The sequence below is a fragment of the Azonexus sp. genome, from assembly GCF_041909095.1.
Lineage (GTDB): Bacteria > Pseudomonadota > Gammaproteobacteria > Burkholderiales > Rhodocyclaceae > Azonexus.
Genome location: NZ_JAYREB010000001.1, coordinates 497,434 through 610,947, shown reverse-complemented (window position 1 = coordinate 610,947; position 113,514 = coordinate 497,434). Strand labels below are relative to the sequence as shown.

Annotated in this window: 100 protein-coding genes, 2 tRNA genes and 1 riboswitch (1 of these 103 only partly in view); of the genes, 72 read left to right on the top strand and 30 right to left on the bottom strand. The window is 65.8% G+C overall.

The window, feature by feature from the left end; translation table 11 throughout:
- Together nadA and ACE3OV_RS02980 are read right to left on the bottom strand one after the other, a co-directional pair.
- Positions 1-947 carry the 5' portion of a quinolinate synthase NadA gene (nadA, locus tag ACE3OV_RS02985; protein WP_374324877.1) on the bottom strand. It extends 151 nt beyond the left edge of the window, so 947 of the gene's 1,098 nt are visible here — the first part of the coding sequence; its start codon is at positions 945-947; the stop codon falls past the left edge of the window.
- 43 nt (positions 948-990) lie between these two features.
- Positions 991-1,443, bottom strand: coding sequence for a rhodanese-like domain-containing protein (locus tag ACE3OV_RS02980; RefSeq protein WP_374324875.1), 453 nt, complete (start codon positions 1,441-1,443; stop codon positions 991-993).
- A gap of 49 nt (positions 1,444-1,492) precedes the next feature.
- Between ACE3OV_RS02980 and ACE3OV_RS02975 the strand changes: the two genes are divergently transcribed.
- From ACE3OV_RS02975 to ACE3OV_RS02965, 3 genes are all read left to right on the top strand, one after another.
- Positions 1,493-2,659 carry a cation diffusion facilitator family transporter gene (locus tag ACE3OV_RS02975; RefSeq protein ID WP_374324874.1) on the top strand — a complete coding sequence of 389 codons (1,167 nt, stop codon included), beginning with the start codon at positions 1,493-1,495 and terminating at the stop codon, positions 2,657-2,659.
- A 188-nt stretch (positions 2,660-2,847) separates the two neighbouring features.
- On the top strand, positions 2,848-4,263 hold the full coding sequence (gene glnA, locus ACE3OV_RS02970) for a type I glutamate--ammonia ligase (RefSeq protein WP_374324872.1): 1,416 nt from the start codon (positions 2,848-2,850) through the stop codon (positions 4,261-4,263).
- A 112-nt stretch (positions 4,264-4,375) separates the two neighbouring features.
- Positions 4,376-4,825 carry a DUF4124 domain-containing protein gene (locus tag ACE3OV_RS02965; RefSeq protein ID WP_374324870.1) on the top strand — a complete coding sequence of 150 codons (450 nt, stop codon included), beginning with the start codon at positions 4,376-4,378 and terminating at the stop codon, positions 4,823-4,825.
- Here the strand turns inward: ACE3OV_RS02965 and ACE3OV_RS02960 are convergent.
- The gene (locus tag ACE3OV_RS02960) at positions 4,817-7,969 is read right to left on the bottom strand and encodes an efflux RND transporter permease subunit (RefSeq protein ID WP_374324868.1); all 3,153 of its coding nucleotides are present in this window, start codon (positions 7,967-7,969) and stop codon (positions 4,817-4,819) included. The genes ACE3OV_RS02965 and ACE3OV_RS02960 overlap by 9 nt on opposite strands.
- 1 nt (position 7,970) lies before the next feature.
- Positions 7,971-9,161 carry an efflux RND transporter periplasmic adaptor subunit gene (locus tag ACE3OV_RS02955; protein WP_374324866.1) on the bottom strand — a complete coding sequence of 397 codons (1,191 nt, stop codon included), beginning with the start codon at positions 9,159-9,161 and terminating at the stop codon, positions 7,971-7,973.
- On the opposite strand from ACE3OV_RS02955, the gene glnL reads away from it, so the two are divergent.
- The 7 genes from glnL to ACE3OV_RS02920 are packed head-to-tail and all read left to right on the top strand — an operon-like array spanning position 9,147 to position 17,173.
- Entirely contained in the window at positions 9,147-10,208 is a 1,062-nt protein-coding gene (gene glnL / locus ACE3OV_RS02950; RefSeq protein WP_374324864.1) for a nitrogen regulation protein NR(II), read from the top strand. The two genes, ACE3OV_RS02955 and glnL, sit on opposite strands and share 15 nt — an antisense overlap.
- Positions 10,209-10,252: 44 nt before the next feature.
- Complete coding sequence (gene ntrC, locus ACE3OV_RS02945; protein ID WP_374324862.1) at positions 10,253-11,665, top strand: nitrogen regulation protein NR(I); 1,413 nt, start codon at positions 10,253-10,255, stop codon at positions 11,663-11,665.
- A gap of 10 nt (positions 11,666-11,675) precedes the next feature.
- Positions 11,676-12,470, top strand: coding sequence for a biotin--[acetyl-CoA-carboxylase] ligase (locus tag ACE3OV_RS02940; protein WP_374324860.1), 795 nt, complete (start codon positions 11,676-11,678; stop codon positions 12,468-12,470).
- Complete coding sequence (locus ACE3OV_RS02935; RefSeq protein WP_374324858.1) at positions 12,467-13,195, top strand: type III pantothenate kinase; 729 nt, start codon at positions 12,467-12,469, stop codon at positions 13,193-13,195. Before ACE3OV_RS02940 ends, ACE3OV_RS02935 begins: the two co-directional genes overlap by 4 nt.
- 3 nt (positions 13,196-13,198) lie before the next feature.
- Positions 13,199-14,503, top strand: coding sequence for an HD-GYP domain-containing protein (locus ACE3OV_RS02930; RefSeq protein WP_374324857.1), 1,305 nt, complete (start codon positions 13,199-13,201; stop codon positions 14,501-14,503).
- The gene (locus tag ACE3OV_RS02925) at positions 14,484-16,181 is read left to right on the top strand and encodes a putative bifunctional diguanylate cyclase/phosphodiesterase (RefSeq protein ID WP_374324855.1); all 1,698 of its coding nucleotides are present in this window, start codon (positions 14,484-14,486) and stop codon (positions 16,179-16,181) included. Before ACE3OV_RS02930 ends, ACE3OV_RS02925 begins: the two co-directional genes overlap by 20 nt.
- Positions 16,182-16,195: 14 nt before the next feature.
- On the top strand, positions 16,196-17,173 hold the full coding sequence (locus tag ACE3OV_RS02920; protein ID WP_374324853.1) for an SPFH domain-containing protein: 978 nt from the start codon (positions 16,196-16,198) through the stop codon (positions 17,171-17,173).
- 8 nt (positions 17,174-17,181) lie between these two features.
- Here ACE3OV_RS02920 and ACE3OV_RS02915 read toward each other — a convergent pair whose 3' ends face one another.
- The gene (locus ACE3OV_RS02915; RefSeq protein ID WP_374324851.1) at positions 17,182-17,856 is read right to left on the bottom strand and encodes a hypothetical protein; all 675 of its coding nucleotides are present in this window, start codon (positions 17,854-17,856) and stop codon (positions 17,182-17,184) included.
- Positions 17,856-19,307, bottom strand: a complete 1,452-nt coding sequence (locus ACE3OV_RS02910) for an NAD-dependent succinate-semialdehyde dehydrogenase (RefSeq protein ID WP_374324849.1) — start codon at positions 19,305-19,307, stop codon at positions 17,856-17,858. The genes ACE3OV_RS02915 and ACE3OV_RS02910 overlap by 1 nt, the downstream gene beginning before the upstream one ends.
- Positions 19,308-19,369: 62 nt before the next feature.
- Between ACE3OV_RS02910 and ACE3OV_RS02905 the strand changes: the two genes are divergently transcribed.
- Complete coding sequence (locus ACE3OV_RS02905; RefSeq protein WP_374324847.1) at positions 19,370-19,861, top strand: C40 family peptidase; 492 nt, start codon at positions 19,370-19,372, stop codon at positions 19,859-19,861.
- Positions 19,862-19,914: 53 nt separating this feature from the next.
- Positions 19,915-19,991: transfer RNA gene (locus ACE3OV_RS02900), tRNA-Arg, on the top strand.
- Between the two features lie 122 nt (positions 19,992-20,113).
- Here the strand turns inward: ACE3OV_RS02900 and ACE3OV_RS02895 are convergent.
- The 6 genes from ACE3OV_RS02895 to ACE3OV_RS02870 all read right to left on the bottom strand — a co-directional run bounded on the left by ACE3OV_RS02895 (position 20,114) and on the right by ACE3OV_RS02870 (position 25,153).
- A complete protein-coding gene (locus ACE3OV_RS02895) occupies positions 20,114-20,554 on the bottom strand; it encodes a tautomerase family protein (protein ID WP_374324846.1) in 441 nt (146 codons plus the stop codon).
- 19 nt (positions 20,555-20,573) lie between these two features.
- Entirely contained in the window at positions 20,574-21,338 is a 765-nt protein-coding gene (locus ACE3OV_RS02890) for an SDR family NAD(P)-dependent oxidoreductase (protein ID WP_374324844.1), read from the bottom strand.
- On the bottom strand, positions 21,335-22,399 hold the full coding sequence (gene dmpG, locus ACE3OV_RS02885) for a 4-hydroxy-2-oxovalerate aldolase (protein ID WP_374324842.1): 1,065 nt from the start codon (positions 22,397-22,399) through the stop codon (positions 21,335-21,337). The genes ACE3OV_RS02890 and dmpG (ACE3OV_RS02885) overlap by 4 nt, the downstream gene beginning before the upstream one ends.
- Positions 22,396-23,313: an acetaldehyde dehydrogenase (acetylating) gene (locus ACE3OV_RS02880; RefSeq protein ID WP_374324841.1), complete on the bottom strand. Its 918-nt coding sequence runs from the start codon at positions 23,311-23,313 to the stop codon at positions 22,396-22,398. The genes dmpG (ACE3OV_RS02885) and ACE3OV_RS02880 overlap by 4 nt, the downstream gene beginning before the upstream one ends.
- Before the next feature lie 40 nt (positions 23,314-23,353).
- Entirely contained in the window at positions 23,354-24,289 is a 936-nt protein-coding gene (locus tag ACE3OV_RS02875; RefSeq protein WP_374324839.1) for a catechol 2,3-dioxygenase, read from the bottom strand.
- 63 nt (positions 24,290-24,352) lie between these two features.
- A complete protein-coding gene (locus ACE3OV_RS02870; RefSeq protein WP_374324837.1) occupies positions 24,353-25,153 on the bottom strand; it encodes an aldolase/citrate lyase family protein in 801 nt (266 codons plus the stop codon).
- 341 nt (positions 25,154-25,494) lie between these two features.
- Here ACE3OV_RS02870 and ACE3OV_RS02865 point away from each other — a divergent pair, with 341 nt between their 5' ends.
- The 9 genes from ACE3OV_RS02865 to ACE3OV_RS02825 all read left to right on the top strand — a co-directional run bounded on the left by ACE3OV_RS02865 (position 25,495) and on the right by ACE3OV_RS02825 (position 35,280).
- Positions 25,495-27,000: an aromatic/alkene/methane monooxygenase hydroxylase/oxygenase subunit alpha gene (locus ACE3OV_RS02865; RefSeq protein ID WP_374324835.1), complete on the top strand. Its 1,506-nt coding sequence runs from the start codon at positions 25,495-25,497 to the stop codon at positions 26,998-27,000.
- 67 nt (positions 27,001-27,067) lie between these two features.
- Positions 27,068-27,334: a toluene-4-monooxygenase system B family protein gene (locus ACE3OV_RS02860; RefSeq protein WP_374324833.1), complete on the top strand. Its 267-nt coding sequence runs from the start codon at positions 27,068-27,070 to the stop codon at positions 27,332-27,334.
- A gap of 32 nt (positions 27,335-27,366) precedes the next feature.
- Positions 27,367-27,702 (top strand): Rieske 2Fe-2S domain-containing protein, encoded by a 336-nt coding sequence (locus tag ACE3OV_RS02855; RefSeq protein WP_374324831.1) that lies wholly within the window; start codon positions 27,367-27,369, stop codon positions 27,700-27,702.
- Between the two features lie 90 nt (positions 27,703-27,792).
- Entirely contained in the window at positions 27,793-28,107 is a 315-nt protein-coding gene (locus tag ACE3OV_RS02850) for an MmoB/DmpM family protein (RefSeq protein ID WP_374324829.1), read from the top strand.
- Between the two features lie 46 nt (positions 28,108-28,153).
- Positions 28,154-29,140 (top strand): aromatic/alkene monooxygenase hydroxylase subunit beta, encoded by a 987-nt coding sequence (locus ACE3OV_RS02845; protein WP_374324828.1) that lies wholly within the window; start codon positions 28,154-28,156, stop codon positions 29,138-29,140.
- 71 nt (positions 29,141-29,211) lie between these two features.
- On the top strand, positions 29,212-30,228 hold the full coding sequence (locus tag ACE3OV_RS02840; RefSeq protein WP_374324826.1) for a 2Fe-2S iron-sulfur cluster-binding protein: 1,017 nt from the start codon (positions 29,212-29,214) through the stop codon (positions 30,226-30,228).
- A gap of 61 nt (positions 30,229-30,289) precedes the next feature.
- Positions 30,290-31,666: an OmpP1/FadL family transporter gene (locus ACE3OV_RS02835; RefSeq protein ID WP_374324824.1), complete on the top strand. Its 1,377-nt coding sequence runs from the start codon at positions 30,290-30,292 to the stop codon at positions 31,664-31,666.
- 153 nt (positions 31,667-31,819) lie between these two features.
- Positions 31,820-34,657, top strand: a complete 2,838-nt coding sequence (locus ACE3OV_RS02830) for an ATP-binding protein (protein ID WP_374324822.1) — start codon at positions 31,820-31,822, stop codon at positions 34,655-34,657.
- Positions 34,654-35,280: a response regulator transcription factor gene (locus ACE3OV_RS02825; RefSeq protein WP_374324819.1), complete on the top strand. Its 627-nt coding sequence runs from the start codon at positions 34,654-34,656 to the stop codon at positions 35,278-35,280. Before ACE3OV_RS02830 ends, ACE3OV_RS02825 begins: the two co-directional genes overlap by 4 nt.
- Positions 35,281-35,428: 148 nt before the next feature.
- Here ACE3OV_RS02825 and ACE3OV_RS02820 read toward each other — a convergent pair whose 3' ends face one another.
- The 5 genes from ACE3OV_RS02820 to ACE3OV_RS02800 all read right to left on the bottom strand — a co-directional run bounded on the left by ACE3OV_RS02820 (position 35,429) and on the right by ACE3OV_RS02800 (position 41,164).
- Complete coding sequence (locus ACE3OV_RS02820; protein ID WP_374326222.1) at positions 35,429-36,772, bottom strand: type II toxin-antitoxin system HipA family toxin; 1,344 nt, start codon at positions 36,770-36,772, stop codon at positions 35,429-35,431.
- The gene (locus ACE3OV_RS02815; protein WP_374324817.1) at positions 36,772-37,038 is read right to left on the bottom strand and encodes a helix-turn-helix domain-containing protein; all 267 of its coding nucleotides are present in this window, start codon (positions 37,036-37,038) and stop codon (positions 36,772-36,774) included. The genes ACE3OV_RS02820 and ACE3OV_RS02815 overlap by 1 nt, the downstream gene beginning before the upstream one ends.
- A gap of 191 nt (positions 37,039-37,229) precedes the next feature.
- Positions 37,230-38,504, bottom strand: coding sequence for an Hsp70 family protein (locus ACE3OV_RS02810; RefSeq protein WP_374324815.1), 1,275 nt, complete (start codon positions 38,502-38,504; stop codon positions 37,230-37,232).
- 67 nt (positions 38,505-38,571) lie between these two features.
- The gene (locus ACE3OV_RS02805; protein ID WP_374324813.1) at positions 38,572-39,474 is read right to left on the bottom strand and encodes a LysR substrate-binding domain-containing protein; all 903 of its coding nucleotides are present in this window, start codon (positions 39,472-39,474) and stop codon (positions 38,572-38,574) included.
- Positions 39,475-39,487: 13 nt separating this feature from the next.
- Positions 39,488-41,164: a sigma 54-interacting transcriptional regulator gene (locus tag ACE3OV_RS02800; RefSeq protein ID WP_374324811.1), complete on the bottom strand. Its 1,677-nt coding sequence runs from the start codon at positions 41,162-41,164 to the stop codon at positions 39,488-39,490.
- Positions 41,165-41,484: 320 nt separating this feature from the next.
- Here ACE3OV_RS02800 and ACE3OV_RS02795 point away from each other — a divergent pair, with 320 nt between their 5' ends.
- The 7 genes from ACE3OV_RS02795 to ACE3OV_RS02765 are packed head-to-tail and all read left to right on the top strand — an operon-like array spanning position 41,485 to position 46,482.
- Positions 41,485-41,754, top strand: coding sequence for a phenol hydroxylase subunit (locus tag ACE3OV_RS02795; RefSeq protein ID WP_374324809.1), 270 nt, complete (start codon positions 41,485-41,487; stop codon positions 41,752-41,754).
- Between the two features lie 47 nt (positions 41,755-41,801).
- Complete coding sequence (locus ACE3OV_RS02790) at positions 41,802-42,791, top strand: aromatic/alkene monooxygenase hydroxylase subunit beta (RefSeq protein ID WP_374324807.1); 990 nt, start codon at positions 41,802-41,804, stop codon at positions 42,789-42,791.
- Positions 42,792-42,799: 8 nt separating this feature from the next.
- Complete coding sequence (locus tag ACE3OV_RS02785) at positions 42,800-43,069, top strand: MmoB/DmpM family protein (RefSeq protein ID WP_374324805.1); 270 nt, start codon at positions 42,800-42,802, stop codon at positions 43,067-43,069.
- A gap of 15 nt (positions 43,070-43,084) precedes the next feature.
- Complete coding sequence (locus ACE3OV_RS02780; RefSeq protein ID WP_374324803.1) at positions 43,085-44,641, top strand: aromatic/alkene/methane monooxygenase hydroxylase/oxygenase subunit alpha; 1,557 nt, start codon at positions 43,085-43,087, stop codon at positions 44,639-44,641.
- A 54-nt stretch (positions 44,642-44,695) separates the two neighbouring features.
- Entirely contained in the window at positions 44,696-45,052 is a 357-nt protein-coding gene (locus tag ACE3OV_RS02775; RefSeq protein WP_374324801.1) for a phenol hydroxylase subunit P4, read from the top strand.
- 12 nt (positions 45,053-45,064) lie between these two features.
- Entirely contained in the window at positions 45,065-46,126 is a 1,062-nt protein-coding gene (locus tag ACE3OV_RS02770) for an NADH:ubiquinone reductase (Na(+)-transporting) subunit F (RefSeq protein WP_374324799.1), read from the top strand.
- A gap of 14 nt (positions 46,127-46,140) precedes the next feature.
- On the top strand, positions 46,141-46,482 hold the full coding sequence (locus ACE3OV_RS02765) for a 2Fe-2S iron-sulfur cluster binding domain-containing protein (protein WP_374324797.1): 342 nt from the start codon (positions 46,141-46,143) through the stop codon (positions 46,480-46,482).
- 12 nt (positions 46,483-46,494) lie between these two features.
- Here ACE3OV_RS02765 and ACE3OV_RS02760 read toward each other — a convergent pair whose 3' ends face one another.
- A complete protein-coding gene (locus ACE3OV_RS02760) occupies positions 46,495-47,205 on the bottom strand; it encodes an FCD domain-containing protein (RefSeq protein WP_374324795.1) in 711 nt (236 codons plus the stop codon).
- A 173-nt stretch (positions 47,206-47,378) separates the two neighbouring features.
- Between ACE3OV_RS02760 and ACE3OV_RS02755 the strand changes: the two genes are divergently transcribed.
- The 15 genes from ACE3OV_RS02755 (at position 47,379) to ACE3OV_RS02685 (ending at position 63,440) form a co-directional block, all read left to right on the top strand.
- Positions 47,379-48,305 carry a catechol 2,3-dioxygenase gene (locus ACE3OV_RS02755; RefSeq protein ID WP_374324793.1) on the top strand — a complete coding sequence of 309 codons (927 nt, stop codon included), beginning with the start codon at positions 47,379-47,381 and terminating at the stop codon, positions 48,303-48,305.
- The gene (locus ACE3OV_RS02750; protein ID WP_374324791.1) at positions 48,305-48,733 is read left to right on the top strand and encodes a heme-binding protein; all 429 of its coding nucleotides are present in this window, start codon (positions 48,305-48,307) and stop codon (positions 48,731-48,733) included. The genes ACE3OV_RS02755 and ACE3OV_RS02750 overlap by 1 nt, the downstream gene beginning before the upstream one ends.
- A gap of 41 nt (positions 48,734-48,774) precedes the next feature.
- Positions 48,775-50,229 (top strand): 2-hydroxymuconic semialdehyde dehydrogenase, encoded by a 1,455-nt coding sequence (locus tag ACE3OV_RS02745; protein ID WP_374324790.1) that lies wholly within the window; start codon positions 48,775-48,777, stop codon positions 50,227-50,229.
- 8 nt (positions 50,230-50,237) lie between these two features.
- Entirely contained in the window at positions 50,238-51,062 is an 825-nt protein-coding gene (locus ACE3OV_RS02740; protein WP_374324788.1) for an alpha/beta fold hydrolase, read from the top strand.
- Positions 51,063-51,079: 17 nt separating this feature from the next.
- Positions 51,080-51,862: a 2-oxopent-4-enoate hydratase gene (gene dmpE, locus ACE3OV_RS02735; RefSeq protein WP_374324786.1), complete on the top strand. Its 783-nt coding sequence runs from the start codon at positions 51,080-51,082 to the stop codon at positions 51,860-51,862.
- 10 nt (positions 51,863-51,872) lie between these two features.
- Positions 51,873-52,667, top strand: a complete 795-nt coding sequence (locus ACE3OV_RS02730; protein ID WP_374324784.1) for an SDR family NAD(P)-dependent oxidoreductase — start codon at positions 51,873-51,875, stop codon at positions 52,665-52,667.
- A 23-nt stretch (positions 52,668-52,690) separates the two neighbouring features.
- Complete coding sequence (locus tag ACE3OV_RS02725) at positions 52,691-53,605, top strand: acetaldehyde dehydrogenase (acetylating) (protein ID WP_374324782.1); 915 nt, start codon at positions 52,691-52,693, stop codon at positions 53,603-53,605.
- 11 nt (positions 53,606-53,616) lie between these two features.
- Positions 53,617-54,648, top strand: coding sequence for a 4-hydroxy-2-oxovalerate aldolase (dmpG, locus tag ACE3OV_RS02720; RefSeq protein ID WP_374324780.1), 1,032 nt, complete (start codon positions 53,617-53,619; stop codon positions 54,646-54,648).
- Positions 54,645-55,433 (top strand): 2-oxo-3-hexenedioate decarboxylase, encoded by a 789-nt coding sequence (gene dmpH / locus ACE3OV_RS02715; RefSeq protein WP_374324778.1) that lies wholly within the window; start codon positions 54,645-54,647, stop codon positions 55,431-55,433. Before dmpG (ACE3OV_RS02720) ends, dmpH begins: the two co-directional genes overlap by 4 nt.
- On the top strand, positions 55,433-55,642 hold the full coding sequence (locus tag ACE3OV_RS02710) for a 2-hydroxymuconate tautomerase (RefSeq protein ID WP_374326221.1): 210 nt from the start codon (positions 55,433-55,435) through the stop codon (positions 55,640-55,642). The genes dmpH and ACE3OV_RS02710 overlap by 1 nt, the downstream gene beginning before the upstream one ends.
- Before the next feature lie 341 nt (positions 55,643-55,983).
- The gene (locus ACE3OV_RS02705; protein ID WP_374324777.1) at positions 55,984-56,862 is read left to right on the top strand and encodes a WD40/YVTN/BNR-like repeat-containing protein; all 879 of its coding nucleotides are present in this window, start codon (positions 55,984-55,986) and stop codon (positions 56,860-56,862) included.
- A 16-nt stretch (positions 56,863-56,878) separates the two neighbouring features.
- A complete protein-coding gene (locus ACE3OV_RS02700) occupies positions 56,879-59,269 on the top strand; it encodes an RND family transporter (RefSeq protein ID WP_374324775.1) in 2,391 nt (796 codons plus the stop codon).
- A 63-nt stretch (positions 59,270-59,332) separates the two neighbouring features.
- Complete coding sequence (locus tag ACE3OV_RS02695; protein ID WP_374324773.1) at positions 59,333-61,300, top strand: DUF1302 family protein; 1,968 nt, start codon at positions 59,333-59,335, stop codon at positions 61,298-61,300.
- Positions 61,301-61,322: 22 nt separating this feature from the next.
- Positions 61,323-62,639: a DUF1329 domain-containing protein gene (locus ACE3OV_RS02690; protein ID WP_374324772.1), complete on the top strand. Its 1,317-nt coding sequence runs from the start codon at positions 61,323-61,325 to the stop codon at positions 62,637-62,639.
- 117 nt (positions 62,640-62,756) lie between these two features.
- Positions 62,757-63,440, top strand: a complete 684-nt coding sequence (locus ACE3OV_RS02685; RefSeq protein WP_374324770.1) for an SDR family NAD(P)-dependent oxidoreductase — start codon at positions 62,757-62,759, stop codon at positions 63,438-63,440.
- Between the two features lie 3 nt (positions 63,441-63,443).
- On the opposite strand, the gene ACE3OV_RS02680 is transcribed toward ACE3OV_RS02685, so the two are convergent.
- The gene (locus ACE3OV_RS02680; protein ID WP_374324768.1) at positions 63,444-63,932 is read right to left on the bottom strand and encodes a nucleoside 2-deoxyribosyltransferase; all 489 of its coding nucleotides are present in this window, start codon (positions 63,930-63,932) and stop codon (positions 63,444-63,446) included.
- A 4-nt stretch (positions 63,933-63,936) separates the two neighbouring features.
- Between ACE3OV_RS02680 and ACE3OV_RS02675 the strand changes: the two genes are divergently transcribed.
- On the top strand, positions 63,937-65,001 hold the full coding sequence (locus ACE3OV_RS02675; RefSeq protein ID WP_374324766.1) for a ParB/RepB/Spo0J family partition protein: 1,065 nt from the start codon (positions 63,937-63,939) through the stop codon (positions 64,999-65,001).
- A gap of 161 nt (positions 65,002-65,162) precedes the next feature.
- Complete coding sequence (locus ACE3OV_RS02670) at positions 65,163-65,504, top strand: hypothetical protein (RefSeq protein ID WP_374324765.1); 342 nt, start codon at positions 65,163-65,165, stop codon at positions 65,502-65,504.
- Positions 65,505-65,518: 14 nt separating this feature from the next.
- Here the strand turns inward: ACE3OV_RS02670 and ACE3OV_RS02665 are convergent, their stop codons facing one another.
- Complete coding sequence (locus ACE3OV_RS02665; protein ID WP_374324761.1) at positions 65,519-66,295, bottom strand: ferredoxin--NADP reductase; 777 nt, start codon at positions 66,293-66,295, stop codon at positions 65,519-65,521.
- A 97-nt stretch (positions 66,296-66,392) separates the two neighbouring features.
- On the opposite strand from ACE3OV_RS02665, the gene ACE3OV_RS02660 reads away from it, so the two are divergent.
- The 11 genes from ACE3OV_RS02660 to ACE3OV_RS02610 all read left to right on the top strand — a co-directional run bounded on the left by ACE3OV_RS02660 (position 66,393) and on the right by ACE3OV_RS02610 (position 79,393).
- Positions 66,393-67,316 carry a LysR family transcriptional regulator gene (locus tag ACE3OV_RS02660; RefSeq protein WP_374324759.1) on the top strand — a complete coding sequence of 308 codons (924 nt, stop codon included), beginning with the start codon at positions 66,393-66,395 and terminating at the stop codon, positions 67,314-67,316.
- A gap of 244 nt (positions 67,317-67,560) precedes the next feature.
- Positions 67,561-68,844 (top strand): hemolysin family protein, encoded by a 1,284-nt coding sequence (locus ACE3OV_RS02655; protein ID WP_374324757.1) that lies wholly within the window; start codon positions 67,561-67,563, stop codon positions 68,842-68,844.
- A 294-nt stretch (positions 68,845-69,138) separates the two neighbouring features.
- A complete protein-coding gene (locus ACE3OV_RS02650; protein ID WP_374324755.1) occupies positions 69,139-70,332 on the top strand; it encodes a methyl-accepting chemotaxis protein in 1,194 nt (397 codons plus the stop codon).
- A gap of 12 nt (positions 70,333-70,344) precedes the next feature.
- Positions 70,345-70,713 (top strand): response regulator, encoded by a 369-nt coding sequence (locus tag ACE3OV_RS02645; RefSeq protein WP_374324753.1) that lies wholly within the window; start codon positions 70,345-70,347, stop codon positions 70,711-70,713.
- Positions 70,714-70,727: 14 nt separating this feature from the next.
- Positions 70,728-71,048, top strand: a complete 321-nt coding sequence (locus ACE3OV_RS02640) for a lipid asymmetry maintenance protein MlaB (RefSeq protein WP_374324751.1) — start codon at positions 70,728-70,730, stop codon at positions 71,046-71,048.
- Positions 71,049-71,055: 7 nt separating this feature from the next.
- Entirely contained in the window at positions 71,056-73,371 is a 2,316-nt protein-coding gene (locus ACE3OV_RS02635; RefSeq protein ID WP_374324749.1) for a chemotaxis protein CheA, read from the top strand.
- A gap of 36 nt (positions 73,372-73,407) precedes the next feature.
- Positions 73,408-76,326, top strand: coding sequence for a PAS domain-containing protein (locus ACE3OV_RS02630; protein ID WP_374324747.1), 2,919 nt, complete (start codon positions 73,408-73,410; stop codon positions 76,324-76,326).
- Between the two features lie 15 nt (positions 76,327-76,341).
- Positions 76,342-76,896, top strand: coding sequence for a chemotaxis protein CheW (locus ACE3OV_RS02625; RefSeq protein WP_374324745.1), 555 nt, complete (start codon positions 76,342-76,344; stop codon positions 76,894-76,896).
- Positions 76,897-76,974: 78 nt separating this feature from the next.
- Complete coding sequence (locus tag ACE3OV_RS02620) at positions 76,975-77,793, top strand: protein-glutamate O-methyltransferase CheR (protein ID WP_374324743.1); 819 nt, start codon at positions 76,975-76,977, stop codon at positions 77,791-77,793.
- A gap of 8 nt (positions 77,794-77,801) precedes the next feature.
- Positions 77,802-78,305, top strand: a complete 504-nt coding sequence (locus ACE3OV_RS02615) for a chemotaxis protein CheD (protein ID WP_374324741.1) — start codon at positions 77,802-77,804, stop codon at positions 78,303-78,305.
- Positions 78,305-79,393: a chemotaxis response regulator protein-glutamate methylesterase gene (locus ACE3OV_RS02610; protein WP_374324739.1), complete on the top strand. Its 1,089-nt coding sequence runs from the start codon at positions 78,305-78,307 to the stop codon at positions 79,391-79,393. The genes ACE3OV_RS02615 and ACE3OV_RS02610 overlap by 1 nt, the downstream gene beginning before the upstream one ends.
- Before the next feature lie 13 nt (positions 79,394-79,406).
- On the opposite strand, the gene ACE3OV_RS02605 is transcribed toward ACE3OV_RS02610, so the two are convergent.
- Together ACE3OV_RS02605 and mutM are read right to left on the bottom strand one after the other, a co-directional pair.
- Positions 79,407-81,356, bottom strand: a complete 1,950-nt coding sequence (locus tag ACE3OV_RS02605) for a dynamin family protein (protein WP_374324737.1) — start codon at positions 81,354-81,356, stop codon at positions 79,407-79,409.
- Between the two features lie 66 nt (positions 81,357-81,422).
- Positions 81,423-82,256: a bifunctional DNA-formamidopyrimidine glycosylase/DNA-(apurinic or apyrimidinic site) lyase gene (gene mutM, locus ACE3OV_RS02600; RefSeq protein ID WP_374324735.1), complete on the bottom strand. Its 834-nt coding sequence runs from the start codon at positions 82,254-82,256 to the stop codon at positions 81,423-81,425.
- A gap of 87 nt (positions 82,257-82,343) precedes the next feature.
- Between mutM and ACE3OV_RS02595 the strand changes: the two genes are divergently transcribed.
- The 14 genes from ACE3OV_RS02595 (at position 82,344) to ACE3OV_RS02530 (ending at position 94,363) form a co-directional block, all read left to right on the top strand.
- Positions 82,344-84,005 carry a tetratricopeptide repeat protein gene (locus tag ACE3OV_RS02595; RefSeq protein ID WP_374324733.1) on the top strand — a complete coding sequence of 554 codons (1,662 nt, stop codon included), beginning with the start codon at positions 82,344-82,346 and terminating at the stop codon, positions 84,003-84,005.
- Positions 84,002-84,571 (top strand): lipoprotein insertase outer membrane protein LolB, encoded by a 570-nt coding sequence (gene lolB / locus ACE3OV_RS02590; RefSeq protein ID WP_374324731.1) that lies wholly within the window; start codon positions 84,002-84,004, stop codon positions 84,569-84,571. The genes ACE3OV_RS02595 and lolB overlap by 4 nt, the downstream gene beginning before the upstream one ends.
- Positions 84,568-85,419 (top strand): 4-(cytidine 5'-diphospho)-2-C-methyl-D-erythritol kinase, encoded by an 852-nt coding sequence (gene ispE, locus ACE3OV_RS02585; RefSeq protein WP_374324729.1) that lies wholly within the window; start codon positions 84,568-84,570, stop codon positions 85,417-85,419. Before lolB ends, ispE begins: the two co-directional genes overlap by 4 nt.
- Positions 85,420-85,491: 72 nt before the next feature.
- Positions 85,492-85,568: transfer RNA gene (locus ACE3OV_RS02580), tRNA-Gln, on the top strand.
- Between the two features lie 86 nt (positions 85,569-85,654).
- Positions 85,655-86,605, top strand: a complete 951-nt coding sequence (locus ACE3OV_RS02575; protein ID WP_374324727.1) for a ribose-phosphate pyrophosphokinase — start codon at positions 85,655-85,657, stop codon at positions 86,603-86,605.
- A 56-nt stretch (positions 86,606-86,661) separates the two neighbouring features.
- Entirely contained in the window at positions 86,662-87,261 is a 600-nt protein-coding gene (locus ACE3OV_RS02570) for a 50S ribosomal protein L25/general stress protein Ctc (RefSeq protein ID WP_374324725.1), read from the top strand.
- Between the two features lie 76 nt (positions 87,262-87,337).
- Complete coding sequence (gene pth, locus ACE3OV_RS02565; RefSeq protein ID WP_374324723.1) at positions 87,338-87,916, top strand: aminoacyl-tRNA hydrolase; 579 nt, start codon at positions 87,338-87,340, stop codon at positions 87,914-87,916.
- A gap of 10 nt (positions 87,917-87,926) precedes the next feature.
- On the top strand, positions 87,927-89,018 hold the full coding sequence (gene ychF, locus ACE3OV_RS02560) for a redox-regulated ATPase YchF (RefSeq protein ID WP_374324721.1): 1,092 nt from the start codon (positions 87,927-87,929) through the stop codon (positions 89,016-89,018).
- Positions 89,019-89,026: 8 nt separating this feature from the next.
- On the top strand, positions 89,027-90,772 hold the full coding sequence (locus ACE3OV_RS02555; protein WP_374324719.1) for a putative bifunctional diguanylate cyclase/phosphodiesterase: 1,746 nt from the start codon (positions 89,027-89,029) through the stop codon (positions 90,770-90,772).
- Between the two features lie 60 nt (positions 90,773-90,832).
- Positions 90,833-91,954 (top strand): bifunctional 3,4-dihydroxy-2-butanone-4-phosphate synthase/GTP cyclohydrolase II, encoded by a 1,122-nt coding sequence (gene ribBA / locus ACE3OV_RS02550; protein ID WP_374324717.1) that lies wholly within the window; start codon positions 90,833-90,835, stop codon positions 91,952-91,954.
- A 3-nt stretch (positions 91,955-91,957) separates the two neighbouring features.
- On the top strand, positions 91,958-92,434 hold the full coding sequence (ribH, locus tag ACE3OV_RS02545; RefSeq protein WP_374324715.1) for a 6,7-dimethyl-8-ribityllumazine synthase: 477 nt from the start codon (positions 91,958-91,960) through the stop codon (positions 92,432-92,434).
- Positions 92,427-92,897: a transcription antitermination factor NusB gene (gene nusB, locus ACE3OV_RS02540; protein ID WP_374324712.1), complete on the top strand. Its 471-nt coding sequence runs from the start codon at positions 92,427-92,429 to the stop codon at positions 92,895-92,897. Before ribH ends, nusB begins: the two co-directional genes overlap by 8 nt.
- Before the next feature lie 4 nt (positions 92,898-92,901).
- Positions 92,902-93,882: a thiamine-phosphate kinase gene (thiL, locus tag ACE3OV_RS02535; protein ID WP_374324710.1), complete on the top strand. Its 981-nt coding sequence runs from the start codon at positions 92,902-92,904 to the stop codon at positions 93,880-93,882.
- The gene (locus tag ACE3OV_RS02530) at positions 93,875-94,363 is read left to right on the top strand and encodes a phosphatidylglycerophosphatase A (RefSeq protein WP_374324708.1); all 489 of its coding nucleotides are present in this window, start codon (positions 93,875-93,877) and stop codon (positions 94,361-94,363) included. The genes thiL and ACE3OV_RS02530 overlap by 8 nt, the downstream gene beginning before the upstream one ends.
- Before the next feature lie 15 nt (positions 94,364-94,378).
- Here ACE3OV_RS02530 and ACE3OV_RS02525 read toward each other — a convergent pair whose 3' ends face one another.
- Genes ACE3OV_RS02525 through ACE3OV_RS02510 form a run of 4 tightly spaced genes read right to left on the bottom strand, consistent with a single transcriptional unit; the run spans position 94,379 to position 105,822 of the window.
- Complete coding sequence (locus ACE3OV_RS02525; protein ID WP_374324705.1) at positions 94,379-94,663, bottom strand: hypothetical protein; 285 nt, start codon at positions 94,661-94,663, stop codon at positions 94,379-94,381.
- A gap of 50 nt (positions 94,664-94,713) precedes the next feature.
- Positions 94,714-96,564 carry a TolC family outer membrane protein gene (locus ACE3OV_RS02520; RefSeq protein ID WP_374324703.1) on the bottom strand — a complete coding sequence of 617 codons (1,851 nt, stop codon included), beginning with the start codon at positions 96,562-96,564 and terminating at the stop codon, positions 94,714-94,716.
- Between the two features lie 3 nt (positions 96,565-96,567).
- Positions 96,568-96,891, bottom strand: a complete 324-nt coding sequence (locus tag ACE3OV_RS02515; protein ID WP_374324701.1) for a helix-turn-helix domain-containing protein — start codon at positions 96,889-96,891, stop codon at positions 96,568-96,570.
- Positions 96,892-96,915: 24 nt separating this feature from the next.
- Entirely contained in the window at positions 96,916-105,822 is an 8,907-nt protein-coding gene (locus tag ACE3OV_RS02510) for a retention module-containing protein (RefSeq protein ID WP_374324699.1), read from the bottom strand.
- Between the two features lie 237 nt (positions 105,823-106,059).
- Positions 106,060-106,139: riboswitch (cyclic di-GMP riboswitch) on the top strand.
- Positions 106,140-106,233: 94 nt separating this feature from the next.
- On the opposite strand from ACE3OV_RS02510, the gene ACE3OV_RS02505 reads away from it, so the two are divergent.
- Both ACE3OV_RS02505 and ACE3OV_RS02500 read left to right on the top strand, forming a co-directional pair.
- Positions 106,234-106,473, top strand: coding sequence for a hypothetical protein (locus ACE3OV_RS02505; RefSeq protein WP_374324698.1), 240 nt, complete (start codon positions 106,234-106,236; stop codon positions 106,471-106,473).
- Between the two features lie 53 nt (positions 106,474-106,526).
- Positions 106,527-108,212: a diguanylate cyclase domain-containing protein gene (locus tag ACE3OV_RS02500; protein WP_374324696.1), complete on the top strand. Its 1,686-nt coding sequence runs from the start codon at positions 106,527-106,529 to the stop codon at positions 108,210-108,212.
- Here ACE3OV_RS02500 and ACE3OV_RS02495 read toward each other — a convergent pair.
- The 4 genes from ACE3OV_RS02495 to ACE3OV_RS02480 form a co-directional block, all read right to left on the bottom strand.
- Complete coding sequence (locus tag ACE3OV_RS02495; RefSeq protein WP_374324694.1) at positions 108,205-109,641, bottom strand: TolC family protein; 1,437 nt, start codon at positions 109,639-109,641, stop codon at positions 108,205-108,207. The genes ACE3OV_RS02500 and ACE3OV_RS02495 overlap by 8 nt on opposite strands.
- Positions 109,638-111,797: a peptidase domain-containing ABC transporter gene (locus tag ACE3OV_RS02490; RefSeq protein ID WP_374324692.1), complete on the bottom strand. Its 2,160-nt coding sequence runs from the start codon at positions 111,795-111,797 to the stop codon at positions 109,638-109,640. Before ACE3OV_RS02490 ends, ACE3OV_RS02495 begins: the two co-directional genes overlap by 4 nt.
- 28 nt (positions 111,798-111,825) lie before the next feature.
- The gene (locus tag ACE3OV_RS02485; RefSeq protein ID WP_374324690.1) at positions 111,826-113,094 is read right to left on the bottom strand and encodes an HlyD family secretion protein; all 1,269 of its coding nucleotides are present in this window, start codon (positions 113,092-113,094) and stop codon (positions 111,826-111,828) included.
- Positions 113,095-113,262: 168 nt separating this feature from the next.
- Complete coding sequence (locus tag ACE3OV_RS02480) at positions 113,263-113,478, bottom strand: hypothetical protein (RefSeq protein ID WP_374324688.1); 216 nt, start codon at positions 113,476-113,478, stop codon at positions 113,263-113,265.
- Positions 113,479-113,514: the final 36 nt, after the last annotated feature.

Below are 113,514 nucleotides of genomic sequence, written 5' to 3'. Positions count from 1 at the left end.
ATGCAGATGGTGGTGGCCATGAACTGGACGATCTTGCCCTGCGGCAAGACTTCCTTGGCCAGACGGTCGACCAGGTTGAGTTCGGTGCCGACCAGCCAGCGCGTGCCGGCCGGGGCTTCCTTGATCGTCTTGACGATGTGCTCGGTCGAACCGACGTAGTCGGAAGCCGCGCAGACCTCGAAATTGCACTCGGGGTGAGCGATCACTTTGCCTTCCGGGTACTTGGCGCGGAAGGCGTCGATGTGCGACTTCTGAAACATCTGGTGTACCGAGCAGTGGCCCTTCCATAGCAGGATGCGCGCCTTGCGGATCTGTTCCGGGCTGAGGCCGCCCATTTCCAGATCGGGGTCCCAGACCACCATCTCGTCCATCGGGAAGCCCATGTTGTGGCCGGTCCACCGGCCGAGGTGCTGGTCGGGGAAGAACAGCACCTTGGGGCGCTGCTCGAAGGCCCATTGGGCGATCGTGCCGGCGTTCGACGAGGTGCAGACGATGCCGCCGTGTTCGCCGCAGAAGGCCTTCAGGTCGGCGGCCGAGTTGATGTAGGTGACCGGGGTGACTTCCTTTTCGACGTCGAGCACTGCGCCCAGCTCGCGCCAGCAGCGTTCGACCTTGGCCAGGTTGGCCATGTCGGCCATCGAACAGCCGGCGGCAAGGTCGGGCAGGATGGCGATTTGGTTGGGCGCGGTCATGATGTCGGCGACTTCGGCCATGAAATGGACGCCGCAGAAGATCACGTATTCGGCGTCGGTCTGCGCTGCCAGCTTGGACAGTTTCAGCGAATCACCGGTGAGGTCGGCGTGCTGGTAGATGTCGGCGCGCTGGTAGTGGTGGCAGAGGATCACGGCCTGCTTGCCAAGCTTGGCGCGGGCGGCGCGGATGCGCTCCTGGCAGGCGTCGTCGGCAAGGTCGTTGAAGGGGGCGAAGGAAAGGGTCGCGGTGTGCATGCTGATTCCGGAAATGGCGCGGCCGGCCGCGCGAAAGGATGAATTATCCCTGATGCCAGGGCAGGCCGGCGCGTCGCCAGCCGCCGACGGTGTTGCGATGGCCTTTGGCGTCCTTGTCGCCCTCGAAGCCTTCGAGCACGTTGTAGCAGTTGGTGTAGCCGGCGTCGCTGGCGGCCGCGGCGGCGCCGATTGAACGGACGCCGCTGCGGCAGATGAACATGAGCAGCGCTTCCGGGTCGACCTGGCGGCGCAGTTCGGCCAGGAAGTGCGGGTTGCGGGTGCCGCCCGGGTACTGGTTCCACTCGATCTCGACGGCGCCAGGGATGCGGCCGACCCAGTCCCACTCGGCGCGGGTCCGTACGTCGACCAGGCGGGCGCCTGGCGCGTGCTGCAGGAGTTCGTAGGCTTCGGCCGGCAACAACTCGCCCTGGTAAGGGCGTTCCAGCCCTTCGGCCCGGGAATGCGCGATGTCGAGAATGTCGCTGAGTTTGCCCATGGTGGATCACTGCTAGAATCTTGGCCCTACAGTATATAGGACAGACTCGATGGGAAAAGTGGATTCCGGGCCGCCGGGAAGTGCCGCGGACCGTGCTGGCGAGGCACAGAAGGCGACCTGGGTCAGCGTGCTGGTCAACCTGGCGCTGACCGTCGCCCAGTTGGTCGTCGGCTGGCTGGCGCACTCGCAGTCGCTGGTCGCGCACGGCCTGCACTCCTTTTCCGACCTGCTGTCCGACTTCCTCGTCATCTGGGCCAGCCGGCAGAGCGTGGTGCCGGCCGACCGCGCTCACCCTTACGGCCATGGTCGCGTCGAAACGGCGGCGACGCTGGCGCTCGGTGTCTCGCTGGTGCTGATCGGCGCCGGCATCCTGTGGGATTCGGGCATGCGGCTAGGCGAACATGGCAGCCAACCGGCGATCGCCATGCAAGCCTTCTGGATTGCCGTTTTCACCGTTGTCGCCAAGGAAGGCCTGTATCGCTATCTGATCCGGGTCGCCGAGAAACTGCGCTCCCAACTGCTGACGGCGAACGCCCTGCACACCCGGGCCGACGCGGCGTCGGCGCTGGTGGTCGTCGTCGGCATCGGCGGTGCGCTGCTCGGCTGGGGTTTCCTCGACCTGCTGGCGGCGGCGCTGATGGGCTTCATGATCCTGCGCATGGGCGGCAAGCTGGCCTGGGAGGCGATCGAGGAACTGATCGATACCGGGCTCGACGAAGCCCGCGTCACGGCGATCCGCAACACCCTGCGGGCGACGCCCGGCGTGCTCGACCTGCACGCCCTGCGCACCCGGCGCATGGCGCACCAGGTGCTGGTCGATGCCCACGTGCAGGTCAATCCGCGGATCAGTGTTTCGGAAGGTCACCATATTGCGGAATCGGCGCGGGCGGCCGTGCTCAGAGAGCACCCGGAAGTGCTCGATGTGCTGGTGCACGTTGATCCCGACGACGATGTCGAGCCCGATCGTTCGGCGCTTGGCCTGCCTGATCGCGAATCGCTGTTGCCCCAGTTGGCGCCGCTGCTCGCCGATCTGCCGGCGCCGGATCGGATCGTCCTGCACTATGTCAGCGGGCAGGTCGAGGTCGATCTCTATTTTGCCCACGATTCCCTCGCCGGCTGTGCCTCGCTGTGCGAGATGGAGGCGCGCCTGGCCGGCCGTTTGCAGGCGGTGCCGGTAGTGCACGCGCTGCGCCTGAATTGCACGGCGGCACCATAATGGTGCTGATGATTCAGTGATGCACGATAATGGTGCGTTGATTTGTCTATATTCCCTGCCAGCCCCTTGTGGCACAATGAAAATCTTCGCTCGGGACCATTGGCACGCTTTCTGCTACCTCTCAGGCGCTGGATTATTGAATGTTGCCGGCCCGGCCGGCATCCTGTTTTCTTAGGAGACTAACGCGTATGGCAACCCCGCAAGACGTGATCAACATGATCAAGGAAAACGACGCCAAGTTCGTCGATTTCCGCTTCACCGACACCCGTGGCAAGGAACAGCACGTCACCGTGCCGATTTCGCACTTCGACGAAGACAAGTTTGAAAACGGTCACGCCTTTGACGGTTCCTCGATCGCCGGCTGGAAGGGCATCCAGGCTTCCGACATGCTGCTGATGCCGGACCCGGCCACCGCCTACGTCGATCCCTTCTTCGACGAAACCACCGTCGTCCTGACCTGTGACGTCGTCGATCCGGCCGACGGCCGTGGTTACGACCGCGACCCGCGTTCGATCGCCAAGCGCGCCGAAGCCTACCTGAAGTCCTCCGGCATTGGCGACACCGCCTTCTTCGGTCCGGAACCCGAATTCTTCATCTTCGACGGCGTCGAATGGTCGGTCGACATGTCCGGCTGCTCGCTGAAGATCCATTCCGGCGAAGCCGCCTGGAAGTCTGGCGAAGCCAACGATGCCAACGGCGCCACCGGTCACCGTCCGTCGGTCAAGGGCGGCTACTTCCCGGTCCCGCCGGTTGATAGCCTGCACGACATCCGTTCGGCTATGGTCCTGACCCTCGAATCCCTGGGCGTGCCGGTCGAAGTGCATCACCACGAAGTGGCCAACGCTGGCCAGTGCGAAATCGGCACCAAGTTCAGCACGCTGGTCCAGCGCGCCGACTGGACCCAGATCCAGAAGTACGTGACCCACAACGTCGCGCACCAGTACGGTAAGACCGCCACCTTCATGCCGAAGCCGATCGTCGGCGACAACGGCTCGGGCATGCACGTGCACCAGTCGGTCTGGAAGGACGGCAAGAACCTGTTCGCCGGTGACCAGTACGCCGGCCTGTCCGAACTGGCCCTCTACTACATCGGCGGCATCATCAAGCACGCCAAGGCCCTGAACGCGATCACCAACCCGGGCACCAACTCCTACAAGCGTCTGGTCCCGCACTACGAAGCCCCGGTCAAGCTGGCCTACTCGGCCAAGAACCGCTCGGCCTCGATCCGTATCCCGTTCGTTGCCTCGACCAAGGCCCGTCGTATCGAAACCCGCTTCCCGGATCCGATCGCCAACCCCTACCTGTGCTTCGCCGCCCTGCTGATGGCCGGCCTGGACGGTATCCAGAACAAGATTCACCCGGGCGATCCGGCCGACAAGAACCTGTACGATCTGCCGCCGGAAGAGGATGCAAAGATCCCGACCGTCTGCGCGTCGCTCGAGGAAGCCCTGGAAAACCTGGACAAGGATCGCGAGTTCCTGACCCGTGGCGGTGTCTTCTCCAACGACTGGATCGATGCCTTCATCGCCCTGAAGATGGAAGAAGTGAACAAGATCCGCATGACCACGCACCCGGTCGAGTTCGATCTCTACTATTCCTGCTGATCTTTCGCCGGAATCAGGAAGGGCGGGGGTTTCCCCGCCCTTTTTTTGTTCACCTTTCGGCAAGTCGCTCGTTTACTCCGGTACACTGTCCCGGTTTCCAGGAAGCATGACGATGACACGCAAGCTGCTGATTCTCTCCCTGGCGCTGGCACCGCTGGCGCTGTCGGCCCAGACCATCTACAAGTGCACCGATGCCGGCGGCGGCGTGCTGATTTCCAACAGCCGGGTTAACAAGAACTGCCAGGCGATCGTCAGCGAAGAGCGCAATTCGCTCCCGGCACCGCGCAGCGCCCCGCGCGCTGCCGGCAATCCGACGCCGGCGGGTTTTCCGCGGGTCCAGGAAGACACCCAGAAGGCGCGCGACGGCGACCGCCGCCTGATCCTCGAACAGGAACTGGCCGGCGAACAGCGCAAGCTGGACCAGGCGCGCAAGGAACTGGCCGAGCAGGAGGCGATCCGCACCGGCAATCCGGCCGAGCGGACGGCGCCTTACCGCGACCGCGTCGCCCAGCACGAACGCAACCTGCAGGCGATCCAGAAGGAACTGGGCGGATTACGCTGAGGCGCCGGTCTTGCCGACCTTGTACCAGGCGGCGTAGAGCGCCGGCAGGAAGAACAGCGTCAGCGCGGTGGCGACGATCAGGCCACCCATGATGGCGATCGCCATCGGTCCGAAGAAATCGTTGCGCGACAGCGGGATCATCGCCAGCACGGCCGCTGCGGCGGTCAGCACGATCGGTCGCAGGCGGCGCACCGTCGATTCGACGATCGCCTCGCAGCGGGCGCGGCCGTTCGCCAGGTCCTGCTCGATCTGGTCAACCAGGATCACCGAGTTGCGCATCACCATGCCGAACAGGGCGATCGTCCCGAGCAGCGCCATGAAGCCGAAGGGCTGGTTGAAGACGAGCAGGAAGAGGGTGATGCCGATCATGCCGAGCGGCGCGGTGAGCAGCACCATGACGACGCGCGAGACGTTCTGCAACTGGATCATCAGGATGGTGACCACCGCCAGGATGAACAGGGGCAGGCCGGCGCCAACCGAGTTGCCGCCCTTCGCCGATTCCTCGACCGAGCCGCCGGCAACGATGCTGAAACCGGCCGGCAGGCGCTGGCGCAGGTCGTCGATGGGGCCTTGCAGATGGTCGACGATGGTCGCCGGTTGCGTCGTGCCGTAGAGATTGGCGCGCACGGTGATGGTCGGTACGCGGTCGCGGCGCCAGACCAGGCCGGGTTCGAAGACCGGCGTCAGGCGCGCGATCTGCGACAGCGGCACGCTGCGTCCGCCGGGCGTCGGCAGCATCAGGCCGGCGAGGGCGGCCGGATCGTGACGTTCCTTGGCGCCGCCGCGCAGGACGACCTCGATGCGCTTGCTGCCTTCGCGCAGTGCGCTGACGTTGTAGCCCTGCAGCGACATGGCGAGCAGGGCGGCGACATCCTGGCTGGAAACGCCGAGCAGGCGCGCCTTGTCCTGGTCGATGTCGACGGCGATGGTCTTCGACAGCTCGTGCCAGTCGAAATTGACGTTCGACAGCCGTTCGTCGCTGCGCATGATGCTCGCCACCTCCTCGGCGACGCGGCGCAGCGCGGCGATGTCCTCGCCGGCCACCCGGTACTGCACCGGGTAACCGACCGGCGGTCCGTTCTCGATGCGGGCGACGTTGGCGCGGACCCCGTCGGGTGCCTGCCGGTAATGGGCGATCAGCCGTTCGCGCAGGGCTTCGCGAGCTGCCATGTCGCGCGTCTCGATGATGAACTGGGCGACGTTGCTGGCCGGTAGCTGGCGGTCGAGCGACAGGAAGTAGCGAGGGACGCCGCTGCCGATCCAGCTAACATAATGGGAGAAATCGTCGTGGCTGGCGCGGTCGGTCTCCAGCCAGCTTTCCAGGGCTCGAGCGGCGTCGCCGGTGGCGCTCAGCGAGGCGCCTTCCTGCAGGCGCAGTTCGACGTTGAGTTCGAGCCGGGTCGAGTTGGGGAAGAACTGCTTCTGCACCTTGCCCATGCCGAAGATGGCGAGCACGAACAGCAGCAGGGTGACGCCGATCACCAGCCAGCGATGATCGACGCAGTAGCCGACGAAGCGCCGGAAACGCTGGTAGAACGGCGTGCCGTAAACGTCGTGGTCGGCCGGATGGGCTGGACCGTAGGCGCCGAGCCGGCGCGCCAGACGGTCGAGGCGCGGCCAGCGCGCGGCGAGTCGACCGGGCGTCTGCGCCGCGCGCGGGTCGGGCAGCAGCTTGTAACCGAGCCAGGGAATGGCGATCACGGCGGCCAGCCAGGAAATCAGCAGGGCGATGGCGTTGATCTGGAAGAAGGCAAAGGCGTATTCGCCGGTCGACGACTTGGCCAGCGCGATCGGAATGAAGCCGGCGACGGTGACCAGCGTGCCGGAGAGCATCGGCCCGGCGGTGCTGGTGAAGGCGAACGAGGCGGCGCGGGTGCGTTCCCAGCCCTGCTCCATCTTCACCCACATCATCTCGACGGCGATGATCGCATCGTCGACCAGCAGGCCGAGCGCCAGCACCAGCGCGCCGAGCGACACCTTGTGCAGGCCGATGTCGAGGCTTTGCATGGCCAGGAAGGTGGCGGCGAGGACCAGCGGGATCGAGACGGCGACGACCATGCCGGTGCGCAGGCCGAGGCTGATGAAGGTGACGGCGAGGACGACGATCACCGCCTCGGCCAGGGCCTTGACGAAGGCGTCGATCGAGCGCGTCACGGCGGCCGGCTGACTGACCGCTTCGTGGATGTCGACGCCGACCGGCAGCGTCGGCCGCAGGCTGTCCAGTTTCTCCGTCAGCGCCTCGCCCAGGGCGATGATGTCGCCGCCCGGCGCCATGGCGACGCCAATGACGAGCGCCGGCTTGCCGCCGTAGCGGACCTGGATGCCGGGCGGTTCGCTGGTACCGCGGTGTACGGTGGCGATGTCACCGAGCCGGAAGCTGCGGTTGTTGCTGCGGATCAGGGTGTCGGCCACCGCCTGTTCGCTGGCAAAGGCCCCGCTTGGCCGTAACTGGATGCGCTCGTCGTCCATCTCGAAGAAGCCGGCGCCATTGACCGCGTTCTGTTGCGCCAGCGCCTGGCCGATCGCCGCCGGGGCGATGCCCAGCGTCGCCAGCTTGGCATTGTCGATATCAACGAAGATCTTCTCGTCCTGGATGCCGAAGATGTCGATCTTGCCGACGCCCTTGACCGGCAGCAGCGCGTCGCGGAGGCGCTCGGCCTGGTCCTTGAGCAGCGGGTAGTCGAGGCCTTCGCCGGTAACCGCGAACAGGTTGCCGAAGACGTCGCCGAACTCGTCGTTGAAGAAGGGGCCTTGAATGCCCTCGGGCAGCGTGTGGCGGATGTCACCGATCTTCTTGCGCACCTGATAGAAGATTTCCGGCATCTGCGCCGAGCGGTAGCTGTCCTTGGCGAAGAAGATCACCGTCGCTTCGCCGGCGCGCGAATAGCTGCTCAGGCGATCGACCGAGGGCAACTCCTGCAGCTTCTTCTCGATCCGCTCGGTCAGTTGCTGTTCCACCTGCTGTGCGGTGGCGCCCGGCCAGTAGGCCTGGATCACCATTGCCTTGAAGGTGAACGGCGGGTCTTCCGCCTGGCCCAGCCGGCCGTAGGCGACGATGCCCATCAGGGCGAGGGCGAGCATGAAGTAGCCGACCAGCGTCCGGTGGTGCAGCGTCCAGTCGGACAGGTTGAAGCGCTGGCTCATCTCAGCGCTGCGCCGCCGGTGCCGGGGCGGTGCGGGCGATTACCGCCTGGCCCTCGAGCAACTGCGAGATGCCGGCGATCACCACCGCTTCTCCACCGCGCAGGCCGCCGACGATCTCGGCGCCGTCGGCGCGGAAGCTGCCGACGCGCACCGGCACCCGGCGCAGCTTGTCGGCCTCGACGACCCAGACGAACGGCCCCTGGCCGTTGTCGCCGACCGCCGCCAGCGGTACCACCAGCGTGGTGACTGGTGCTGCATCGAGACTGACGCTGGCGGTCATGCCCAGCATTACCTGCGGCGGCGCTTCAAGCAGGCTGATGCGCGCCGGGTAGGTGCGCGTCTGCGGGTCGGCGACGGCGCCGAGTTCGCGCAGCTTGCCGGCGATCGCCAGCTCGGGCGCCGACCACAGGCGGACGGTGATTTTCTCGGCCTGGCGCAGCGCGCCGACACGGCTTTCCGGCACGGCGACGAGGACTTCCTTTTCTTCCGGGCGGGCGATGCGCAGCACCGGCTGGCCGGCGCCGACCACCTGCCCGGCGTCGGCGAGGACGGCGGCGACGACGCCCGGAAAATCGGCGCGCAGGCTGCCGTAGTCTGCCTGATTGGCGCTGATGCTGCGTTGCGCGCGGGCTTGTTCGAGGCGTGCCTGGGCGGCGTTGAGGGCGTGCTGGCGGCTGTCGAAGGCGGCCTGGCTGACGAACTTGCGGGCCAGCAGGCCGGCGTAGCGTTCGCGTTCGGCGCTGGCTGTCGCCACTTCGCTTTCGGCGGCGGCGACCTGAGCGGCGGCGGCGCTTGCCGCGAGTTTCAAGTCCTGCGGATCGAGGCGGGCCAGCACCTGGTCGGCACGGATTTCGCTACCGGCATCGACAAGGCGTGCCTCAATCTTGCCGCCAACCCGGAATGCCAGCTCCACTTCATGCCTGGCGCGGACCTCGCCGGTCAATTGCATGCCCGACGATGGTGCGGCTGTGGCAATATGCACCATGACGGTGCGTTTTCCTTCGGCGGTTTCGGGGGCTTTGCCGCAGGCGCCCAGGGAGGCCAGCAGGGCAAGCAGCAGCAAGCGGGAGGCGCGGATGGCGACGGTCATGGCGCAAGCGGGAAAAAGGAGTTCCTCGATGATAATGAACAGCGGGTCATTAAGGCAAGCCGGGCGGCGTTGCTGCAGGAGCATTGCATGGGCGTGACGCATGCCAACTTCGCCGGGCTCGATCTCCTGGCGTCGGCGGTATTGCTGATCGATGACGGGCAATACATCCGCTACCTGAACCCGGCTGGCGAGAACCTGCTGGCGATCAGCAGCCGCAGCGTGCTCGGGCGGCGCCTGGGCGAGGTCTGCAAATGCTCGTCGACGCTGCAGTCGGCGATCGACAACGGCTTGCAGAACAACTGGGGCTACACCGGGCAGAACATCGCCCTCGGCCGCGCCGACGGCGAAACCCTGCACCTCAATTGCACGGTGACGCCGCTGCGTCCGGACATCGCCGCCGGCATGCGGCTGCTGCTTGAACTGCAGCCGATCGAGCACCACCTGGCGGCGACCCGCGAGGAACGCCTGCTCGAACAGCAGCAGGCCAACCGCGAACTGATCCGCAACCTGGCGCACGAGATCAAGAATCCACTCGGCGGCATCCGCGGCGCGGCGCAACTGCTTGAACACGAACTCGGCAACCCGTCGCTCAAGGAATACACCCAGGTCATCATCAAGGAAGCCGACCGCCTGCAGGACCTGATGCAGCGCCTGCTGACGCCGCATCGGGCGATGCTGCCGACGACGGTGAACATCCACGAAATCCTCGAACGGGTGCGCAGCCTGCTGATGGCCGAGTTTTCCGAAGGCTTGAAGATCCGCCGCGACTACGACATCAGCCTGCCTGAACTGGTCGGCGACCGCGAGCAACTGATCCAGGCCGTGCTCAACATCGCCCGCAACGCGGCGCAGGCAATGGCCGGTCAGGGCGAGATCGTCCTCCGCACGCGGGCGCTGCGCCAGGTGACGCTGGCCAAGAAGCGCTACCGCATGGCGCTCGAACTGAAGGTGATCGACAACGGCCCGGGCATTCCCGAGGACATCCGCGAGCGCATGTTCTATCCCCTGGTTTCTGGGCGCGAGGGCGGCAGCGGCCTCGGTCTGACGATTGCCCAGAACTTCATCCAGCACCACCACGGCAGCATCGACTGCTATAGCCGGCCGGGGCACACGGTGTTCACCCTGCGTCTGCCGATCGAGCCGGCCTGAGTCTTGCTAAAGCAATCGGACAAGTTTAGAGAACGAGGCATGACATGAAACCGGTATGGATCGTTGACGACGACCGCTCGATACGCTGGGTGCTGGAGAAGACCCTGTCGCGCGAAGGCATTGCGTTCGAAAGCTATGCCTCGGCGAGCGAGGCGATCGCCCGTCTGGAAAGTGGCGAGGAGGCGCCGCAGGTGCTGGTCTCGGATATTCGCATGCCCGGCCAGTCCGGTCTCGACCTGCTGCAGGAAGTGAAGAACCGTCACCCCGGCGTGCCGGTCATCATCATGACCGCTTACTCTGACCTGGAAAGCGCGGTCGCCGCTTTTCAGGGCGGCGCTTTCGAGTACCTGCCCAAGCCCTTCGACGTCGATCAGGCGCTGGAACTGATCCGGCGGGCGATTGACGAGTCGATGCACCAGAGTGGTGCGGCTGAGGAAGAGGGCCTGGTGCCCGAGATTCTCGGCCAGGCACCGGCGATGCAGGAGGTTTTCCGCGCCATCGGCCGCCTCGCGCTGTCGCACGCCACCGTGCTGATCACCGGCGAATCGGGCTCCGGCAAGGAACTGGTGGCGCGCGCGCTGCACCGGCACAGCCCGCGCGCCGAGCGCCCCTTCGTGGCGATCAATACGGCGGCGATTCCCAAGGACCTGCTCGAATCCGAACTCTTCGGTCACGAGCGCGGCGCCTTCACCGGCGCCCAGGCGCAGCGGCGCGGCCGTTTCGAGCAGGCCGAGGGCGGCACGCTGTTCCTCGACGAAATCGGCGACATGCCCTCCGAACTGCAGACCCGCCTGCTGCGCGTGCTGTCTGATGGGCACTTTTACCGGGTCGGCGGCCATTCGCCGATCAAGGCCAACGTCCGCGTCATCGCCGCGACCCACCAGAACCTGGAAAGCCGGGTCAAGGACGGCCTGTTCCGCGAGGACCTCTTCCACCGCCTCAACGTCATCCGCATTCGCCTGCCGGCGCTGCGCGAACGGCGCGAGGACATCCCGCTGCTCACCCGTCACTTCCTGCAGAAGAGCGCGCGCGAACTCGGCGTCGAGCCGAAGCGGCTGTCCGAAGGCGCGCTCAAGTACCTGTGCGGCCTGGAATTCCAGGGCAACGTCCGGCAACTGGAAAACCTCTGTCACTGGCTGACCGTGATGGCGCCGGGGCAGCAGGTCGAAGTCGGCGACCTGCCGAGCGAGTTGCGCGAGGCACCGCCGCAGGTCCTGGTCGGCGACTGGGAGAAGGCGCTGGAGGGCGAAGTCGACCGCCTGCTGGCGCGCGGCGTGCCCGATGTCCATGGCCTCTTGGCGCAGAGCTTCGAGCGCATCCTGATCTCGCGTGCGCTGGCCCACACTGGCGGTCGCCGCATCGAGGCGGCGCAGGCGCTGGGCATTGGCCGCAACACGATCACCCGCAAGATCGCCGATCTCGGCATCGACGGCGGCAAGGAGGCGGCGGGAGAGTAAAATCTTCCGCATGCCCCTGATCGATCCTGTCCTGTTGAAAGCGCGGCTCGGCCCTCTGGCCGGCCGTTTCGACGTCGATGCGCTGGCCGAGTGCGACTCGACCAGCAGCGAATTGCTACGCCGCGCCGAGCGCGGCGCGCCCTCCGGTAGCGTCATCGTTGCCGACCGCCAGCTGGCCGGTCGCGGCCGGCGCGGGCGTAGCTGGTTGTCGAGCGCTGACGCCGGCCTGATGTTTTCCGTCCTCTGGCGCAGCCAGCGCGGGTTGGCCGGTCTCGGCGGCCTGTCGCTGGCGGTCGGCGTCGCGCTGGTACGGGCACTGGAAAGCCTGGGCGCCGCCGGCGTCCGCCTGAAATGGCCAAACGACGTACTGCTCGAAACGCCGGCCGGTGACGCCAAGCTCGCCGGCATCCTGATCGAGCTGGCCGGCGGTCGGCGCGAAGCGCAGGTCTGCATCGGCATCGGCCTCAACCTGCAGACGCCGGCAGGCGAGTTCGCGCAGCCGGTCGCCGGGCTGGCGCAGGCGCTGCCGGCTTTGCCCGAGCGCCACGCGCTGCTGGCGACGATCCTCGGTGCGCTGCTCGGCGTGCTCGATGACTTCGCCGAGCGCGGCTTCGCCGCCGTCAGGGACGAATGGCAGGCGCGACACGCCTGGCAGGACCGCGCCGTGCGGCTGATCGAAGACGGTTGCCCCGAGCGCAGCGGCATCTGTCGCGGTGTTGCCGACGATGGCGCCTTGCTGCTGGAAACCGCCGCCGGCTGCGAGCGCATCCTCGCCGGCGACGTCAGCCTGCGGGTAAACGCATGATCCTCTGCATCGACAGCGGCAACAGCCGCATCAAGTACGGCCTGTGGGACGGCGCCGGCTGGTGCCGCAGTGGTAGTTGCGCGCAGGCCGACCGCGCCGCTCTGGGCGAGATTCGTGCCGAGTGGCCGATGCCGCGCCGCATCATGCTCGCCAACGTCGCCGGCAGCGATGCCGAGGCCAGGATACGGGGCGCGCTCGGCGACTGGGGGGCGCGACTCGAGGTGGTACGGAGCACGGCGCAGGCCGCTGGCGTGCGCAACGGCTATCGCGATTCCGGTCGCCTCGGCGTCGACCGCTGGTGTGCGCTGATTGGCGCCCGGGCGCTGCGCCCGGGGGCGCTGCTGGTGGTGATGGCTGGCACCGCGACGACGATCGACGCGCTGGATGGTGACGGCAATTTCCTGGGCGGCCTGATCCTGCCCGGCCAGCAGCTGATGCTCGGAGCGCTCGCCCGCGATACCGCGGCCCTGCCCTTTGCCGCCGGTGCGCACCGGGACTGGCCGCAATGCACCGACGACGCCATCGTCAGCGGCGCCATCGAGGCCCAGGTCGGCGCCATCGAACGGGCCTGGGCGCGACTGCCGGGGAACGAACGACATTGCCTGCTGTCTGGTGGCAACGCCGGATTGTTGCAGCCTTGCCTTGCCATGAGCATGACGCGGATGGACAATCTACCCATGTACGGGCTGCTGGAGCTGGCCCGTGAAACGTCCAGCGAGACCTGATCCATGGAAATCATCCCGGTTGCCGAACTGAAGATCGGCATGTTCATCACTGAACCGGACTGTCCGTGGACCGAGTTTTCGTTCGCCCTGCAGGGTTTCATCATCACCAAGCCTGAGCAGGTCGAGATTTTCCGCAAGAAATGCCGTTTCGTGCAGATCGACCGCTCGCGCTCGCTGAATGAACACTTTCAGGCGCCCAAGGAGCGCGTCGATCGGCAATTGCACGCGGCGCCGCTGGGCGGCGCCGACAGCCAGGAGGAGGATGTCAATGGTGGCGTCCAGCCGCTGACCGCGGAACAGATCGTGTTGCGCCAGCGCCGCCGCCGCTTCCTTGAACTCCTGCATGGCCAGGAAGGCGACGAGCATGTCCGTTCGCTGACCCGCGAACTCGATTACATCGAGCCGCGCTACGACGACCTGCTCGAAGCCCTGAAGCAGACCTTCCGCAACGTCACCGCCGACCAGCAGTTCGATTTCGGCAATGTTCGCGAAGGTGTGCGCGACATCGCCGGCAGCCTGAAGCGCAATCCCGACGCGGTGATGTGGCTGCTGCGCCTGAAGAGTCTCGACCAGTACAGCTTCGACCACGCCATGGATGTTGCGGTACATGCCATGCTGCTTGCCGGGCATATCGGCTGGCGCGGCCAGCAATTGCTCGAGCTGGGGATCGCCGGGCTGCTGCAGGACGTCGGCAAGACCCAGGTGCCGGCCGAAGTGCTGGCCAAGAAGGAGGCATTGACCGAGATGGAGCGGCAACTGGTGCGTTCACACGTCGCCAGTTCGCTGGAAATCCTGACCACCCAGGGCAGGCTGTCGGGCGAGGTGCTGCAGATCGTCTCCCGCCACCACGAACGCTGGGACGGCAGTGGTTATCCGCGCGGCCTGCGTTTCGAGCGTATCGGCCTGGCCGCGGAAATCGCCGGTCTGGTCGATGCCTTCTGCGCGATGCTGCGCAACAAGCCCTACCGCAACGCGATCGGCCATCAGGAAGCGCTCGAGGAATTGTTCCAGCAGCGCGGCAAGCAGTTCAACCCGGTGCTGATGGAGCAGTTCGTGCAATGCGTCGGGCTCTACCCGATCGGTGTGCTGGTCGAGTTCGAGTCGGGCGAGGTCGGGGTGGTGATCCAGCAGAACCGGGTGCAGCGTTCGCGCCCGCGCGTGCTGTTGATGCTTGACCAGGAAAAGCGCCCGGTCCGCGATTACCGCCTGGTCGACCTGCGGCAACCGGAGCTGGCCGCGCTGCGCATCGCCCGCGCCTTGCCAAACGATGCTTACGGATTGTCATCGCATGACTACTACCTCGGCTAGCCCGGAATCGCTGATCGATTTTGCCGCCTTCAATCTGGCCGAGGATGACTTGCGCTCGCTGGCCAGCCTGGCGTCGCTGTGGAAGGACGCGGTGGCGGCGGCAAACCTGCGCAGCGAGGTGGATGACGCGCTGCTGCATTTCCTCGAACTGACCGACGCGCTGCCCGGCGAAATCGCCAATCCCGACTGGCAGCAACGCTGGATTCGCGCCTGGCACGAACTGCAGGGCCGGGGATACGGTCAGGTCGAGATCCTGCGCTGGTATTTCGGTTTCGTCGAAGCCTGCGAAAAAGTCCTGCTCGGTGGCCGCGACAGCGTTGGCCGGGTGCTGCTTGCGCTGATTGGCACCTTGCGCCGCAGCGTCATCGCCGCCGTCAGCTGTGTGCTGGAAGTGGACGAACTGGCGCAGCAGGAAGCCACCGGCCTGCCCGGCGAGCTGGCTGCCCTGCGTTTTCTGCGCGAGCTCCTGCAAGGCGGCCGGGAAATCGGTCTGCTCTCGGTCTCGCTGGCCAACCGCGATTCCTTCACCTACCTCGACGCCAGCGACATTCAACGCTTGCCGGCGACGCTGGCGCGCCGGATGGCCCGCCATCTGCGCGAGGAGGACCGCGTCTTCGTCGGCCGCGAAGGCGAGTGGCTGGTCGTTCTGCCCGACATCAAGGTGATGTCGCAGCCGACCCTGGCCGCTGCCCATATCGAACGGATGTTCGGCGAACCGGTATCACTGTTCAGCGGCCGCAAGGTCATGATGCGGCCGACCATCGGGGCCGCGTTGTTGCCGCAGCATGGAGCGACTGCCGAGACCGCCCTGCATGCTGCCCGTCTGGCGCGTTGGGGGGCGCAGGGACGGCGCCAGCCCTTCGCCTGGTACGACGCCGGATTTGCCGAGAGCTGGCAGCAGCGCCACGAACTGGCCGAGGAGTTACGCGAGGCCCTGTTCCAGGAAACCCTCGAACTGCACCTGCAGCCGCAAGTCGAGCTAGCCGACGGCCACTGCACCGGCGGCGAACTGCTGTTGCGCTGGCCGCACGCGCGCCTCGGCTGGGTGCCGCCGCCGCTGATCATGGAGATGATCGAGGAAAACGGCTGGCGCCTGGCCTTCAACGACTGGCTGCTGCGCGCCGTCATGCGGGTGGCTGCGGAACTGGACCAGGCCGGCATCGGCATCGGCCTTTCCTTCAACCTCACCGCCGCCGACATGCTGGACGATGACCTGCCGGAATTTCTCGAACAGAACCTGCAGACCTGGCGCATTCCCGGCGAGCGCTTCACCCTGGAACTGACCGAATCGGCGCTGATGTTCGATCGCGCCAAGGGCTCGTCGATCATGCACCGCCTGCGCAAGCTGGGTTGCCGGATCGCTCTTGACGATTTCGGGACCGGCTATTCGTCGCTCAGTTACCTGGTCAGCCTGCCGCTCAACGAACTCAAGGTTGACCGTTCCTTCGTCGTCGCCATGTTCGATTCGGCGGACAGCCTGCGCATCGTCAGCACCATCGTCGATCTCGCCCGCGATCTCGGCATGACGCCGCTGGCCGAGGGCATCGAGGACGAGCGTCAGCGCGACCAGCTGCTGGCGCTGGGTTGTAACGCCGGCCAGGGATATCTTTACGCGAGACCGCTGGCGATCAGCGAGTTCATCGTCTGGTATCGCAGCCAGCAAGCAGCGCAGCACTGAGAGGGGAGTCGCAGATGTCACTGGGAAACTTCATCCGCAAGCAGTTCATCGACGTCCTGGAATGGACGGAACCCGGCGACGGTACGCTGCTCTGGCGTTACCCGGTGGCCGACCGGGAAATCCAGAACGGCGCCAGCCTCACCGTGCGTGAAGCGCAGGCCGCATTGTTCGTCGATGAAGGGCAGATCGCCGACAGTTTCGCTCCCGGCCGCTATCGGCTGACCACGTCCACGTTGCCCTTGCTGACCAACCTGCGCCACTGGGACAAGCTGTTCGCATCGCCGTTCAAGAGCGATGTCTATTTCCTCTCGACCCGGCGCCAGATCGACCGCACCTGGGGTACGGCGACGCCGGTGACGATCCGCGACCGCGAATTCGGTGCCGTCCGCCTGCGCGCCTACGGCACCTACGCTTATCACGTCGCCGAGCCGGCGCTCTTCTTCCGCCAGGTCTCCGGCAGCGCCGAGCGCTACGACCGCGACGAACTGGAAGGCCAACTACGCAGCCTGCTGGTCGCCGGGTTGAGCGACCTTTTCGCGCAGTCGGCGATTCCCTTCCTCGATCTTGCCGCCAACCAGGCTGCGCTGGCCCAGGCGATGCAGGCGCGAGCGGCGGCGGCCTTCGGCGAACTCGGCCTGCAGCTCGATACCCTGGTGCTGCAGAATTTCTCACTGCCCGAGGAGTTGCAGAAGGTGCTCGACCAGCGCATCGCCATCGGCATGGTCGGCGACCTGACGCGCTACACGCAGTACCAGGTGGCGAGCAGCATTCCCGATGCGGCGCGCAACGAAGGCGGGCTGGCGGCGATGGGCGCCAGTCTCGGCTTCGGCCAGATGGTCGGCCAGGCGGTGGCCGCGGCGACGCCGGCGGCGGTCAATGCCGACGAGGTGGTGGCGACGCTGGAAAAACTGCACGCGCTGGTCGGCAAGGGCATCCTGTCGCAGCAGGAATTCGACGCCAAGAAGGCGGAACTGCTGAAGAAGCTCGGCTGAACGCGGCTTCAGTCGCCGCCGCCACCGCCGCATCCGCCACCACAGCCCCCGCCGCCGTCGCCGCCCGCGCTGTCGCCCCCCCCGTCGCTGCTGCCCGAATCGCCGCTGCAGCCACTGCTGCAACCGATGTGGCTGGCGCAGTAGCCGTCGCGGCCGGTGCCGCCGGCGGCGAGACAGTCGAGCTGGTAGATGAAGCCGCCGGCGATGCCCAGCGCCGCGTCGAGCGCGAACAGGCGCGGCAGGCGCGCCGGCTGCTTCGGATCGATTCCTTCGTGCGCGCAAGCCAGCCGCCAGGCACGGCGCAGGCCTTCACCGGCCTCGGTCGGCGAGCGCATCGCCTCGACCGGCGTGTGATGCAGGAAGCGGCCGAAGGCGCGGTCGCAGAACTGCCGGTAGTGGCGGGTGAACAGGATGAACTCGTGCCAGGCGTCGTCTACCGCCTGCGACGGCATTGCCACCATCCGCCGGCCGGCTTTGTTGCAGATCAGGAAGTAGTCGCGCAGGCCGGCGAAAACTTCGCGGCGCTGCGCGGCATCGAGTTCCGGGCGCCGTGCCGCGAGACGCCGGTCCAGTTTTTCCTGCAGCGGGAAGCCCTCGATGTAGCGCATCCGTGCGGCCTGCCGCCAGGCCAGCCAGGCCAGGCAGAGGCCGACCAGCACGGCGGCGAGCAGGACATACTGCATCAGCGCACGTCGAAGCAGAGGTATTTGACCTCGAGGTATTCCTCGATCCCGTACTTCGACCCCTCGCGGCCGATCCCCGATTGCTTGATGCCGCCGAAGGGCGCCACCTCGTTCGAGATCATCCCGGTGTTGACGCCGACCATGCCATATTCCAGCGCTTCGCCGACGCGCCAGCAGCGGCCGACGTCGCGGCTGAAGAAATAGGCGGCGAGGCCGAACTCGGTGTCGTTGGCCATCGCCACTGCTTCAGCTTCGGTGTCGAAACGGAAGAGCGGCGCCAGCGGACCGAAGGTTTCCTCGCGGGCGACGCGCATCGCCGGCGTCACATCGGCCAGCACGGTGGGCTGGAAGAAGTTGCCGCCGCGTTCGTGGCGGGCGCCGCCGCACAGCACGCGGGCGCCCTTGGCGACGGCGTCGGCGACGTGGGCTTCGACCTTGGCCAGGCCGGCGGCGTTGATCAGCGGCCCCTGGGCGACGCCGGCTTCGTTGCCGGCGCCGACCTTGAGCTGCGCGCTGCGCTCGGCGAAACGGGCGGCGAAGGCTTCGTAAATGCCGGACTGGACCAGGAAGCGGTTGGCGCAGACGCAGGTCTGGCCGGTGTTGCGGTACTTGGCGGCGAGCGCGCCCTCAACCGCGGCATCCACATCGGCGTCGTCGAAGACGATGAAGGGGGCGTTGCCGCCGAGTTCGAGCGACAGCTTCTTGACGGTCGGCGCGCACTGCGCCATCAGTAGCCGGCCGACCGCGGTCGAGCCGGTGAAGGAGAGCTTGCGCACGATCGGGCTGGCGCACAGCTCGCCGCCGATCGCCGCTGGCTGGCCGGTGACGACGTTGAAGACACCAGCCGGGAAGCCTGCCTGCTCGGCCAGCGCGGCCAGTGCCAGGGCGGTCAGCGGCGTCGCCTCGGCCGGCTTGACCACCACCGTGCAGCCGGCGGCCAGCGCCGGCGCCACCTTGCGCGTGATCATGGCGAGCGGGAAATTCCATGGCGTGATCGCGGCGCAGACGCCGATCGGCTGCTTGACCACCAGCAGCCGGGTGGTCGACGCCGGGCTGGGGATGCTCTCGCCGTAGGTGCGCTTGCCTTCCTCGGCGAACCATTCGACGAAGGAGGCGCCGTAGATCGTCTCACCCTTCGCTTCGGCCAGCGGTTTGCCGCCTTCGGCCGTGATCAGGGCGGCGAGGTCGGCGGCATTATCGAGGATCAGGCGGTTCCAGTTCTGCAGCAACTGCCCGCGGCGGCGCGCGGTGAGCGCCCGCCAGGCCGGCAGCGCGGCGTCGGCGGCGGCGATCGCGCGCTGCGTCTCGGCGGCGCCGCAGCAGGGAACCTCGGCGATGCGTGCGCCGCTGGCCGGGTCGATGACGGTGAGTGTGGCGCCATCGTCGGCGCCGACCCATAGACCATCGATCAGGTTGGCGCTGCGCAGGAGAGTCGGGTTCTGCAAGTTCATGGGCTTGAAAAATCCTGTAAAAACGTTAAGTTACGAATAACTTCAAGAAAAGGTTTTAAGCGATGCGTCGATTGTTCTACTGGTTGTCGCTGCTCGTTTGCCTGGCGCTTGCTGCCTGCGGCAGTCCCGGGCCGCGTGGCGGTTCAACTATAACCCAGGGGCCGCGGGCGGTCAGCGGGCAAGCCAACGAGGTCGTCATGCTCGCCATGGGGCTGATCGACACCGGTTACCGTTTCGGCGGCAAGAACCCGGAGGCCGGCTTCGACTGCAGCGGCATGGTTGCCTACGTGTTCGCCAAAGCGGCCGGCGTCAAGGTCAGCGGCAGCGCCGCCGACATCGCCCGGCGCGGCCGTGCCGTCAGCCGCCACGACCTGCAACCCGGCGACCTGGTCTTCTTCAACACGATGAACCGCCCCTTCTCGCACGTCGGCATCTATATCGGCGAGCAGCGCTTCGTACACGCGCCATCGACCAACGGCCGGGTGCGCATCGAGCGTCTCGACAGCGAGTATTTCGCGCGCCGTTACGAAGCCGCCCGTACCCTGCTCGATTGAGCACGCGCGAGCATGGACGCCGCTCCGCGGATGAGGGTACAATTGCGGCCTTTCCGCCCGTAGCTCAGCTGGATAGAGTACTGCCCTCCGAAGGCAGGGGTCGTGCGTTCGAATCGCGCCGGGCGGGCCAAATAAAACAACGGCTTGGACAGTTTCCTGTTCCAGGCCGTTTTTTTTGTGCCCATTTCGTGCCCATTTCGTGCCCACTTTGTGCCCACTTGTGCGGTGGAAAAAATGAGTCGGCAAGACTGTTCATTGCTTGTTGTTCGTCTTCCGGGCAGCCAGTTCGGCGGCCCGGCGGACACTGGCGGGAACGCCGCCGATGCCCCAACGGTCGGGGTGGGCGTGGGCGATGTAGATGCGGATGCGTTCTGCATCGACGGCGAGCAGGCGGGCGGTGATGGCGTTCAGTTCGCCGATCACCCGGTGCAGCTGCTCGCTCGTCCGGCCTTCCATCAGGACCATGCGGATGAAGGGCATCTCGGCGTCGTGGCGGGGTGTCTGCGCCAGCACCTCGCTGGCCGGGATGCCGCCGATGCCCCAGAGTTCGGGGTCGATTTCGGTGACCCAGACTTCCAGTCGATCGAGCGGCGCGGCCAGGATTTCCGACAGGGCCTGGGAGGTTTCCCGGATCCACTGCTTGAGTTTTTCGCGCGGATGACCGGCGAGGACGTGCAGGTTGGCGACGGGCATGTTTTTCTCCTTGTTGGGTTCAGGGCAGGCCGCGCCGGCGGCCGGCGTCGAGCATCAGGCTGGAACCGGTCATCGCGTCGGCTTCCGGGGCGAGCAACAGGGTCACCGCCCAGGCGATCTGCTCGGGGGTGGTGAGGACGCCGAGCGAGGACTCGGCGCGCATTTCGTCGAGTACCTCGTCGGTGCTGCAGCCGCGTTGTTCGGCGCGGGTGGCGGCAACGCGGCGCAGGCGCTCGGTGTCGGCCGGGCCGGGGACGATGCTGTGGGCGGTGATGCCACGTGGACCGTAGGCCATGCTCAACTGGCGCACGACGTTGAGCAGTGCGGCGTTGGCGACGCCGGCGGCGGCCGCGTAGGCGGTCGGTTCCAGGCCATAGTGGCCGCCGATGGCGACGATGCGCGAACCGGCCGACAACTGGGTATCGGCCGCCCGCACCAGGCGCAGCAGGCCGCCGACCTTGATATTGACCGCATCGACCATCGATGCGGTCGGTGCCGTCAGGATGCCGCCGACCACCGCGACGCCCGGGCCATGCACGACCATGCGCACCGGCTTGTCGATGGCGGCAGCGATGGCGGCAATTGCCGAATCGTTGCCGATGTCAGCGGCACAGGCACGCACGCCGGGGTATTGCGCGCTCAGCGCCTGCAGGCTGTCGGCCGAGCGGGCGACGGCGATGACGCCAAGGCCGGCGTCGAGCAGGCGGCGGGTGATCGCCGTGCCAAAGGCGCCGGTGGCGCCAACCAGGATGGCGCAGGCTTCGCGTTCGGCGTAGGGCTTCATGGCGCGACTCCTGCTGTTGAATCCTGGAGCAGGCCGCGTTCCTTCGCCATGGTCATCGCAGTGTCGATGATCATGTCTTCCTGGCCGCCGATCATCTTCTTGCGGCCGAGTTCGACCAGGATGTCGCGGGCCGGGATGCCGAAGCGTGCAGCGGCACGGTTGGCATGCAGCAGGAAGGTCGAATAGACGCCGGCGAAACCCAGCGTCAGCGACGAACGGTCTACGCGGACGATGTGGTCCATGAGCGGGAAGATCAGGTCCTCGGCCATGTCCATCAGCTTGAACAGGTCGCAGCCGGTCTCGATGCCCATCCGCTCGCAGACGGCGATGAAGGCTTCGAGCGGCGTGTTGCCGGCGCCGGCGCCCAGCCCGCCGACGGAAGCGTCGATGCGGCTGGCGCCGGCCTCGATGGCGGCGATCGAGTTGGCGATGCCCATGCCCATGTTATGGTGGCCGTGGAAGCCGATCTCGGTTTCCGGCTTGAGCACGGCGCGCAGGGCGGAGACGCGCGCCTTGACGTCGGCCGGCAGCATGTAGCCGGCGGAGTCGGTGATGTACACCGTCTGCGCGCCGTAGGATTCCATCAGCTTGCCCTGCTGCGCCAGACCTTCCGGCGTGTTCAGGTGGGCCATCATCAGGAAGCCGGTGCTGTCCATGCCCAGCTTGCGGGCGTAGGCGATGTGCTGCGGCGAGGTGTCGGCCTCGGTGCAGTGGGTGGCGACGTGCACGCTGCGCGCGCCGCAGTCATAGGCCGACTGCAGTTCGCGCATGGTGCCGAGGCCGGGCAGCAACAGCACCGAGACCTTGGTGCGCTTGACCGCGCCGCACACGGCGCTCAGGTATTCCTCGTTGCTGTGCGGCGCAAAACCGTGCTGCAGCGAATTGCCGCCCAGGCCGGCGCCGTGCGTCACCTGGATGTACGGCACGCCGGCGTCGTCGAGCGCGCTGGCGATCTGCACCATCTGGGCGATGGAAATCTGCTCGCGCTTGGCATGCATGCCGTCGCGCAGGCACATGTCGTGGACGGTGACCTGGCGACCTTTCAGATTCACTTCACTCATGCTGCCACCTCCACGGGCTTGAGCTGGATGCTGCCGGCGAGGATTTCCTCGGCGAACATTTCAGCGGTGCGCGTCGCGGCCGCCGTCATGATGTCGAGATTGCCGGCGTACTTGGGCAGGTAGTCGCCGAGACCGGCCACTTCCATGAAAACGGTGACGCGCTTGCCGTCGAACAGCGGGCCGTTGACCAGGCGGTAGCCGGGCACGTACTTCTGCACTTCCTTGATCATCGCCAGCACCGACTCGGTGATGCGCGCTTCGTCCGGCGTGTCGTCGGTCAGGCAGGAAATGGTGTTGCGCATCAGCATCGGCGGTTCGGCCGGGTTGATGATGGCCAGCGCCTTGCCCTTGCGGGCGCCGCCGACCACCTCGATGGCGTTCGACGTGGTGTAGGTGAATTCGTCGAGGTTGGCGCGGGTGCCGGGGCCGATCGACTTCGACGCCAGGCTGGCGACGATCTCGCCGTAGGCCACTGGCTGGATGCGCGACACGGCATGGACGATGGGGATCGTCGCCTGGCCGGCGCAGGAGATCATGTTGACGTTCATCTCGACCTTTTCTGCGTGTTCGCGCAGGTTGACCGGCGGCACGCAGAGCGGGCCGATGGCCGCCGGCGTCAGGTCGATCATCATCACGCCGAGTTCGTTCAACTTGCGCGAGTTCTCGGCGTGGACGTAGGCCGAGGTGGCGTCGAAGGCGATCTGGATGTTGTCTTCCAGCACGTAGGGGAGCAGGCCGTCGACACCGGCGGCGGTGGTCTTCAGGCCCATCGCGCGGGCGCGGGCGAGGCCTTCCGATTCGGGGTCGATGCCGACCATCCACACCGGTTCGAGGACAGGGCTGCGCTGGAGCTTGTAGATCAGGTCGGTGCCGATGTTGCCGGAGCCGATCAGCGCGCAAGGTATTTTTTTCATGGGCATCTCGTCGGGATTGGGGGCTTGCGGGGCGTTTGCGTCAGGTCACGACGGTCAGGAAGGTCTCGTGCAGCTTGCGTTGCGGGTAATCGAGGCCGCCGCCGGCGCCCAGGCCGTCGAAGGTCCAGGTCGTCGGCTCGTAGTCGGGGTAGGGCTGGTAGCCGCCCATGAAGGTCTCGAAGCGGTTGCCGGACGGGTCCCAGGCGTAGATCGTGCAGCCGCGGGTGATGCCGTGGCGGGTCGGGCCAATGTCGATCGGCACGTTGTTCATGGCCAGGATGTCGCTGGCGCGCAGCACTTCTTCCCAGCTTTCGAGGAGGAAGGACAGGTGGTGCAGCTTGCCCGGCTCCGGGTGCTCGACGAAGGCGATGTCATGCACCTTGTGCGAGCAGGACAGCCAGATGGCGGCGCTGTTCTCGTTGTCCGGTGCCAGCACGCGCTCGACCAGGTAGAAGCCGAGCACGTCGCTGAAGATCTTCTGCACCTGGGCGACGTTCGGGCCGTAGAGCAGGCAGTGGTCGAGGCGCACCGGGGCGATGCCTTTTTCCGATGCTGCGGTCCACGGCGCCGGGTTCTGCACCTGCAGGCCATTGCCGACCGCTTGCTTGTCGGCGTAGAGCTCGATCAGGTGGCCGGAGGGTAGTTCGAAACGGACCCGCTCGCCGGTGGCCAGCATCTCGCCGGCCGGCATGCGCTCGGTGTTGAGTCCGTAGGCGCGCAGGTCGCTATCGAGCTTGTTCAGCGTCGCCGTATCGAGCACCTTGAAGCCGAAGAAATCGATCCCGGCGCGGTCGGCCTGGCGCAGCACGACGCTGTTGTGGTCGCGCTCGTCCCAGCATTTCAGATAGACGCGACCCTGGGCGTCGCGGCCGGTTTCGACCAGCCCCAGGATGTCGCGGTAGTGATGCACGGCCTCGTCGAGGTCGAGCACCCGGATCGCCCCGTGTCCGGGGCGTAAAACGCCTGTCATTGCCATTGTCTTCCTCCTTTGTCTATGAAATTGGCCATTCGTCGATGGCTTGTTGGCGAGCTTCTCTGTTCAGTATGAGGCGGGTGGCCCGGCGGCCGCCGCCCCGGGCTTGTAGCTCAGGCACAGGGCCGAGGTGGCCGCGCTGAGCAGCAGCGCATCGACGCCGACGGCGACGAAACTGGCGCCGGCCGCCATGTAGCGTTCGTTCAGCGCGCGGTCGCTGCACAGCACGCCACCCGCCTTGCCGGCGGCGCGGGTGCGCAGCAGGCCGTCCTCGATGGCGGCGACGATATCCGGGTGGGTGGATTGGCCGAGATAGCCGTAGGAAGCGGCAAGGTCGGCGGCGCCAAAAAAGACGCCGTCCACGCCGTCCACTTCCAGGATGGCGTCCAGGTTGCGGTAGCCGGTCTGTGTTTCGACCTGCACCAGCAGGCACATCTGAGCATCGGCCTGCGACGCGTAGTTGTCGATCCTGCCCCAGCGCGAGGCGCGGGCCAGCGCGCTGCCGACACCGCGGATGCCGGCTGGCGGGTAGCGCATCGCCTCGACCAGGCCACGCGCCTGTGCCGCCGTATCGACCATTGGAATCAACAGCGTCTGCACGCCGGTTTCCAGCAACTGCTTGATCAGCACGTGATCGCCCTGCGGCGGGCGGACCACCGCCTGCGTCGGATAGGGCGCCAGCGCCTGCAACTGCGCCAGGAAGCTACGCAGGTCATTGGGGCCGTGCTCGGCGTCGATCAGCAACCAGTCAAAGCCGGCGCCAGCGCAGATTTCCGCGCTGAAGGTTTCACCCAGCCCCAGCCACAGGCCGATCTGCTCACTGCCGGCCCGCAGTGCCTGTTTGAACTGGTTGACCGGGATTTCCATGCTCGCTCACCTGAATGTCGCTGCCCCCGCAGGCTTGCGGAAGTCTGGAAATCATTAGAAGCGATGCTTTCGATACCGTCCAATACCATCTTGGTCGCCAAGATATGCGCAAAAGGTATGTCCTTTGCACCCCGCCGCGCCTCGACTTGCTGCGGCGGAAATCCGGCTGCGATGTTGCGCTGCTTCTAAACCAAAGTCTAATGGCCGCCCTATGACTTTCCGAATAACTTCGAGTTATCGCGAAATCTCGAGAAATCCTGGCTTCGTTGAGACAAGGTGGCCGACACCGCAGGAATCCGGAAATCGCAGGCGATCAGCCCTGCACCCAAGAGGAGACAAAAATGGCAGTACTCAACAGAATGGACTGGTACGACCTGGCCAGAAGCACCAACTGGACGCCATCGTACGTGACCGAGGATGAACTGTTCCCGCCCAAGCTGGCCGGCGAATTCGGCCTGCCGCTGAGCGCCTGGGAAAGCTACGACGAGCCCTACAAGCAGACCTACCCGGAATACGTGAAGGTGCAGCGCGACAAGGACGCCGGCGCCTACTCGGTGAAGGCCGCACTGGAACGCAGCCGCATTTTCGAAAACGCCGATCCGGGCTGGAAGTCGGTGATGAAGGCGCACTACGGCGCCATCGCCCGCGGCGAATACGCCGCCGCCTCGGCCGAAGCGCGGATGATGCGCTTCTCCAAGGCACCGGGCATGCGCAACATGTCCACGCTCGGCTGTCTCGATGAAATCCGCCACGGCCAGATGCAGCTCTACTTCCCGCACGAGCATGTCTCGAAGGACCGCCAGATGGACTGGGCGTTCAAGGCCTACGACACCAACGAGTGGGCGATGATCGCGGCGCGTCACTTCTTCGACGACATCATGATGACGCGCGACGCGATCAGCGTTTCGATCATGCTCACCTTCAGCTTCGAAACCGGCTTCACCAACATGCAGTTCCTCGGCCTTGCCGCCGACGCCGCCGAAGCCGGCGACCACACCTTCGCCAACCTGATCTCCAGCATCCAGACCGATGAATCGCGCCACGCCCAGATCGGCGGCCCGGCGCTCAAGGTGCTGATCGAGAACGGCCACAAGGCGGAAGCCCAGAAGCGCGTCGACATCGCCGTCTGGGGCGCCTGGAAGCTGTTCTCGGTGCTCACCGGGCCGATCATGGACTACTACACGCCGCTCGAACACCGCAAGCAGTCGTTCAAGGAGTTCATGGAAGAGTGGATCGTCGCCCAGTTCGAGCGCGCGCTGACCGACATGGGCCTCGACCTGCCCTGGTACTGGGACATCTTCCTCAAGGACATCAGCCAGACCCACCACGGCATGCACCTCGGCTCCTACTTCTGGCGGCCGACCCTGTGGTGGAACCCGGCCGCCGGCGTCACCCCGGACGAGCGCGCCTGGCTGGAAGCCAAGTACCCCGGCTGGAACGACACCTGGGGCCAGTGCTGGGACGTCTTCATCGACAACGTGGTCGAGGGCCGGATGGACAAGGCCTACCCGGAAACCCTGCCCTACGTCTGCAACATGTGCCAGCTACCGATCCTCGGCACGCCGGGCAAGGGCTGGAACGTCAAGGACTACCCGCTGGAATACAAGGGCCGCCTCTACCACTTCGGTTCCGAGGTTGACCGCTGGGTGTTCGAGCAGGAGCCGGAGCGCTACGCCGGCCACCTGTCGATCGTCGACCGCTTCCTGGCCGGCATGATCCAGCCGATGGACCTCGGCGGCGCGCTGCAGTACATGAACCTGGCCCCCGGCGAAATCGGCGATGACGCCCACAACTACGCCTGGGCCGAGGTCTATCGCGCCCTGCGCGCCAGCAAGAAGGCGAGCTGACGCCGCCCTACCCGAACGGCGCCGCCGCTTGACGGCGGCGCCCGCAAAAAAACAGGAGACAAGAGAAATGGCCTTATTCCCCCTGACCTCGAACTTCGAGGGCGATTTCGTGCTGCAACTGGTTGCCGTCGATTCCGAAAACACCATGGACGAGGTGGCTGCCGCGGCCGCCGTGCATTCCGTCGGCCGCCGCGTGCGCGCCCGCCCGGACTGCGTCATGCGCGTCCGCCGGCAGGACGCGACGGAGTTCCTGCCGCGCACGATGAAGGTGTCCGAGTCCGGCCTCAAGCCGACCGAAACCATCGAAATCATCTGGGAACCGGCGCGCCACTGAGCGCCCCCGAGCACAAAAAAACGGAGAGAGACATGAGTTTCACCAAGGTCTGTACGGTCGACGACCTGTGGGAAGGCGAGATGGAAGCGTTTTCGGTCAATGGCCACGAGGTGCTGCTGGTCTGCGCCGAAGGCGGCGCGGTCAAGGCCTTCCAGGGCATGTGTCCGCACCAGGACATTTCGCTGGCGGAAGGCAAGTTCGACGGCGAGAAGATCATCTGCCGCGCCCACCTCTGGCAATTCGCCGCCTGCAACGGCAAGGGCATCAACCCGGCCGACTGCGCGCTGGCCGAATACCCGGTGCAAGTGGACGGCGACGACATCCTGGTCAAGACCGAGGGCGTCACGCCGCTGTTCGCCCACACCTGAGCGCCGGCGATGAAGCCGATCCAGTGGTTGAAAGAGCTTTTCAGGCCGGCCGCCGTCGCGGCGCCGGCCAAACCGAACGAGGAGATGACAATGAATGCAGCAACGACGGGGCAGGCCTACCACAACAACCTGGTCGGCCCGGTGATGCGCGCCGGCGACTTGGCAATGGCGGTGATCGAAGCGGCGCGGGTGGACAACCCGGGCAAGGAGATCTTCGTCGATGACAAGCGCGCCTACATCCGCATCCACGCCGAACAGGAAATGATCCTGCGCCAGCAAACCATCGAGGAAGAACTCGGCCGGCCGTTCCGCATGAACGACCTGGAAGTGGACCTGAGTTCCTTCGCCGGCCAGATCGAAAGCCAGGACCAGGCGGTGCGCTTCTATTTCGCCAAGAAGCTCTGAGCGCCCCCGGCACACCCCAACCGAAAAGAATACGAGGAGACCCACCATGTCCGACACCCAAACGCTGAAGCCGCTGAAGACCTGGAGCCATCTCGCCGCCCGCCGCCGCAAGCCGAGCGAGTACGAGATCGTCAGCGCCAACCTGCACTACAACGACCGCGACGCGAACTCGCCCTACGAGCTCGATCCGAACATGTTCATGAACCAGTGGTACAAGAAGAACACCTTCGGTACCGCGCTCAAGCACGCCGACTGGAACGCCTTCCGCGATCCGGACGAGGTCGTCTACCGCACCTACAACATGATGCAGGACGGCCAGGAAACCTACGTCTTTGGCCTCTTCGACCAGTTCAACCAGCGCGAGCACGACCAGGCGCTCGACCCGCGCTGGGTCGGTTCGCTGGCCCGTTTCTACACGCCGGCCCGCTACCTCTTCCATACCGTGCAGATGGCGTCGGCCTACGTCGGCCAGGTCTCGCCGGCCAGCACCATCACCAACTGCAACTACTTCCAGATGGCCGACAGCCTGCGCTGGGTCAGCCACACCGCCTACCGTACCAAGGAACTGTCGCTCGCCTTCGCCGACAAGGGCTTCGCCGCCGACGAACGGCGCTACTGGGAAACCGACCCGGTCTGGCAGGGCTTCCGCGAGCTGATGGAAAAGACGCTGACGGTCTGGGACTGGGGCGAGACGATCGTCGTCCTCAACCTGGTCGCCAAGCCGGCGATCGAGGAAAGCGTCCTGCGCAAGCTGGGCGAAGCCGCCCGCCACAACGGCGACACCCTGCTCGGCCTGATCACCGACGCCCAGTTGATCGACGCCGCCCGCCACCGCCGCTGGCTGGCCAGCTTCGTGCGCATGGCGCTGGAAACCCCGGGCAACCTGGAAACCATGCAGGGCTGGATCGCCAAGTGGGAACCGCTCGCCGACCGCGCCATCGACGCCTACTGCGCGCTGCTGCCCGACGTCGCCGACGCCGCTGTCTCGGCGAAGGCGGCGACGCGCGAGTTCCGCCGTTCGCTCGGGCTCTGAACGCCCGCCCCTGACCTGCCGCACCGGGACGCCACGGCGTCCCGGGCGAGCGTCTTCGTGAGCAAGAAAGCATGAGCGACCAGGCAACAATCACCAACCGCAAGGACGGCAGCGTCTTCGCGCAGGCGGCCGACGACAGCATCCTGCGCGCCGCCCTGCGCGCCGGCGTCGGGCTGGCCTACGAATGCAACTCCGGCGGCTGCGGCGGCTGCAAGTTCGAGCTGCTGGAAGGCGAGATCGACACCCTGTGGCCGGACGCCCCCGGCCTCACCGAACGCGACCGCCGGCGCGGCCGCCACCTCGCCTGCCAGTGCCGGGCGCGTGGCGACATCACGATCGCCGCGCCGACCGCCGCCGAGTACGCACCGCTGCTGGCGCCGCGCCGGCAGAGCGCACAACTGGCGATGGTGCGCGACCTCACCCACGACATCCGCGAATTCCGCTTCGTCGGCGACGGCCCGGCCGACTTCCTGCCCGGCCAGTACGCGATGCTGGAGCTGCCGGGCGTCACCGGCTCACGCGCCTACTCGATGGCCAACACGCCGAACGAGCAGCGCGAGTGGCACTTCCAGATCCGTCGCGTGCCGCACGGCCAGGGCACCCACGTGCTCTTCGACCAATTGGCGGTGGGCGACCGCATCGGTCTCGACGGTCCCTACGGCATGGCCTGGCTGCGTACCGCGTCGCCGCGCGACATCGTCTGCGTCGCTGGCGGTTCCGGGCTGGCGCCGATGCTGTCGATCGCCCGCGGCGCGGTCGACGCCGGCCTGCTCAACGAGCGCAGGCTGCATTTCTTCTACGGCGCCCGCACGCCGCGCGACGTCTGCGGCGGCGACCTGCTCGCCAGGCTCGGCGCCGGCGAGCGCATCCGCTTCATCCCGGTGGTTTCGCTGCCCGGCGACGACGGCGCGTGGACCGGCGCCACCGGCTACGTGCACGACCAGTTGCTGCCGCAACTGCCGGCTCAGCTTGGCCATTACGAGTTCTATTTCGCCGGGCCGCCGCCGATGACCTCGGCGCTGCAGGAGCTGCTGATGGTCGGCCATCAGGTGCCGTTCGACCAGATTCATTTCGACCGCTTCTTCTGACGCGGTCACCGGGGGTTTGCCGCAACAGGCAAGAACAACAAACGACAAGAGGAGAAAAAACATGATCCAACAGAAACTGGCTGCCGGCCTCGTCGGCACGGCCCTGGCCATCTGCGGCCAGGCCGCCTGGGCGACCGACGTCTTCCGGCTCGAAGGCATCGGCGCCGTCTCGCGCGCCATGGGCGGCACCGCCGTCGCCCACGACGTCGGCCCCGGCGGCATGCTGACCAACCCGGCGACGCTGTCGCTGATGCCGGGCGAACAGCAGGCGATGGTCGGCTTCGACCTGGTGACCACCGACATCGAGGTCCGCGACGAGGCCACCGGCGCCAAGGCGCATTCCGCCACGCACAGCCGGAACCGCGGCCCCTACGTCGCGCCGCAGGCGGCGTACAGCCGGCGTCTCGGCAACCTGGTCGTCGGCGTTGGCGCCTTCGCCCAGGGCGGGCTGGGCACCGAATACGGCAGCCGCAGCTTCCTGTCCAACGGCACCGGCGGCGCGCCGACCGGGCTCGAGAACTCCAGCCGCCTGCTCGTCCTCGACATCCCGCTCGCCGCCAGCTATCGCGTTTCCGAGGCGCTGACCGTCGGCGCCAGTCTGGACGCCATGTGGCAGGGGCTCAACCTCGACCTGCTGCTCGGCGCCGATCAGGTTGGCAGCCTGATCGCCGGCGGCCGCGCGAGCGGCGCCCTGGTCCCCGTGCTGGGCGGCATTCCGGCGCTGCAGGGGGCGCATTTCAGCCTGACCAAGAACAAGTGGCTGGGCAGCGGCGTCGACGCCTGGGGCTTCGCCGGTCGCCTCGGCATGCTCTACCAGGTGAGCCCGGCAACCCGCCTGGGCGCCGCCTACACGGTCAAGAGCAAGATCGACGACCTGCAGGGCTCGGCAACGCTGACCGCCGTTTCCGGACTGGCCGGGCAGATTCCTCTCGCCGGCAAGATCAAGCTCAAGGATTTCCAGATGCCGGCCCGCCTCGATCTCGGCCTGCATCACCGGCTGACGCCGCAATGGGAAGTCGCCGCCGACCTGTCGCGGGTGTTCTGGAAGGACGTCATGAAGGACATCAAGGTGGCTTTCGTCGCCAACGCCGGCGGCGACCTCAACATCCTGCTGCCGCAGAACTACAAGGATCAGACCGTCTTCGCCCTCGGCACCGCCTACGCGCTGACACCGCAATGGACGCTGCGCGCCGGCGCCCGCGTCGCCTCGCAGGCGCTGCGCGGCAACACGCTGTTCGCGGTGATCCCGGCGACGCCGACCAGGCACCTGTCGCTCGGCTTCACCTACGCCTTCTCGCCGAGCAGCAAGATCGACTTCGCCTGGTCCCACGCGCTGCGCGAAAAGATGTCCAACCGCAGCCTGCCGAACACCTCGGACCCGATCAGCGTTGCGCATTCCCAGGACAACGCGACGCTCAACTACAGCCTCAGTTTCTGATCAAGCCCCCGCCCCATCCCTCCTTCGGGGCTTTTCAAGCGAGGCTCGCCTCGCTTTTTTTTCCAGAGTGTTGGATGCTTCATTTCCGTTAGTCCTTGCAATGCGTTCATGGCCAATATCAACCCGCTGGGCAGAGACGGTAGGGAGGCGCCCGTGAAGGGCGTCGAACTGTCGGCCGACGACCCCCTCGATGTCCGGCGCCAGAAGCTGGCGCGGATCATCCTCGACTCGATGTACCAGTTTCTCGGCCTGCTCGACGTCGACGGCAGGGTCATCGAGATCAATCAGGCGGCGCTCGACGGCGCCGGGATCAAGCTCGAGGAAGTGGTCGGCAAGCCGTTCTGGGAAGCCCGCTGGTGGGCGCTGTCGGCGGCCACCCAGGAACGGGTGCGGACGATGGTGGCGGAAGCCGCGAGCGGCCAGTTCGTGCGCTGTGACATCGAGATCTACGGCGAATCAAGCGGCCGCCGGACGATCATCGTCGACTTCTCGCTGACACCGATCTTCGACGACGCCGGACGGGTCGCCTTCCTGTTGCCGGAAGGCCGCAACATCTCGGAAAAGATCGCCATCGAGGCCGAGCTGACCCGCCGCAACAACGAGGTGCACGCCGCGCTGGAAAAGCTGCGGGCGCTCGACGGCTTCAAGACCAAGTTCTTCGCCAACGTCAGCCACGAGCTGCGCACGCCGCTGACGCTGATCCTCGGCCCGGTGAACCAGTTGCTGCAGGAGGCGGGCCGTTCCGAGCGCGAGCAGTCGCGTCTGCTGACCATCAAGCGCAACGCCCAGGCGCTGCTGCAGCAGGTCAACGACCTGCTCGACCTGGCCCGCATCGACGCCGGCGAGATGCCGCTGGTGTATGTCTGCGCCGACATCGTGGAGCTGGTGCGCGAGGTCGCCGCCGGCTTCGACGCCGTCGCCGAGGAGCGCGCCATCGCGCTGAGCTTTGCCGGTGCCGAGGAACTCTACGCCGACATCGACCGCGCCAAGTTCGCCCGCGTCGTCACCAACCTGCTCTCCAACGCCTTCAAATTCACGCCGCGCGGCGGGCGCATCCGCTGCACCTTCGAGCGCCTGCCCGGCGAGCGCCTGCTGCTCGGCATCCAGGACAACGGCCCGGGCATCCCCGACGCCCAGAAAGGCCAGGTCTTCGACCGCTACGCGCAGGGCACCGAGGAGCTGTCGGCCAAGGGCAGCGGGCTCGGCCTCAACATCGTCAAGGAGTTCGTCGAGCTGCACCACGGGACGATCTCGCTGCTCGACGCGCCGGAGTGCGGCGCGCTGTTTCAGATCGAGCTGCCCTTGCGCGCGCCGGCCGGCGCCTACGTTCGCAGCGGTGACGCGGGCTGGACGCCGGCCTCGCCGGCGATCGAGCTGCCGCGCCAGTTCGACGCCCCGCGCCGCCCGGAAAACGCCGGCCAGCCGCGCGTCGTGATCGCCGAGGACAACCCCGACCTGCGCCAGTTCCTGCACGACGTGCTGGCCGACGACTACCAGGTGACGCTGGTCGAGAACGGCGGCCTGGCGCTCGACCTGGTCTGCGCCGAGCCGCCCGACCTGGTGATCACCGACCTGATGATGCCGGAGATGGACGGTGAGCAGTTCATCCACGAACTGCGTCGTCGCCAGACCTCGCACATCCCCGTCCTGGTGCTTTCGGCGCGCGCCGACGACGCGCTGCGCGAGACCCTGCTCGAAGGCTTCGTCCAGGACTACCTGACCAAGCCCTTCTCGCCGCAGGAGCTGCGCGCCCGCGTGCGCAACCTGGTGATCGTCAAGCGTAGCGTCGATCTCCTGCAGAAGGAACTGAACTCGCAGGCCTCCGACATCAGCGAGCTGATGCTCGGCCTGATCGCCAGCCGCAAGTCGCTGCAGGAAGGCATGCGCGCGCTGCAGATTTCCGAACGGCGCTGGCAGGGTTTCTACGAGAACACCGCGGTCGGCATCGCGCTGGCCGACGCCGACGGCCGGATCATGAAGGCCAATCCGGCGCTGCAACGGATGCTCGGCTACGGCCCTGCAGAAATTTCCGGCCTTTCCTTCGTCGATATTTCGGAAGATGCGGAAAAGGCGGTGACCCGGAGCAACGTCGATGGCCTGACCGGCGGACGTTGTGGCAGCTATCAGCTGCGCAAACGTTACGAAAGGCGGGACGGCAGCTACCTGTGGGTCAAGGTCTGCGCGTCGGTGATCCCCGAGGTCGACCATGAGGGGCCGCGCATCGCCGTCATCGTCGAGGATCTGACGGCGCAGAAAGAGGCCGAGGATGCGCTGGCCAAGACGCAGGCCGACCTCGCCCGCGTCTCGCGCCTGACGACGATGGGCGAACTGGTGGCGTCGATCGCCCACGAGGTGAACCAGCCGCTCGCCGCGATCGTTACCAACAGCCATGCCGCATTGCGCTGGCTGGAACGCGAGGAACCGGACCATCAGGAAGTCGTGGCTGCCTTGCAGCGGGTGCATCGCGATGCCGCGCATGCCGGCGACGTGATCGCCCGCATCCGGCGTTTCCTCAAGAAGGAAGGGCTGAAGCGGGAAAGAATGGATATTCCGGGAATGATCGACGCCCTGATCCAGATGCTGCGCCGTACCCTCAGCGACGCCGACGTCAGTATCGACCTGCGCCTGGCGCCTGACCTGCCGCCACTGTTCGGCGACCAGGTCCAGGCGCAGCAGGTCATCCTCAACCTTCTGGTCAATGCCGTTGACGCCATGCGTGCCCAGAGCGGGTGCCGGCGCATCGAGTTCGGCGTGCGCCACAGCCCGGGCTGTGGCGTGCTGTTCACGGTCGAGGACAACGGTCCTGGCATCCCCGCCGAGATGGCCGGTAGCATCTTCGAAGCCTTCTGCTCGAGCAAGAGCGATGGGCTGGGCATGGGGCTGGCAATCAGCAAGTCGATCATTGAAAGCCACGGCGGCACGCTCTGGCTCGACGCCAGCAGCGCGTACGGCACGCGCTTCGCTTTTTGCCTGCCGGCGGGGGACGCATGAAGGAAACCGGCAGCCTGTCGCCAACGGTCTATATCGTCGATGACGACGTCTCCATCCGCGAATCCCTGAGCAGCCTGCTGCGCGCCGAAGGCATGCTGGTCGAGGTCTTCGCCTCGCCGCTCGACTTCCTGGCCCAGGAGCGGCTGAAGGATTTTTCCTGCGCCGTCCTCGACGTGCGCATGCCGGGGCTCGACGGCCTCGCATTGCAGGACGAGCTGAGTCGCCGCAACTGGCAACTGCCGATCATCTTCATCACCGGCCATGGCGACGTGCCCGACGCCGTGCGCGCGATGAAAGCCGGCGCCATCGATTTCCTCAAGAAACCCTTCGAGGACTTCGCCCTGCTGCAAGCCATCACCAGCGCGCTTTCCCACGTCAGCAGCGAATTTCACAAAAAGCTCGAATGCGCCGAGCTGCAGGCCCGCTACGATCAGCTCACGCCGCGCGAGAAGGAAGTCCTCGCCCTGGTCGTCCAGGGCCGGGCGAACAAGGTCATCGCCTACGAACTGGGCATTTCGGAAAGCACGATCAAGGTGCACCGCCACAACGTCATGAGCAAGATGCGCTTCCGTTCGCTGCCCGAACTGGCGCTCGCGCTGCAGCGGCTGAAGCCGGGCGGGTGAGGGCAAGGTCGGCGAACGGGAACTGGCGCTGTGGCGGCTATCGCGGACTGCCGGGGGGCAACGGCTCGCTTTGCACAAAATTCCGGAAACGTTCAGGCTTCGGCTGTCATCCCATCAGCAGGGCAAGAACGCCCGAAGACGGCCCTTTCTATCTCAGGGGGCCCAGCGCAAGGCTCTGCGCCAGCCGGTCTGCCGACCATTGAAGCCCCTTGGTGATTGCCTCAAACACATCCATGGGGTAGCCATCGGGCAGCAATGCCCCAGCCTGATCAACCACGACCGGCGTCATCGCGATCAACTCCTCGATAAGCCGGATCGCGAGATCACGCGGAATACGGCAGCGCTCTGCCAGGCGCACGAAATGCCGTGCCTGGACTGTTTCCAGCAGGTAGTGCGCATTCCTGCTGCGTAGCGCCATGGCCAGCTTGAGCTCTCTGTAATCGAGCAAACCCGCCCCCTGCCCGGTCACCGGCCAGGCAGAGAGCACGTCGTACATCGGCGTCATTTCGTACGCCGACCCCGCTAGCAGCCGGATCGAGAAGTTTTTGGCGTGACCATCGGTGGCTGCCAGCAGCCAAAACAGGACCTGCGTACGGAAAAAGTTTTCAAGGTCGCGGTCATTGCGCGAATACACCAGTTTTTCAACGATTTCCGCGTGCCCGGGCCCGCCGTCGCTTTCGTACTTCAGCGCACTCGGGTAGCCGAGTGCCTGGCAAAAATCCTCCTGGGGTAATCGCAGCCAGTATCCCTCAGCCATCCGCTGGCGGTCGAAGCGAGTCAGCAGCAGCGCCTTTTGATCTTCGAAGCTCGCCATCGCGGTCTCGGCTACCGGAACGCCGAACAAATCGAGCAACTTTGCGCACAGCCACTCATTTTCCACTGAGGTACGCATGTCTGCCTGGCGTGCGCCAACCCGCCCCAGGGGCAGCTTGAATATGTGCGTCGTCGGCGTGGCGCCGTGCGGCAGGCACCACTGGCCGTCAATCAAGGTCAGCGCGGTTTTCTCCTGCGCCCCCGCAATCGAGATGCGAAAATCGGCGCGCTCCTCCCGGTGAATCCCGCCGCCGGGCAGGACCGCGTCGCGGAGCACCTGCGCCACCTTGGCCTCGCTCAGGGGCGTCGCTTCCGTTTTGCGGTAATCGCTCGGCTCGCTGTCCAGGGGCAGCAGTTGGACCGCGCCCGCGCAGTCCTGGCCGATCGCTTCCAGCAAATCGAAGGCGCCTCGCGTGGCGGTCCCAAAGCGTGTCTGCAAGCGCTTGCGGATCGAATCGCTGTCCGGCAACAGGTTGTCAAAATAGGCGCCTACTGCCGCAGTCCGGATCACGCCGCTTTGCAGTGGCAGTGACAACGACAGCGGGCGCCGGCGATCGGACTGCAGCCATGCCTCGTCGTAGCGCAATTGATCGTGGCCATTGGGCGATATCGTCCAGTCCGCCACCCGCGCGCCATTCATCCAGAGCGCCAGGACCCGCTGCTGCGACTTGCGGCCCATCACCAGTCCTCGCCTGATGTACTGCCGGGGCTCGCATCCTGCGAGCGGACCATCACCTCGAGCCCCAGCGTTTTTGCGAGTACCAGCAGTCGCGCCAGATTCAGCTCCGCCGGGTTCTGCTCCAAATCTGAGAACCAGCTCTGGCTGATGTTGAGGCGTGTCGCAACTTCACTCTGCGACATCTTGCTGGCGCGGCGCTGGTCCCGCAGGATGGCGCCTAGCTGCTCCGGCGTGTGAATTGTTGTCAACGGGGTCGGCAAGGACATGCGTGCCTCGGTTATCGGTAATGGCGATATCTTGAATTTATCGTCTATGGCGATAAAGTGCAAATATTGCTAATGGCGATAGACCAAGCCAGATCGCGCGCCATCGAAACGGAGCTTCAAAAATCCGTGGGGGATGTGGCGACAGGAGAGAGACTGTCCGGATTCCTGCCGGCCCCCACCAAGAACCGGCTCTAACTTCGCATCCCGTAACGGCGCGCTGCATCAACAGCCAGGCCAGCACCAATGCTGCCGAAAAGATCACCTTCGACGACCCGGGCCTGGGGAAACAGTGCGGAAAGACGCTGACGCAGCAGGGGGATGCCGCTCGATCCGCCGGTGAAGAACAGTGTATCGATACCGGCGGCGCTCAGCCCGGCCTCGGGCAGCAGCCGGGTGACGGCAGACTCGATCTTTTCCACCAGGATCAGGGCTGCCAGATCAAACTGGCTGCGGGTCAGCAGCATTTGCTCTCCCGGAGAAAAACGCTCCAGGGAAAGCGCGGCCGTTTCCTGGCTGGAAAGGGCAATCTTCACCGCTTCAACCTGGTGGGCCAGCCAATGGCCGGCGCGCTCCCGGATCAAGGCCAGCAGGCGTTCGAGGCGTTCCGGCGCGATGGTTTCAAGAACGAGCCGCTGCTGTTCGGCCCAGACCTGGCGGGTGTAGGCAAAGTTGATGCTGTGCCAGGTCGCCAGATTGAAGTAGATGCTGGACGGCATTTCCCGACCGCTTTTCAGCTGGCTGCGATGGCCCAGCAGCGGCATGACTTCGGCCAGGCTCAGTTGTTTGTCGAAATCGGTGCCGCCGATGTGGATGCCGTCGTTGGCCAGGACATCGCTCCAGCGTTCAGTGGCGCGCGCGCGATCCGGGGAAAGACGAACGATGGAGAAGTCGGAGGTGCCACCGCCAATATCGGCGACCAGAACCACTTCCTCGCGGGCCAGGCCGGTCTCGTAATGGAAGGCAGCGGCGATGGGTTCATACTGGAAGCTCGGTTCCTTGAATCCCACCGCGCGTGCGATGTCGCCCAGGGTGGCCTCGGCCAGTCGGTCGGCAGCGCTGTCGTCATCGACAAAATGCACCGGCCGCCCGAAAACTGCCTGATCGAAAGGGCGTCCGCCGTGTGCTTCCGCCCGCGCCTTGAGGCTGGCGATGAACTGGGTGAGCAGGTCGCGAAAGCGAATCGGGCGTCCCTGGACTTCGGTGACCCCGTCAATCAGGCTGCTGCCCAGCAGGCTCTTGAGGGAACGCATCAGCCTTCCCTCATGGCCATCGAGGTAATCCTGCAGACCCGCCCGGCCGAAGCGGACGGTGTTTTCCTCGGCATTGAAGAAAACGACGGAAGGCAGGGTCGGTTTGCCCTCTTCAAGCGGGAGCAGCGTTGCTTGCTGCGGCCTCAGCCAGCCGACGGTTGAGTTGGAGGTGCCGAAATCGATCCCGAGGGCATGGGCTGCAGTAGGTGAAACCATGGGGGCGCTTTTTGGATGGGGCGGCGATGCTACTGTGCCGCTCCTTGCCTGTCCAGCCGCTTTTCCCTCAGCGCCGCTCCCCCTGCTTTTCCCGGAATTCCCGGATGGTCTGCAGGAAGGCGTGCAGTAGCGGCGAGCTTTCGTCGTTGCGGTAGATGCAGCTGAGGTCGACGACGGCGTCGGGGGCGTTGGCCAGGCGGCGGTAGACAACGCCAGGGACGCTCAGGCTGCTCGCCGCTTCCGGGACCAGGCTGAGACCGAAGCCGGCGGCGACCAGGGCGACGCTGGTCGGCGCGTCGCCGACTTCCTGGGCGACCTCGGGTTCGAAGCCGGCGCCGGCGCACAAGGCCCAGACCTTGTCGATGAAGCTCGGGCGGGCGCCGCTGGGGAAGAGGATGAGCGGCTGGCCGGCGAGTTCCCGAAGCAGGATGGCGGCTTTGGCGGCGAGCGGGTGTTTTTCGTTGAGCGCCACCATGATGCTTTCGATCATCACCGGTTCGCTGGCGATGTCGGGCAGCGGTGCCAGCATGCGGTTGAAACCGGCGATGATGCGGTGCTGGCGCAGGGCTTCGATCTGTTCCTTCTTGCTCATCTGGTGCAGGGCGATCTCGACGTTCGGATGGCTGGCGCGGAAGGCGTGCAGCACCTTGGGGATGACGTCGAGGATGCCGGAGCCGAAGATGCCGATGTCCATCTTGCCGCGTTTGCCCTGGCCGGCCTCGCGGACGCGCTCGACGGCCTGGGTCATCAGGTCGCGGATGTTGCGGGCGTCGCGCAGGAACATCTCGCCGGCCTCGGTCAGTTCGACGCCGCGCGCCGTGCGCAGGAACAGCTGGGTGCCGAACTCCTCCTCCAGTTGCTGGATCTGCCGCGTCAGCGGTGGCTGCGAGATGTGCAGGCGGTGGGCGGCACGACCGATGTTGAGTTCCTCGGCGACGGCGATGAAGTACTTGAGTTGCCGGAATTCCATGCCGCGTTCTCCGTCAGCCGCCGTCCTTCTTCTTCAGGCGGTATTGCAGTTGCGGCCGGGTGATGCCGAGGGTGCGCGCGGCGCCGGCCAGGTTGCCGTCGGCGCGCTTGACGGCTTCGTCGATGAGGCGGGTTTCGAGGTCATCGAAGGCGATGCCGCTGTCGAGGATGGCGGCGATCAGGTCGGCATTGCGGCAGGGTTCCGGCTTCTGTTCGAGGCCGCCGGCCTGGCTGATCCGGGTTTCGTCGAAATCGCCGGCGGTGACGTTGGCGAACAGATGCTCGATTTCGATCCAGCCGCCGTTGGGGGCGAGGATGATGCCGCGCTCGATCATGTTTTCCAGCTCGCGCACGTTGCCCGGCCACTGGTAGCGCTTGATCGCCTGCATCGCCTTGTCGCTGACGCCGAGCAGCTTCTTCTCGTAGAGCGTGCAGAAGCGGGCGAGCATGGCGTCGATCAGCGGCGGGATGTCGGCGATGCGCTCGCGCAGCGGCGGAATCTGGATCGGGTAGACGCTCAGGCGGTAGTAGAGGTCGGAGCGGAAGCGGCCTTCCTTGACCGCCGCCTGCAGGTCGACGTTGGTAGCGGCGACCAGGCGGATGTTCAGCTTGCGCACGCGGTCGTCGCCCAGGCGCTCGATCTCGCCTTCCTGCAGCACGCGCAGCAGCTTGGCCTGAGCGGCGAGCGGCAGTTCGCCGATCTCGTCGAGGAAGAGGGTGCCGCCGTCGGCGCGCTCGAACTTGCCCATGCGCGAGGTCTGCGCGCCGGTGAAGGCGCCTTTCTCGACGCCGAACAGCTCGGATTCGATCAGGTCGTTGGGCATCGCCGCGCAATTGACGGCGACGAACGGTCCCTGCTTGCGCTGGCTCATCTGATGCAGGGTGCGCGCGAAACGTTCCTTGCCGACGCCGGTCTCGCCGAGCAGCAGGACGGTGACCTGGGTGCCGGAGGCGCGCGTGACCAGGTCGTAGGCATGCTTGAAACCGACCGAATTGCCGACCAGCTGCGGCGTCTGCACCTGCTGTGAAATGGTCGTGCGCAGGTAGTCGACCTGGTGGCGCAGTTCGAGCAGGTGGTTGAGCATCGAGTCGGACTCGAAGTAGCTGGCGTGCTCTTCGGCGTCTTCCCACTCTTCCAGCGGCTTGCCGACGATGCGGCAGTTGTTGTGGCCGCAGGCGACGCACTCGACTTCCTTGAACAGGATGAAGCGGCCGATGAAGGCCGAGGTGTAGCCCGAGGCGTAACCAATCTGCGACCAGCAGACCGGGTCTTCCGAACGCCCCAGTTCGCGCAGGTGGATGTCCTGTTCCCAGGAGTTTTCCCAGAGGAATTCGCCGTAGAAGCTGCCTTTCTCGAAATCGATTGCCATCTCGACCGGCGTCACGCGCACCACGCCTTCCAGCATGTGCAGCTGCGGGCCGGTGAAGAAGGCGTCCTGCAGCGACTGGTTGCCGCGGATGCGCTTGGCCAGTTCGGCGTCGCTGACGCCGGCGGCATAGCCCATGCGGGTGAGCAGGCGGCGCGCATGCTCCTTGCCGACCGAACCGACCAGCTCGCGGCGCAAGGCACCGAGCGCCGAGGTGTGCATCAGCACCATGCGGTTCTCGGCCAGCCAGATTGTGCCGTCCTTCTCGCAGAACTTGACCAGGCTGCGCAGGTCGTTCGATTCCGGGTATTGGATGATCGTCATCTTGTCTCTCTGTCTTCGAAGCCGGCCCGGCTCGGGGGCGGTCTGCTTCTGCGCTGGCGTGTGCAGCTGTCGCTGTAATTTTCTCGAGATTATTTCACGGTTTGCTTTTGCGTGGGTCATATCACCAGGCGTAATTCGTTATTGATCATTTAATTAATCAACGCGGAATCAGTTCATCAGTTCATAACGATGCGCTGCAGCATTGCGCTGCATAGTTTTTCTGGATTTCATTAAAAACAAAGACTTGTCTCTCTGGCACGCTCCTTGATAAGGGAAGGTCTGGCAGCGATGTGCGCTGTGCGGATTTCAGGAGACAGAAGATGGGAGAGCAACCGAGGCAGGGCAGCACGTTCGACGCCGGGCGTCGCTACGTGCGGATCTGCAAACGTCGTGCGGATGGATTCATCGAATTCGAGTTCGCGATCGGCGATCCGGAGCTGGCCGTCGAACTGATGTTGCCGGAATCCGCCTTCCACGAGTTTTGCCTGGCCAACGAGGTGATCGTGCTCGATCCGGCGACGTCGGAGCAGGGCGACTGGGTTTCCCGGTTGAACGACGCCTCGCGCCAGGGCTTTGAAGACGCAGTTTGACGAAGTTTCAAGAACCCCGTTCGCGGGAATAACGACAGGAGACAAACATGCAGATTGATCTGCGCACCGTGGCGATCAAACCCTTGCGCCACACCTTCGACCACCTGGTCGAGCGTTTTGGCGACAAGCCGGCCAGCCGTTACCAGGAAGGCAGCTACAACATCCAGCAGGAACATATCTTCCACTACCGGCCGAGCTGGGATGCCGACAACGTGCTGTTCGACAAGAAGCGCACCAGGATTCAGATGCAGGACTGGTACGCGCTGAAGGACCCGCGCCAGTACTACTACGGCTCCTACACCATCGCCCGTGCCCGGCAGCAGGAAGCCGCCGAATCGAGCTTCGAGATGATCGAGGATCGCGGCCTGGCCGAACTGATCCCGGCCGAACTGCGGCAGACCGCGCTCGACATCCTGGTGCCGATGCGCCACGTCGAATGGGGCGGCAACATGGGCAATTCCTACATTGCCGCCTACGGCTACGGCACGGTGATCACCCAGCCCTGCCTCTACCACGCGATGGATCACCTGGGCGTCGCCCAGTACCTGACCCGCATCGGTCTCGTCCTCGACGGCCCGGACGCGCTCGACGCCGCCAAGACCGCCTGGATGTCCTGCCCGAACTGGCAACCGCTGCGCGAGCACGTCGAAAACCTGCTGGTGCTGCAGGACTGGTTCGAGATCTTCGTCGCCCAGAACCTGGTCCTCGAAGGCCTGCTCAACCCGCTGCTCTACGACCACCTCGACGCCGATTTCTCGGCCAAGGGCGGCACCGCGATCTCGATGATGACCCGCTTCATGGCCGAATGGTCGACCGAGACCGCCAAGTGGGTCGATGCCCAGATCAAGGTGGCGGCCGCCGAGTCGCCGGAGAACAAGGCGATCCTCAGCGACTGGGTACAGCAGTACCGCGCCGCCACGCTCGCCGCGCTGGCGCCAATCGCCGCGCGCGCTTTTGGCGAAACCTCGGCCGATGTGCTGGCCGATGTCGCCGCCGAATTCAATGCCCGTTGCGCCAAGCTTGGCCTGGCCGTCTAGGAGTCTTCATGTCTACCGTATTCATCGCCTTTCAAACCAACGAGGACACCCGGCCGATCATTGAGTCGATCCTCGCCGACAACCCGCATGCCGTGCTCGACGAGCAGCCGGCCATGGTCAAGATCAACGCCGAGGGCAGCCTGGTGATCAAGCGCGAATCGATCGAGGAACGTATTGGCCGCGATTTCGACCTGCAGGAGTTGCAGGTCAACCTGATCACGCTCTCCGGAAACATGGATGAGGACGACGACCAGTTGACGCTGGCCTGGAAAAACTGAGCAAGGAGAACTCTGATGGACATGAAAGCCACCAAGAAAAAGCTGGGCCTCAAGGAAAAGTACGCCCACATGACGCGCGGCCTGGGTTGGGACACCACCTACCAGCCGATGGACAAGGTCTTCCCGCAGGCTGCCTTCGAAGGCATCAAGATTCACGACTGGGACAAGTGGGAAGATCCCTTCCGCCTGACCATGGACGCCTACTGGAAGTACCAGGCCGAGAAAGAACGCAAGCTCTACGCGGTGCTCGACGCCTTCGCCCAGAACAACGGCCACCTCGGCATCACCGACGCGCGCTACCTGAACGCGGTCAAGCTCTTCCTGACCGGGATTTCGCCGCTCGAATACGTTGCCCACCGCGGTTTCGCCGCCGCCGGCCGCAACTTCCCCGGCGTTGGTCCGCGCGTCGCCTGCCTGATGCAGTCAATCGACGAAGTCCGCCACGCGCAGACGCAGATCCACGCGCTGTCCAACTACAACAAGTTTTACGAAGGATTCCACGCCGGCGCGACGCACCAGATCGAACGCGTCTGGTACCTGTCGGTGCCTAAGTCCTTCTTCGACGACGCCTTCTCGGCCGGCCCCTTCGAATGGATGATCGCCATCGGCTTCTCCTTCGAATACGTGCTGACCAACCTGCTGTTCGTTCCCTTCATGTCGGGCGCCGCCTACAACGGCGACATGGCCACCGTCACCTTCGGTTTCTCGGCGCAGTCCGACGAAGCGCGGCACATGACGCTCGGCCTCGAATGCATCAAGTTCATGCTCGAACAGGACCCGGACAACCTGCCGATCGTCCAGAAATGGATCGACAAGTGGGCCTGGCGCGGCATCCGCGTGCTCACCCTGGTCGGCATGATGATGGACTACATGCTGCCGAAGCGCGTCATGAGCTGGAAGGAAGCCTGGGAAATCTACTTCGAGCAGAACGGCGGCGCGCTGTTCAACGACCTCGCCAAGTACGGCATCAAGGTCCCGGAGTGCATCACCCAATGCACGGTCGACAAGGAACACATCTCGCACCAGGCCTGGGCCACCTTCTACCAGTACGCCCACGCCTCGGATTTCCATACCTGGCTGCCGAACGACGAGGAAATGGACTGGCTGTCGGCCAAGTACCCGAACACCTTCGACAAGTACTACCGGCCGCGCTTCACCCAGTGGCGCGAAATGGCCGACCGCGGCGAGCGTTTCTACAACAACACGCTGCCCATGCTGTGCCAGGTCTGCCAGATTCCGATGGTGTTCACCGAGCCGGACGATCCGACCAAGATCTGCTACCGCGAATCCGACTACCAGGGCGAGAAGTACCACACCTGTTCGGACGGCTGTAAGCACATCTTCGACGATGAGCCGGAGAAGTACATCCAGGCCTGGCTGCCGGTACACCAGATCTACCAGGGCAACTGCTTCCCGGAAGGCACCGATCCGACCGTCGAAGGTTTCGATCCGATGCTCAAGGTGCTCGAGTGGTACCACATCCAGAACGGCAAGGACAACATGGACTACGAAGGTTCCGGCGACCAGGCCAACTTCGCCGCCTGGCGCGGCATGGCAACGCAGAACACCTGACCGACGAAAGCCCGGGGGCCGGCGTGCCCCCGCTCACAACAAAAGGAGACAAACATGGCTGTCAAAGCCCTTTACGATTACAACTACCCGGCCGCCGATACCCAGGACAAGTTCCACGGTAACCAGTTGCTCTACATCGGCTGGGACGACCACCTGATGTTCTGCGCACCGTTCGCCTACTGCCTGCCGCCGGAGACCAAATTCTCCGAAGTGGTCGAAAAACATCTGCCGCATTCCTACAGCCGCCACCCGGACTGGGCGCAGGTCGATTTTTCCAAGGCAGTCTGGCTCAAGTCGGGCCAGCCCTTCGTGCCCGACATGAACAAGACGCTGGCCGAGCAGGGGCTCAAGCACAAGGACGTGCTGCGTCTGCAGACGCCCGGCCTGAACGGCAACGGTACCTACTTCTGAGCCGGGGGCGGCATGAGCTACGAACTGACCATCGAACCACTGGGCCAGACGATCGAAGTCGAGGATGGCCAGACCATCCTCGACGCCGCCCTGCGTGCAGGCATCTACCTGCCGCACGCCTGCTGTCACGGCCTGTGCGCCACCTGCAAGGTGCAGGTCACCGACGGTGAAGTCGATCACGGCGAGGCCTCGACCTTCGCCCTGATGGACTTCGAGCGCGAGGAGGGCAAGTGCCTGGCCTGCTGCGCCCGTCTCGAATCCGACGTGGTGATCGAAGCCGAGATCGAGGACGATCCCGACTCGCTCAACCTGCCGGTCGAGGACTACGCCGGCGAGGTGGTCAGGATCGAAGCACTGACGCCGACCATCCGCGGCATCTGGATCAAGCTCGACCGGCCGCTGCAGTTTCAGGCCGGTCAGTACGTCAATCTGGAAGTCGAGGCCTTCCCCGGCCAGTCGCGCGCCTTCTCGCTGGCCAACGCGCCGGATGGCGGCGATGTCGTCGAACTCAACGTCCGTATCGTGCCGGGTGGCCAGGTCACCGCCTGGCTGCACCAGCAGTTGCAGGTCGGCGACAGCCTCAAGCTGAGCGGGCCTTACGGGCGCTTCTTCGTCAAGAAGTCGGCCAACGTGCCGCTCATCTTCATGGCCGGCGGTTCCGGGCTGTCCAGCCCGAAATCGATGATCGAGGAACTGCTTGGCGCCGGCTGCAGCTTGCCGATGACCCTGGTCTACGGCCAGCGCAACCGCGCCGAACTGTACTACGACGCCGAATTTCGCGCCCTTGCCGAAAAATACCCGAACTTCAGCTACGTGCCGGCGCTCTCCGACGAGCCGGCCGGCTCGGACTGGGACGGTGCGCGCGGTTTCGTTCATGAAGCGGCCAAGGCGCACTTCGCCAACGATTTCCGAGGCCACAAGGCATACCTGTGCGGGCCGCCGGCGATGATCGAAGCCTGCGTCACGACACTGATGCAGGGCCGGCTGTTCGAGCGCGACATCTACATGGAGAAGTTCTTCTCCGCGGCCGATGCCTCGCAGCAGCTGAAAAGCCCGCTGTTCAAGAACATCTGAGCGGGAGCGCGACGATGATCTATTTCAACGTGCTGATCGAGGAAACCGGGGAAAGCTACCGCTGCTCGCCGCAGGAGTCGCTGCTGGCCGGCATGGAACGCCTCGGCAAGAAGGGCATTCCGGTCGGCTGCCGGGGCGGCGGCTGCGGCGTGTGCAAGGTCGAGATCACCTCGGGCAGCTACGTCAAGCGGGTGATGAGCCGGGAGTACGTCAGCGTCGAGGACGAGGCGGCGGGCCGGGTGCTGGCCTGCCGGGTGCGGCCGACCAGCGACATCACGCTGAAGGTGTTGGGCAAGATGGCGAAGAACGTCTGTCGCCTGGCGCCGGCACCGGCCGGGGTGGTGGCGGTCCTGTGACGGCCGCCGCGCTCAGGCCGTCAGCTTGCGGTTGAGTTCCTCGCTGGGAATCGCCTGTACCGACCGGAAGGTCATCAGGATGTGCTCGGCGAGGAGGGCGGCAGCCTGCTCGGCATTGCGGTTGATGGCGGCGTGCAGCAGGGCTTCGTGCTCGGCGTGGATGTCGCGTGGGATCGGTTGCAGGTAGAGCGACAGGCGGCGGTAGCGTTCGGCCTGGTAGTAGAGGATGGAGAGGAAATGCTTGAGCCAGCGGGACGGACAGGCGGCGATCAGGACCTCGTGGAAGATCCGGTTGCGCTCTTCCCATTCTTCGCGGACGTCGCTGCCGATGCGCTTTTCCTCGGCCTTGGCGAGGCGGTGGAAGGCGGCCACCAGGCTGGCTTCCCAGGCATCGTCGCCGATCGCGATCGACTGCCGGAGCGCCTCGCATTCGAGCATGACGCGGGTGCGGGTGATGTCCTCGAAGTCCTCGAGCGACACCGGCGAGACGCGGAAGCCGCGCTGTCCCTGGCTGACCACCAGAGCATCGGCGATGAGCAGGGAAAGCGCCTCGCGCAGCGTGCCGGCGCCGACCCCGTAGTTGTCCTTGAGGTGTTCGACACGCAGCTTTTCGTCGGGCGCCAGCTTGCCTTCGATGATGTCGCGGCGCAGGGCGCGGTAAGCCGATTCGACCAGGGTCTTGGGCTCGGCGGACAACACTTCGGCGGCGGCACGGATGTTCATGTTGGTTGGAGAAGAAAACGAGGATGAAAAATTCTAACCCGCAAAGAAAATTTCCGGGTTAATTTAAAAATCTCGAGAAAACACGTTGACATCGAGATTGCTTGTAAATATCGTAATAGTAAATCGGTTGCAGGATTGATCGATCAATCACATCAATAAAGAGGAGCAGACAAATGGCAATGACAGGCGTACTTCGTCCCGGACACGCGCAGATGCGGGTTCTCGACATTGAGGAAAGCGTTGATTTCTACTCGAAGGTGCTGGGCTTGATCGAAACCGGTCGCGATGCCCAGGGCCGTGTTTATTTCAAGACCTGGGAAGAGCGCGATCACCACAGCGTGATCCTGCGCCAGGCCGATACCGCCGGGATCGACTTCTTCGCCTTCAAGGTCGACAGCGATGCCACCCTGGCCAAGCTGGAGAAGGATCTGAACGCCTACGGCGTCGCCACCAAGCGCATCCCGGCCGGCGAACTGCTGGAAACCGGCGAGCGCGTGCGCTTCACCCTGCCGACGGGGCACGACATCGAACTGTATGCGCACAAGACGACCATCGGCAACGACATGGGCGACCTCAATCCGGAAGCCTGGTGCGCCAACGCCGAAAAGGGCATCGCCCCGATCCGCCTCGATCACGCGTTGCTCTACGGCCCGGATATCGAGAAGGCGCAGGCCATCTTCCAGGACGTGCTGGGCTTCTTCCTGGTCGAGCACATCGCGCTGGACGACAACCAGGATCTGGCAATCTGGCTGTCCTGCTCGACCAAGGCGCACGACATCGCCTTCGTCCGCCACCCGGAGCCGGGCAAGCTGCACCACGTCTCCTTCCTGCTTGAAACCTGGGAGCAGGTACTGCGCGCCGCCGACATCATGTCGATGAACCGCGTCTCGATCGACATCGGCCCGACCCGCCACGGCGTCACTCGCGGCACGACGATCTACGCCTTCGATCCCAACGGCAACCGCTTCGAGACCTTCTGCGGCGGCAACTATGCCTATCCCGATCAGAAGCCGACCAAGTGGACGATGGACGAAGTCGGCGCCGCCGTCTTCTACCACGACCGCAAGCTGAACGACCGCTTCCTGACGGTGGTGACCTGATGCAAGTCGCCGCCAGCCTGCCGGGCATCACCGCCGAGGCGGCCGCGGCCGCCTGCAGCGCGGCGGTGGCGCATGCCGCCGCCCGCGGCTGGCGGATCAACGTCGCCGTCGTCGACCGCGGCGGCAACCTTATGGCCTTCCTGCGCCAGCCGGGCGCCTTCATTCACTCGATCGAGATCGCCATCGACAAGGCCTACACCTCGGCCAGTTTCGGCTTCCCGACCAAGGCCTGGATGGGGGCGATCGGTCACGACGAGGGTATGAAGCTCGGCTTCGCCAATCAGCCACGCCTGATCGTCTTCGGCGGCGGCCTGCCGCTGCCCGGTGAGGGCGGGGAGTGGATCGGCGGCATCGGCGTCTCCGGCGCCTCCGAAACCGAGGACGAGGAATGCGCCAGGGCCGGCCTCGCCGCCATCGGTCTGGCCTGAACAAAAACTGGAACAGCAAACCCCAACAAGGACAACAAGGAATGAAACAGATCCTGAATTTCATCAACGGCGAATTCGTCGCCACCGGCAAGCAATTCCAGAAGCGCTCGCCGCTCGACAACAGCCTGATCGGCATGGTGCATGAAGCCGGCAAGGCCGAGGTCGATGCCGCCGTCGCTGCCGCCCGCGCAGCCCTCGACGGCCCCTGGGGGCGGATGACCGTGGTCGAACGCACCGACATCCTGAACAAGGTGGCCGACGAGATCACCCGCCGCTTCAGCGAATTCCTCGACGCTGAATGCGCCGATACCGGCAAGCCGAAGAGCCTTGCATCGCACATCGACATTCCGCGCGGTGCCGCCAACTTCAAGATCTTCGCCGACGTGATCAAGAACGCGCCGACCGAGTTTTTCGAAATGGCGACGCCGGACGGCAAGGGCGCCATCAACTACGCGATGCGCCGGCCGGTTGGCGTGGTCGGCGTCGTCTGCCCGTGGAACCTGCCGCTTTTGCTGATGACCTGGAAGGTCGGCCCGGCGCTTGCCTGTGGCAACACGGTGGTGGTCAAGCCGTCAGAAGAAACCCCGTCCACGGCGACCCTGCTCGGCGAAGTGATGAACGCCTGCGGCGTGCCCAAGGGTGTCTATAACGTGGTGCAGGGTTTCGGCCCGAACTCGGCCGGCGAATTCCTGACCACCAACCCGGGTGTCAACGCCATCACCTTCACCGGCGAGACGCGTACCGGCGCCGCCATCATGAAGGCCGCCGCCGACGGCGCCCGGCCGGTGTCGCTGGAAATGGGCGGCAAGAATCCGGCCATCGTCTTCGCCGATGCCAACCTCGATGTCGCCATCGAAGCCACCATTCGTTCCTGCTTCTCCAACTGCGGCCAGGTCTGCCTCGGCACCGAGCGGGTCTATGTCGAGCGTCCGCTGTTCGATACCTTCGTCGCCCGCCTCAAGGAAGGCGCCGAGAAGCTCAAGCTCGGCGTGCCGGACGACGCTTCCGCCAACATGGGGCCGCTGATCAGCCAGGAACACCGCAACAAGGTGCTGTCCTACTACAAGAAGGCAGTCGAGGAAGGGGCCACCGTCGTCAGCGGCGGCGGCGTGCCCGAGATGCCGGGCGAACTGGCTAACGGCGCCTGGGTGCAGCCGACCATCTGGACCGGCCTCGACGAGAGCGCCGCGGTGGTGCGCGAGGAAATCTTCGGGCCGTGTACGACGGTGATGCCCTTCGACAGCGAAGAGGAAGTCATCAAGCGCGCCAACGGCACCGACTACGGGCTGGCCGCCTCGGTGTTCACCCAGGACGTCAATCGTGCCCATCGCGTCGCTGCGCGCATCGAAGCCGGCCTGGTCTGGGTCAACAGCTGGTTTCTGCGCGACCTGCGCACCCCCTTCGGCGGTTCCAAGAACTCCGGCATCGGCCGCGAGGGTGGCGTGCATTCACTCGAGTTCTACACCGAACTCAAGAACGTCTGCATCAAGCTGTAAGGCGAGCCATGTCCGCGAACTCCCCGGAAATCGGCCAGCGCATCGTCGCCGGCGGCATCGAGACCAACTGTCACGACGTCGGCAACGGGGCGCCGGTGCTGCTGATCCATGGCTCCGGCCCGGGCGTCACCGCCTGGGCCAACTGGCGGCTGGTGCTGCCGGAACTGTCCCGCACGCGCCGCGTCATCGCCCCGGACATGGTCGGCTTCGGCTATACCGAACGGCCGGCCGGCATCAACTACGGCATCGATGGCTGGGTGGATCATGCCGTCGGCGTGCTCGACGCGCTCGGCATCGAACAGACCGATCTGGTCGGCAACTCCTTCGGCGGCGCCATCGCCCTGGCGCTGGCCATTCGCCATCCGCAGCGGGTGCGGCGGCTGGTGCTGATGGGCAGCGTCGGCGTGCCCTTTGCGCTGACGCCGGGCCTCGACGCCGCCTGGGGTTACGAGCCGTCGCTGGCAGCGATGCGCGGCCTGCTTGACCTGTTCGCCCACGACCGCAGCCTGGTTACCGACGAACTGGCCGAATTGCGCTATCAGGCCAGCATCCGTCCCGGCTTCCAGGAATCGTTCTCGGCCATGTTCCCGGCGCCGCGTCAGCGCTGGGTCGATGCGATGGCGAGCCGCGAGGCCGACATCCGGGCGATCAAGCACAAGACGCTGATCATCCACGGTCGCGACGACCGGATCATTCCGCTCGACACCTCGCTGACGCTCAACCGCTGGATCGACGACTCGCAACTGCACGTCTTCGGCCGCTGCGGTCACTGGGTGCAGATCGAGCACAGCGCCGATTTCAACCATCTGGTCGGCCATTTCCTGGCTGACTGAACCGAGGAAACAAGACGATGGAAAAAGCACAAATTCTCCAGCTGGGCGACGAGCTCTACGAGGCGCTGGCCAATCGCCAGACGGTTAGCCCGCTGACCTCGCGCGGCTTCGACATCACGATCGAGGACGCCTACCACATCCAGCAGCAGATGCTGGCGCGCCGCCTGGCCAACGGCGAGAAGGTCATCGGCAAGAAGATCGGCGTCACCAGCAAGGTGGTGATGGACATGCTCGGCGTCTATCAGCCCGACTTCGGCTACCTGCTCGACGGCATGGTGTACAACGAGGGTGAATCGATCCCGATGGACACGCTGATCCAGCCGCGGGCCGAGGGCGAGATCGCCTTCGTGCTGAAGAAGGACCTGATGGGGCCGGGCGTCACCAACGCCGACGTACTGGCGGCGACCGAGGGCGTCATGGCCTGCTTCGAGATCGTCGATTCGCGCATCCAGGACTGGAAGATCAAGATCCAGGACACCGTCGCCGACAACGCCTCCTGCGGCGTCTTCGTGCTGGGTGATCGCCTGGTCGATCCGAAGAAGCTGGACCTGACGATGTGCGGCATGGTGGTCGAGAAGAACGGCGAGATCATCGGTACCGGTGCCGGCGCCGCCGCGCTCGGTTCGCCGATCAACGCCGTCGCCTGGCTGGCCAACACCCTGGGCAAGCTTGGCATTCCGCTGAAGGCCGGCGAGGTCATCCTCTCCGGTTCGCTGGCGCCGCTGTTCCCGGTCAAGGCCGGCGACAGCCTGCGCGTCACCGTCGGCGGCATCGGCGGCTGCTCGGTGCGTTTCGTCTGAGGCCGCTGCAATGGACTTGCAGATCAACGGCAAGACCGCGCTGGTGACCGGCTCGACCGCCGGCATCGGCTTCGCCATCGCTGCCGAACTGGCGCGCGAAGGGGCCGTGGTCACCATCAATGGCCGTCGTCAGGCCGGCGTCGATGCGGCGCTCGCCCGCCTGCGTGAGCAGGTGCCGGGCGCCCGCGTCAGCGGTGTTGCCGCCGACCTGGCAACGGCCGCCGGCTGCGCCGAACTGTTTGCCGCCTGCCCGCAGGCCGAGATCGTCGTGAACAACCTCGGCATCTTCGACCCGTCGCCCTTCGAGGCCATTCCGGACAGCGAATGGCAGCGCTTCTTCGACACCAACGTGATGAGCGGCGTGCGCGTCGCCCGTCACTACCTGCCGGCGATGAAGGCCGCCAACTGGGGCCGCATCGTCTTCATCTCCAGCGAGTCCGGCATCAACACGCCGGGCGAGATGGTGCATTACGGCATGACCAAGTCGGCCCAGCTCGCCGTTTCCCGCGGCCTGGCGCAGAGTTGCGCCGGCACCGGCGTCACGGTCAATGCCGTGCTGCCCGGCCCGACCCGCTCCGAAGGCGTCGCCGACTTCTTCGGCAAGCTGGCTGACGAGGCCGGCATCGGTCTCGACGAGATGGAGCGCCGCTTCTTCGCCGAGGGCCGGCCGACTTCCATCCTCAAAAGAATGATAGCCCCCGCCGAGGCGGCGGCGCTGGTCGCCTACGTCTGCAGCGCGCGAGCGTCGGCGACGACCGGCGCGGCGCTGCGCGTCGAGGGCGGCGTCGTTTCCACCATGTGTTGACCCTGACAACAAGGACTAATCCCATGACCCAGAAAATCAAATGCGCGCTGATCGGTCCCGGCAACATCGGCACCGACCTGCTTTACAAACTGAAGCGCAGTCCCTTCCTCGAGCCGGCATGGATGGTCGGCATCGACCCCGAATCGGAAGGCCTCAAGCGGGCCGCCGAAATGGGCCTCAAAGTCACCGCCGAGGGCGTCGACGGCCTGCTGCCGCACGTCCTGGCCGACAAGGTGCAGATCGCCTTCGACGCGACCAGCGCCTACGTCCATGCCGAGAACAGCCGCAAGCTCAACGAACTCGGCGTGCTGATGATCGATCTGACGCCGGCCGCCATCGGTCCCTACTGCGTGCCGCCGGTCAACCTGGTCGAGCACGTCGGCAAGCGCGAGATGAACGTCAACATGGTCACCTGCGGTGGCCAGGCGACGATCCCCATGGTCGCCGCCGTCTCCCGCGTGCAGCCGGTGGCCTACGGCGAGATCGTCGCCACCGTCTCCAGCAAGTCGGCCGGTCCCGGCACGCGCAAGAACATCGACGAATTCACCCGCACCACCGCCGGCGCCGTCGAGAAGGTTGGCGGCGCCAAGAAGGGCAAGGCGATCATCATCATCAACCCGGCCGAGCCGCCGCTGATCATGCGCGACACCGTGCATTGTCTGACCGAAACGGCGCCCGACCAGGCGGCGATCACCGAATCGATCCACGCCATGATCAAGGAAGTCCAGAAGTACGTGCCGGGCTACCGCCTGGTCAACGGCCCGGTGTTCGACGGCAACCGCGTTTCCGTCTATCTGGAAGTGCAGGGCCTGGGCGACTTCCTGCCGACCTACGCCGGCAACCTGGACATCATGACCGCCGCCGGTGCGCGCACCGCCGAGATGTTCGCCGAAGAAATGATCAAGGGCACGCTCAAGCTTGAGCCGGTCCGTGCCTGAGGAGAGATGAGATGACACTGCAGGGCAAGAAAATCACCGTCCACGACATGACGCTGCGCGACGGCATGCATCCCAAGCGTCACCTGATGAGCCTCGACCAGATGGTCAGCATCGCCACCGGCCTCGACGCCGCCGGCATTCCGCTGATCGAAGTCACCCATGGCGATGGCCTCGGCGGCTCGTCGGTCAATTACGGCTTCCCGGCGCACACCGACGAGGAATACCTCGGCGCGGTGATCCCGAAGATGCAGCAGGCCAAGGTCTCGGCGCTGCTGCTGCCGGGCATCGGCACCGTCGATCACCTGAAGATGGCGCGCGAACTGGGCGTCAACACCATCCGCGTCGCCACCCACTGCACGGAAGCCGACGTCTCCGAGCAGCACATCACGATGGCGAGGAAGCTCGACATGGACACCGTCGGCTTCCTGATGATGGCGCACATGAACAGCCCGGAAGGCCTGGTCAAGCAGGCCAAGCTGATGGAGTCCTACGGCGCCAACTGCATCTACGTCACCGATTCCGCCGGCCACCTGCTGCCGGAGACGGTCAAGGCCCGCCTGAGCGCGGTGCGTGAGGCGCTGAAGCCGGAAACCGAGCTCGGTTTTCACGGCCACCACAACCTGGCGATGGGCGTCGCCAACAGCATCGCCGCCATCGAAGTCGGCGCCAACCGGATCGACGCAGCGGCCGCCGGGCTCGGCGCCGGCGCCGGCAACACGCCGATGGAAGTGCTGATCGCCGTGTGCAGCCTGATGGGTATCGAGACCGGCGTCGATGTCGCGAAGATCACCGACGTCGCCGAGGACCTGGTGGTGCCGATCATGGACTTCCCGATCCGCATCGACCGCGACGCGCTGACCCTCGGTTATGCCGGCGTCTATGGCTCCTTCCTGTTGTTCGCCAAGCGCGCCTCCGCCAAGTACGGCGTGCCGGCGCGCGAGATTCTGGTCGAACTGGGCCGTCGCGGCATGGTCGGCGGCCAGGAAGACATGATCGAAGACACCGCCATCACGATGGCCAGAGAACGGGGACTGCTCGCATGAAACTGAACCAGAACACCATCGCCGAACTGGCGGAACTGCTCGAAAACGCCGAGCTGCAGGCGCACGACGTGGTCAAGATCACCGACGCCCATCCCGAGATGGACTGGGACGACGCCTACGCCATCCAGGCTGAAATCCTGCGCCGCAAGCTGGCGCGCGGCAACAAGGTGGTCGGCCTCAAGTGCGGCCTGACCTCGCATGCCAAGATGAAGCAGATGGGCGTCGACACGCCGTGCTTCGGCTTCCTGGTCGACTATTTCACGGTGGCCGACGGTGGCGAAGTGAAGATCAAGGAACTGATCCATCCCAAGGTCGAGCCGGAAATCGTCTTCGTGCTGAAGAAGGCATTGAGCGGCCCCGGCTGCCACGTCGGTTCGGTGCTCGCCGCGACCGATTTCGTGATGGCCGGGATCGAGGTCATCGACTCGCGTTTCCGCGACTTCAAGTTCGACCTGAAGAGCGTCATCGCCGACAACTGCTCGTCGTCGCGCTACGCGCTGGGCGGCATGGCGGTGCCGGTGGCCGACGTCGACCTGCGCACGCTGGGCGTGGTCATGGAGAAGAACGGCCAGGTCGTCTCGATCGGCGCCGGTGCCTCGGTGCTCGGTCATCCGGCGGCGGCGGTCGCCATGCTGGCCAACCACCTTGGCGCCCGCGGCGAGGAAATCCCGGCCGGCACGATGATCCTCTCTGGCGGCGTCACCGAAGCGGTTTCCGTCGCCGCTGGCGATCACGTCAATCTGCGCATCCAGTCGCTGGGTAGCGTCAGCCTCAAGTTCGCCTGATCCGGGAGGAAACGGAAATGCCTTTTGCCCAGATTTTCCTGATCGAAGGTCGTACCGACGAACAGAAGAAGCTGCTCATCGAGAAGGTCAGCGCGGCGATGGCGGAAGCCCTTGGCGCGCCGCTGGAGAACACCCGGGTGTGGATCCAGGACGTGCCGAAGGGGCAGTGGGGGATCGGCGGCAAGACCGCCCGGGACCTCGGCCGCTAGCGCTGGCTCAAGGCAGGCGCCCGTCTCCCGCCAGTGGTCGGCGGGGACGGCCGGCCAGCGGAAACGCGCATCGGTCGTGATACCGAAAGAGTATGAATTGATTCATCAAATGGTATTGGACGGTATTGGTCGAAGTCGGCCATAGTCAATCCAACATAAAAATATCGAGATTTCGCGCGGGGCAGACCACTGCCACCGGTGCGGAGGCAAGACAGGGCGGACCCGGAAAGGGCCGCCGCACAGGAGGAGGTTTTATGGGGCGGATATCTGCCACTAGGCCATTGCCGTTGTCCGCGGCGGTGGCGGTTGTATTGCTGGCAGCCTGCACGCAGGCGCCGGACATGTCTGGCATCGCCAGCGAGCGGGCGCGCCCGGTGCAGCGCTACGACGTCAGCCAGGCCATCGCCGGCAACGGCAAGGTGCTGGTCGTCGGCACCCAGAGCGGCGTCGCGCTGATCTCGCGCGACCAGGGCAAGACCTGGGAACGTCAGGCGCTCGGCCACGTGTCGCTGGTCGACATCGCTGTCTGCAGCGACAAGACCTTCATCGCCATCGACCACTACCGCAAGCTGTGGCATGCCGATGCCGACGGTGGCAACTGGCAGCCGGTGGCCATCGAGCAGCCGCGCACGCCGCTCGCCGTCGCCTGCAGCCCGCAGGGCGGCTGGTGGGTGGTCGGCACCAACGCCACCATCGCCGGCAGCCAGGATCAGGGCAAGACCTGGCAGGTCACCGATCTCGGCGAGGATACCCAGATCACGACAATCCAGTTCGTCGACGAAAAACGCGCCTACGCCTTCGGCGAGTTCGGCCTCGCGCTGCGCTCCGACGATGGCGGCGCGAGCTGGCAGAAAGCGGCGGCGATTCCCGGCGATTTTTACCCCTATGCCGCGCTCTTCCACAATGCCAGCGAAGGCTGGGTGAGCGGCATCGCTGGCCAGATGATGCATACCCGCGACGGCGGCCAGACCTGGCAGAAGCAGGCCAACGCCACGCAGACGCCGCTCAACCGCCTGTTCATGCACGAGGGCGTGCCCTTCGCGGTCGGCAACGGTGGCGTCGTCGCTCGCCTGGAAGGGGATGCCTGGCGCAACGTGCCGTATCCCGACCCGCTGCCGATGTTCCTCGGTGGCGGCGCTTCCATCGCCGGTCAGGCGGCGATCGTCGTCGGCGGCCCGGGTGGCCTGCTGCGCACCATCGGCACCGCCAACAACAAGTAGAACAGGGACAAGCATCATGGTCAGCCAACTCCGTCATTCCATCACGCATCGCCTGCACGTCGGCGAAGAGTGGATTTTCCGCAACCCGAAGATCGTCCTCTCGCTCATCCTGGCAGTCACTTTCCTGTTCGGCCTGGCGCTGCCCAAGCTGCGCATCTTCACCGACTTCTCCGACCTGCTGCCGCAGAACCACGCCTACATCAAGGTCTATAACCGGCTGAAGGAAAACTTCGGCGGCGCCAACATGATCATCATGGCGGTCGAGGTCGAGCAGGGCACCATCTTCAACGATGACACCCTGCAGTTGATCCACGAGGCGACGCAGGGCGTCGACAACCTGCCCGGGGTCAACCACAACCTGGTTTCCAGCCTGACCCACCGCACGGCGCGCAAGGTCTTCCTCGACGACCAGGGCGGTTTCGCGTCCGAGTCCTACTACGATCCGCTGCAGCCGACGCGCACCGTCGCCGAACTGGAACGGCTGAAAAACGACGTCATCGCCAGCCCGACGATCTACGGCCTGCTCGTCTCGCCCGATCTCAAGGCGGCGCTGATCAAGGCCCAGCTGAACGAGGCAGACATCGACTACGCGGCGACCTTCGCCGCGCTGCAGGAAGTCCGCGCCAAGCTGGAGAAGCCGGGACACAAGATCCACGTCACCGGCAACCCGGTACTCACCGGCTGGGTGTACACCTACCTCAACCAGATCGTCGAAATCCTCGCCTACACCCTGGTCCTGCTGGCGACGCTGCTGATCGTCTATTTCCGCCGCTTCTATGGCGTCGCGCTGCCCTTGCTGGGGATCGCCCTGTCGTCGATCTGGGGTCTCGGCTTCATGGCGATCATGGGCATCAATCTGGAGCCGCTGTCGCTGCCGATTCCCTTCCTGATCGCCGCTCGCGCCACCTCGCATGGCGTGCAACTGGTGGTGCGTTACTACGAGGAACTGGCGCTGGTGAAGAACGGCCCGCAGGCGGCGCGCAACGCGCTCGACGCGCTGTTCCGGCCCGGTTCGCTGGCGATCATCGTCGACGCCGTCGGCATTGCCGTGCTGGTGCTCGGCGCCGCGCCGTTCAACCACAAGCTCGGTATCGCCGCCGGTTTCTGGGGCTTCGCGGTGATCTTCACGGTGCACTTCATGGTGCCGCTGGCGCTCACCATCCTGCCCGCGCCGAAGAAGCACGAGAACGGCAACGAAGGCATCCGCCGCTTCCTCGGCAAGGCGATGGCGCTGACCGGCGGCACCGACGGCGGTGCCCGCTCGATCCTGATCCTGACGCTGATCGGTGCGATCGGCGCCACCTACCTGGTGGGCAAGGTGCAGCTCGGCGAATCCGAGCCAGGCTCGCCGCTGCTGCATCGCGACCACGACTACAACGTGTCGACGACGGCGATCAACACCCGCTTCCCGGGCTCCGAGGAACTGCACGTCATCGCCCGCACCGACGAGCCGGGCGGCATCAAGCGGCCGGAGGTGATGGCGGCGATCGAGCGCTTCCAGGCGCACATGCTGTCCGACCCGACGCTGGGCGGCACCAAGGCGATTCCCGGCGTCGTGCGCGTGGTCAACAAGCTGATCCACAACGACGACCCGCGCTGGATGCAGCTGCCGGACAGCCAGGACGAGATCGGCGGCCTGATGTTCACTTACATGGCATCGAGCCCGATTCCCGGCGCCCTCAAGGAGTTCGTCAGCCCGGACGAAAACGAGGCGGACATGGTGTTCTATTACAAGGATCACCAGGCCGAAACGATCAACCGCATCGTCGCCCTGGCCGAGGAAGGCATCCGCAAGATCGAAGCCGAGGTGCCGGGCCTGCACATCGAACTGGGCGGCGGCATCATCGGCGTCACCGCCGCCGGCAACCAGGCGCTGCATACCGACCACATGATCATCATCCCGGCCGTGATGATCCTCGCCTTCGTCATCGTCATGGCCTACTACAGCTCGCTGCACGCCGGCTGGCTGATGGTCCTGCCGATGCTGTTTGCCACCCTGATGACCTATGCCTTCATGGGTGCGCTCGATATCGGCATCAACGTCAATACGGTGCCGGTGATCGCCGTCGGCGTCGGCGTCGGCATCGACTACGCGGTCTATTTCATGGACCGCATCCGCGAGGAGTACGCCGTTCTGCGCGACATCAAGCAGTCGGTGATCAACGCCGTCGCCACCACCGGCTACGCCGTCAGCTTCACCGCGGCAACGCTGATTGCCGGCGTCGTGATGTGGATCTTCATGTCCGACCTGCGCTTCCAGTCGGACGCCGCGATCCTGCTGTCCTTCATGCTCATCGTCAATGCGATCGCCGCCGTGCTGATCGTGCCGTCCTGGTGCGTCGTCTTCAAGCCGAAGTTCGTCACCGCGGTGCATTACGACGAGGACGGCGTCCTGGAAAACGACTAACAAAACCCGGCAAACCGGGGAACAGCAAAACCTTTGTTCACAACCAGATGGGGGATCAAAAAAATGGAGACACTCAGTAACGGAGCATGGCAGCGCAGCCTGCTCGCAATCGCGGTGGGCTGCGCCTTCGCCGCGCCGGCAGCGGCCGAAGAGCTGCCGGCGATGGGCGAGGAAAGCTCGCCCTGGCAGGTCGATGTGACCTACGAAAACCATACCGTGCGGCGCGAACACGTCGGCCTGGCCAAGTTCCGCAACACGCTGCAGGCTGAGCTCGACAAGGAGGTCGGCGACGGCTGGAAGGTGCACGGCATCGTGCGCGGTAGCTGGGACGGCGTCTATCGCATGAACAGTGACGAGTACGGGAACAAGGCGGGTGGTTCGATCAGCATGCAATCGACGACGCCCGGCGGCTACCTGACGACGCCGTGGGGCACCGGGCCGGTGACCTATTCGCTGGTCAATGGTGTTTTCGGCCTGGCGGGCAACAAGTTCGTCGATGCCTACCCGGCGAGCAACCCGAACGCCGGCCTGCGCGTGCTCGGCGACCGCTGGCACAAAATCGACGGCGGCGTCGCCTTTGCCGTGCCGGTCCGTCCCTGCGACGTGGACAAGCGCGGTTGCCGCGATTTCGGCGGCTACGGCGACCTCAAACGCTCGGAACTGGAAGCGCCGGAATTCAACGACCGCCTCGATTTCCTGCGCGAACTCTATGCCAAGAAGGACTTCGACCTCGGCGACGGCAAGAGCCTGTTCGTCAAGCTCGGTCGGCAGCAGGTGGTGTGGGGCCGCACCGACCTGTTCCGCGTCCTCGACGTGATCAACCCGGTCGACTTCTCGCGCAACAACATCTACGACGAACTGTCTGATATCCGCATCCCGATGTGGATCGCCCAGGTCGAATACCGGATGGGCGCCAGCGACACGATGCAGGACCGCAACCTGCAGTTCGTCTGGAACGTCGACAAGTTCCGCCCCAACAACCTCGGCCAGTGCGGCTCGCCGAACACCATCCTGGATGCCGGCTGCTTCTTCCGCGGCATGGCAAACCTGTGGGACAACGGCGGTACCGTCTCCAACTTTGCCAACGTCGCGCCCGGCACGCTGCTGGCGACCAACTTCGGCCCCGGTCAGATCGGTCTGGACAAGGTTCACCTGCCGTCGTGGAGCCTGTCGAACACCCAGTTCGGCATGAAGTACGAAGGCGTGACCCAGGACGGCCTGTCCTTCTCGCTGAACGCGCTGACCTATCGTTCGCAACTGCCTTCGCTGCGCGGCGGCAAGCGGGCGACCAACTCGTTCACCGGTGTCTATCAGGATGCCTGGCCCTACCTGATCTCCTTCGACATGCATTTCCCGCGCGTCAACCTGATCGGTGGCTCGATGGACTTCCAGGTGCCGGCCGCCGGCGCCGCGGTGCGCGTCGAAGCGGCCTACACCGACGGCGAAGAGTTTGCCAACACCAACCGGCCGGAGCTGTACTCGAAGAACAATGTCTTCCGCTCGGTGATCGGCATCGACCGGCCGACCTTCATCCCCTTCATCAGCGAAACCCAGGCGACGCTGTTTTCCGGGCAGTTGTTCTATCAGCACATCTTCGACCACGAATGGAAGCGCGGCGCCCTCGGTCCGGTCGGCATGCCCGATTGGGAAGACAACGTGATCGGTACCCTGCTGATCAAGGCCTTCCTGAAGAACGGCATGGTCAGCCCGCAGGTGATCTTCGCCCACGACTTCAAGGCACGCGCCACCGTCGTCGCGCCGCAGGTCGAGATGCACCTGAGCAATGACCTCAAGGTCACCATCGGCGCCAACTACAAGCTGGCCGAAGGCCGCAGCCGCTGGGAGTTCGACGATTGCCGCGCCTGTAACCCGTTTGCACCGTTCACCGCGCCGAACGGGGATACCGACCCCTTCACCAGCTATTCCCGTGGCCTGGCCGGCATGGAACCGGCCGGCCGCTTCCGTGCCGGTCCGATCGGTGCGGCATTCAAGGAAAACGACCTGTTCATCAAGCTGAACTACAAGTTCTGACCCCAACCGGAGGAGACATTTCATGAAAAAATCACTGCGCAAACTGCTGCCGCTGCTCGTCGCCGCCAGCTTCGGTACCGCCCAGGCGGCGACCGAGGCCGACGTCGAAAACACCTTCAACCCCTACAAGGCCGGCATGCCCAGCTTCGCCGGCCTGAAGGCGGGGATGACGATCAACAAGGGCAACGTCGACCAGTTCAAGGACATCCTGGGCGCCGGCGTCTTCAAGCTGATCAAGGAAGGCATGTTTGAAATGAAGGTGGGGCCGACCACCCAGTTCAACATTTCCAAGGCCTACGTCGACGCCACCCGCGCCAACCTCAACAAGACCCAGCTCGGCGCCAAGCCGGGCGACATGATCAGCGGCTACGTCGCCGGCCGCCCCTTCCCGGAAGAGCCGGATGCCAAGGACCCGCGCGCCGGCGAGAAGCTGGCCTGGAACTACAAGTACGGCGTGAACTGGGGGGACGGCGCGATCATCTCGCCGTTCTACTGGAAGTACCGCAACATGCAGACGGGCAAGGTCGAGAAGGAAATCACCTGGGACTTCCACTTCCTCAACTTCATGCACCGGACCAAGGATGCGCCGATCCCGGAAATCACGCCCAACCCGTCGGGCATCTTCCGCGCCATCTACGTCAAGGCGCACGCGCCGGCCGACCTGAAGAACACGCAATTGCTGATCCAGCGTTTCGAGGACGATGCCAAGCTTGACGACGCCTACCTCTACCTGGGCTTCCAGCGCCGCGTGCGCCGTCTGGCGCAGGGGCAGGTGACCGATGCCTTCCTCGGCTCCGATCTGATGATCGAGGACTTCGAAGGCTACAACGGCCGCGTCTCCGACATGAAGTGGACCTACAAGGGGACCAAGAACGTCATGCTGCCGATGTGGAATCACAACGAGCTGAAGCTGGCCGACGACATGCCGGCCGAGTCGGACGGCTACAAGTACGTCGACTTCGCCGGTCAGGGCGGTTGTTTCGCCGAAGGCACCTGGCAGCTGCGCAAGGTCTATGTCCTCGAGGCAGCGCCGGTCAATCCGAACCATCCGGTCAGCAAGCGCGTCTTCTACATGGACGTCCAGCTGCAGAACCTGAACGGCGCCAACGAGATCTACGACCGCAAGGGCGAGCTGTGGAAGGTGTTCATGGTCGGCAAGTCGCACGCCGACCATCACCTGCCAGTCAACAAGGGGGCAGGGATCGGTGTCGATGATGCGTTCTCGATGGTCGACGTCCAGTCCAAGCATTGCACGACCGGTCAGTTCAAGGGCCAGGTGGATCCGAAGAAGAACCCGCCCCGCCTGTTCCAGGTCCAAAACTTGCGCGGCGGAGACTGATTCCGCCGTCACCCAACACCCCATGCCGGGTGTCTCTGCGGGAGGATGCCGGAATCTGGCAACCACCACATTTTTCGGGGGCCGCGCGCCCCCGTTTTTTTTTTGACGGAGGTCTTCATGTCCGACGCGAAACTTTCCGGAATGCGCGTGTTGATCACGCAATCCCGCGATTTCATGGGCCCGGCACTGGGCGAGGTTTTTGCTGCCGCCGGCGCCGAGGTGCTGGCCGACGACAGTTCGCCGGTCGTCCCGGAAGCGGCCGCGCAGATCATCGCGGACGCCGGGCGGATTGACGCCCTGGTTCTCAACCTGGCGCTGCCGGCACCGGCCACCCGTGCCGAACAGGTTGGCGATGACGAGTGGCGCGCAGTGTTCCGGGTCCTGGTCGACCCGATGCAGCAGCTGGTCAGGGCTGTACTGCCGCAGATGATCGAACGGCGGTCGGGGAAGATCGTTCTCATGGGCAGCGCCGCGGCGCTGCGTGGCATGAGCGGCCGTTCCAGCTACGCCGCCGCGCGCGGCGCCCAGTTGGCCTACATCCAGGCGGTCGGCGTCGAGGTCGCGGGGCAGGGCATCCGGGTCAACGCCATCGCCCAGAACTTCGTCGACAACCCGACCTACTTCCCGCCGGAAGTCCAGGCCCGGCCGGAATTTCAGGAAAGGCTGCGCTGGCAGGTACCGCTTGGCCGGCTGGTGACGCCGTTCGAGGACGCGTCGTTTGCCGCCTACCTGTGCAGCGAGGCGGCCAACTGTTTCGTCGGCCAGATATTTCCGGTGTGCGGCGGCTGGGTGCCGCGCTAGCGTTCAGGCAGCGTCGGCGGCGAGCGCCTGCAGCGCCTGTTCGAGCCCGCCGCGAACGATGCGCAGGGGAATGCCGAGCATCAGGTTGAGCGGCAGTCCATGGTTTTCGACGCTCATTCCGTCACCATCGACCAGCCGCTCGCCGAGGTGCAGCAAATCGCAGCCGAGGTAGCCGGCGAGCCGGTCGGCCAGCGGCCGGTCGTCGTCCACGAAGGCGAGCACCGGCTTGCCGGCCGCCACAGCGTAGCCGACTTCGAACACGGTTCCCGAATCCGGTTCGAAGCCGCGGAACGGATTGAGGTTGGCGATCACCAGATCGGCGGCGGCAATCTGGGCCAGGTTGGCGCGATAGATTTCCGCCGCCGTCGTCGCTTCGTTATCGAGCGGAATCAGGGCCCAGTGGCCATGGCTGGCGACCAGCCGACGGGCGGCTTCGGCGTGGGCCAGGGCGTCGGGGCGGAAGACATCGGGGCCGGCAAGATAGATATTCATCGACGTGAACCTGGGTTTGATCGGGAGGCGCCAATTTACTCCGGTTCGCGGCGAATTCAAGCAACAGCCCCTCCTGCCAAGGCAGGGCCGCCGGCGCTTGAAAAAAGCGACGAAAACGACGAACATGCCGCCCCCTCGTGATCCCCGCATGCACAGCGCCATGGCCTTCAAGAACAGTCCGTTTCATTTTCAGATGCTCGATGTGTCCTTGCTCGATCCCGACCCCGGGCATGTCCGCCAGAGCATCAACGAGGAGGCGCTCAAGGGCTTGACCAATGCGGTCCGCAAGCTGGGCATCATCCATCCCATCGTTGTTCGCCCGGGCATCGCTGACCGGTTCGTGGTGATTGCCGGCGAGCGGCGACGCCAGGCGGCGATTCAGGCCGGCGAAGCCCTGGTGCCGGTGATCGTCCGTTCATGCACCGACGAGGAAGCCCTGGAGGTGCGGGTTTTCGAGAATATCGGGCTGGGCGTCCGCTCGGCACTTGAGCCGCGCGACATGGCGATGGCCATCCAGACGCTGGCGCAGCGCTTCGCCTCGCCGGAAGAAGCCGCCCAGTACTTCGGGCGCGCTCCGACCTGGCTGGCGCAAGCGACGGCGGCCGCCAATCTCTCAGAAAAGGTCAGCGCCCTGCTGGATGCAGGAAAGATCGCCAGCACCGGCGCGGCGGTGCAGCTTGAAAAACTGACCAGGAAAGACGAAGCCAGGGCGGAATCGCTGATCGAACGGATCGAGCAGTTGCCGGAAGGCGAGAAGATCTCGAAGAAGGCACTGGATACGGTCCTTTCTGAAGTCTCGGCGCCGGCGGTGCCGATCGAAACGGAAGCCTCCACGGCGGTGCCAGTTGCGCCAGCCAGCTCACCCGAGTCGCTGGCTGTCCCGGTCGCCGCGGCCAGTCCGCCCTGGGAAAATCCGCCGCAGGAAACCCCGCCGTCGCCTGCCGCTCGCACCCGGGTCAATCCTGGAAAGGTGAAGCTGGTGGCGGAACTCCTCGGGCTGAGCGAGGACGATGAAGAAACGATTCTGGCGCGGCTGATCGATGAGTTCCTGTCCCTGAGGCGTCCGTAACTGCTTGTTCCCGAGTCGACAAGCGGCCCGCCCGGCGTCATTTCCGGCAGAATGATGGGGCCGGCGCGCCGCCTGTGCGCCCCATCCCGCGTGGCAAATCGGGTCGGCCGCCACTGACGCTTGATGTCGCCAACTGTCTGATTGCAACCGAAGGGCATGCCATGGAAAAGACCTTACCCGAAGGACACCCCGACCTGCTGCGCATCGTCCAGGCCGCCCATGCCGACTTGCCGGCGGCCGACGCCAAACCCGCCGCCAATTCGCTGGCCGGCGCGCTCGCCGCCGCGCTGGGACGCCAGCCGGGCGATGCCGAGGACCGCGAGAACATCGAATTCCTGATCCAGGTGCTGGCGGTCAATCGCGCCGAGGGCAACATCGACGACGCGGCTTTCGCCGCGCTGCTCGAACGGATCGCGACGCGCGCCGGGCGCGCCGCGCTGGTCGCCAGCTTCACCGCCGAGCTCGAGGCCGAGCACGGCTACGCCGACGATCCGCCGGCCTGAGGCCTTCGTCCCGCTTACTGCTCGACGAAGGCGCGCTCGATCACGTAGTCGCCCATTTCGCCGATGTGCTTCGAGATGCGGAAGCCGAAACCGTCGAGCATGGCCGAGATTTCCCTGAGCATCGCCGGGCTGCCGCAGATCATGCCGCGGTCGGTCGCCGGGTCGAGCGGTGCGATGCCGAGGTCGGCGAACAGCTTGCCGGAGAGGATCAGGTCGGTCTGCCGGCCCTCGTTGCGGAAGGGCTCGCGGGTCACGGTCGGGTAGTAGATCAGCTTGTCGCGGATTTCCTCGCCCAGGTACTCGTGTTCCTTGAGATCGTTCTCGATGTAGTCGTGGTAGGCCAGTTCGCCGGTCCAGCGGACGCCGTGGATGAGGACGACCTTCTCGAAACGCTCGTAGGTTTCGGGATCGTGGATCAGACTCATGAACGGCGCCAGGCCGGTGCCGGTGGCGAACAGGAACAGGCGCTTGCCCGGGTTCAGGTCGCGCAGCACCAGCGTGCCGGTCGGCTTGCGGCTGACCAGCAGTTCGTCGCCGGGGCGCAGGTGCTGCAGGCGCGAAGTCAGCGGGCCGTCCTGGACCTTGATGCTGAAGAACTCAAGGTGTTCCTCGTAGTTGGCGCTGGCGACGCTGTAGGCACGCATCAGCGGGCGGCCGTTCACCTCCATGCCGATGGTCACGAACTGGCCGTTGATGAAGCGCAGGCCGGGGTCGCGCGTGGTGCGGAAGCTGAACAGGCTGTCGTTCCAGTGATGGACGGAAAGGACGGTTTCGCGGTTGAAGTTGCTCATGGTCGGCGGCTGGCAGGGAGGAAGTGATTGCAGCTTAGGCTTGGTGGCTTTGAAACAAAAGCGGATAATTTTTCTATTCGTTATTGAGTAAATCGATATGCGGTTCAGCCTGCGCCAGCTCGAAATCTTCGTCGCCATCGCCCGCAGCGAAAACGTTTCGCTCGCCGCCGGGCGGCTGGCCCTGTCGCAGTCGGCGGCGAGCAGCGCGCTGGTCGAGCTGGAGCGGGCCTACGACTGTCCGCTGTTCGACCGCGTCGGCAAGCGCCTGCACCTGAACAGCAGCGGCCGCGGTCTGCTGGCGCTGGCCGAATCGCTGCTCGCGCAGGCCGGCGAGATCGACGACTACCTCGGCGGCGGCCGCCCCGGGCCACTGGCGGTGGGCGCGACGCTGACCATCGGCAACTACCTGGCGACGCTGATCATCGTCGACTACATGCGCCGCTACCCGGATTCGCCGGTCAGCCTGCAGGTCGCCAATTCGGAAACGGTCGCCGGCCGCCTGCTGCGCGGCGACTGCGATTTTGGCCTGATCGAGGGCGAGGTGGCGCATCCCGACTTGCTGGTCGAGCCCTGGCTGGCCGACGAACTGGTCGTCTTCTGCGCGCCGGGGCACGCGCTGGCCGGCAGCCCGGCGGTCGACACCGCGACCCTGGCCCGCCAGTCCTGGGTGCTGCGCGAGCCCGGGTCGGGCACGCGCAGCCAGTTCGACCGCTGCATCGGCAGCCGTCTGCCGGCCTTCCGGCTGGCACTCGAACTCGAGCACACCGAGGCGATCAAGCGCGCCGTCGAGTCCGGCATCGGCCTTGGCTGCCTGTCGCGGCTGGCGCTGCGCGAAGCCTTCCGGCGCGGCAGCTTGGTCGAACTGCCGACGCCGCAGTTCGACCTGCGCCGGCACTTCTATTTCGTCCGCCAGCGCAGCCGCCATCCCGGCCTCGCCGGCCGCCTGTTCCGTGAGGCCAGCCTGGCGGTCGGCGGCGGCGCTGGCGACACGGCGGGCCTGCAGTTGCCGTTCATTCCCTGAGCCGGCAGCGCGTCGTAGTACCGTGCCGGCGGTACGGCGGGCCGTGCGGCAGGAACTGATCGATTTCGTTGAACGCGGTGCATCCCCTGGCGCCGGCCGAACGGCGGCCGGATGAGCGGGAATCTCAGCGGCGCCGCGCCGCTGCCGGCCTTATTCCTTGGTGTAGAGTAGGCGGCAGGGGCCGGCGCCGACCGGCAGCGAATCGTCCAACCGCGCGCGGTGCGTCTTCGTCAGGTGGTGCATGATGGAAATCTGGATTCTGGTCTTCCTGATTCTGGGCTGTGGCCTGCTCGCCATGGCGGAAATGGCGATCGGCGCCAGCCGCAACACCCATCTGGCGATCCGCGCCGAGCAGGGCAAGGCGGCGGCAGCGGTGGTCATCGGTTTCCGGCAGAACGCCAGCCGCCTGCTCGGCACGACGCAGCTCGGCATCACCGCGCTGGCGATGTTGTCCGGCGTTTATGGCGAGGCACTGTGGGTGCCGCGTGTCGAGGCCTGGCTGTTCGGTTTCGGCTTGAGCGCGGGGCCGGCCTACGCGCTGGCGCTCGCCCTGGTGGTGATCGTCATCACCTTCTTCTCGCTGGTTTTCGGCGAGGTGATTCCCAAGCGGCTGGCGCTGGCTCATCCGGAAGCGGTCGCCGAGGCGCTGTCCGGTCTGATTGCCTTCCTCATCCGCCTGACCAGGCCGCTGGTCTCTGTCGTCTCGAAAACATCTGACTGGCTGCTGCAGTTCTTCCCGCTCAAGGGCTCGGCGGAAGCGACGGCGGCCGACGAGATCCGTTTCCTGATCGAAGCCGGGCGCAAGCACGGCGACCTCGACCAGACCGAAAGCGAAATCCTCGGCAACGTCTTCCGCCTCGACAACCGGAAGGTGGCGGCGATCATGACCCCGGCCGCCGACATCGCCTGTCTCGACCTGAGTGCCGCGCACGAAGCCAACATCGAGTTGCTGCGCGAACGCGCCGTGTCGCGCTACCTGGTCAGCAAGGGTGGTCTTGGCAACGCGCTGGGCTTTGTCGATAGCGGCGACCTCCTGCGCGAACTGCTTTCCGAGCACGAACTCGACTTCGGCAAGCTGGCGTTGCAGCCCCTGCAGTACGTGCCGGGCAGCCTGTCGCTGATCGGCCTGCTCGAATTCTTCAAGGCCAACCGGACACAGATCGCACTGGTGTCCAACGAATTCGGCGCCACCGAAGGGCTGGTTACCCTGTCCGACCTGATGGGCACGGTCGTCGGCGACGTCCTTTCCGGTGCCGTCGAGGCGCCGCTGGCGGTGCAGCGCAACGACGGCAGCTGGCTGCTCGACGGCCTGCTGCCGATCGACGAGATGAAGCAGTTGCTCGGCATCGGCGAACTGCCGGAAGAGGAACTGGGTAACTACCACACCGTCGGCGGCTTCGTGATCGTCCAGCTCGGGCGGATTCCGCGCAAGACCGAAGCTTTCGACTGGGCCGGCTGGCACTTCGAGGTCATGGACATGGAAAAGAACCGCGTCGACGAGGTGCTGGCGACCCGTCTGCCTGGCTGAGATAGGTCTCCAGGGGGCGACTCAGGAACAAGGCGCCGGCTTGCCCAAGTCCTTGCCGGAAATATGTCGATGACACGATGCGCCTTGTCACCGATGAGGTTCGATAATAGCGCTTTAGAAAAGCCGGCAGCTGCGAATCGCCGGGGGATTTCGCGTAGGATATTGCAAGGCCGTGTAAGACGCCAAAAATGTCAATTATTATATTTGACACTTATGTAGTAATTGGTATTATGTAATTGTTTTTCGCGTCGTCGCGCATCTCTTCAATACTGGGCATAACCGAGGATAAGGACCATGAGGCAGGACTCCGCAGTACCCCTTCGGACAGACTCCCGCCGTTCCGTCGACCTCTGGCCGATCGGGCTGATCGCTGTTCTCGGCGTACTCGCCATCGCGCCACGCTCGCTGGCCGAGGTGGCGATTGCCGGTGGCTTCCTGCTCGCCTGTCTCGGGCTCGGCTGGCTTGCCTTGTCCCGCCAGGCGCGGGCGCATGCGGCGGAAGCCGCGGCGGCTTGCGCCGCCTGCCACGAAGAAGCGCAGCGCCAGTCCCAACTGGGCTTGAGCGGCCTCGACCGCCTCTGTCTCGACCTGTTGCCGATCTGGTCCGGGCAGATCGAAACCGCGCGCTCGCATACCGAGGAAGCGGCAGTCTCGCTGAGCACGCGCTTTGCCGAGATCGCACAACGCCTGCAGCAGGCCACCGCCGGCAGCGAAGCTGCGGCGGGTGACGGCAACCTGCTGCAATTGCTTAACTCGGCGCAGGACGAATTGCACGCCATCGTCGACGCGTTGCGTACCGCGCTCGGCACCAAGGAAAGTCTGCTCACCGAGGTCGGCGCACTGGCCAGCCATACTGAAACCCTGAGCCGGATGGCCAGGGAAGTCGCCGAAATTGCCAAGCAGACCAACCTGCTGGCCTTGAATGCCGCCATCGAGGCAGCTCGCGCCGGGGAAGTCGGACGGGGTTTCGCGGTGGTCGCCGACGAGGTGCGCAAGCTGTCGACGCTCTCCGGCGACACCGGCATGAAGATCAGCCGCACCGTCGATACGGTCAATCAAGCAATCGCCGAGGCGCAGCGGGTGTCCCGCCAGTACGCTGAACAGGACGAGGCGCTGGTCAACCATTCCGGCACAGTCATCGAGAGCGTCATCGAGCGTTTCAGCGGCGCGGCGACGGCGCTTTCGCAGTCTTCCGCGGTGCTGCGCCAGCAGAACCAGGAGATCGCCGAGGAGGTGGCCGAGGTCCTGGTCGCCCTGCAGTTTCAGGACCGCGTCAGCCAGGTGCTCGGACATGTCAGCTCGGACATCGGCAAGCTGCACTTGCACATCGGCGACAGCCGGCAGGCCGTCGCCCAGGGCGGCTCGATCGACGCCGAGCAATGGCTGAGCGAACTGTCGCAAACCTACACCACGCCGGAGCAGCACGCAGTCCATCGCGGCAATGCTGCGCCCCGGGCGCCGGAAGAGTCCGGCATCACCTTCTTCTGACTGGAGAGATTCATGGCCAAAACCATCCTCATCGTTGACGATTCGGCATCGCTGCGCCAGGTCGTCGCCATCGCCCTCAAGAATGCCGGCTACGACGTGCTCGAAGCCTGCGACGGCAAGGACGCGCTGGGCAAGCTCGACGGGCGCAAGATCCACCTGATCATCAGCGACGTGAACATGCCGAACATGGATGGCATCAGCTTCGTCAAGGCGGCCAAGCAGTTGCCGGCCTACAAGTTCACGCCGGTGATCATGCTCACCACCGAAGCCGGCGCCGACAAGAAGGCGGCCGGCCAGGCCGCCGGCGCCAAGGCCTGGGTGGTCAAGCCCTTCGTCCCGGCGCAGATGCTGGCCGCCGTGTCCAAGCTGATCCTGCCCTGAACCGGGAGCGCACGATGAATGCCGCAGCCGGAACTGCCCCCGCCCTGAGCATCGTCGGCGAATTCACGATCTTCACCGCACAGGACTGCAAGGCGCAGTTGCTGGCGCTGATCGCCAGCATCCCGGAAGGGGGTAGCGGCGAGGTCGATCTTTCCGGTGTCACCGAGATCGACAGCGCCGGCCTTCAGCTGATGCTGATGGCCAAACGTGAAGCAGCGATTCTCGGCAAGGAAATGCGCTTCGTCCGGCACAGCGATCCGGTGCTCGAACTGATCGACCTGTGCGCCCTGGCCGGCCAGTTCGGCGACCCTCTGCTGATCCGTTCCCCCGTGTGAGCGCACCATGAATCTTGACGACGCCCTGCAGACCTTTGTCATCGAAAGCCGCGAATTGCTCGACAACATGGAGGCCGCGCTGCTCCAGATCGAACAGTCACCGGACGACGCCGACCTGATCAACGCGATCTTCCGTGCCGCCCACACGATCAAGGGTTCGGCCGGGCTGTTCGGCCTCGATCACCTAGTCGCCTTCACCCACGCCGCGGAAAACGTCCTCGATCAGGTACGTGCCGGTGAGCTGCCGATGGATGACGATTTGGTCGCGCTTTTTCTGGAAGTGGGTGATCACATTGCCACCCTGATCGACCTCCTCGCCGCCGGCAGCGCGCCCGGCGATGACGAGCAGGAACGCTCGGCGGCGCTGATTTCCCGGCTCAAGGCGATTCATGCCGCGCCGCCGGAGGCCGCCGCCCAGGTCGTCGAACACGCCACGCCGCTGACCCGCGAAGGGGGCGGTGAGGGCGTCGAAACCGACAATTGGCACATCTCGCTGCGCTTCTCCCGGGATGTCCTCAGGAACGGCATGGACCCGGTGTCCTTCATCCGTTACCTGAGCACCTTCGGCGAGATCGTCTCGATCGTCACCCTGAGCGAGGACATCCCGCGTGCCGCCGAGATGGACCCGGAGGCCTGCTACCTCGGCTTCGAGATCAATTACCGCAGCACGGCCGACAAGGCGACCATCGAAGGCGCTTTCGAGTTCGTCCAGGACGACGCTCAGGTACGCATCCTGCCGCCGCACAGCAAGGCCTCGCAATACCTCGACCTGATCCTCAGCTTGCCCGAGGAAGACATGCGGGTCGGCGAAATCCTCGTCCGCTGTGGCACGCTGACTCGCCACGAACTGGAGCAGGCGCTCAGCGCCCAGGCCGACGCCCGCCAGGAAGGCGTGGCCGGGGCCGAAATCGGCGCCGTGCTGGTCGCCCGCAACGTGGTGCAGCCGGCGGTGGTCGAAGCCGCTCTGCAGAAACAGAAGCAGGTCAAGGACAACAAGGCCGGCGACGCGGCGCTGATCCGCGTCAACGCCGACAAGCTCGACGAGCACATCAACCTGATCGGCGAACTGATCATCGCCAGCGCCGGCATCAACCTCGCCGCCCAGACCAGCGGCCAGGCCGAACTGCTGGAAGCGGCATCGCTGCTCAACCGGCTCGTCGAGAACATCCGCGATTCGGCGCTGCAACTGCGCATGGTGCAGATCGGCGCCACCTTCAACAAGTTCCAGCGCGTCGTACGCGACGTCTCGCGCGATCTAGGCAAGGACATCCGGCTGGAAATCGCCGGCGCCGAAACCGAACTCGACAAGACCGTGATCGAGAAGATCGGCGACCCGCTGACCCATCTCGTGCGCAACTCGATGGATCACGGCATCGAAGCCGCCGACCTTCGCCTCGCCCGCGGCAAGCCGGCGCACGGCACGCTGCGTCTCAACGCCTACCACGACTCCGGCAGCATCGTCATCGAGGTCGGCGACGATGGCGGCGGCCTGCCCAAGGCCAAGATCCTCGCCAAGGCGATCGAGCGCGGCCTGGTCAAGCCCGAGCAGGCCTTGAGTGACGACGAGATCCACGCGCTGATCTTCGAACCCGGCTTCTCCACCGCCGACCAGGTGAACAACCTGTCCGGCCGAGGCGTCGGCATGGACGTTGTCCGCCGCAACATCACCGCTTTACGCGGCAGCATCGAAATCCAGAGCGAAGAAGGTTTCGGCACGACGATCCGCGTCCGCCTGCCGCTGACGCTGGCGATCATCGATGGCTTCCTGGTCGGTGTTGGCGATTCGTCCTTCGTTGTGCCATTGGAGATGGTGGTCGAATGCGTCGAGCTGACGCCGGAAGAGCTGGAAGCGGCGCAAGGGCGCGACCAGCTCAACCTGCGCGGCGAGGTCCTGCCCTTCATCCGCCTGCGCGAACTGTTCGACATGCCTGAGCCGTCCATACCCGAGCCCGCCGCGCTGGCCGAGGGCATGCCCGAGGTCGACCCGGAACTGGCCTTCCTGCTGCAGCCGGTACAGCGCGAGAACGTCGTCGTCGTCAATTACGCCGGCTGTCGCGCCGGCCTCGTCGTCGATGCGCTGCAGGGCGAATACCAGACCGTGATCCGCCCGCTCGGCGCCGTCTTCAACGGCTTGCAGGGCGTCGCCGGCTTCACCATTCTGGGTGACGGGCAGGTTGCCCTGATCCTCGATGTTCCCGGACTGGTGAACCGCATCACGCATTCCGAACACCGGCTGTCAGTACAGATGGCACGCGCCGCACTCCCGCAGGAGCCGCTTGGTGCTGCCGCTCGCACTGAAGGCCCGTTTCTCCAGAAGCACTAACCGACTGTTCAAAAACCGCCACCAGGAGTCACAACCATGGGACTTTTCTCCAGACCCCCGTGCAAGGAAATTGCTGAACTTGCCGAACTGCAAACCAAGTACGACGCACTGCAAACCAGCTACCGTGAACTTGCCGGCCGCAACCAGGCAATCGAACAGTCGATGGGCTCCATCGAGTTCTCCCTCGACGGTACCGTCATCGACGCAAACCCGAATTTCCTGACACTGCTCGGCTACACCCTGGACGAAATCCGTGGCCGGCATCACAGCATGTTCGTCACCCCGGCCTACGCCGCCTCACCTGAATATCGTGCCTTCTGGGAAAAGCTCCGGCGTGGCGAATTCGATGCCGGTGAATACAAACGCCTGGGCAAGGGCGGCAAGGAGTTCTGGATACAGGCCTCGTACAACCCGGTGCGTGACGAGAACGGCAAGCCGACCAAGGTGGTCAAGTACGCCGCCGACATCACCGCCACGAAAATGCGCAATGCCGAATTCGAGGGCCAACTGGCCGCCATCGACCAGTCGATGGCCACCATCGAATTTGCACTCGACGGCACCATCCTGACTGCCAATAAGAATTTCCTCGCCACGCTTGGTTATACGCTGGAAGAGATCCGCGGCCGCCATCACAGCATGTTTGTCGATAGCGCCTTCGCTGGCAGCGCGGAATACCGGGCATTCTGGGAAAAGCTCAACCGGGGCGAATACGACGCGGCGGAATACAAGCGTATCGGCAAGGGCGGCAGGGAGGTCTGGATCCAGGCTTCGTACAACCCGATCCACGACCTCAACGGCAAACCCTACAAGGTCGTCAAGTACGCTACCGACGTCACTGAAGCAAAGCGCTATCAGATGACCGTGGACCGCGTGCTGCGCGAATCGTCGGCAGTCGTCCTGGCGATGGCGGAGGGCGACCTGACTCGCCGTATGGAAGGCGAGTATGAAGGCGATTTCGCCCGCCTGCGCGACGCACTGGACGCTTCGTCGAGTGCCATCCGCTCGCTGGTTGACGATGTCCGCATCCTTTCCCGCGCAGCCATCGAAGGCCGTCTGGCGACCCGCGTTGATGCAGCACGCCACAAGGGTGACTTCCGCCGCATCATCGACGGGGTCAACCAGACCATCGACTACCTGGTCGGCTACATCGACCAGATGCCGCTACCGGCCATGATCATCGACAAGCAGTTCAATGTCCTCTTCATGAACAAGGCGGGTCTGGCGCTCGGCAACACCAACCTCGACCGCCTGCAGGGCAGTCAGTGCGCCAGTTACTTCCGCACCGAAGACTGCAATACCGAGAAATGCGCCTGCAAGCGTGCCATGAATGACCTGCGCCGCAGCGACTCGAGCACGGTGGCACGTCCTGGCAGCAATCTGGAACTAGACATCAACTACATCGGCCTGCCGGTCAAGGACGAGGACGGGACAGTGCTCGGCGCCTTCGAGGTGATCATCGACCAGACCGCGATCCGGCAGGCGCAGCGGCTGGCCAAGAAGATCAGCGACTACCAGGCCGGCGAGGTGATCAAGGTCCAGGGCGTGCTGGAGAGGCTGGCGCGCGGCGATCTTGACGTGGCACTGGAGACGGCAGCGGGGGACAGTGACACCATTGAGGTTCGCCAGACCTTTGGCACGATCAACGCCGCCATCGGCGGGGTGGTTGGCTCGGTGCGCAATCTGGTGCGTGACGCCAACATGCTCAGTGCGGCTGCCGTCGATCTCAAGCTCGATGTCCGTGCCGACGCCACGCAGCATCAGGGCGACTTCCGCCGCGTCATCGAAGGGGTCAACGCAACGCTCGATGCAGTGATCAATCCGCTCAACCTGCTCATTGCCGATGTCCAGGCCCTGGCCCAGGCCGTCGTTGATGGCAAGCTCGACGAACGCAGCGACGCCGGCCGCCATCGCGGCCAGTTCCGCACCGTGGTCGAGGGCCTGAACGGGGTCATGGAAGCGATCGTCGGCCCGGTCAGCGAAATCACCGACGTGATGACCGCCGTCGAATCCGGCAACCTGACGCAGTCGATCCGCACCCAGTATCGCGGACAGTTGCAGGCACTCTGCGACACGGTTAACAACACCATTGCCCGCCTCGCCCAGACTATTTCGGAAGTGAACAACACCGCCGAAACGCTCGCCGCCGCAACGGTGGAAGTTTCTTCCACTGCCCAGTCGCTGTCGCAGGCTTCGTCCGAACAGGCAGCCTCTGTCGAGGAAACTTCGGCATCGGTCGAACAGATGGCCTCGTCGATCCAGCAGAACACCGAAAACGCCAAAGTCGCCGATGGCATGTCGGCCGAGGGTAGCCAGAAGGCATCGGCGGGTGGCGAAGCGGTTAGCGAAACGGTCGGCGCGATGAAGCAGATCGCGCGCAAGATCGGCATCATCGACGACATCGCCTACCAGACCAACCTGCTCGCCCTCAACGCGGCAATCGAGGCCGCCCGGGCCGGCGAGCACGGCAAGGGCTTCGCGGTTGTTGCCGCCGAAGTGCGCAAGCTGGCCGAACGCTCGCAGGTCGCGGCGCAGGAAATCGGCCAGCTCGCGGTCAACTCGGTCGGACTGGCCGAAAAGGCCGGCAAGCTGCTCGACGAAATCGTTCCGGCCACCAAGAAGACCGCCGATCTGGTCCAGGAGATCACTGCCGCGTCGGAAGAACAGAGTGTCGGTGTCAACCAGATCAATACGGCAATGAGTCAGTTGTCGCAGATCACCCAACAGAACGCGTCGGCTTCCGAGGAGCTGGCGGCGACCGCCGAGGAGATGTCGTCGCAGGCCGGTAACCTGCAGGAGCTGATGTCCTTCTTCGATGTGGGGAGCCACGGTCGCAGCAAGCCGGCAACGCACACCGTGAAGCAGACGATTGCTCAAGGTCATGGCCGACGCAAGAGCGCGCAGGCCATTGGTGGCCAGTTGGGTGATCTGGACGAAAGCAGCTTTCAGCGCTTTTGACCCGGGGACTCGATCATGAACCAAGACAAGCAGATCACTCGAGCAACGCCCGGCCAGTCGCCGGTCCTTGCCGGCGACACCGAGCAGCAGCAGTACCTGACCTTCATGCTCGGCGAGGAGATGTTCGCCATCGGCATCCTCGCCATCCGGGAGATCATCGAGTACGGTCAGCTCACCGAGGTGCCGCTGGTGCCTCGTTTCATCCGCGGTGTCATCAACCTGCGCGGCGCGGTGGTGCCGGTGATCGACCTCTCGGTGCGCTTCGGCCGCAGCGCCGGCGAGATCACCAAGCGTACCTGCATCGTCATCATCGAGATCGCCGAGACTCCTGATGCACAGGCGCAACAGATGGGTATCGTCGTCGATGCGGTGTCCGAGGTGCTGGAAATCGCGCCGGCCGACATCGAGCCGCCGCCGGCTTTCGGTACGCGCATCCGCACCGACTTCATTTCCGGGATGGGCAAGGTTGGCGGCCGTTTCGTCGTCCTCCTCGACGTCGAACGCATCCTGTCGCTTGACGAGGTCGCGGTAATTTCCGCCATCAATCAGGGCGAACCAGCCAGCGCCTGATGCTGTTTTTACCGCCATCCGGGACTGGCGCGAGCCAGTCGGGATGGCATGTTTCGCAAACGCCACCAGAAAGCCGCGATGCCCAGTCCCTCCTCTGCCGATGTCGACATCACGCCGGCCGAGTTTGCTAGTTTTCAGCGCCTGATCTTTGAGCTGGCCGGCATCAGCCTGGCCGATGCCAAGAAGCTGCTGCTCGTCGGTCGTCTTGGCAAGCGCCTCAAGCACTATGGTTTTTCCCGCTTTGCCGACTATTACAAATTCGTCCGGGAGAAGGAGAATCAGGCCGAACTGCAGCTGATGATCGACCTGATCACCACCAACGAAACTTACTTCTTCCGCGAACCGAAGCATTTCGATTTTTTGCGCAGTTGCGCCAGCCCGGCGCGGGGAGTGCCTTTCCGGGTGTGGAGCGCCGCGTCGTCGAGCGGCGAGGAAGCGTATTCGATGGCCATGGTGCTGGCGGAAACGCTGGGCGAAGGCCCCTGGGAAGTGGTCGGCACCGACATCAGCACGCGCGTGCTGCGCAAGGCGGAGCAGGGCCACTACTCGCTCGAGAGGATCAGCGGCATTCCGCCGGCGATGCTCAAGAAGTACTGCCTGAAAGGCGTCCGCGAACAGGAGGGAAGCTTGTTGATCATCCGCGAGCTGCGCCAGCGCGTGCGCTTCCTGCACAGCAACCTGTTGGCGCCGCGCAAGGATATCGGTATCTTCGACCTGATCTTCCTGCGCAACGTGATGATCTATTTCGACAACCCGACCAAGCGCAAGGTGGTAGCCAACCTGCTGCCTTACCTGAAACGGGACGGGCATCTGGTGATCGGTCACTCGGAATCGCTGTTCGGCATCACCGACGATTTCGTGGCGCTGCGTCCGACCATCTACCAACGTACCCACTGAGCGCCACCATGTCCGCCGGCATCGCGCGTCCGGAAGTCTTCCTCCATCCTGGCGAATTTCATTTCGCTGCGGCGCCGACCTGTATCGGCACCCTGCTCGGTTCCTGTGTCGCCGTCACCGTCTGGCATCCGCTGCACCGTTTCGGTGGCATGAGTCACATCTTGCTGCCGGGCCGCGAGCGGCCGCCGGGCTCGCTGCCGAACTGCAGGTATGCCGACGAGGCGGTCGAGCGCTTTGTCTACGAGTTGCGTGCGCGCCGGGTGACACCGGGGAGTTGCCAGGTCAAGCTGCTCGGCGGCGGCAACATGTTTGCCGGGACGCGCGCTGGTAACATGGATGTCGGTAGTCGCAACGTCGAGGCAACGCGCGTGGCGCTGGCCGCCTACGGTTTCCGGGTGATGCGCGAGCATGTCGGCGGCGCCAGCCGGCGGCGGCTGACGCTCGATCTGGCGAGCGGCCATGTCTGGCTGGCCTTGCCCGGCGCCGGAGATTTTTCCAAGGAACAACAGTAATGCACAAGATCAAGGTCATGATCGTCGACGATTCGGCGCTGGTGCGCCAGGTGATCACCCAGGCGATCAGCCGCGAGCCCGGGATCGAGGTGATCGCCACCGCGCAGGACCCGGTTTTCGCGATCGACAAACTGAAGGTGCAGTGGCCGGACGTTTTCATCGTCGATATCGAAATGCCGCGCATGGACGGCCTGACCTTCCTGAAGAAGATCATGGCCGAGCGGCCGACGCCGGTGATCATCTGCTCGTCGCTCGCCGACAAGGGCGCGCAGGTGACGATGGAGGCGTTGGCGGCGGGGGCAATCAACATCATCACCAAGCCCAAGCTCAACCTGAAGTCCTTTCTCGAGGATGCGAGCAACGACATCGTTGCGGCGATCAAGTCGGCGGCACGCGCCAACATGCGCGCCGTGCGCAGCATGACTGCCGGGCCGCGCAAGCCGGCCGAGGTGGTGCCCAAGCAGACGGCCGACGCGATGCTGGCCAGCACGCCGCACCAGGGGGCGCGGATGTACGGGACGACCGACCGGGTGGTCGCCATCGGCACCTCGACCGGCGGCACGCAGGCGCTCGAAGCGGTGCTTTCCCGCCTGCCGGCAGTGACTACCGGCATCGTCATCGTCCAGCACATGCCGGAGAAATTCACCGCGATGTTCGCCGAGCGGCTGAACGGCTTGTGCGCGATGGAAATCCGCGAGGCCAGGGACGGCGATCGGGTGCATCCGGGGCTGGTGCTGATCGCGCCGGGCGGCCGGCACATGATGCTGCGCCGCAATGGCGCCCAGTATCTGGTCGAAGTGCGCGACGGTCCGCTGGTCAATCGGCACAAGCCGTCGGTCGACGTGCTGTTCCGCTCGGTCGCCCAGGTCGCCGGCCGCAACGCGCTGGGCATCATCATGACCGGCATGGGCGACGACGGGGCGCGCGGTTTGAAGGAAATGCGCGATGCGGGGGCGACGACGATCGGTGAGGACGAATCGACCTGCGTCGTCTACGGCATGCCGAAGGAGGCGTTCAAGCTCGGCGCCGTTGGCCGCGAACTGCCGCTCGACCAGATCCCGCGCGAGATCATCGGTTTCGGCAGCTGAGCGCGGGCCGCGCTCAGGCGGCGCGCAGCTCGGCCATCTGTTCCGGCGACATCAGGTCGCGCACGCGGTATTCGATGTCGGCCAGCATCGCCAGCTGTCCTTCGAGCGTCTTGCCGACGCTGTCGAGTTCGGCGATGCGGTCTTCCAGCGTGTCGGTGGCCTGGTGGATGCGCTTGATGCTTTCGAGACGGCGTTTCAACTGGATCTGGTGCTCGCGGACCTGCGTTTCCATCGGCGCCATGATTGCCCGCAGCCAGACTTCGGCGTCGCGGTTGGCGCGCTCGAAGGCGCGGCGGACCTGGATCGCCACTTCCTCGAAGAACTTCTGGGTGATGTTGCGCTTGTCGTGGGTGAGCAGCGTCACCACGGTGTTGAGATGGGTGTCGCACCAGGCCTGCAGACGGTCGATTTCGCGTTCGTAGCGGAGCAGCGAGAAGGCGGTCGGGGCGCCGAGCTTGAGTCCGTGCTCGACGGCGAACTTCTTGTAGACGGCGTCCATCATGGCGAGAATCTCGGCGATCTCGCCGTTCGACTTGGCGAGCGCCTCGCGGGTGCGGGCGAAGAAGCCGCCCATGGCGTCCGACAGGGTCTTGGAGAAGCGGGCTTCGAGCATGTTCTCGCGGGTTTCGCCGGTGAGCTGGCGCAGGCGGTCGATGCCAAGGTGGCCGAAGAGGTTGTTGGTCAGCGTCGAGAAGACGCTGCGTACCGCGTAATAGCGCTGCAGCCCGGCTTCGAATTCCTCCTTTTCGGCGCGGATCTTGCCCATCATGTATTCGACGACGCCGCGGTTCTTGCCGCGCAGTTCGGCCAGTTCGTCGAGCTGTTCGCGCAGGCCGGCGAAGCGGGAGTCGAGCAGGGCGCGGACGCGGGCGACGACATCGCCGAATTCGGCGTCGGTGCTTTCGCAGACGATTTCGCGCTTGGCCGGGATCAGTTCGCCGGACAGCGCTTCCTCGAGCGCCGGCAGGCGGCTGCGGGCGAGCAGCGCGGCGTCTTCGTTGATCTTGGCGACCAGGCCCTTCTGGGCCGAGACCGGGAAGATCTGGCTGGCCGGCAGGTTGAGGATGGCGGCGCAGCTATCGACCTGGCGGGCGATTTCGGCGTCGATCGCCGCCGCCGACTTGAGTTCGTCCCATTGCCCGTCGATCTTGTTCAGCACCACCATGCGGCCGCGCCGGGCGTTGCCGTTGCCGGCGATGTGTTCCTTCCAGATGGTCAGGTCGGACTGGGTGACGCCGGTATCGGCGGCCAGGATGAAGAGCACGGCGTGGGCGTTCGGCAGTTGCGACAGGGTTAGCTCGGGTTCGGCGCCGATCGCGTTGAGTCCCGGCGTGTCGAGGATGACCAGGCCCTGCTTGAGCAGCGGATGCGGGAAGTTGATCAGGGCGTGGCGCCAGCGCGGTACCTCGACCAGCCCGTCGGCGCCGATCCGGTAAGGGTCGGCTTCGCCCTTGCCGACCTCGAAGCCGAGTTCGCCGGCTTGCGCCGGCGTGACGCGAATCGTCTCGCTGACGTGATGCAGGGCGGCCTGCATGTCTTCCGGCGAGTCACCATTGAGCGGCAGTTGCGTCCATTCCTCGGCAAAGCGCTTGTACTCGCTGACGCTGGCGTTGGAAGCGCGGGTCTGGATCGGCAGCAGTTCGATGCAGGGCTTCTTGCTGGCGTCGAACAGCAGTTCGGTCGGGCACATCGTCGTCCGGCCGGCCGACGAGGGCAGCATCCGGTTGCCGTACTCGGCAAAGAAGATGGCGTTGATCAGCTCCGACTTGCCGCGCGAGAACTCGGCGACGAAGGCGACGTTGAGCCGGTCTTCGCGCAGCCTTTCCTGCAGTTGCGAGAGGCGGAGGTCGATCTGCCCGTCGGACAGCTCATTCTCCGCCAGCCAGTGCTGGAACTCGGCGATATCGTTGGAAAGCAGCGTCCGCCAGGCGGAATAGGCGGCAAATTGATTGGCGAGCGACATGACGGAAGTTCCGGCGACAGTACGAGTATCCAATTTAGCATAAGTGGCCCGTGCTGCCGCGCGCTTTCAGCGCTGACAGGCTGGGCAATAGTAGGTACTGCGGCCACCCTGGCGGATCTGTCGGATGGCGCCGCCACAACGCAGGCAGGGTTCGCCGGCGCGATCATAGACGCCGGCCTGGATCTGGAAGCAGCCGGCGCCGCCGTCGCTGTGCACGTAGTCGCGGATGCTGCTGCCGCCGGCGGCGATGGCGTCGCTCAGGGTGGCGCGGATGGCGTCGACCAGGCTGGCGCAGCGCAGGCGGCTGATCCGGCTGGCCGCGCGCAGCGGCGAAATGCCGGCGCGGAACAGGCTTTCCGCGGCGTAGATGTTGCCGATGCCGACTACCATATGGCTGTCCATCAGCACCGGCTTGACCGGGCCGTGGCGCCGCGCCAGCGCGGCGTGCAGCCAGTCGCCGGTGAACTCGTCGGCGAGCGGCTCGATGCCGAGTATGGCGAGCAGCGGGTGCTGCTCGACCGTTGCTGGCGCTCCCGGCTGCCAGAGAACGACGCCGAAGCGCCGGGGGTCGGCGAAGCGTAGCGTCTGCCCGGGCAGGACGAGGTCGAAGTGATCGTGCTTTTCCGGCGGCAGGTCGGCGGGAACGAAGCGCAGGTTGCCCGACATGCCGAGGTGAATGATCAATGTGCCTTCGACGCCGGCGCGCCGGCAGTCGATCAACAGGTATTTGCCGCGCCGGCGCACGGCGACGATGCGGCAGCCCGGCAGCAGCTCGCGCAGCTCGCCGGGGATCGGCTGGCGCAGCTTCGCCGCACGCTGCACGATGGCGCGCACGACCTCGCCTTCCAGCTCGGGGGCGATCCCCCGGCGACAGACTTCAACCTCCGGCAACTCCGGCATCGCTTGTTCCCCCGTCAATTCCCAAATAACATCGCAAACTACTTCGATATTATGCGTTCAAATACGCAGGCCAACCGGAAAGCCACCATGTCCCCGAAGCAACTCGTCGTCGCCCTCACCCTGGCCCTCGGCCTGCCTGCCTGGGCTGCCCCGCCGCCCAGCGAGGATCTGCTCGGGCGCACCGTGTTCCAGGTCCTGCTCGGCGAACTGGCGCTGCGCCAGGGGGCGGTCGGACTCAGCGTGCAGGCCTGGGCCGATCTGGCCGAGCGCACCCGCGACCCGAAGGTCATCGCCCGCGCTGTCGAGGTCGCCGGTTTCGCCGGTGACAACGCTCGCGCCCTGGCGCTGGTCGAGTTGTGGCTGAGCGTCGAACCGGAATCGACGCCGGCCCGCCAGGCGCAACTGGCGCTGCTCGTCCATGCCCGCCAGGTCGATCAGCTGCAGCCGCATCTGGTTGCCTTGCTGGCAAGCGATAAAGAAAACCTCGGCGAGAACCTGCTGCACCTGAACCGCATGCTGGCGCGCATTCCCGACAAACAGGCGGTGCTTGCCCTGCTTGACGCCGTGCTGCCGCCTTATCTGGAATTGCCGGAAGCGCGTTTCGCGCTGGCCCAGGGTGCGTTGGCCGCCGGCGACGAGGCGCGGGCGCTGCGCGAGACCGAAGCGGCGCTGGCGCGCAAGCCGGACTGGGCCATGGCGGCGATTGCCCGCGCCAAGCTGGTGGCGCGTCAGGATGCCGAAAAGGGAATCGGCAGTCTGCGGCAGTTCGTCGCAGCCCACCCGGACGCCCGCGACGCCCGTCTGGCGCTGGCCCAGATGCTGGTTGCCGAAAAACGCCTGGACGATGCCCGGCAGCAGTACGACCGCTTGCTCAAGGATTTTCCGGATGAGCCGGCGGTGCTCTATCCGGCCGCCATCCTGACCTTGCAGCACGGTGAGCGCGAGGCCGGGATCGCCCTGCTCGAACGTCTGCTGGCGACGCCTTTCGCCGACCGCGGCAGCATCCATTACCTGCTCGGGCAGATTGCCCAGGAAGCCGGACAGAACGAGCAGGCAATCGAGCATTACCGGCGCGTTGTCAGCGGCGACCGGCATGTCGCGGCGCGCGCCCGCATCGCGACGATCCTGCTCGAACAGGGCAAGAGCGACGAGGCCCTGCGCCTGCTGCGCGATACGCGTGGCGCGACGCCCGGCGAGCGGGCCCAACTGGTGCTGGCCGAAGCCCAGCTGCACCGCGACAGCGGCCGCGAGGACACCGCTTATGCGACGCTCAGGAAGGCCCTGGAGACCGATCCCGACAGTCCCGACCTGCTCTACGACGCGGCGCTGACCGCCGAACGGCTGGGGTTGTACGAGCCGATGGAATTCCACCTGCGCCGCCTGCTCAAGAAGCACCCGGATCACCCCCACGCGCTCAACGCGCTCGGTTATTCCTTCGCCGACCGCAACATCCGCCTCGACGAAGCCGAGCCGCTGCTCACCCGGGCCGTCGAACTGGCGCCGGAAGACCCCTTCATCATGGACAGCCTGGGCTGGCTGCAGTACCGCCAGGGCAAGCTCGACGTCGCGCTGCAGACGCTGCAGGCCGCCTACCGGATCAAGCCCGACCCGGAAATCGCCGCCCACCTGGCCGAGGTGCTGTGGCAGGCCGGTCGCCAGGACGAGGCACGCCGGCTGCTGCAGGAAGCGCAGCGCAATGCGCCGGACAACAAGACGCTGGGCGCGGTGATCAAGAAGTACCTGCCTTGATCCGTCGCCTGAGCGGCCTTGCCGCCGCGCTGTTCCTTGCCGCTTGTGCCCAGTTGCCGGCCGGGCCGCTGCCGCAGCGCGAGCAGCTGGAGAATTTCGCCGTCACCGGCCGCTTCGCGCTGCTCGCGCGCCTGGCTGACGGCAGCAGCGAAAGCAGCGGCGGCCGCCTCGACTGGAGCCACGGCCGGGACGGCGATCGCCTGCTGCTCGCCAACCCGCTCGGCATCGGCGTCGCCGAACTCCACAGCGGCGGCGGCCGGGCGCGCCTGATCACCAGCGATGGCCAGAGCCGCGAAGCCGCCGATGCCGAACAACTGCTCGCCGAAGTCACCGGCCAGGCGCTGCCGATCGGCCGCCTCGCTGGCTGGCTGCTCGGTCGTCCCGGTCCCGGCGGCAGCCTCGACCGCGATCAATTCGGTCGCCCGCTGCGCCTCGCCGAAGCCGGCTGGCGCGTCGACTATGCCTACGCCGACGACGACCCGGCGGCACCGCCGATGCGTCTGACGGCGAGCAACGCGGCGCTCGAACTGCGGCTGCGCATCGAAACCTGGAAAGCCCTGCCATGAACGACTGGAACTGGCATAGCCGCTGGCCGGCGCCGGCCAAGCTCAACCTCTTCCTGCACGTCGTCGGCCGCCGCGCCGATGGCTACCACCTGTTGCAGACCGTCTTTCGCTTCATCGACCGCTGCGACTGGCTGCGCTTCTCGCCGCGCGCCGACGGCCGCATCGAGCTGGCGACCCCGACCCCGGGCGTCGCCCCGGACGACGATCTGACCGTACGCGCCGCCCGCCTGCTGCAGCAGCATACCGGCGACCGCCAGGGCGTGACGATCCATCTCGAGAAGACGCTGCCGATGGGCGGCGGCCTTGGCGGCGGTTCGTCGGATGCGGCCAGCGTGCTGCTCGCCCTCAACCACCTGTGGCGGACTGGCGTGCCGCGCGGCGAACTGGAAAAACTGGGGCTGGCGCTGGGCGCCGACGTGCCGGTCTTCATCCACGGCCGCAACTGTTTCGCCGAAGGCGTCGGCGAAACCTTCACCGATGTCGACCTGCCAGCGGCCGCTTATCTCGTACTGCAACCGCCGGTGCAGGTGCCGACGGCGGCGATCTTCGGTGCGCCGGACCTGCGTCGCGACACGCCGGCGATCAAACCCGCCGACTGGCGGCCGGGCGTCGGCGGCAACGACCTGGAGGCCGTCGCCGTCGCCGGCTTTCCCGCCGTCGCCAGCCATCTTGCCTGGCTGCGCCAGCAGGCGCCGGGCGCCATGATGACCGGCTCCGGGGCCTGCGTCTTCGCCGCCTTCGCTGGCGAAGATGCGGCTGTGGCCGCTGCTTCCCGCATGCCGGAAGGCATGATCGGCTGGGTCGCCAACGGGCTGGCGCAACATCCATTGGCAGAAATTGCACAATAGGGCTGGATTTCCGTAAAACCCTCCTGTATCATTCGCGCCTCGTTCGAACGAGACCCCGTCCGAACGAACCGCAGGGGAGTCGCCAAGTTGGTCAAGGCACCGGATTTTGATTCCGGCATTCGAAGGTTCGAATCCTTCCTCCTCTGCCAGTTTCCCTTCGGGCAGGTCTTTGGCCTGCCCGATTTTCATTGTATCGGGCCTTCGCGGCGCGCGCGGAGCCCGGAGGAATGCGGAAATGGCCTATAACAGCCTGATGGTCTTCACCGGCAATGCCAACCCCAAGCTGGCATCCGACGTCGCCAAGCATCTCAACGTCGATCTCGGTCGGGCCAACGTCGGCCGCTTCTCGGACGGCGAAGTCAGTGTTGAACTGCAGGAACACGTGCGCGGTCGCGACATCTTCGTGCTGCAATCGACCTGCGCCCCGACCAACGACAACCTGATGGAACTGCTGGTCATGGTCGATTCGCTGAAGCGCGCCTCGGCCGGCCGCATCACTGCCGCCATTCCCTATTTCGGCTACGCCCGCCAGGATCGCCGCTCGCGCTCGTCGCGCGTGCCGATCGCCGCCAAGCTGGTCGCCAACATGCTGGTCGCCTCCGGCGTCGACCGCGTGCTGACGATGGACCTGCACGCCGAACAGATCCAGGGCTTCTTCGACATTCCAGTCGATAACATCTACGCCCTGCCGATCCTGCTCGACGACATCCGCAAGCAGAATTACGAAAACCCGATGGTCGTCTCGCCCGACCACGGTGGCGTCGTCCGCGCCCGTTCGCTGGCCAAGCGCCTCGAATGCGACCTGGCGATCATCGACAAGCGCCGTCCGAAGGCCAATGTTTCCGAAGTGATGAACATCATCGGCGATGTCAAGGGCCGTAGCTGCATCATCATGGACGACATGGTCGACACCGCCGGCACCCTGTGCAAGGCCGCCACCGCGCTGAAGGCCAACGGCGCCAGCAAGGTCGTTGCCTACTGCACGCACCCGGTGCTCTCCGGCCCGGCCGTCGAGCGCGTCAATACTTCCGATCTCGACGCCCTGGTCGTCACCGACACCATTCCGCTGCGCGACGATGCCGCTGCCTCGCCGCGCATCCGCCAGCTGTCGGTGGCCGAAATCATGGCCGAAACCATCCGCCGCATCAGCAACGACGACTCGGTGTCGTCCTTGTTCATCGATTGAGTTTTTTCAACCTTCCCGGTCTGGTCGCGGATCGGGAAAACACCTGGAGCAGTACCATGCAATTTGAAGTCATCGCCAACGTGCGCAACCTGCAGGGAACGAGTGCGAGCCGCCGCCTGCGTCGCGCCGGCACCGTCCCGGGCATCGTCTACGGTGGCAACGCCGCCCCGATCGCCATCGAGACCAACCACAACGACCTGCTGCTGAAGCTGAAGAAGGAAGCCTTCCATTCTTCGATCATCAACCTGGTCATCGACGGCAAGAAGGAACAAGTCCTGCTGCGCGATTTCCAGAAGCACGCCTACAAGCCGCTGGTCCTGCACATCGACTTCCAGCGCGTCGACGCCGACCATGAGCTGCACATCAAGGTGCCGCTGCACTTCGTCAACGAAGAAAACGCGCCGGGCGTCAAGCTCGGTGGCGGCCTGGTCAACCACGTCATCGGCGAACTGGACATCCACTGCCTGGCCAAGGACCTGCCGGAATACCTGACGGTCGACGTCGGTGCCCTGAAGGTCGGCGAAAACATCCACGCTTCCCAGATCGCGCTGCCGCAAGGCGTTGCCCTGGTCAAGCACGGTGATGAAGACCCGATCGTCGTCAGCATCGTCGGCAAGGGCGGCGCCCAGGCTGACGAAGGCGAAGCTGCCGCGTAATTCCTGCCGATTCGTCGTGCTGGCCGCCGCAGGCATTTGCCCCGGCGGCCTTTTCGCATAGATCGCACAAGTCACCATGAGCACGCCCCGTCTCGTCGTCGGCCTCGGCAACCCCGGCCCGGAATACGAAGCCACCCGGCACAACGTCGGTTTCTGGTTCGTCGACCGGCTGGCCGAGTCGTTGCGCGTCAGCCTGGCGCCGCAAGCCAAATTCTTCGGCAAGGCGGCGCGCGCCGGCGAACTCTGGCTGCTGCAGCCGAGCACCTACATGAACCGCTCCGGGCAGGCGGTCGCGGCGCTGGCCAATTTCTACAAGATTTCCCCGGCCGAGATCCTCGTCATACATGACGAACTCGACCTGCCGCCGGGCGGCATCCGTCTCAAGCAGGGCGGCGGCAACGGCGGCCACAACGGCCTGAAGGACATCCAGGCCCGGCTCGGTACGCCGGATTTCTGGCGTCTGCGTCTCGGCATCGGCCACCCGCGCACGCTCAACCTGGCCCAGCAGGTGGTCGATTTCGTCCTCCATCCGCCGCGCAAGGAAGAAGCGCCCGACATCGAACATGCCCTCCAGCGCAGCCTGCTGGCGTGGCCCCGCATCGCCGCCGGTGACTATCCCGGCGCCCAGCAACAGTTGCACGGCAAAGCCGTCTGAGGAAAAGAACATGTCTTTGAAATGCGGTATCGTCGGTCTGCCCAATGTCGGCAAATCCACCCTGTTCAACGCGCTGACCAAGGCCGGCATCGAAGCCGCCAACTACCCGTTCTGCACCATCGAGCCGAACGTCGGTATCGTCGAGGTGCCCGATCCCCGCCTCAAGGCCCTGTCCGAAATCGTCAAGCCGCAGAAGATCCAGCCCGCCATCGTCGAGTTCGTCGACATCGCCGGCCTGGTCGCCGGTGCGTCGAAGGGCGAAGGCCTGGGCAACCAGTTCCTCGCCAACATCCGCGAAACCGACGCCATCGTCCACGTCGTCCGTTGCTTCGACGATCCGAACGTCGTGCACGTCTCCGGCAGTGTCGATCCGATCCGCGACATCGAGGTGATCGACACCGAACTGGCGCTCGCCGACATGGCCACCGTCGAAAAGGCGCTCAACCGCTACAAGCGTCCGGCCAGCGCCGGCGACAAGGAAGCCAAGATCCTGGTTGCCGTGCTGGAAAAATGCTTCGCCCAGCTTGATCAGGGCAAGGCGGTGCGCGCCCTTGATCTCTCGAAGGAAGAATGGGCCAGCCTCAAGCCCTTCTGCCTGATCACCGCCAAGCCGGTGCTTTATGCTGCCAATGTCGCCGAAGACGGCTTTGCCGACAACGCATTGCTGGCCAAGGTCGAAGCGCATGCCGCTGAAGAAGGCTCGCAGGTGGTCGCGCTGTGCGCGTCGATCGAAGCCGAGATCGCCGACCTCGAAGACGCCGACAAGGTCGAATTCCTCGAATCGATGGGCCTGCACGAGCCCGGCCTCGATCGCCTGATCCGTGCCGGCTACAAGCTGCTCGGCCTGCAGACCTACTTCACCGCCGGGGTCAAGGAAGTGCGCGCGTGGACCATCCACGCCGGTGATACCGCGCCGCAGGCGGCTGGCGTCATCCATACCGACTTCGAGCGCGGCTTCATTCGCGCCCAGACCATCGCCTACGAGGACTTCATCCAGTTCAAGGGCGAGGCCGGCGCCAAGGAAGCCGGCAAGATGCGCGCCGAAGGCAAGGACTACGTGGTCCGCGACGGCGACGTCCTGAACTTCCTGTTCAACGTCTGACCGACCCCATGGACCGGGACGAAGCACAAGCCATCGGCGAGTCGCTGGCGGCGCTCGCCCCGGTCGTGCTGCATCGCCTGCTGCTGCAGTCGAGCGAGGCGGCGCTGATTACCGACGCCGACAACCGCATCGTCGCCGTCAATGCCGCGTTCTGCCATCTTTCCGGCTACCGCCTGGACGAAGTGGTCGGCCGCGACCCGTCGCTGCTTTCCTCGGGGCGCCAGAGCAAGGACTACTACGCGACGATGTGGCAGGCGATCCGCGCCGACGGCGTATGGACCGGCGAGATGTGGAACCGTCACCGCAATGGCAGCATCCATCCGCTGTGGGTGGTGGTTTCGGAAGTGCGCGACGCCAGCGGCAAGCTGCTCAACCATGTCGCCACCTACGCCGACATCGGCGAACGCGTCGAGGCGACGCAGAAGTTGCTGCACCTCGCCTACCATGACCCGCTGACCGGACTGCCCAACCGCCTCGCCTCCGAGTCGCAGCTCGAACTGGCGATCCGCAGCGCCGAGCGCGACGGCCGCCAGGTGGCGCTGATGCTGATCGATCTTGACCACTTCAAGACGGTCAACGACACCCTTGGTCACCCGGTCGGCGACGAATTGCTGAAGAGCGTCGCCCTGCGCCTGCGCGACTGCGTGCGCGCCAGCGACATCGTCGCCCGGCTTGGCGGCGACGAGTTCGTCGTCGTCCAGCCCGACATCGACAGCGCGATGGCGGCGGTCTCGCTGGCCGGCAAGGTGCGTCACCGACTGGCCGAAGAGGCGCACGTGATCGGTCCGCACCAGTTGTTCGCGACGCCCAGCATCGGCATCAGCCTCTATCCGACCGACGGCCGCGACCGCGAGACCCTGCTGCGCAACGCCGACGTCGCGATGTATCACGCCAAGGATGCCGGTCGCAACAACTACCAGTTCTACGCCCGCTCGATGAACGAGGCGGCCGGCGAACGCCTGCGCCTGGAAAACGCGCTGCGTCGGGCGCTGGCCTCGGTGACGCCGGCGTTCTCGCCGTTTTCGCTGCATTTCCAGCCGCAGATCGACACCCGCAACGGCGCGATCGCCGGTCTCGAGGCGCTCGCCCGCTGGCACGATCCCGAGCTGGGTGACGTGCCGCCCAGCCGCTTCATCCGCATCGCCGAGGACAGCGGCCTGATCCAGCCGCTCGGCGACTGGGTGATCTGGGAAACCTGCCGCCAGGTGCGCCGCTTCCGCGACGCCGGCATCGACCGCCTGCGCGTCGCCGTCAACATCTCGGCCCAGCAACTGCGCCATGAGAACCTGCCCGCCCTGATCCGCGGCGTCCTCTCCTGCTACGACCTGAGCGCCGCCGACCTCGAGCTTGAAATCACCGAGAGCACGGCGATGCAGAACCCGGAGCTGACGCTGTCCATCCTCGACCAGTTGTCGGACATGGGCATGATGCTGGCGATCGACGATTTCGGTACCGGCTATTCCTCGCTCGCCTACCTGAAGCACCTGCCGATCCAGCGTCTCAAGCTCGACCGCTCCTTCGTCAAGGATCTGGAAACCGATACCAACGACGCCGCCATCTGCGCCGCCACCGTCGCCCTCGGCCACAAGCTGGGCCTGGAACTGGTCGCCGAAGGCGTCGAAACCGAAGGGCAGCGCGATTTCCTGGCCGGCCTCGGCTGCGATTTCGTCCAGGGTTTTCTCTACAGCCGGCCCTTGCCGGCCGACGCCGTGATCGAATTCGTCAAGGCCCACCGGGCCGGGCAGGCCGGCTGAGCCCCCGGCTCGGTCCGTTTCTGCGAAAATACCCCCCTTTCCCCTCACTCCCGGAATTCCATGCCTCCGCATCCCGCCATTGCCTCAACCGAAGAAATCGTCGCCGAACTGAAGGCCGGCCGCATGGTCGTCCTGGTCGACGAGGAAGACCGTGAAAACGAAGGCGACCTGGTCATGGCCGCCGAGCACGTCACGCCGGAAGCGATCAACTTCATGGCCAAGTACGGCCGCGGCCTGGTCTGCCTGACGCTGACCGAAGCCCGCTGCCGCCACCTCGGTCTGAGCCAGATGGCACGCAGCAACGGCACCCAGTTCGGCACCGCCTTCACCGTCTCGATCGAAGCCGCCGAAGGCGTCACCACCGGCATCTCGGCCGCCGACCGGGCGCACACCATCCGCACCGCCGTGGCGCGCAACGCCAGTCCGGCCGACATCGTCCAGCCCGGCCACGTCTTCCCGATCACCGCCCGCGACGGCGGCGTCCTGGTCCGCGCCGGCCACACCGAAGCCGGTTGCGACCTCGCCGGCATGGCCGGCCTGGAGCCGGCGGCGGTGATCTGCGAGATCATGAACGACGACGGCACGATGGCCCGCCTGCCCGAGTTGATCGAATTCTCGAAGCAGCACGGCCTGAAGATCGGCACCATCGCCGACCTTATCCACTACCGCGCCGCTTCCGAAACCCTGGTCGAGCGCGTCAGCAGCAAGAGCATCGCTACCGCGCACGGCGAATTCGCGCTGCACGCCTACGTCGACCGCGCCGGCGGCGGCACCCACCTGGTCCTGGTCAAGGGCGACATCCCTGCCGGCGGCGAAACCCTGGTGCGCGTCCATGAGCCGCTCTCGGTGCTCGACTTCCTCGACCCCGCGAGCAGCCGCCAGTCCTACTCGATCGATCAGGCGCAGGCGGCGCTGGCCAAAAACGGCCACGGCGTCATCGTCCTCATGCACCGCCCGGAAGACGGCAACGCGCTGCTCGAGCGCCTGACCCGCCCGGAAAACACCGGCGCCCCGCGCCCGCAGCAGAAATGGGACCCGCGCACCTACGGCATCGGTGCGCAGATCCTGCGCGACCTCGGCGTCGGCAAGATGCGGCTGCTCTCCAGCCCGCGCAAGATGCCCTCCATGACCGGCTTCGGCCTCGAAGTCACCGGTTTCGTCACTTCACCCGCGGAGCTTTGAGCCATGTCCCGTTTTGACAACGTATTCGAATTCGACAGCAACCTCGACGGCAATGGCCTGGCCATTGGCATCGTCATGAGCCGTTTCAACCTGCCCATCTGCGAAGGCCTGCTCTCCGCCTGCGTCGCCGAGCTCAAGCGCCTCGGCGTCGCCGACGAGGACATGGCGATCGCCACCGTCCCCGGCGCGCTGGAAATCCCGCTGGTCCTCCAGACGATGGCGCAGACCGCCCAGTACGACGCGCTGATCGCCCTCGGCGCGGTGATCCGCGGCGACACCTACCACTTCGAAGTGGTTTCCAACGACGCCTGCCGCGCCATCATGGAACTGCAACTGCACACCGGCGTGCCGATCGCCAACGGCATCCTGACCTGCGACACCGACGAACAGGCCGAAGTCCGCATGCAGCCGAAGGGCACCGACTGTGCCCAGGCCGCCGTCGAAATGGCCAATCTGCAAGGAGCGCTGAGCAATGACTGAGCAGGAACAGACCCCCAAGGCGCCGCCCAAGTCGGCCCGCCGCCGCGCCCGTGAATTCGTCCTGCAGGGCCTCTACCAGTGGCGTGTCGGCGGTGCCGATGAAGCCGCCATCGAAGCCTACGCGCCGGAAATGGAAGGTTTCGCCAAGGCCGACCGCGAATTCTTCGTCGGCACGCTGCGTGGCGTCATCGGCCAGCATGAAGCGCTGATCGCGCGCATCGCCAGCCACATCGACCGCCCCTTCGGCGAACTCTCGCCGGTCGAGGCCTCGCTGCTGATGCTCGGCACCTTCGAGATGGTCAATCATCCGGAGACGCCGTACCGCGTCATCATCAACGAAGCCATCGAGCTGGCCAAGTCCTTCGGCGGCACCGACGGCCACAAGTACGTCAACGGCGTGCTCGACAAGGTCGCCGCGATCGTCCGCCCGGACGAGGTCGCTGCGCGCCGGCGCGGCAAGTAAGGCGATGGCGGGCGAGTTCGCGCTGATCGACCGCTACTTCGCCCGGCCGACGCCGTCGGCGGTGCTCGGTCCCGGCGACGACTGCGCGCTGGTCCAGCCGACGCCCGGCAAGCAACTGGCGGTGACCACCGACATGCTGGTCGCCGGCACCCATTTCCTGCCCGACACCAATCCCCGCAACCTCGGCTGGAAGGCGCTCGCCGTCAATCTCTCCGACCTCGCGGCGATGGGCGCCATGGCGCGCTGGGTGACGCTGGCCGGCGCGTTGCCGGCGGCCGACGCGGCGTGGATCGAAGGTTTTGCCGACGGTTTCTTCGCTTGCGCCAAGGAGTACGGCGTCGACGTGATCGGCGGCGACACCACGCGTGGCCCGCTCAACCTGTGCGTCACCGCGCTCGGCGAAGTCGAAGCGGGGCGCGCCCTGCGCCGCGACGGCGCCCGTCCCGGCGACCAGGTCTGGGTGTCCGGCCGGCCCGGGCTGGCGGCACTGGGCCTCGCCCAGTTGCAGGGCCGGGTCAGCCTGCCCGAACCCTGGCCGCGGCTGTGCATCGCCGCCCTGGAAAAGCCGCGCCCGCGGCTCGCCCTCGGCCAGGCGCTGGTCGGCCTGGCGAGCGCGGCGATCGACGTTTCCGACGGCCTGCTCGCCGATCTCGGCCACATCGCCGAACGTTCGGCCTGCGCCGCCGCCGTTCGCCTCGTGCAACTGCCGCAACTGCGCGACCTGGTCGGCAGCGGCGAGCGTTACGACGCCGACCTGCGCCGCCTCGCCCTCGACTGCCAACTGGCCGGCGGCGACGACTACGAACTGTGCTTTACCGTGCCGGCGGCGCGTAGTCCTGAGGTGGCGGCGCTCGCCGCTGCGCTCGAACTGCCGCTCTGGCCGATCGGCGAAATCGTCGCCGGGACGCCGGGTACGGTCGAGGTGTTCGATCCGGACGGCCAGCCGGTCGACATCGCACGCCGGGGGTACGACCACTTTGCCTAAGCCGCCCAGCGTCCGTTTCCTGTTCGCCCACCCGGCGCATTTCTTCGCCTGCGGCTGCGGCAGCGGGCTGGCGCCGTGGGCACCGGGCACTTTCGGCACGCTGTTCGCCTGGGCCAGCTTCATCCTGTTCCGCCCCTTCTTCGGCGACGGCCAGCTGCTCTTCCTGTTCGCCGTCGCTTACCTGGCCGGCATCTGGTTCATCGAAGTCGCCGGCCGGGCGCTCGGCGAGCCCGACCACGGCAGCATCGTCTGGGACGAGATCGTTCCCTTCTGGTTCGTCCTGCTGCTGGCGCCGCCGGGCTGGCTATGGCAACTGGCGGCCTTCCTGCTGTTTCGCCTGTTCGACATCAGCAAGCCGCAACCGGCGCGCTGGTTCGACGAGAACGTCAAGAACGGCTTCGGCGTGATGGCCGACGACCTGGTGGCCGCCGGCTACACGCTGTTCGTGCTGGCGCTGCTGCGCTACACCATCGGCGGCTGAGCTGCTGCCGGCCGCTCAGGCTTTTGCGCTGATCGTTCCCGGTTGCCGGCAGCGGGTGTCGAAGCGTCGGCGGAGTTCATCCGGGTCGGCGTTGCCGCCGCTCTTGCAGCGCCTCTCAGCTTGCTGACTGGCCCAGTCGAATTCGCCCAGTTCCTGCTGCAACGAGCGTTCGCGCTGATTGACCACGCCTTCCATCGGCTCCACCCGGCGCCGGCTGGCAAGCAGCGCCTGGGTGGCTCGCTCGATGGCTTCCGCCGTGGGTTGGCGAGTGGTGGTCGATGGCAGGCGCGACATTTTCATGAGCGGGCTCCAGCGGCTTGGCCGACCGGCGACCAAGCCGCTTTTCAGGGTCAGCGTTGGCCCGGGCTGCAGCCGCCGACCGTGTTGCCGCGGCAGGGTACCGAGGTTTCGCCGGTGATCAGCCACTGGCTGTTTTCGCGGATCATCTGCAGGGTTTTGAGGACGCGGTCGTTGTAGATGTTCGAGCGGTAGGTCTGCTCGAACTTCGCCGTCGCCCGGTCGGTGCCGTGCATCTGCACGTCCAGCTTGTCCACCGTCACCGCGATGCTTTCGCGCGGCATGATGCGGGTGCGCCGCAGGCGGTCCCATTCCTTCATCGAAAGACCGCGGTCGGGCGTGAAGCTCGGCGCATAGAAGGCGGTGTAGGCGGTGTAGTCCTTCGCCGACCAGGCCTGCGCCCAGGCGCGGATGCGCGCCTGGACGTCGGCGTCGCTGGCGGGCGGCGGCGGTGTCACTACCGGCGGTTTCTTGCCCAGCATGTCCTGCGCCCGGGCGTCGAGATCGGCGCGCGGCGTGCCGCTCAGCGCCACCGGCTCCGGCGGGCACAGCGTTGCCGCGTCGACTTCGGCCAGTTCGCTGGCTTCCGGCGTCGTCGTCTCGAGCTTCTGCAGGCCCATGAATTCGAGCAACGAGCCCATGCCGGCCTGACTGCGCAGGTAGGCCAGCGTCAGGTCGGTGTCGGCATTGACCAGCGAGCGCTTCGCCGCCAGCAGTTCGTTCTCGGTGTCGAGCAGGTCGAGAAGCGTGCGCTGGCCGATGTTGAACTGTTCGCGGTAGGCGTCGCGCGTCTTCTCGAGCAGCGCCACCTGCGTCGTCAGGTCTTCCTTCTGGTCGCGCAGACGCTGCACGTCGTTGTAGGCGATCAACAGCGTCTGCCGGGTGTCGCGGCAGGCCTTCTCGCGCATTTCCAGCGCCATGTGCTTGCGCTCGACGTACTGCCGCTCGCGCGCCGTGTCCGAGCCGCCGTTGAACAGGTTCCAAGACATCACGACTTCGGCGACGTTCTGGTCGCGCTCGCCGCTGACGCCCTGGTAGTTCTTGGTCGTCTCGGTGCGTGCCCGCAGATCGACGCGCGGCATGTAGGCAGCGCGCCGGCCTTCGACGTCGTACTGCGCCGCCTCGATGTTCTCGACCGCCGCCAGCAGCGTCGGGTTGCGCTTGTAGAGCACATCGAGCGCCGCCTTCGGGCTCGCCGGCAGCGCCGCGCCGGTCAGTTGCTGCGGCGTCAGCGCGCCGGCCGGCAGTTCGCCGACCAGGCGCTGGTAGCGCGCCATCACGTCGTGCAGGTTGGCGGTCTCGGTGGTCAGGTTGACCTCGGCCAGCGCCAGGCGGCTGGCCGCCTGATCAAGATCGACCCGACGGCCGACGCCGGACGCGGTGCGCGCCTTGATCTGCTCGTAAGTCGCCTTGTGCCGTACGTAGTTGTCTTCAGCCAGCGTCACCAGCGAACGGTAGCGCAGCACGTCGGCGTAGGCCTTGCTGGCTTCGAGGGCAACGTTTTCCGAGGCTTCGAGCAACTCGTAGTAGCGCACCAGCTTGGCCTTGCCCAGCTTGCGCACTTCGCTGCGCGTCGCGAAGCCGTCGAACAGCATCTGGCTCAGCGTCAGCGCGTAACCGCGCCGGGTGTAGCTGTCCTTGGCCGCGCCCGGGACTTCCAGGCTCTCACGACCCGCCCCGGCGCTCAGGTCCAGTTTCGGGAAGTAGCCGCCACGGGCGACGCCGACTTCTTCTTCGGCGGCCTTGTAGTTGCGCCACTTGATCGTCACTTCCGGGCTTTTCTGCACTGCCTGCTGGGCCACCTGGCGCAGCGCCTGTTGAACTTCCGGGGTTGCCGCTTGCTGGGCATGCAGCGGCAGGGCGAGGCCGGCGAGCAGCCAGGGGAGGGTCTTGAGTTGGCTCATCGTTCAGCAGGCTCCGGCCTGGATCACGCTTGGCGTGCGGCCGCCGTGCGAACGGCGGACGCGGGGGCGTTCGCTGATTTCGCGCAGCATCGGCACCGGTTTGCCGGCGTGCAACTGCTTGAGCAAGGCTTCCGATTCCTTGAGCGGGCTGTAGGCGAGATGGATCAGCAGCAGCACCTGCTTGGGAATGGTGCGCCCGGTTTCGTAGCGCGAGCCGCCGGACTGGGTGACCAGGATGCGCTTCCAGAAGGTGCTTTGCTTGAGGCCGAGCTGATTGCGCAGCTCGCGGATGTCCTGGCCATTCTTGCAGATGAGTTCGGTGTTCATGCGGATTCTCCTAGTACCAAGGGTTCAATCGACCAGCAGGCGTCCCTGCTGGATCAGGTTTTCGAGGATTTGGGCCGTGCCGGCGTGGAGGCCGCCGGCCGACAGGTCCACGCCGTCGAGGATCAGTTGCTGGGTCGGCGCGCTGCCGTCGCCGAGCGGGTTGATGCGGATCAGCGTGTGGTCGCTGGCGGTCTCGATCTGCAGGTACTGGCCGAGATTGCCGAGGTCGCTGCCGTCGTGGAATTCGCCCTGGAGCAGGTCGCGCAGGTCGAGCACGTCGCCGCCGGCACCGACCGTCGCCGTCGCATTGAAATCGAGGATGACGTCGGTGGCCGGCGCGGCGGCCGTTCCCTGGTCGCCGAACTCCCAGCGGAAGACGTCGCTGTCGGCGCCGCCGATCAGGATGTCGTTGCCGCGCCCGCCGATCAGCAGGTCGATGCCGGCGCCGCCGTCGAGTCCGTCGTTGCCGTCGCCGCCGCGCAGCAGGTCGCTGCCGCCGGCGCCCTGCAGCAGGTCGTCGCCGGCGTGACCATAGAGGCGGCTGCCGGCGGCGATCGCCTGCAGGCTGTCGGCGCCGTCGCTGCCTTCGACCAGGCGCGGATCCTTGTCCGGGCTATGGATCAGGCTGACTTCGGCGAGCGAACCGACGCTCGCCGTGCTGCTCAGGCCGTGGCTGTCGGTGGCGGTGATGCTGGTCGCGCTGAGCACGCTGACGTCGAGCAGCGACTGTTCGTAATGCACGGTGCCGAGCAGTTCGTTGAGCGCCAGGTTGTCGATGTTGCCGCCGTCGGCGGCGGTAATGACCAGCGTCGAACTGGGCAGGACCAGGCCGAGCAGACCGGGGTCGTTGGTGATCTCGAGGTGCAGGCCGAGCTCGGCGGCCAGCGCGAGCGAGGCCTGGAGATGGTAGGGGCCGAGATTGACCAGCGCCCGGTAGGCGATCTCGACGCGCGCCAGGTCGTTGTTGGCGTCCAGCGCGGTGAACCGGGTGCGGGTGCCGAGGTCGATCAGGTCGAGCGCTTCGAGACCGATGATGCCGAGCAGGTTGTTGCCGGTCTCGATGCCGGCCACCGGTGCGACGTTGGCCGGTGCGCCGGTGCCGACGAAGCCGAGCGAGCCGCTGGCGCTGTCGCCGTCGCCATCGACCAGCGTGTACTGGAGGTCGGTATGGGTGCCGCGTACCGGCGTTTCATCGACGTGGTAGCGGAAGCTGCCGTCGCAGAGGCCGATGCACAGGGTTTCGCCATGCACCGTGGTCAGCGTCAGGGTGCGCGCCACCGGGTCGAACTGGTAGGCGATGACGCTATCCGAACTGCCGCTGGCGGTCAGCGTGTTGCTCTGCGCGTCGTAGGCGAAGCTGTAGCCGCCGATGCTCAGGCTGGCGACGTGTCCGCCGTCAGCGCCGAAGCCGCCGAGGCTGCCGGTGAGGGTGGTCGGGCCGTCGACGGTGTCGGCAAAAACGCAGGCCATTTCGTTGAAGTCGGCGATCCAGTTGCTGTCCAGGTCGCAGCCGTTGCTGCCGTTCCAGGCAATCGGGTTGAGCTGGTCGGGATAGATGACGCCGCGCGGGCCGACGCCAATCGCCTGCGAGACGATCTGGTGCTGGGCCAGGAAGCTCTGCCAGGCGAGTTCCTCGCCCTGGTCGATGCCGTCGCCGAGGAAGGGGTCGAACTGGCCGGTATAGTTGAACGGGTGGCCGCTGCTGTCGGTGGTCGGCTCGCCGTCGGAGAAGAAGTAGGAAACGTTCTGCCCCGTGGCGAGGCGGCCGGGATCGGCAAAGGCCTGGCTGGCGGTGGCCAGCGCCGCGTCGTAGTTCGACGCTTCGCCGCCGGCGCTGATGCCGGCCAGCGCGGCGCGCGCTTCGTCCACCGTCAGCCAGCGGTCGCCGATCGCCTGGCCGTCGTTGCCGAAGATGACGAGGCGGACCATGACGTCGCCCAGCCCATCGTAGCGGTCGAGCAGATCGGCAATCGCCAGCTTGGCGAGGTCGAGGCGGCTCAGGTCGTTACCGGCCAGATCCTTGACGCAGGCGCATTCGTTCATGCTCGACGAGACGTCGAGGACGATCATCAGGTTGGTGTCGGCGCCGTCGCCATCGCCGACGCGGAAGCTCTGGTCGCGGGCGAGCGGTGCGTCGTCCTCGATGTTCAGGGTCAGTGTCGCGCTGTGCTGCTGGTTGCCGTCGCTGGCCTTGACCGTGAAGTTGAGCGCGGCGATGTCCTCGCCGTTGGTGTCGAGGTGGTCGACCGGCTGCAGCAGGCGGATTTCGTAGTTGCCCTGGGCGTCGACCTTGGCGCAGATCACTTCCGGGCCGAGCGGGCCGGCGCGGCCGACCAGCGGCGACGCTTCGGTGCCGTCGCCGGACCAGACGATGCGCACGCCGTTCGAACACAGTTCCTCGCTCGGCGCCAACAGGCAGTAGCTGAGCGCCGGGGTAGCGTTGGCGACGACCAGCGAACCGCTGACGACCGCCGAGTCAGTGCTGTCGGCGGGCAGGCCGAGGCTGTCGGGCAGGCCCTTGGCCAGGCCTTCCTCGGAAACGCTGACGGTCAGGTCGTCGATGATCAGCGCGGTGCGGAATTCGGCGCTGTCGCTGCCGCGCGGCGTCGCGTTACCGGCTGGATCGCGGATCAGCGCCTCGACGGTCAGCGTCGTGCCGTGCGCTTGCGGTGGGAAGGCGGTGCTGACGTAGCCGCGGCCCAGATCGGCGGCAGTGACGGTGATTTCCCGGGTGATCGCGCCGGTGGAGACGATAACGATATCGCCGGCATCGACCTTGTCCGACTCGAAGGCGATCTTCACATCGACATCGCCGTTCAGTTCGGCGGCGTTGATGTAGCCGTCGTTGTCGGCGTCTTCGGTGATGGTGACGGTGGGGGCATTGCCGCCGTTGGGCGGCAGGGTATCGACGATGGCGCTGTCGCTGCCGATCTTGCCGAGGTTGCCGGCGGGATCGCGGACCTGGGCGGTGACGCTGACTTCCTGACCTTCGCCCGGATTGGCGACGGCCAAGGCGATGCTGCCGCGGTTGATGTCGGCGAGCGTCAGCACATGCGGCGCCTGGGCGACGCCGTTGATCGAGACGAGCAGGCTGTCGCCGACAAGGGCGGTGCCGGGCAGGGTGATGCTGACGTCGATGTCGCCGTTCAGTTCGGCGGCGTTGATCCAGCGGTTGTTGTCGGCATCCTCGGTGATGGTGACGATCGGTGCGCCGGGTTCGGAGAGCAGCAGGCGGGCGCTGTCGCTGACCGGGCCGGCGGCATTGCCGGCGATGTCGGTGATGCGGGCGGTGGCGACGAAGTCGGTATTGTCGGCGGTCGGGTTGAACTTGAGATCGACATGGCCGGCGGCGAGATGGGTGGCGGTCAGGGTGATCACCTGATCGACGTTGCCGCTGCCGGAGACGGTCAGCGAATCGCCGACGGCGGCGCCGGCGGGCAGGGTGACACGAACGTCGATGTCGTTGCCCTGGAGTTCGGCGATCGAGACGAAGCCGTCGTTGTTGCGGTCTTCGGCGATCTCGACGGCGAGGCCGGTGAACACCGTGGTGTCGACGGTGACGGCATCGCTACCGGTCGGGCTGAGGTTGCCGGCGGGATCGCGCAACTGGGCGATGACGGATAGCGTATGACCGTCGCCGGGGCTGGCAACGGCCAGTGCGATGTGACCGGCGGCGATGTCAGCCGCCGTCAGCAAGACAGGCGCGCGGGCGACGCCATTGACCGAAACCAGCAGGCTGTCGCCGGCACGGGCGGTATCGGGCAGATCGATGCGGACATCGACCTCGCCCTGCAACTCGGCGGCGTTGAGCCAGCCGTCGCCGTTGGCATCCTCGGTGATGGTGACGGTCGGGGCGGCGAGGTCGCCGATCATCAGCGTCGCGCTGTCGCTGGCGGTGTTGGAGAGATTGCCGGCCGGGTCGGAGACCTGGGCGGAAACCTCGATGCGGGTGCCATTGGCCGGGGCATCGACGTCGATCATCACATGCTGGGCGTCGATGTCGGCCTGCGAGAGCACGATGCTGCGCGTCGCATTGCCGGTGACGCGCACGGTCAGCAGATCGCCGGCGATGGCTTCAGGCGGCAGGTCGATGCGGATGTCGACCTTGCCGCTGAGTTCGGCGCGGTTGATGAAGCCGTCGTTGTTGGCGTCTTCAACCAAGCTGACGGCAAGGCCCTGCAGGTTGCTGGTATCGACCTTGGCGCTGTCCTGGCCGGGCAGCGTGCTGTTGCCGGCGGGATCGACGATGGTCGCCGTGACGACCAGGGTGTTGCCCGGCGCTGGAATAGGGAAATCGGTCAGGACATGGCCGGCCGCCTTGCTCGCGCCGTCGATGACGATTTCGCGAGTGGTGCTGCCGTCGGTGACGCGAACGATGTCGCCGACCTCGACCAGCGCCGGCTTGAAATCGATGCGGACGTCGGCCACGCCTTGCGCCTCGGCACGGTTGATGAAGCCGTCGTTGTTGGCGTCCTCGACGATGGTGACGGTCGGCGCGTCGCCCTTGTTCGGCGCGTCGGTATCGACGATCGCGCTGTCGCTGCCCGGCGGCGTGCTGTTGCCAGCCGGATCGACGATGCGGGCGCTGACCACGATGCTGTCACCGGACGGCGGTGCGGCGAAGGCGGTGGTGACGTAACCCTTGGTGAGGTCAGCGGCAGTGACGGTGATCTCGCGGGTGATCGTGCCGCTGGTGACGACGACGATATCGCCGGCGTCGACCTTGGCCGGGTCGAAGGCGATCTTCACATCGACCTCGCCGTTGAGTTCGGCGGCGTTGATGTAGCCGTTGTTGTCGGCGTCTTCGGTAATCGTGACGGTGGGGGCCTGGCCGCCGTTGGGCGGAATGGTATCGACGGTGGCGCTGTCGCTGCCGGTCTTGCCGAGATTACCGGCGGGGTCGCGGACCTGGGCGGTGACTTCCAGGCTTTGCCCTTCACCGGGGTTGGCGACGGCGAGCGCGATACTGCCGCGGTTGATGTCGGCCAGGGTCAGGACGAGCGGGGCCTGGGGGACGCCGTTGATCGAGACGAGCAGGCTGTCGCCGACGCGGGCGGTGCCGGGCAGGGTGATGCTGACGTCGATGTCGCCGTTGAGTTCGGCGGCGTTGATCCAGCCGTTGTTGTTGGCATCTTCGGTGATCGCGACGATCGGCGCACCGGGCTCGGAGAGCAGCAGGCGCGCGCTGTCGCTGACCGGGCCGGCGGCGTTGCCGGCGATGTCGGTGATGCGGGCGGTGGTGACGAAGTCGGTGTTGTCGGCGGTCGGGTTGAACTTGAGATCGACATGGCCGGCGGCGAGATGGGCGGCGGTCAGGGTGATCACCTGATCGACGTTGCCGCTGCCGGAGACGGTCAGCGAATCGCCGACGGCGGCGCCGGCGGGCAGGGTGACGCGGACGTCGATATCGTTGCCCTGCAGTTCGGCGATCGAGATGAAGCCGTCGTTGTTACGGTCCTCCGCAATCTCGACGGCCAGATTCTTGAAGACCGTGGTATCGACAATGGCCGAATCGCTGCCGGTCGGGCTGAGGTTGCCGGCAGGATCGCGCAACTGGGCGACGACGGTCAGCGTGTTGCCGTCACCGGGACTGGCGAGGGCCAAATTGACATGACCGGCGGCGATGTCGGCAGCGGAGAGAATCAGCGGCGCGCGGGTGACGCCATTGACCGAAACCAGCAGGCTGTCGCCGGCACGGGCGGTATCGGGCAGATCGATGCGGACATCGACGTCGCCCTGCAGCTCGGCGGCATTGAGCCAGCCGTCGCCGTTGGCGTCCTCTGTAATGGTGACGGTCGGCGCGGCGAGGTCGCCGATCATCAGCGTCGCGCTGTCGCCGGCGGTGTTGGAGAGATTGCCGGCCGGGTCGGAGACCTGGGCGGAAACCTCGATGCGGGTGCCATTGGCCGGGGCATCGACGTCGATCATCACATGCTGGGCGTCGATGTCGGCCTGCGAGAGCACGATGCTGCGCGTCGCATTGCCGGTGACGCGCACGGTCAGCAGATCGCCGGCGATGGCTTCAGGCGGCAGGTCGATGCGGATGTCGACCTTGCCGCTGAGTTCGGCGCGGTTGATGAAGCCGTCGTTGTTGGCGTCTTCAACCAAGCTGACGGCAAGGCCCTGCAGGTTGCTGGTATCGACCTTGGCGCTGTCCTGGCCGGGCAGCGTGCTGTTGCCGGCGGGATCGACGATGGTCGCCGTGACGACCAGGGTGTTGCCCGGCGCTGGAATAGGGAAATCGGTCAGGACATGGCCGGCCGCCTTGCTCGCGCCGTCGATGACGATTTCGCGAGTGGTGCTGCCGTCGGTGACGCGAACGATGTCGCCGACCTCGACCAGCGCCGGCTTGAAATCGATGCGGACGTCGGCCACGCCTTGCGCCTCGGCACGGTTGATGAAGCCGTCGTTGTTGGCGTCCTCGACGATGGTGACGGTCGGCGCGTCGCCCTTGTTCGGCGCGTCGGTATCGACGATCGCGCTGTCGCTGCCCGGCGGCGTGCTGTTGCCAGCCGGATCGACGATGCGGGCGCTGACCACGATGCTGTCACCGGACGGCGGTGCGGCGAAGGCGGTGGTGACGTAACCCTTGGTGAGGTCAGCGGCAGTGACGGTGATCTCGCGGGTGATCGTGCCGCTGGTGACGACGACGATATCGCCGGCGTCGACCTTGGCCGGGTCGAAGGCGATCTTCACATCGACCTCGCCGTTGAGTTCGGCGGCGTTGATGTAGCCGTTGTTGTCGGCGTCTTCGGTAATCGTGACGGTGGGGGCCTGGCCGCCGTTGGGCGGAATGGTATCGACGGTGGCGCTGTCGCTGCCGGTCTTGCCGAGATTACCGGCGGGGTCGCGGACCTGGGCGGTGACTTCCAGGCTTTGCCCTTCACCGGGGTTGGCGACGGCGAGCGCGATACTGCCGCGGTTGATGTCGGCCAGGGTCAGGACGAGCGGGGCCTGGGGGACGCCGTTGATCGAGACGAGCAGGCTGTCGCCGACGCGGGCGGTGCCGGGCAGGGTGATGCTGACGTCGATGTCGCCGTTGAGTTCGGCGGCGTTGATCCAGCCGTTGTTGTTGGCATCTTCGGTGATCGCGACGATCGGCGCACCGGGCTCGGAGAGCAGCAGGCGCGCGCTGTCGCTGACCGGGCCGGCGGCGTTGCCGGCGATGTCGGTGATGCGGGCGGTGGTGACGAAGTCGGTGTTGTCGGCGGTCGGGTTGAACTTGAGATCGACATGGCCGGCGGCGAGATGGGCGGCGGTCAGGGTGATCACCTGATCGACGTTGCCGCTGCCGGAGACGGTCAGCGAATCGCCGACGGCGGCGCCGGCGGGCAGGGTGACGCGGACGTCGATATCGTTGCCCTGCAGTTCGGCGATCGAGATGAAGCCGTCGTTGTTACGGTCCTCCGCAATCTCGACGGCGAGGCCGGTGAACACCGTGGTGTCGACGGTGACGGCATCGCTGCCGGTCGGGCTGAGGTTGCCGGCGGGGTCGCGCAACTGGGCGGTTACCGTCAGCGTATGGCCGTCGCCGGGGCTGGCGATGCCGCTCAAATCTAGATAGCCGGCAGCGATGTCGGCAGCGGAGAGAATCAGCGGCGCACGGGTGACACCATTGACCGAAACGAGCAGGCTGTCGCCAGCACGGGCGGTATCGGGTAGATCGATGCGGACATCGACGTCGCCCTGCAACTCGGCGGCGTTGAGCCAGCCGTCGCCGTTGGCATCCTCGGTGATGGTGACGGTGGGCGCGGCGAGGTCGCCGATCATCAGCGTCGCGCTGTCGCCGGCGGTGTTGGAGAGATTGCCGGCCGGGTCGGAGACCTGGGCGGAGACTTCGATGCGGGTACCGTTGGCCGGCGCATCGACGTCGATCATCACGCGGTGGGCATCGATGTCGGCCTGGCTGAGGACGATGCTGCGCGTCGCATTGCCGGTGACGCGCACGGTCAGCAGATCGCCGGCGATGGCTTCGGCCGGCAGGTCGATGCGGATGTCAATCTTGCCGCTGAGTTCGGCGCGGTTGATGAAGCCGTCGTCGTTGGTATCCTCGACCAGAGAAACGGCGAGGCCCTGCAGCTTGCTGGTATCGACCTTGGCGCTGTCCTGGCCGGGCAGGGTGCTGTTGCCGGCCGGGTCGAGGATCACCGCCTCGACGGTCAGCGTGCTGCCGTGCGCGGTCGGCGGGACGCTCAGCGAGACGTAGCCGTTGGCCTTGTCCTGGGCGTTGACGACGACGTCGATGATGAGACCGTTGGCATTGACGCGGACGGTGTCGCCGACATCGACCAGATTGCCGTCGAAGGCGACGCGGATGTCGACGTCGCCCTGCAGTTCGGCGCGGTTGATGAAGCCGTCGTTATTGGCGTCTTCGACGATGGTCACGGTTGGCGCGGCGCCGCCGTTGGGCGGCGTGGTGTCGGGCTCGGCGGCGGCCGGGGTCAGGTCGCCGCTCTGCCGCTCGGCCAGGGCGTAGCGGTCGCCGGCGCCGAAGCGGTAGGCGGAATCGCTGCTGCCGATGCTTTCGACGATGCGCTGAAACTGCACGAAATTGTGGCCGCCTTCGCTGGCGCCGCCGCTTTCACCGGCCGCCGTGGCTTCTTCGTCGAGTAGTTCGTCGAGCGGCTGGTTGGCGGCAAGCGCCGCGCTCAGTTCGCGGGCCCCGGGGCTGCCCGCCGTCAGCGCGCTGTCGTCCTGGCTGCTGTTGCCTGCGACGTCGCCGTCGAGCTGCAGGCTTTCGCTGCGGTCCAGGCTGATTTCCCGGCCGTCGGCGAGTTTGACGACCACCTGCGCATCGCGCGCGGTCACTACCTTCTCGCCGGGGAACAGCGGGTCACCGGGGTGCAAGGGACGAACCTTGCCATCGGGCGAGATGGCGAAAACCTGGCCGGTGACGGAAGCTGCTTTGGCAATGCTGATGGCGGCTGACATGGCTTGAACTCCTTGCGCGCTGGGGCTTGCTCTGACGGGGGGAGGCAGCTGTCAGAGGTAATTGAAAGTCGTGTTTTCAAATTATACGTATACATCAATTAAATGCTATACGTGAAAACCAAGTTTCATTTTATTCGTTTAGCAAATGCGGATTTGCTCGATGTTGATTTTATGATTATTAAGAAAATAAATGATAAAAGTAGTTGACGCGCCTGTTTCTGCGATCTAGGATGCAGTCGTGATCAACGGCAAACCTGCGGCGACGCAGGGACGCAAAGCCTCCGGTCTGGCGCTTGTCAGATAGCGGGGTTGCCCAGCCCAAGATCTCGGCCATCTGCCGGGACCTGCCCGAAAACTCCAACGGGCGCTCGCGTGATGGTCTTTCCAACGTGTTGATGCAAAGGAAAGATCATGCTCAAGAACCACCAGAACTTCGTTCCCGCTCCCCTGCACGGTCTGTATCGCCGCCGCACGACGGCTTTCGCGGTCGCGCCGGCGAGCGTCTGGCTGAATCGCTACCTGCCGGGACTGGTCCTGAAACTTGCGCTGCTGATTCTGGTCTGTCAGTGGGTGCCGCTATACGGTGGTCTACTTGAGGACCTGTTCGGGCCGCTCACGCAGAGCTTGAGTTTTGCCCTGACTCGCCTTTAGTATGACGTATCAGTTTTGCGGTGTTTATTCATTTTCACGGTGGCGGAGTGAGCGTGCCCTTCAGAAACCTCCTGCTTGATGACGAGAAGGCTTGCGTGCTGGCGGTCGATGACACGCCGGCCATCCTGCAATTGCTGGAGATGGCGCTCGGCATCGATTACGAGGTGGTGACCGCCGAGTCCGGGGCGCAGGCGCTGGAAATCTTCCCGCAGCGGCGCTTCGACCTCGTGCTGCTCGATCTGCTGATGCCGGGGATGAACGGTTTCGAGACCCTGACCGAGTTGCAGAAACTGCCGTCGTTCAACGGCACGCCGGTGATTTTCCTGACCGCGATGGACGATCTGGCGAGCGAGTGCAGCGCGCTGGAAATGGGCGCCGACGATTACATCACCAAGCCGTTCAAGCCCAACCTGGTGCGTTTGCGCATCGCCAACATCCTGCACCGCGTCCGCCTGCAGCGTCATCTGTCGCTGGCCCTGGCCGGCGCCGACCAGGGCTTGTGGTCCTGGGACCTGGCGAGCGACCAGGTGCGCGTCGCCGCTGGCTGGAGCGAGGCACTGGGCTGCGCCAACGGCGAGGCGGCGGCCGAGGTCGCCGGCTGGGCGGCGCTGGCGCACGCCGATTGCGGCGCCGTCATCGAGCAGGCGCGGGCGGCCTACTTGGCCGGCGAGCGTCCGGCCTTCGAGGCCGACGTCCGGCTGCGCACGCTGAAAGGCGCCTGGAAGTGGTTCAACATCTATGGCAAGTCGGGCAACCGGCAGTCGCTGGTCGGCACCTACCGCAACATTGACGCCAAGAAGGCGGCCGAGCTGGCGTTGCGCGACAGCGAGGAAAGGTTGCGCCACGTCATGGACGCCACCGGCGAAGGCATCTGGGACTGGCAGGTGGGTAGCACGACGGCCCGGCACAACGCCGCCTGGAGCCGCATCCTGGGCCTCGACGAAGCCATGCACGAACACGAGATCGCTGGCGTCGCCGCCTTGATCCATCCCGACGACCGAGCGGCGTACGCCGCGGCGCTTGCCGCCTGCCTGGCTCAGGCGCCGTCCTTTGCCCTCGAATACCGGATTCGCCACGCCAGCGGCAATTATCTCTGGGTCATGGATCGCGGCAAGGTGGTCGAGCGTGCCACCGACGGTGCTGCGCTGCGCCTGGTCGGCGCCTTCCAGGACATCTCCGAGAGCAAGCGGCTGGAAGAGGAATACCGGCGCCTGGCCCTGTTCGACACCCTGACCGGCCTGCCCAACCGCCGCCTGCTGGTCGACCGCATGGAGCAGGCGATCGTCCAGAATCGCCGCCAGGCGTCGCTCGGCGCGCTGATGTTCATCGACATGGACCGCTTCAAGGAACTCAACGACAGCCTCGGCCACGATTTCGGCGACTTGCTGCTGATCGAGGTCGGCCATCGCCTGCAGGCCTGCGTGCGGCGGATGGACACGGTGGCGCGGCTCGGCGGCGATGAGTTCATCGTCATGCTGCCGCTGCTGGCGGCGGAAGAAGAAATCGCCCTGCGTCATGCGCAGGCGGTCGGCCACAAGATCCTGGTCGCCCTCGGCCAGCCCTACCGGCTCGGCGCGCAAAGCTACGACAGTTCGCCGAGCATCGGTCTGACGTTGTTTTCCGGTTCCCCGGAAGAGAGCGTCGACGCCATCCTCAAGCGCGCCGACGCCGCGATGTACGAGGCCAAGCACCGCGGCCGCAACCAGTTGGCGCTGGCCGCGCCACCGCCGCTTACCTGATCGCCCACAGGCCGAGCCGGCCGATGCTCGCCGCCAGTTTCAGGCGGGCGCCCTGCCAGCCGGCATAGGCTTCGATGCGCCGCTGTTCGGCCGAGGCGACGGCGCTCTGCGCGCTGAGCAGTTCGAGGATGTTGCCGACGCCGGCGCGGAAACGCCCTTCGGCGACCTCGAAGGAGCGGCGCGCGCTGTCGAGCAGCGTGCTGGCGGCGGCGATGTGTTCCTGGCGGGTGTTCAGTGCCTGGTAGCTCTTCCAGACTTCGAGCGCGACCTGCTGTTCGAGTTGGTTCAGCTTGGCCGCCCGGACCTCGACCTGGCTGCTGGCGGCGCGCACCTTGTAGCCGCGGCCGAAGCCTTCGAACAGCGGGATGCTCAGCTGCATGCCCAGCGCGCTGTCGCGGAAGACGGCGCCGGTCGGCGGGTAGCCGGAAATCGGGATGTGCTTGTCCTGCTGGCGTTCGCTGGCTTCGGCGGAAAACACCAGGGTCGGCCGGCCTTCGGCGCGGGTGGCGCGGACCCGCGCCTCGGCGGCCTGCAGTTCGGCGCGCGCGGCGAGCAGCGCCGGGTGATGGCTGCGCGCGTCCTCGAGCAGTTCGCCGACGCTGCGCGGCGCCGGGCCGGGCAGTTGAAGTTCGCGCTCGGGCAGGCGCAGCGGCGTGTCCGGCGACAGGCCGAGGGCGGTGGCCAGGCTGCCCAGCGCGTTCTGCACTTCGCCTTCGGCGGTGACCCGCTTGAGGCGGGCGTCGGACAGGGCAACCGCCGCCTGCAGCTTGTCGGTCAGGGCGCCGACGCCGGCCGCGTACTTGGCCTCGGTCGCCTGGTGGCTCTTGCCGGCGGCGGCTTCGGCGGCCTGCGCGGCGCGCAGCAGCGCCTGCGCCATCTGGACGTCGAAGTAGGCCTGCGCGGCGTCGAGCAGCGCCCGCTGCAGCGTCAGATCGTGGCTGGCATTGGCGGCGTCGAGCAGGGCGCTGGCCTGGTCGGTGTTGGCGGCGCGCAGGCCGGAATCGAACAACGTCCAGCTCAGCTTGAGGCTGCCGGCACGGGTGCGCGGCCGGGTTTCGGCGTCGAGCACCTCGTACTTGCCGTCGTAGGCGCTGCTCGATTTCTGCGCCAGGTAGCTGACGCTGGCCGCGACACTGGGCAGGTAGGCGGCGCGGGCGACCCCGAGCAGCGCCGCCTGGGTGCGCGCTTCGCCCCAGGCGGCGCGGGTCTGCGGGTTCTGGCAGAGGGCGCGTTCGATCGCCTCGGCGAGTTCGAGCGGCGTCGGCAGCGGGCCGAATTCGCAGGGGTTGATTCCCGTCTCGTCGCCCAGCGCCCGGTTGGCGCTGGCGGCGGTGCGCGCTTCGGTCGAGAACGGGTCGGGCGCTGCCAGCGCGCCGCTGGCCAGGGCGGCGCCGGCGAGCAGGCCGCAGAGGTGGCGGCGCAGACTCACCAGCCACCTCCGCCGGCGATGCGGCCAAGGTCGAGTTGTGCCGCCGGCAGGTCGCGCAACACGCGGCCGGCGTCGAGGACGATGACGCGGTCGGCGCTGGCGATGGTTTCCGGGCGGTGGGCGACGATGACGCGGGTGATGTTGAGCTGCTTGATCGCCTGGTTGACCCGCTTTTCGCAGGAAATGTCGAGATGGCTGGTGGCCTCGTCGAGGAAGAGGATCGCCGGCTGCTTGTAGAGGGCGCGGGCGAGCAGGACGCGCTGCTTCTGGCCGCCGGAGAGGGCCGCGCCCATGTCGCCGATCAGCGTGTTGTAACTCATCGGCATCGCCGCGATGTCGTCGTGGATCGCCGCCAGCCTGGCGCATTCCTCGACCCGCGCGAAATCCGGGCGGGGATCGAAGAAGCTGATGTTGTCGGCGATCGAGCCGGCGAACAGGACGTCGTCCTGGAGGACGGTGCCGACCATGGCGCGCAGCGCCTCGATGCCGACCTGGGCGACGCTGGCGCCGCCGACCAGGACTTCGCCCTCGTTCGGCGTGCGGATGCCGAGCATGGCGCTGATCAGCGTGGACTTGCCGCAGCCCGACGGGCCGACGATGGCGACCGACTCGCCGCGCCCGATGCGCAGGTCGATGCCGTCGAGCACCCAGGGTTCGCCGTCGGCGTAGCGGTAGCGCAGGCCGCGCAGTTCGATCGAGGCTTCCGGCGTTGCCTGGTGTGCCGTCGTCGGCAGCGGTGCGGCGCTCGGTTCGGGGTCGGCGAGGACGATGTCGGCCAGGCGTTCGCCCTGCAGTTGCAGCATCTTGAGGTCGACCAGCTTGTCGATCAGGGCGCTGACCCGCGAATCGAACTGGTCCTTGTAGGCGGAGAAGGCCATCAGCGCGCCGACCGTGAAGTTGCCATCGAGGATCAGCCTGGCGCCGAACCAGATGACCAGGATGCGCTCGACGCCGAACAGGATGCCGTTGATCAGGCGGTAGAAGATCTGCAGTTTCTGGTTGCGCAGGTCGGCGTTGATCTGGTCGACCAGCAGGCTGAGCCAGGTCGAGCGGCGTTCTTCCTGGCGCTGGAACAACTTGATGCTGCGCACGCCGCGCACGGTTTCGAGGAAATGGCTCTGCTGCTTGGCGGCGTGGATGATCTGTTCTTCGGTGGCGTTGCGCAGCGGCCGGTACCAGAGCCAGCGGACGATGCCGTAGAGCGCCATGGCGCCGACCGCGATCCACGCCAGCGGCGGGCTGTAGATGAACATCATGATCAGGGTGACGATGGTCATCAGGCCGTCGAGGATGCCTTCGACGAAGGCGGTGGTCAGCGTCTTCTGGATGACGTCGATCGAGCCGAAGCGGGAAACCACGTCGCCGAGGTGGCGTTTTTCGAAGTAATCGACCGGCAGGCGCAGCAGGTGGCTGAAGATGTTGGCCCGCCATTGCAGGTTGAGCGTCGTCGACATATGCATGATGACCCACGAGCGCAGCGTGCCTATGCCCTGCTGGAGCAGCATCAGCAGGCCGAAGCCGAGGGCCAGCGTGGTCAGCAGGTCGCGGTCGCCGGAGACGACGACGTTGTCGATCACCCACTGCAGGAAGAAGGGGCTGACCAGGGCGAAGATTTCCAGCGAGACGGCGAGCAGCAGGATCTGGCCGAGCGAGCGGACAAGCCCGGTGACGTGGCCCAGCAGGTCGCGCAGGCGGATACGCTGGCGGAAGCTGACCGGCTTGAACTCGGTATTCGGCCACAGTTCGAGGGCAACCCCGGTGAACTGGCCGGAAACCTCGTCGAGGCTGAGTTTGCGCAGGCCGAAGGCGGGGTCGTGGATGGTCACCGTGTTGCGCTCGACCGCCTTGAGGACGACGAAGTGGTTGAAGTTCCAGTGCAGGATGCAGGGTAGGCGCAGTTGCGGCAGGTCTTCGAGTTCGAGCTTGACCGGCCGCGTCGTCAGCTTCAGCGACTGGGCGATCTGCATCAGGTGGCCGAGCGTGCTGCCCTTGATCGAGACCAGGAAGACGCGGCGCAGCGTGGCGAGGTCGGTGCGCAGGCCGTGGTAGCCGGCGACCATGGCGATGCAGGCGAGGGCGCATTCGGTCGCCTCGGTCTGCAGGATCAGCGGCAGTTTGCGGCGCAGGCCGAAGGAAACGTTGTCGAGGAAGGACATGGGAGACCGGAAGTGAGGTGACGGACGATCAGAGCTTGCCGCTCAGGCTGAACAGGGGTTCGAGCACCCACTCGTAGAGCTTGCGGCTTTCCTGGAGGACATCGGCTTCGAGCAGCATGCCCGCCTGCAGCGGCTGGGCGACGCCGTAGGCATTGATGCTCTGGCGTTCGAGGGCGACGCTGATCAGGTAGAGCGGCTCGCTGCCCTGGGCTTCGGCGCCCGGCGCCAGCAGGCTGCTGATCTCGCTGCCGGGCAGCGCGGTGCGCGCCACCGAAACGACGGTGCCGCGGGCGTGGCCGAACTTCTGGTAGGGGTAGGCCTGGTAGCGCATCAGCACCTCGGCCCCCGGGCGAACGAAGCCGACCGCCCGGCTCGGCGCGTACAACTGCGCTTCGAGCTGGCTGCCGGCGGGGACGATGCTGAGCAGCGGGCGCCGGCCGTCGACCGCCTGGCCGACTTCGGCGACCACTGCGGTGGCGGTGCCGTCGATCGGCGCCGTGATCGCCAGCATGCGGCGTCCTTCGCTCTCGCTCAGTTCCTGGCTGGTCGAGGAAATGACGCGTTCGATCTGGGCCAGTTGATTCTCGTGCTTGAAGCGCAAGGCGTCGAGGCTTTCCTGGCGGCTGCCGAGTTCGCGACGCAGGGCGATCTGCTCGCGCTCGACGCTCTTCAGCCGGGTCTGCTGGTCGAGCAGTTCCTCACGCTTCTGCTGGCGCTGTTCGCGCGAGATGTAGTCCTGTTCGAGCAGCGACTGGTAGCGCTTGCTGGTTTCCTCGGCGAGGGCGACGCGGTCGCGCTGGCCTTCGAGCAGGCTGTCGATTTTCTCCAGTTCGCTGCGTAGCGCCGCCACCTGTTTGGTCAGGCCTTCCTGCTCCTCGCGCTGCAGTTGCCGGGTGCGTTCGAGTTCGCCGGTCAGCGATTCCTTGCGCGCGCCGAGCTGTTCGCTGACGCTGGCAAAGACCGAGCCCAGGGTGCTGCTCTGGCGTTCGCTGGAAATCAGGTAGAGGGTGTCGCCGGCCTTGACGCTCTGCCCTTCGGCAACCAGTTTCTTGCCGACGATGCCGGTCTGCGGCGGATAGATGCGCAACAGGCCGGCGCTCGGCACCAACTGGCCGGTGACGCTGCTGCGCTTGGTGTAGCTGCCCCAGGTGAAGAGGGCGACGATGGCCAGCGTGCACAGCAGGGCGGCGAGGCTCAGCAGGCGGTAACTGAGCGGGCGGACGAGCAGGATTTCACCGCAGGACTTGGGTTTTTGCGCGTCGAGCGCGGCGCGTCGGAACAGGGGCTGATCGGCCATGCTGGAATGGATGTGTTGAGCGCGAAATGCTGATGGGATTTTTCGGGGCGGCCGAAAACGATGCCGGTCAGGGCGCCGCTAGTGGGTCAGGAGGACGACGGGAGGAACAGGCGCGAGGCGGGAGAGGGCAGGTCGTTCAGGGCCCGCCCCGCGCTGCCGGGTGACGGCTTAGCGGCAGGAACCGCCGAACAGGCCGCCCAGCAGGCCGCCGAGCAGGCCGGTAACGGTGCCGACGAGGCCGCTGACCAGGCCGACTACCGGGCTCAGGATGCCGCCGACCAGGCCGAGGACCGGGTTCAGGATGCCGCCGAGCAGGCCGCCGAGATCGAGGGCGCCACCGGAAACGGCAGCGATTTCGGTCTTGTTGAGTTCTTGAATTGCCATGTTGCTACTCCTTGGATTGTCGTAAGGTCGAAATGA

Excerpts from the sequence above, each read along its gene's own strand:
- ACE3OV_RS02980 (WP_374324875.1), bottom strand. The coding sequence starts at position 1,443 with ATGGGCAAACTCAGCGACATTCTCGACATCGCGCATTCCCGGGCCGAA.
- ACE3OV_RS02975 (WP_374324874.1), top strand. The coding sequence starts at position 1,493 with ATGGGAAAAGTGGATTCCGGGCCGCCGGGAAGTGCCGCGGACCGTGCT.
- glnA (WP_374324872.1), top strand. The coding sequence starts at position 2,848 with ATGGCAACCCCGCAAGACGTGATCAACATGATCAAGGAAAACGACGCC.
- ACE3OV_RS02965 (WP_374324870.1), top strand. The coding sequence starts at position 4,376 with ATGACACGCAAGCTGCTGATTCTCTCCCTGGCGCTGGCACCGCTGGCG.
- ACE3OV_RS02960 (WP_374324868.1), bottom strand. The coding sequence starts at position 7,969 with ATGAGCCAGCGCTTCAACCTGTCCGACTGGACGCTGCACCACCGGACG.
- glnL (WP_374324864.1), top strand. The coding sequence starts at position 9,147 with ATGGGCGTGACGCATGCCAACTTCGCCGGGCTCGATCTCCTGGCGTCG.
- ACE3OV_RS02955 (WP_374324866.1), bottom strand. The coding sequence starts at position 9,161 with ATGCGTCACGCCCATGCAATGCTCCTGCAGCAACGCCGCCCGGCTTGC.
- ntrC (WP_374324862.1), top strand. The coding sequence starts at position 10,253 with ATGAAACCGGTATGGATCGTTGACGACGACCGCTCGATACGCTGGGTG.
- ACE3OV_RS02940 (WP_374324860.1), top strand. The coding sequence starts at position 11,676 with ATGCCCCTGATCGATCCTGTCCTGTTGAAAGCGCGGCTCGGCCCTCTG.
- ACE3OV_RS02935 (WP_374324858.1), top strand. The coding sequence starts at position 12,467 with ATGATCCTCTGCATCGACAGCGGCAACAGCCGCATCAAGTACGGCCTG.
- ACE3OV_RS02930 (WP_374324857.1), top strand. The coding sequence starts at position 13,199 with ATGGAAATCATCCCGGTTGCCGAACTGAAGATCGGCATGTTCATCACT.
- ACE3OV_RS02925 (WP_374324855.1), top strand. The coding sequence starts at position 14,484 with ATGACTACTACCTCGGCTAGCCCGGAATCGCTGATCGATTTTGCCGCC.
- ACE3OV_RS02920 (WP_374324853.1), top strand. The coding sequence starts at position 16,196 with ATGTCACTGGGAAACTTCATCCGCAAGCAGTTCATCGACGTCCTGGAA.
- ACE3OV_RS02915 (WP_374324851.1), bottom strand. The coding sequence starts at position 17,856 with ATGCAGTATGTCCTGCTCGCCGCCGTGCTGGTCGGCCTCTGCCTGGCC.
- ACE3OV_RS02910 (WP_374324849.1), bottom strand. The coding sequence starts at position 19,307 with ATGAACTTGCAGAACCCGACTCTCCTGCGCAGCGCCAACCTGATCGAT.
- ACE3OV_RS02905 (WP_374324847.1), top strand. The coding sequence starts at position 19,370 with ATGCGTCGATTGTTCTACTGGTTGTCGCTGCTCGTTTGCCTGGCGCTT.
- ACE3OV_RS02895 (WP_374324846.1), bottom strand. The coding sequence starts at position 20,554 with ATGCCCGTCGCCAACCTGCACGTCCTCGCCGGTCATCCGCGCGAAAAA.
- ACE3OV_RS02890 (WP_374324844.1), bottom strand. The coding sequence starts at position 21,338 with ATGAAGCCCTACGCCGAACGCGAAGCCTGCGCCATCCTGGTTGGCGCC.
- dmpG (WP_374324842.1), bottom strand. The coding sequence starts at position 22,399 with ATGAGTGAAGTGAATCTGAAAGGTCGCCAGGTCACCGTCCACGACATG.
- ACE3OV_RS02880 (WP_374324841.1), bottom strand. The coding sequence starts at position 23,313 with ATGAAAAAAATACCTTGCGCGCTGATCGGCTCCGGCAACATCGGCACC.
- ACE3OV_RS02875 (WP_374324839.1), bottom strand. The coding sequence starts at position 24,289 with ATGGCAATGACAGGCGTTTTACGCCCCGGACACGGGGCGATCCGGGTG.
- ACE3OV_RS02870 (WP_374324837.1), bottom strand. The coding sequence starts at position 25,153 with ATGGAAATCCCGGTCAACCAGTTCAAACAGGCACTGCGGGCCGGCAGT.
- ACE3OV_RS02865 (WP_374324835.1), top strand. The coding sequence starts at position 25,495 with ATGGCAGTACTCAACAGAATGGACTGGTACGACCTGGCCAGAAGCACC.
- ACE3OV_RS02860 (WP_374324833.1), top strand. The coding sequence starts at position 27,068 with ATGGCCTTATTCCCCCTGACCTCGAACTTCGAGGGCGATTTCGTGCTG.
- ACE3OV_RS02855 (WP_374324831.1), top strand. The coding sequence starts at position 27,367 with ATGAGTTTCACCAAGGTCTGTACGGTCGACGACCTGTGGGAAGGCGAG.
- ACE3OV_RS02850 (WP_374324829.1), top strand. The coding sequence starts at position 27,793 with ATGAATGCAGCAACGACGGGGCAGGCCTACCACAACAACCTGGTCGGC.
- ACE3OV_RS02845 (WP_374324828.1), top strand. The coding sequence starts at position 28,154 with ATGTCCGACACCCAAACGCTGAAGCCGCTGAAGACCTGGAGCCATCTC.
- ACE3OV_RS02840 (WP_374324826.1), top strand. The coding sequence starts at position 29,212 with ATGAGCGACCAGGCAACAATCACCAACCGCAAGGACGGCAGCGTCTTC.
- ACE3OV_RS02835 (WP_374324824.1), top strand. The coding sequence starts at position 30,290 with ATGATCCAACAGAAACTGGCTGCCGGCCTCGTCGGCACGGCCCTGGCC.
- ACE3OV_RS02825 (WP_374324819.1), top strand. The coding sequence starts at position 34,654 with ATGAAGGAAACCGGCAGCCTGTCGCCAACGGTCTATATCGTCGATGAC.
- ACE3OV_RS02820 (WP_374326222.1), bottom strand. The coding sequence starts at position 36,772 with ATGGGCCGCAAGTCGCAGCAGCGGGTCCTGGCGCTCTGGATGAATGGC.
- ACE3OV_RS02815 (WP_374324817.1), bottom strand. The coding sequence starts at position 37,038 with ATGTCCTTGCCGACCCCGTTGACAACAATTCACACGCCGGAGCAGCTA.
- ACE3OV_RS02810 (WP_374324815.1), bottom strand. The coding sequence starts at position 38,504 with ATGGTTTCACCTACTGCAGCCCATGCCCTCGGGATCGATTTCGGCACC.
- ACE3OV_RS02805 (WP_374324813.1), bottom strand. The coding sequence starts at position 39,474 with ATGGAATTCCGGCAACTCAAGTACTTCATCGCCGTCGCCGAGGAACTC.
- ACE3OV_RS02800 (WP_374324811.1), bottom strand. The coding sequence starts at position 41,164 with ATGACGATCATCCAATACCCGGAATCGAACGACCTGCGCAGCCTGGTC.
- ACE3OV_RS02795 (WP_374324809.1), top strand. The coding sequence starts at position 41,485 with ATGGGAGAGCAACCGAGGCAGGGCAGCACGTTCGACGCCGGGCGTCGC.
- ACE3OV_RS02790 (WP_374324807.1), top strand. The coding sequence starts at position 41,802 with ATGCAGATTGATCTGCGCACCGTGGCGATCAAACCCTTGCGCCACACC.
- ACE3OV_RS02785 (WP_374324805.1), top strand. The coding sequence starts at position 42,800 with ATGTCTACCGTATTCATCGCCTTTCAAACCAACGAGGACACCCGGCCG.
- ACE3OV_RS02780 (WP_374324803.1), top strand. The coding sequence starts at position 43,085 with ATGGACATGAAAGCCACCAAGAAAAAGCTGGGCCTCAAGGAAAAGTAC.
- ACE3OV_RS02775 (WP_374324801.1), top strand. The coding sequence starts at position 44,696 with ATGGCTGTCAAAGCCCTTTACGATTACAACTACCCGGCCGCCGATACC.
- ACE3OV_RS02770 (WP_374324799.1), top strand. The coding sequence starts at position 45,065 with ATGAGCTACGAACTGACCATCGAACCACTGGGCCAGACGATCGAAGTC.
- ACE3OV_RS02765 (WP_374324797.1), top strand. The coding sequence starts at position 46,141 with ATGATCTATTTCAACGTGCTGATCGAGGAAACCGGGGAAAGCTACCGC.
- ACE3OV_RS02760 (WP_374324795.1), bottom strand. The coding sequence starts at position 47,205 with ATGAACATCCGTGCCGCCGCCGAAGTGTTGTCCGCCGAGCCCAAGACC.
- ACE3OV_RS02755 (WP_374324793.1), top strand. The coding sequence starts at position 47,379 with ATGGCAATGACAGGCGTACTTCGTCCCGGACACGCGCAGATGCGGGTT.
- ACE3OV_RS02750 (WP_374324791.1), top strand. The coding sequence starts at position 48,305 with ATGCAAGTCGCCGCCAGCCTGCCGGGCATCACCGCCGAGGCGGCCGCG.
- ACE3OV_RS02745 (WP_374324790.1), top strand. The coding sequence starts at position 48,775 with ATGAAACAGATCCTGAATTTCATCAACGGCGAATTCGTCGCCACCGGC.
- ACE3OV_RS02740 (WP_374324788.1), top strand. The coding sequence starts at position 50,238 with ATGTCCGCGAACTCCCCGGAAATCGGCCAGCGCATCGTCGCCGGCGGC.
- dmpE (WP_374324786.1), top strand. The coding sequence starts at position 51,080 with ATGGAAAAAGCACAAATTCTCCAGCTGGGCGACGAGCTCTACGAGGCG.
- ACE3OV_RS02730 (WP_374324784.1), top strand. The coding sequence starts at position 51,873 with ATGGACTTGCAGATCAACGGCAAGACCGCGCTGGTGACCGGCTCGACC.
- ACE3OV_RS02725 (WP_374324782.1), top strand. The coding sequence starts at position 52,691 with ATGACCCAGAAAATCAAATGCGCGCTGATCGGTCCCGGCAACATCGGC.
- dmpG (WP_374324780.1), top strand. The coding sequence starts at position 53,617 with ATGACACTGCAGGGCAAGAAAATCACCGTCCACGACATGACGCTGCGC.
- dmpH (WP_374324778.1), top strand. The coding sequence starts at position 54,645 with ATGAAACTGAACCAGAACACCATCGCCGAACTGGCGGAACTGCTCGAA.
- ACE3OV_RS02705 (WP_374324777.1), top strand. The coding sequence starts at position 55,984 with ATGTCTGGCATCGCCAGCGAGCGGGCGCGCCCGGTGCAGCGCTACGAC.
- ACE3OV_RS02700 (WP_374324775.1), top strand. The coding sequence starts at position 56,879 with ATGGTCAGCCAACTCCGTCATTCCATCACGCATCGCCTGCACGTCGGC.
- ACE3OV_RS02695 (WP_374324773.1), top strand. The coding sequence starts at position 59,333 with ATGGAGACACTCAGTAACGGAGCATGGCAGCGCAGCCTGCTCGCAATC.
- ACE3OV_RS02690 (WP_374324772.1), top strand. The coding sequence starts at position 61,323 with ATGAAAAAATCACTGCGCAAACTGCTGCCGCTGCTCGTCGCCGCCAGC.
- ACE3OV_RS02685 (WP_374324770.1), top strand. The coding sequence starts at position 62,757 with ATGTCCGACGCGAAACTTTCCGGAATGCGCGTGTTGATCACGCAATCC.
- ACE3OV_RS02680 (WP_374324768.1), bottom strand. The coding sequence starts at position 63,932 with ATGAATATCTATCTTGCCGGCCCCGATGTCTTCCGCCCCGACGCCCTG.
- ACE3OV_RS02670 (WP_374324765.1), top strand. The coding sequence starts at position 65,163 with ATGGAAAAGACCTTACCCGAAGGACACCCCGACCTGCTGCGCATCGTC.
- ACE3OV_RS02665 (WP_374324761.1), bottom strand. The coding sequence starts at position 66,295 with ATGAGCAACTTCAACCGCGAAACCGTCCTTTCCGTCCATCACTGGAAC.
- ACE3OV_RS02660 (WP_374324759.1), top strand. The coding sequence starts at position 66,393 with ATGCGGTTCAGCCTGCGCCAGCTCGAAATCTTCGTCGCCATCGCCCGC.
- ACE3OV_RS02655 (WP_374324757.1), top strand. The coding sequence starts at position 67,561 with ATGGAAATCTGGATTCTGGTCTTCCTGATTCTGGGCTGTGGCCTGCTC.
- ACE3OV_RS02650 (WP_374324755.1), top strand. The coding sequence starts at position 69,139 with ATGAGGCAGGACTCCGCAGTACCCCTTCGGACAGACTCCCGCCGTTCC.
- ACE3OV_RS02645 (WP_374324753.1), top strand. The coding sequence starts at position 70,345 with ATGGCCAAAACCATCCTCATCGTTGACGATTCGGCATCGCTGCGCCAG.
- ACE3OV_RS02640 (WP_374324751.1), top strand. The coding sequence starts at position 70,728 with ATGAATGCCGCAGCCGGAACTGCCCCCGCCCTGAGCATCGTCGGCGAA.
- ACE3OV_RS02635 (WP_374324749.1), top strand. The coding sequence starts at position 71,056 with ATGAATCTTGACGACGCCCTGCAGACCTTTGTCATCGAAAGCCGCGAA.
- ACE3OV_RS02630 (WP_374324747.1), top strand. The coding sequence starts at position 73,408 with ATGGGACTTTTCTCCAGACCCCCGTGCAAGGAAATTGCTGAACTTGCC.
- ACE3OV_RS02625 (WP_374324745.1), top strand. The coding sequence starts at position 76,342 with ATGAACCAAGACAAGCAGATCACTCGAGCAACGCCCGGCCAGTCGCCG.
- ACE3OV_RS02620 (WP_374324743.1), top strand. The coding sequence starts at position 76,975 with ATGCCCAGTCCCTCCTCTGCCGATGTCGACATCACGCCGGCCGAGTTT.
- ACE3OV_RS02615 (WP_374324741.1), top strand. The coding sequence starts at position 77,802 with ATGTCCGCCGGCATCGCGCGTCCGGAAGTCTTCCTCCATCCTGGCGAA.
- ACE3OV_RS02610 (WP_374324739.1), top strand. The coding sequence starts at position 78,305 with ATGCACAAGATCAAGGTCATGATCGTCGACGATTCGGCGCTGGTGCGC.
- ACE3OV_RS02605 (WP_374324737.1), bottom strand. The coding sequence starts at position 81,356 with ATGTCGCTCGCCAATCAATTTGCCGCCTATTCCGCCTGGCGGACGCTG.
- mutM (WP_374324735.1), bottom strand. The coding sequence starts at position 82,256 with ATGCCGGAGTTGCCGGAGGTTGAAGTCTGTCGCCGGGGGATCGCCCCC.
- ACE3OV_RS02595 (WP_374324733.1), top strand. The coding sequence starts at position 82,344 with ATGTCCCCGAAGCAACTCGTCGTCGCCCTCACCCTGGCCCTCGGCCTG.
- ispE (WP_374324729.1), top strand. The coding sequence starts at position 84,568 with ATGAACGACTGGAACTGGCATAGCCGCTGGCCGGCGCCGGCCAAGCTC.
- ACE3OV_RS02575 (WP_374324727.1), top strand. The coding sequence starts at position 85,655 with ATGGCCTATAACAGCCTGATGGTCTTCACCGGCAATGCCAACCCCAAG.
- ACE3OV_RS02570 (WP_374324725.1), top strand. The coding sequence starts at position 86,662 with ATGCAATTTGAAGTCATCGCCAACGTGCGCAACCTGCAGGGAACGAGT.
- pth (WP_374324723.1), top strand. The coding sequence starts at position 87,338 with ATGAGCACGCCCCGTCTCGTCGTCGGCCTCGGCAACCCCGGCCCGGAA.
- ychF (WP_374324721.1), top strand. The coding sequence starts at position 87,927 with ATGTCTTTGAAATGCGGTATCGTCGGTCTGCCCAATGTCGGCAAATCC.
- ACE3OV_RS02555 (WP_374324719.1), top strand. The coding sequence starts at position 89,027 with ATGGACCGGGACGAAGCACAAGCCATCGGCGAGTCGCTGGCGGCGCTC.
- ribBA (WP_374324717.1), top strand. The coding sequence starts at position 90,833 with ATGCCTCCGCATCCCGCCATTGCCTCAACCGAAGAAATCGTCGCCGAA.
- ribH (WP_374324715.1), top strand. The coding sequence starts at position 91,958 with ATGTCCCGTTTTGACAACGTATTCGAATTCGACAGCAACCTCGACGGC.
- nusB (WP_374324712.1), top strand. The coding sequence starts at position 92,427 with ATGACTGAGCAGGAACAGACCCCCAAGGCGCCGCCCAAGTCGGCCCGC.
- thiL (WP_374324710.1), top strand. The coding sequence starts at position 92,902 with ATGGCGGGCGAGTTCGCGCTGATCGACCGCTACTTCGCCCGGCCGACG.
- ACE3OV_RS02525 (WP_374324705.1), bottom strand. The coding sequence starts at position 94,663 with ATGAAAATGTCGCGCCTGCCATCGACCACCACTCGCCAACCCACGGCG.
- ACE3OV_RS02520 (WP_374324703.1), bottom strand. The coding sequence starts at position 96,564 with ATGAGCCAACTCAAGACCCTCCCCTGGCTGCTCGCCGGCCTCGCCCTG.
- ACE3OV_RS02515 (WP_374324701.1), bottom strand. The coding sequence starts at position 96,891 with ATGAACACCGAACTCATCTGCAAGAATGGCCAGGACATCCGCGAGCTG.
- ACE3OV_RS02510 (WP_374324699.1), bottom strand. The coding sequence starts at position 105,822 with ATGTCAGCCGCCATCAGCATTGCCAAAGCAGCTTCCGTCACCGGCCAG.
- ACE3OV_RS02505 (WP_374324698.1), top strand. The coding sequence starts at position 106,234 with ATGCTCAAGAACCACCAGAACTTCGTTCCCGCTCCCCTGCACGGTCTG.
- ACE3OV_RS02490 (WP_374324692.1), bottom strand. The coding sequence starts at position 111,797 with ATGTCCTTCCTCGACAACGTTTCCTTCGGCCTGCGCCGCAAACTGCCG.
- ACE3OV_RS02485 (WP_374324690.1), bottom strand. The coding sequence starts at position 113,094 with ATGGCCGATCAGCCCCTGTTCCGACGCGCCGCGCTCGACGCGCAAAAA.
- ACE3OV_RS02480 (WP_374324688.1), bottom strand. The coding sequence starts at position 113,478 with ATGGCAATTCAAGAACTCAACAAGACCGAAATCGCTGCCGTTTCCGGT.